This window comes from Asanoa ishikariensis (assembly GCF_900107455.1).
Taxonomy (GTDB): domain Bacteria; phylum Actinomycetota; class Actinomycetes; order Mycobacteriales; family Micromonosporaceae; genus Asanoa; species Asanoa ishikariensis.
Map to the genome: position 1 here is coordinate 793,156 of NZ_FNQB01000004.1, position 110,174 is coordinate 903,329.

The following is a 110,174-nucleotide window of genomic DNA, read 5'->3' on the forward strand; positions in this document are numbered from 1 at the left end:
CGCGGCGCGGACCGCGTCCAACGCCGCCGTGCCGCCGGCCGCGTCGGTGACCACGTGCAGCCGGCCGATCACGACGCCACCCGCCGGCGCCGGTTCGGCAGCATGAACAGCGCGGTGAGCCCGGCCGCGACGGCGAGGCTGACCAGGGAGGCCGACCAGCCGTTGGCCGGATCGATGCCGAGGTCGTGCTGTCTGGACGTCCACCAGGTCGTCCAGCCCTGACCGAGGTCGGGGAAGAAGGTCGGCAGGGTGAGCTGGTAGGCGACGAAGCCGGCGGCCCAGGGGAGCAGCAGCCAGGGTCGGGCCGGTGCGGTCGCCGAGGTGTCCCAGCGGCCGCGCGGCAGCACGAAGTAGGCGATCGCGAAGACGCCGACCAGGGGCACGAAGACCGCGCCGATCAGGAACAGGAACGGCTCGTACGTGACGATGTCGACGGCCAGCGCCAGCAGCGTGGCGACGGTGCCGACCAGGATCGCGAGCACCCGCCGGTCGATCCGCTCCACGATGTTGCGGGCCGAGACGGCGGTCGAGTAGACGTTGGCGAAGGCCTCGTCGACCTCGACCACCACGAGCACGGCCAGCGCGACGGCGCCGAGCGGCACGGCCAGCAGGGCATCCACGACGTCCAGGCCGCCGGCACCGTACGCGGCCAGGGCGAGCACCCCGAGCGTGAAACACGCGATGGTGGCGGCGCCGTAGCCCACGCTGGCTCCGGCGAACGCGGCCCGGCCGCTGCGGGTGTGCCGGGTGTAGTCGGCGACCAGCGGGAACCAGGAGACCGGCATCGCGATGACCACGTCGACGGCGGTCCAGAACGAGCCGCCGTCGCCGGTCAGTGGCTGCGGGTCGGCCCGCAGCACCTCGACGAACAGGTAGACGCCGGCGATCAGGGCGGCCCAGACGGCGTACCGGGCGAGCACCCGGACGGCCCCGAGCGGACGCAGCGCCATCAGGGTGGCGGCGACGCCGGCGACCAGCACGAACGGCCACTTGGGCGCGTCCAGCACCTTGGCCGCGGCGGTCGCGATGATGAAGATCTCGAAGGTCGCCCAGCCGACGCACTGGACGAGGTTGAAGACGGTCGGCAGGTACGACAGCCGCCGGCCGAGCAGCCCGCGCAGCAGCACCATGCCGGGCGCGCCCTCCCGGGCACCGGCGGCGGCGCCGAGGCCGAGCAGCACGGAGCCGATGACGGCGCCGACCACGATGGCGAGGATGGTGACGCCGAGCGGCCGACCGGGCAGCACGGCGAAGGTGGCGGCGACCGGCAGCAGCAGGCTGACGCCGAGACTGCCGAACAGCCCGGCGGTGTCGCGAAAGCCGAGGGTACGAGCGGGCTCGGTCGCGCTTTCGGCGACGGCCGTGGACGTGGTCGACACGTGAGAAGCTCCCTACGCCGGCATTACCCGGGCCAGGTTCCGACGGTCGGCGGCGCGTAAGCCGCCCTCTCAGCCCGGTGCCTCCGAGCTCCCGTTGTGACTCTGGGCAGGCTACGACATACCCGCCGCGAACGCCATCGTTACCGATATCACCGTGTGCGTGTCACCCGAGGGCGCGGTCGACGTTGAAGGCTGCGCTGATCAGGGCCAGGTGGGTGAAGGCCTGTGGGAAGTTGCCGAGGTGTTCGCCTGTCGGGCCGAGTTGCTCGGCGTACAGGCCGACGTGGTTGGCGTAGGTGATCATCTTTTCGAAGGCCAGGCGGGCCTCGTCGACCCGGCCCGCGCGGGAGAGCGCCTCGACGTACCAGAAGGTGCAGATGGACATCGTGCCCTCTTCGCCCTCCAGGCCGTCCGGGGCCAGGTGCGGGTCGTAGCGGTAGACCAGCGAGTCGGAGACCAGCGTGTCGCCGAGCAGGTCGAGGGTGCTCAGCCAGCGCGGGTCCGACGGCGCGATGAACTTCGACAGCGGCATCATCAGCACCGAGGCGTCCAGGACATGGCCGTCGCGGTGCTGGACGAAGGCCTTCAGCTCCGGGTCCCAGAACCGGTCCATGATCTGGTAGTAGATGGCGTCCCGGGCCTTGCCCCAGCGGACCAGGTCCGCCGGCAGCCCGCGTTGGTGCGCGACGCGGATCGCTCGTTCGAGCGCTACCCAGCACATCAGCCGCGAGTAGAGGAAGTTGCGCCGCCCGCCGCGGATCTCCCAGACACCCTCGTCGGGCTGGTCCCAGTTCTGGCACACCCACTCGACGAAGGTGGTGACGCCGTCCCACACCCCGCTGGAGATCGGTTGGCCCCATTTGTTGTAGAGGTAGATCGAGTCGATCAGGGCGCCGTAGATGTCGAGTTGGAGCTGGTTGACCGCGTCGTTGCCGACCCGGACCGGCGCGGATCCCTCGTAGCCCTCCAGGTGGTCGAGGCGCCGTTCCGAGAGCGACTCGCTGCCGTCGACCCGGTACATGATCTGCAGCGGGCCCTCCGGGTCCGGGCCACTGGCCCGCACCCGGGCGGCGAGGAAGCTCATGAACGAGTCGGCCTCCTCGGTGAAGCCGAGCCGCAGCAGCGCGTACACGCAGAACGCCGCGTCCCGGACCCACACGTAGCGGTAGTCCCAGTTGCGCTCGCCGCCGAGCCGTTCGGGCAGGCTCGTCGTGGGCGCGGCCACGATGGCACCGGTCGGGGCGTAGGTCATCAGCTTGAGGGTGAGCGCGGAGCGGTGCACGGCCTCCCGCCAGCGACCCCGGTAGCGGGACGCCGACAGCCAGCGCCGCCAGTACGCGACGGTCTCGGTGAACGCCTCCTCCGCCTCCTCGGCGGTGCCGTACGCCGGTTTGCCGTCATCGGCCCGGTCGAGGCAGAACACCACCGACTCGCCCTGCTTGAGCCGGAAGGAGCTGACCACGTCGCCGTCGACCAGTTCGAACGGCGCGGTCGAGTTCAGCGCCAGGCTCATCGACGCCGACTCGAAGACCGCCCGGCCCTCGTCCATGCGCACGGTGTGCGGCTGGAGGCCGTAGTCGAACCGGGGTGCCACGTGCGCCCGGAACGGCAGCTCGCCGCGTACGCAGTTCACCCGCCTGATGACCCGGAAGCCGTGGCTCTCCATCTTGTCGGCCGGCACCGGCATGAAGTCCTGGATCTCCGCGATGCCGTCGTCGGACAGGAAGCGGGTGATCAGCACGTTGGTGTCGGGGAAGTAGAACTGCCGCGTGGTGGCTGGGATGTCGGCCCGCAACTGGAAGAAGCCGCCCTTGTCGCGGTCGAGGATCGAGGCGAAGATGCTGGGCGAGTCGAAACGGGGCACGCAGCACCAGTCGATGGTCCCGTCAGTGCCGACGAGGGCCACGGTTCTCAAGTTACCGATGAGGCCATGCTCGCCGATGGGTAGATAGCGTTCTTCGTCCACCTTTGCCGACGTTACGCCTAGGAGCGGCCGGTCCGCAGCCGGTCGCGCACCCACGTGCCGGCAGGCTTGAGCCGGGAGGTGTCCGCGTACGCGCCGGCCTTGCAGGTGCCCTTCTTGAACACCGCGCCGGAGCGCTTGTCGTCACTCCAGTTCCAGTTGGCCCACCCGATCCCCTTGGCCGCCATGAGGTCCAGATAGGACTGCGCCCGGGTGAAGTTGTCGCCGCCGTCGCCGGTGTATTTCTGGGTGCCGAACTCGGTGACGAACATCGGCAGCTTGTCGGCGGCGCGGGACAGCGCGTTCAGGTAGTTGTGGCCGTGCGAGGCCGCGTAGAAGTGGAAGGTGTACATCACGTTGGTCGCCCGGACCGGGTTCGCGATCACCTCGCGCTCGTCGGCGTCCTCCGAGATGCCCAGCGACGACCAGCCTCGGGTGCCGACCAGCACCACCGCGTCGGGGTCCTGCGCGCGGATGACCGGGATGACCTGCTCGGCGTACGACCGGATCCGGCTCCACGAGACCCCGCTGGGCTCGTTGGCGATCTCGTAGAGGATGTTGTCGGCACCGCGGTGGCGGTTGGCGATCTCGCCGAAGAACGTGCGGGCGCGGTCGAGGTTGGCCATCGGGTCGCCGGGGTCGAGGATGTGCCAGTCGACGATCACGTACAGCCCGCGCGCCGTGGCCAGGTCGATGTAGTCGTCGACGAGCTCGGTGAACTTGCGCGGGTCGCTGGCGTAGCCGTCCTCCTGCACGTACATCGAGATCCGCAGCAGGTCGGCGCGCCAGTCGCGGGCCAGCACGTCGAGCGACGGCCCGTTGACGCAGTTGGCGTACCACTGGATGCCGTGTGTGGACATCCCGCGGAGCTGGACCGGCTTCCCGAGCCGGTCGCACAGCTTGGTGCCGCAGACCCGCAACGCGCCGTGGGTGCCGACCGGGGTCGGGGCGGGTGCCGCCATCACCGGTCCTATACCGACAGTGAGCGACGTGACGACGGCGAGTAACCAGATCCGCATGATGTGAAGAGATCACGCGCTTGCCGGAGTGATCGGGCACACCCTGGCGCTGTCACCCATCCGGGTGGAAGCTGGGACAACGTGCCCGCCACCCCCTCTGTAGCCACCGCCGGCGTCGGCTTCCGGTCCGAGCGAGGCCCGGTGCTCGCCGCGGTGATGCTCTCGACCGCGCTCGTCGCCATCGACTCGACCATTATCGCCACCGCCGTGCCGTCGGTGGTCGACGACATCGGCGGGTTCAGCCAGTTCCCCTGGTTGTTCTCGGTCTACCTGCTGGCCCAGGCGGTCACGGTGCCGCTCTACGGCAAGCTCTCCGACCTGTTCGGGCGCAAGCCGGTGATCCTGTTCGGCATCGCCACGTTCTTCGTCGGCTCGGTGCTCTGCGGCCTGGCCACCAGCATGACCATGCTGATCATTTTCCGGGCGATCCAGGGCCTGGGTGCCGGTGGCATCGCCCCGGTGACCGTGACCATCGTCGGCGACCTCTACACGGTCGAGGAACGGGCCAAGGTCCAGGGGTACGTGGCCAGCGTCTGGGGCATCTCCTCGGTGGTTGGCCCGACGCTGGGCGGCGTGTTCAGCGAGTACGTGTCCTGGCGCTGGATCTTCTTCGTCAACATCCCGCTGTGCCTGCTGGCCGCCGGGATGATCTGGCGCAGCTACCACGAGCGCCGCACGCCCGCCCGGCCGGTGATCGACTACCGGGGCGCGGTGTTGTTGACGGCGGGCCTCACCCTGGTGATCCTCGGCGTGCTGGAGGGCGGGCAGGCCTGGGCGTGGGCCTCGCCGGCCAGCGCCGGCACCCTCGGCATCGGTGCGCTGCTGCTCGCCGTGTTCCTGCTGGTCGAGCGCCGGACCAGCGAGCCGGTGCTGCCGCTGTGGGTGTTCCGCCGCCGGTTGTTGGTGGCCAGCGGGGTGGTCTCCGCCGGTGCCGGCGCGATCCTGCTCGGCCTGAGCTCCTACGTGCCGACGTACGCGCAGGAGGTGATCGGCGTCGGCCCGCTGGTCGCCGGCCTCGCCCTGGCCGCGTTGACCCTCGGCTGGCCGATCGCGGCGTCCCAGTCCGGGCGGCTCTACCTGCGGTACGGCTTCCGCACCTGCGCCTTGACCGGCGTCGGCATCATCGTGGTCGGCTCTGCCGGGCTGCTCCTGCTCGGCGGCGACAGCAGCGTGTGGCAGGTCGGCCTGACCTGCATGGTGATCGGGCTCGGCATGGGCCTGACCGTCAGCCCGACGCTGATCGCGTCGCAGTCCAGCGTCGGCTGGAAGGACCGCGGCGTGGTCACGGCCAACAACCTGTTCCTGCGTTCGGTCGGCAGCTCGCTGGGCACCGCGGTGTTCGGTGCGGTGGCCAACGCGAAGCTGCGCGGGTCGCACGGCGATGCGGCTAGGCTGACCGGCGCCGTGCACCAGGTCTTCATCGGCGTGCTCGTGGTGGCCGTCGTCGTGGCCGCCGCCGCGGTCCTGCTTCCACGCGGCGACGTGCCCGCACCGGCCGAATAACGAGCAGTGCCAGCCGAATAACCAACCGCGCCGGCCGAATAACAAAAACCTCACCACGGTTTTCCGTTATCCGTGGCCCCTACCACGAATGCCAGTCGAGTGACCTGCAAACTCTCCTTATCTTCGGCTTAAGCCGCGGCCGTCGGCGATCATCGGTACCTACAGTTCGGGCTGCCCTGCTGCGTTTGGCCCGAGAGGCTCCGATGTCCCAACCCACTCCCGCACCGCGTCGCCCTTTCCTGCGCCGCCGGTCCACCCTCTTCGTCGCGGTCCCGGTCGTCGTGGCCCTCGCGGCGAGCATCGCGGTCACGACCGCGTATGCGCGTTCCGCCGACCCGAAGCCGGCGTCGGCCGGCGGGGTCGAGGAAGTCAACACCGCGGCCCTGCCGGAGGAGTTCGGTGTCGAGCCTGGCGGGACCACGCCGTCCGCCGGGACGCCCTCGGCCACGCCGAAACCGACCGCTTCGCCGTCAGCCCCCGCGACGGCGCGGTCGGCGCCGCCCGCCCGGCCGGGCTGGGTCGCCGTCGATCCGACCAAGCAGGCGGCTGACGTCCGGGCGTTCTTCGCGATGAAGCCGCGCAAGGTCACCAACAACCCGGTGAAGGTGCCGGAGTTCAACGCGTCGTGCAAGGCGAGCCACCGCAACGACGACGACCCGATCGTCGCGCCCGGGCTGAAGGGCGCCTCGCACAACCACACGTTCATGGGCAACACGAGCACGAACGCGTTCTCCACCGCGCAGTCGCTGTTCGCCAACAAGAAGACCACCTGCACGCCGGCCCAGGACCACTCGGCGTACTGGATCCCCACGCTGCTCCAGAACGGCAAGGCGGTGAACCCCAGCGGCGTCACCGTCTACTACGGATCGCGGCTGAAGGACCCCGGCAAGACCGTGCCGTTCCCGATGGGCTTCCGGATGATCACCGGGGACGCCAAGAACCAGAAGGACACCCCGGACAAGCAGGGCAACCACTTCTGGTGCGGTGGCATCGGTGGGGAGACCGGCCGCACGCCGGACGGGGAGTGGCCGGTCTGCGCCAAGACCGCGAACCTGGTCCGCCAGGTCACCTTCCCGGACTGCTGGGACGGCAAGCACCTGGACAGCCCCGACCACAAGTCGCACGTCGGCCCGGCCGACCGCGACGGCAAGTGCTCCGGCAAGTTCCCGGTGGCGATCCCGTCGGTGTCGTTCGTCATCGGCTACCCGCTGAACACCAACATGACCGGCATCAAGCTGGCCTCCGGTACGGGCTACTCGATGCACGCCGACTTCTTCAACGCGTGGGAGCCCAAGGCGCTCGCCGAGCGCGTCCGTAACTGCGTCAACCAGGGCGTCAAGTGCGGATCCAACGGCCAGTTCTGAGCCCGGCCGCCGCACGCCGACTGGCGGCCGTTGGGGTGCTCGTCGCCACGGCCGTAGCCGTCCCGCTGACCGTGGCGACGACATCCTCCCGGCCGGCCACCCCCGCGGTGGCCGGCCCGGCGCCCACCGCTTCGGCTGCGGCCTACCTCGGTGCCACGGACATCGCGTACCTCCAGTTGATGATCCCGATGGACGTCGGCGCGGTCCGGCTGGCGGCGCTGGCGCAGGACCCCGCCCTGGCGGCCGTCGTCGCCGACCACCCGGCGGAGCTCGCCCGGATGCGCGCCCTGCTGAGGGCGGCCGGGCTGCCGGACGGGGACCTGCACGACGGGCACGAGCTGCCCGGCCTGTTCAGCGAGCGGCAGATCGACGAGGTGGCCGCGCTGTCGCCGCCGGCCCGTGACGCGCGCGTGGCCGACCTGCTCCGCGAGCACCTGACGCAGGGGGAGCGGGTCTCGGCGAGCGCGGCGGAGGTGGCGGAGGACCCGGCGGTGCGGGCGCTGGCGGTCGAGTTGGGCGCGGCGCGTACCAGCGAGCTGGCGCGACTCAAGCCGGGCTTAGGTTCGGGTTAAGCACCCGCCACCGGGGACGAATGCCTCGTAGAGTCGGCCCGCGCCAACCGATCAAGAGAGGCTCCTCGATGCTCCGTCCACGTTGGTCCGTCCGGTGAATGCCCGGCCGCCGGACCCGCGCCGTCGCCGCCGCACCCTGCCGCGCCGCCCGCTCCGCCGTCGCCCCTCGGCCCGCCGCCCACCCCGCAGACTGGGCTGATCCGGTTCTGCCGCGAAAGTCCAATTTGTCGCGTACGGTGATCCCGTGGTGCTGGCGGGGTTGGCTCGGCGCGGCGGGCGCCGGGTCACCCCGCTCTCCCTTGCCGCCTGCGCCGGCGTGGTCGACGTCGTCGCGTTCGCCGGACTGGGCGGCGCCTTCGCCAGCATCGTCACCGGCAACCTCGTCGTCGTCGGCCTGGGCATCGGCACGGCCGACGACCACATGTTCGCGACGCCGGCGGTCGCGGTCGCCGGCTACAGCGCCGGCGTGCTGTGGGCCCAGGCGACCCCGCGCTGGCGTTGGCCGGCCCACCTGGTCGTCGAGCTCGCGCTGCTGGGCGCGTTGACGGCCGGTTGGGTGGCGACCGACGGCCGGCCGGGCCGGACCACGTCGTTGTTGCTGTTGGCGACCGCGGGCGTCGCGATGGGCACGCAGAGCGTCGTGGCACACCGCATGCACGAGTCGACGACCTACATGACGGGCACGTTGACCGGTGCGCTGCACGACCTGGTCGCCGGTCAGCGCGGCCGCCGCGCCGCCGCTCTCGGCCAACTGGCCGCCCTGGCCGCGGGGGCCGTTGTCGCCGCCGTCCTTTTCCAGACGGCCCGTTGGTCCGTACCCCTGCTGGCGATCGGCCTTCTCCTGCTCGCGATCGTGGCCTTCCACCGCCCCTAGCGTCTGCTGGTCAGACAGGCGCTCATCTCGTCCACGAAGCGGGTACAGCCGCAGATGCAGACAATCTCCGGTCGGTCGGGCACGGCTGCGTCCTTCGGGTCGAAACGGAAACCGTCATTGTGCGCGTCGCGGTCGCGGGCGGGAGGCATGGCCCGTGCCTAGGGGCTGCGCGGTAGGAAGCGGGGGCATTATCTTGATGCCCGTCTGTGGCCGACCGTGGCCACAGCGCACGAGTGGCAGCAGAGGCGAGACATGTATCCGGACCCTTCCTACCCGCAGCAACAGCCCGGCGACCCGGCCGTGCCGACCGGTGGCTACCTGCCCCCGCCGCAGTTCGCGCCGCAGCACGCCGATCCGCTGATCAGCCCGAATTACGGCGGTTGGTGGAACCGAGGTGTGGCGATCGCCAAGGCCGGTTGGCGTCCGCTGGCGGGGCTGCAACTTGTCGGCGTGGTCCTGGCGCTGCTCGTGCAGGCGCCCGCGGCCATCTTCATCGCGTTCGCGTCGGACGACCTCGAGAACTCGTTCACCACGGCGTCCGACACGGGCGCGAACCCCGATTTCACGCCGTTCATCGTGCTGATGTCCCTGACCGTGGGCGCGGCGCTGCTGGCGATGCTCCTGGCGACGGTAGTGACGCTCGCCAGCGTGTACGTCGGGGTGAGCATCGCGGTCGGCGTCCCACCGCGGATGGACGACGCGTTGCGGATGGCCGTCCGCCGGCTCTTCCCGCTGATCGGCTGGCAACTGCTCGCGATACCCATCTACCTGGTCGCGCTGTGCCTCTGTGTGCTGCCGATCTTCTACGTGGCGGCCGTCTTCGCGGTGCTGCCGGTCGTGGTCGCGGTCGAGCGGACCAACGCGATCGGCCGCTGCTTCACCCTGTTCCACCGCGACTTCGGCGCGGCGGCGGGTCGGATCGCGACCATTCTCGGCCTCACCATCGGCGTCGCCCTGATCGGCGCGATGATCGGCGGCATCGTCGAGGCCGCGACCGGCGTCTCGATGTCCAACAATGCCGGCATCATCACCGGTTCGATCGTGTCGACACTGCTGACCTCGGTGATCTCCGGCGCGGTCGCGGTGCTGCTCGCGCCCCTGACCCTCACGGCATACGCGGACCTGCGCGCGCGTGTCGAGCCGACCAACGCGATGACCATCGCCCAGCAGCTCGGCGTCGTCCCGCCGCCCAGCCCCTGGCTGCCCGCAACTTAGATCTTGTTGAGCCGCTCGTGCAGGGGCCAGGATCTGATTCATGACCGTGCCCCTGCGCGAGCGCAAGTTCGACTGGTTCTTCGTGGGCTTCTTCGCCGTCAACGCGTCCGTCATCACCTACATCGTCGACCTCGAGCAGATCGTGGTCCGCGACCCCGACAACTTCAACTATCCACTGTGGCCGCCCGCCGGCGCGATCGACCTGGTGCACTGGTGGGGTGAGAACTTCGACCCGCTGTTGATGGCCCGCCCGCCGTTCTGGCAGATGACGATCTGGATCGACCTGATCTTCTTCGGGCCGTTCTACTTCTTCGCCCTGTACGCGTTCATCCGCGGCCGCAACTGGATCCGGGTGCCGGCGCTGGTGTGGTCGGGCACCATGCTCGCCAACGTGCTGATCATCCTGATGGACGAGCGGTACGGCGTCACCAAGGCACCCAACTTCGCGATCGTCCTGGCCGCGAACGCCGCCTGGCTGCTCACCCCGTTCCTGATGATGTGGCGGATGCGGCGGGACAACCCGTTCACCCGGCCCGAACCGGTGACCGCGTGAAGCCCGGCTTCGCCGACCGCTACGGCCCATGGGCGCTGGTCGCCGGGGCGTCCGAGGGCCTCGGTGCCGCCTTCGCGCACCGGCTGGCCGAGCACGGCCTGCACCTCGTCCTCGCCGCCCGCCGCGCGGAGCCGCTGGCTGAGCTCGCCGCGGCGCTGCCGACCAAGACGGTCACGGTCAGCGCGGACCTGTCGACAGTGGAGGGACTGGACGCCGTCACCGCGGCGACAGCAGGTCTGGACATCGGCCTGGTGGTCGCGAACGCCGCCTACTCACCGATCGGCCGGTTCGTCGAGATGGACCCGGCGCTGACCCGCCGCGCCGTCGACCTCAACTGCCGGATGCCGCTGGAACTGGCCCACCGCTTCCTTCCGCCCATGGTGGCGCGTGGCCGCGGCGGCTTCGTCGTCATGTCGTCGCTGGCCGGCATGCAGGGCTCGCCGCCCATCAGCGCCTACGCGGCGACCAAGGCGTTCGGCGCCATCCTCGGCGAAGGTCTCTGGGCCGAGCTACGGGGCACCGGGGTCGACGTGCTCACCTGTGTCGCCGGCGCGGTCGCAACGCCGAACCTGGCCGGTGCGAAGGCCCGTCCGGCACCCGGCACGCAGACACCCGACCAGGTGGCGCGGGCGGCGTTGCGCGGTCTCGGCCGTGGGCCGCGGGTGGTGCCGGGCCTGGGCATGCGCGTGTCGTCGGCGCTCATGTCACGGCTGCTGCCGCGCCGCACCGCGATCGCGGTCATCGCCCGGGCCTCCCGGGACCTGACCGCCCCGTAAAAGCGGGTGGCTGGCCCGGACGGGCCAGCCACCAACCGCGAGACGTCAGGAAGCGAAGCCGGGCGCGACCGCGCCCTGCTCCTTCGGGTTGGCACCGAAGCGGTTCGTGCCGGGCTTGCTGTCGCCGGCCATGAACACGATCAGGACGATGGCGCCGATGATCGGGATCAGCGCGAGCAGCACCCACCAGCCCGAACGGTCGGTGTCGTGCAGGCGGCGGATCGCGACCGCCAGACCGGGAAGGAACAGTGCCAGGCCGACGATGCCGCCGATGATGCCGGTGCCGGACGTGGTGGTGTCGAACAGCACGCTGTCGAGGATCCGGGCGACGACGTTGACGAGGATGCTGAAGACCACGAACCACCAGTACTCGGAACGGCGGGCGCGGCCGGAGAACCCGACGTAGTTGGTGAGAACGGCCTTGATCGAGTCAGTGAAGGACATTACCTGTCTCCGGTGTCAAAGGGTGGACCTGCATGATCGGTGCCAACGGATCGAAGCAGCTCGACATCTCGGAAACAATGGCCGTCCAGTCAGACCAGGTCAGCCCGCTCGGCGGATCATTCGGGTCGGCCGGTCACCGTACGGGCATCGATGGAACCCCTTGCGCGGCTAGGATCCCGGCCAGCTCGCGGGGCCGTGCGAGGTGCGGAAAGTGGCCGCTGCCCGGCAGCACGGTGACGGCCACGTCGGGCAGGGCGGCTTCCAACCATTGGCGGTACGCGGGGTCCGGCTCCGCCCCGGTCACGTAGTCGTAGGCGATGCCGCTCGCACCGATGATGGCCAGGTCACTGGCCCGTCGCTGGGTGAGCCGCTCCACGGGCTCGGTCAGCACCTCGTGCCAGTAGCCGAGCAGCAGGTCCCGCGGTGGTGTCCCGGCCGCCTCGACCAGTGGCCGGGCCTCTGGCGGCAGCAGGTCGACGCCCATCCGATCCATCATGGACCGCCACACCCGTCCGTAGTCCGGGCCGCGCAGCACCGGTTCGACCTGACGCAACATCGCCGCGAAGCCGCCGACCAGCAGCGGCTGGTCCACATTGATCACCCGGCTCGCGGGATAGGCGGCCGCGTAGACGGTCGCCAGGACGCCACCGAGCGAATGGCCGACCACCACGGGCGCTTCGAGCCCGGCGTCGACCACCGCGGCGCGGACCGCGCGCGCGACCTCGTCCAGCCCGTAGCTGTCGCGGGCGGGCGAGCCGCCGTGCCCTGGCAGGTCGACGGCCAGCACGCGCCGGCCCGGGTCGAGCCGGGCGAGCTCCGCCAGCATCGGTGACCACTGGCGCCGGTCGAAGCTGAGTCCGTGCAGGAGCACCAACGGCGCGCGCTCGTCCGTCTCGCCCAGGATGTCCGCCGCGAGCCCACCAAAGAGTTCAGTCCCCATGCCCACGTAGGCGTAACAGCGGGAGCGACATCCCGTTCGTGGTCCGGGTCACAGTCGCCAGCGGCCCGGCCCACCGGGAATCGGCTGGTAGCGGAAGAGCCGGCCCGTGTGCACGGACGCGCGCAGGTGGGCGCCGGCGAGCGGGGCCGCCGCCGAGAGCCGTTCTAGGGTGGTCCGCAGCGCGCGGGTGGCGTTGACCCGCGCCCGTTCCGCCTCGTCGGACACGGTCCGCGGCCGACCGCCGAGCCCGGTCGCCCGGCGCAGCTCGGCCAGCAGCGCGGTGCGCTCTGCCTCCGTAGCCGAAGCCCGGTCAGCGTCGCCGGCCCGGTCGGCCGCCGCGAGCTGCTCGTCGAGGACTTCCAACCGGCGGCGATACGCGGCGCGTGCGGTGTCGTCGAGCACGGGGTCGCCCGGCGTCACCCGCAGGCCGGCGCCACCGGCGACGAGGTCGAGCGCGGGAATCTCCTGCCCGGGTGCCGCCAGCAGCGCGCGCAGGTAGTGCACCCCACGGCCGTCGCGGAGGCGGGCCGTCTCCGACCCGGCGTCCAGCCGCCAGTCGTCACCGTCGCGCAGCAGTGCCCACTCGTCGGCGGGCGGGTCGAGGTCGGCCAGCACACCACGCAGGCCCAGCCGCTCGGCGATCGACCGGGCCCGCGCGAGGTCACCGGCCCCGCCGGCCCGCGTGGCGAGCGAGGAGGCCAGCCACGGCAGCGTTCCGGCGCGTTCCTCCAGCTCGACCGCGCGGTCCAGGTGGGCGACCGCCTCCGCCGGCCGGTCCAGCCGGAGCGCGAGCCGGCCGAGGTAGTCGTCGACCGGTCCGCTGATCGTGTTCGCGCCGCCCCAGACCACCAGCCGTCCGGCGAACGGCAGGAGGGCGTCGTACAACGCCCGCGCCGCCGCCGCGTCCTCGGCCCGGGCCGCCACGGTCGCGAGCTCCGCCGCCGCGGCGAGCCAGCGCGGGCCGGTGCCGGCGAGGACGGCCGGCAGTGTCCGGGCCAGTTCGAGCTCGGCCTCGGCGGCGTGACCAGTCTCGGCGAGCACCCGGGCCAACGTCGCCTCGAAGAAATGTCCGGGCAGCCGGCGGGCCAGCGCGCGCAGCGTGTCGACCTCGCCGCTGGTGTCGCCCCTGAGCTGGAGGAGCGGGCCGCGCAGCGTGGCGAGCAGGCGTTCCGTGTCGGCCACTCCGGCGCGGCGGCCCCGCTCGGCCACCTGGCCCATCAGGTTCTCGGCGGTGTCGAAGCGGCCGCGGATGGTCGCGAGCATCGCCTGGCGGGCCAGCACCACGACCGCCACCTCGCTGTCGCCGGCCAGCTCGCCGGCGCGGGCGTACGCGGTCAGCGCGGTCTCGGCGCCGGCCAGGTCACCCAGCTCCGCGCGGGCGACGAAGGTCCAGAACAGCCCGCGCAGCTCGAGCCGGGCGTCGCCGGCCGCCCGTGCCTGGGTGACGATCTCCGCGGCGGTGGTCAGCCGGTCGCGCGCCGCTGCCGGATCCCAGAGTGCGTGCAGCCGGGCGTCCAGCACCTCGGCGAGCACGCCGGGGTCGGCGGCCCGTGCGAGCGCCACTGCCTCGGCAACCAGCTCCTGGCGGCGTGCCGCCGAGGTGGGGTCGCCCAGCAGTTCACGGGCGAGCCGGGCCAGCACCCGCGCCCGGGTTTCCGCCGGGCCAGGCCGCGTCGTCGCCTCCTCCAACAGCCGGATCAGGCCGGCGTCCAGTTCGAGGAACTCGGCGCGCGACGGAGTCGTCAGTGCGAGCTGGACGACCGCATCGCCGGACGAGCCGGCCAGCTCCGCCGCGAGCCGGAGCGCCGGCCCGGGCACGCCTCCCGTCGCCAACCACAGCGCGTGCACCGCACCGTCCGGCAGGTTTCCGACCAGCTCGGCGAGGTCCGGCTCCGACAGCCCGCCCAGCCGGAGCTCGGTCCCGACGCCGAGCGGCTGTCGGCTGGTCGCGACCACGACGGTGCCGGGCAGCGACGCGAGCCGGGTCAGGTCCTCCGCCGCCGTGTGGTCGGGGTCGTCGACGACGAGCAGCCGCGGACCGGATCCGTGCGGGTCTTCCGAGTGGAGCACCGGCACCCCGCGCGCCTGGGCCAGCTCCGCTGCCGCGTCCGCCAGCGCGGTCTTGCCCGAGCCGGCCGGACCGATGACGACGATCACTCCGCCGTGCCCGCGCGCTGCCCGGTCGAGGGCCTGCCCGACCGTGGCGAGCTCGCGGCGACGTCCGACCAGATCCACGTGACCAGCCTAGATACGGTGCGGTCGGGCCGCCGTGCGCCGGTCCGTCGCTTGCTTCTGCGCCGCGTTTCCGACTTAATAGCTTCCACGCCAGGTACGCGGGAGGGCGAGGCAGTGGTGTTCACGGGCTCGAATTTGCCCGCGGTCGGCGAGTACAACCAGACCGTCGTCCTCGACGCCATCCGTCGCCACCCGCACGGCAGCACCCGTTCGAAGCTCGCCACGTTCACCGGGCTGAGCTCGATGACCGTCGCCAACGTCTGCCGCCGGCTGCTGGCCAGCGGGCTGGTCGAGGAGCGCGGCACACACGTCAACGGGCCCGGCAAACCGGCGGCCATCCTGCGGCTGAACCCCGGTGGCGGGTTCGCGATCGGCGTGCACATCGACCCCGCCGTCGTGACGTACGTGCTGGTTGACCTCGCGGGGGAGGTGCGTGACCACACCCGCAGCGGCACGCCGTCCGCGCAGGATCCCGAGTCGGTGATCGACGAGATGGCCCGCTCGATCGACGCCCTGATCACGACGTCCGGGGTCGACCGCTCCCGGTTGCTCGGCATCGGCATCGCCACTCCCGGCCCGGTCAACATCGAGGACGGCATCGTGCTGAACCCGCCGATGCTGCCGCACTGGCACCGGGTTCCGCTGCGGACGGCGCTGAGCGCCGCGACCGGCCTGCCGGTGCTGTTGGAGAAGGACGTGACCGCCGCCGCGGTCGCCGAGCTCTGGTACGCCGAGCCGTCCGACAGCCGCGACTTCGCGTTCATGTACTACGGCACCGGCCTCGGCACCGGCATCGCGGTGGCGGGCGAGGTCGTGCGGGGGATCAGCTCGAACGCCGGCGACCCCGGCCACATGACGGTGGACCCGGAGGGCCCGCTGTGCGTCTGCGGCCGCCGTGGCTGCGTCGGCTACAGCGTCGTGCCCCGCGCGCTCATCGAGAAGGCGCAGAGCCTGGGCATCCTCGACGGCAAGCTGGCGCCCGGTGCCGAGGGGATCCCCCAGATCGACGAGGCCTTCACCCGGCTTGCCGCGCTGGCCGAGGCCGGCGACGCCCCGGCGCACGCGGTGATCGCCGACGCGGCCCGCCAGCTCGCCCGCGCCGTCGTCGTGATCGTCAACCTGCTCGACATCGAACGCGTCATCTTCGGCGGCCCGTTCTGGTCGCGGGTCGCGCCGATCGTCCTCGATGTGCTGCCCGGTGTCGTGCGCTCCGACCCGGCCCTGGTGCCACCTCACGAGGTGCGGTTCACCGAGTCCGTGATCCCGGTCGACGTCGCCGCGGTCGGCGCCGCGAGCCTGGTGTTCGACAGCACGTTTTCACCCCGCCCGTCCACGCTCCTCATCGCCGCGGGCTGAACTAACTCTCAACGGAACGCTGCGACCTGCCTGAACGGCGGGTGATCTTTCTATTGCGCTGATTTTGAAAACATGATTTTCTAATTGCCGATCAAGCCCCGGTCGCCTCGCGACCGACCAGGAAAGGGCATCGGCCTCGATGCAGAACTACGCCGTCTTCGTCCCGCACTTCCACTGGGACCGTGAGTGGTACGAGCCGTTCCAGGTCTTCCGCCACCGCCTCGTGGAAGCGTTCGACGTCGTCCTGGCCACCGCGAAGGAAGACCCCTCGTTCCGCTTCACCGTGGACGGTCAGACGGCGGCGATCCTCGACTACCTGGAGATCCGCCCCGAGCGGGCCGACGAGGTGCGGGCACTCGCCGAGAGCGGCCGGCTCGCGCTCGGACCCTGGTACATCCTGCTCGACGAGTTCCTCTGCTCCGGCGAGACGATCGTCCGGAACCTCCAGTTCGGCTGGTCGGACGCCAACGCGCTGGGCCGGGCGATGCCGCTGGGCTACCTGCCGGACATGTTCGGACACGTCGCGCAGATGCCGCAGATCCTGCGCCGCGCCGGCATCACGGACGCCGCCCTCTGGCGGGGCGTGCCGGGCAGCGTCGCCGGCCACGCGTTCTGGTGGGAGGCGCCCGACGGTTCGGCGGTGCGCACCGAGTTCCTCTTCGACGGCTACGACAACGGCCTCGACGTGATCCTCGTGCCGGCCGTCATCGACCGGGCACTCGACGACTACTCGCGGATGACGGCGGAGCGCTGGGGCAACGACCCGGTGCTCGCGATGGTCGGCACCGACCATGCCGCACCCGACCCCCGCCTGGGCCAGTGGCTGCGGGCGGCCGACCGGGGCATCCAGATCGCCACCATCGAGGAGTACGTCACCGCACACGCCCGTGACGAGGTGCGCGAGACCGTCCGCGGTGAGCTGCGCAGCCACGTACGCGGCAACATCCTGCCGGGTGTGCTGTCGGTCCGCGCGGAGCTGAAGCGGGCCATGGCCACCGCCGAGCGCACCGTCGACCACGCGGAGCGGTTCACGGCGACCTGGGGCGGCGACGGCGAGGCGCCGTTCCTGGAACTGGCCTGGCGCAAGATCGTGGAGTCATCGGCGCACGACTCGGTCGTCGGCTCGGGCACCGACGAGACGTCGGACCAGGTCGGCGCCCGGCTCGCGGAGGCCGAGCACGCGGCCCGCGGAGTGCGCGACGCCGCGCTCGACCGCCGTGCGGCCGCCGTGCCCTCGGGCGCCTACCTGGTCGCCAACCCGCTGCCGTACGACCGGACCACCGTCGTCGAGGTCGCGGCGGAGCTTGCCGCCGACACCTACGCCGCGCGTACCGGTGACGGTGTCCTGCTGCCGGCCCAGCCGGTGGCCACCGCGCCGACCGTGCTCGGCGACGAGACCGTGCCGGCCGGCGAGCTCGACCGGGTGCTGCGCCGCATCCACCGCCGGGAGCTGTTCGGCAAGCTGATCGACCACTACGTCCTCGAACCCGGCCTGCTGGAGTTCCACCTGGCCGACGTGCCCACCCGGCCCGAGTTCGACCTGATCGCGCTGCGGTCGGCGGTCGCCGCCGCCGAGGCGGAGCATGACGGGCCGTGGCGGGTCCGCACCCTGGCCGCGCCGGTCGTCACGGTGGCCGTGGCGGTGCCGACGCCGGCATCCGGGTCGACCGCCATCCGGATCGAGTCCGGCGCGGTCCCCGACACCGGCGTCACGGTCGACGGGCACACCCTGGCCAACGGTCGCGTCACCGTGACCGTCGAGGCCGAGGGCACGCTGGAACTCGTGGGGGAGGACGGCACCCGCCTCGCGGGAGTCGGCCGCCTCGTCGACGGCGGCGACCGTGGCGACAGCTACAACTACGGCCCACCCCGGCACGACCTGCTCGTGGAGAAGCCGACCCGGGTCACCGTCGAGGTGCTCGAGCCGGGTCCGGTGCGCGGCGCCGTCCGCGTCCTGCGCGACTACGACTGGCCGGCCGCCCTCGCCGACGACGTCGACCACCGCTCACCCACCACCCGCCCGGTCACCGTCGAGACGCTGGTCCACCTGCACGCCGGCGAGCCGTTCGCCCGGGTCACCACCCGCTTCGTCAACCCGTCCGCGGACCACCGCCTGCGGTTCCACGTCCCGCTGCCCGAGCCGGTCACCAGCTCCGCCGCCGAGGGCCAGTTCAGCGTCACCGAGCGCGGGCTGACCAGCGAGGGCGGCTGGGGCGAGTTCCCGCTGCCGACGTTCCCCGCCTCGTCGTTCGTCACCGCCGGCGCGGCCACGGTGCTCCTCGAACACACGGCGGAGTACGAGGTCGTCGGCACCGAGCTCGCGGTGACCCTGCTGCGGGCGATCGGCGCGATCAGCGTCAACCTGCACCCGCTGCGCGACGAGCCCGCCGCGCTGCACCTGCCCGCGCCGGGCGCGCAGTCCCTCGGCCGTGAGGTCGTCGCCCGGCTGGCGATCCTGCCGTCCGCGCGGGGCTGGCGGGCGGCGGGCGCGGTGCGCGCGGCGGAGCTGTTCCGCAACGACGCCTCGGTGCGGCGCGGCGCCGCCACCGCGGACACGCCGCTCCCGCCGTCCGACTCCGGCATCCGGGTCACCGGCAGCGACATCGCGGTCTCGACCGTGCGGCCGGTGGCCGGCGGCACCGAGGTCCGGGTCGTCGCGATGGCCCCCGAACCGGTCCGCGCCGCGCTTCAAGGCCCGTTCGGGGCGGTCGAGACGACCACCCTGCTCGGCGATCCGCTGGATCGCACCGAGGCCGCCGGTGAGCTGACGCTCGAACTGGCGCCCTGGGAGATCCGCACGCTGCGGCTGACCCGCTGAACCCCGGCCCCGTCCAACCCATCGCATGAGGCGGCAATGACGCTAACCAGCACAGCCCGGCGGCTTCGCCGGCCGATGATCCGCGAGCGCAGGCGCGAGACGTGGTACGCCATCGCGTTCGTCGCGCCCGCCGCGATCGGGTTCCTGGTGTTCTACCTCTTCCCGGCGATCCGTGGCGTGTGGCTCAGCTTCACCAACTACGACCTGTTCTCGTCGGGGGAGTTCGTCGGCGGCGCCAACTACGCGCAGATCGTCGACGACAAGGTGTTCTGGAACGCCCTGCTGGTGACGGCCGAGTACGTGGTCATCAACATCGGGCTGCAGACCGCGGTGGCGCTGCTGATGGCCGTGCTCATGCAGCGGCTGGCCAAGTCACTGGTCATCCGGGGCATCCTGCTCGTCCCGTACATGGTCTCCGGTGTCGTCGTGGCCCTGCTCTGGCAGTGGCTCCTGGACTACCAGATCGGCATCGTCAACAACGCGCTCGACTTCGTCGGCCTGCCCCGCCAGTCGTTCTTCGGCGACCCGGCCCTGGCGATCGTCACCGTCGCGCTGATCAACGTGTGGAAGAGCATGGGCTACACGGCGCTGCTGCTGTTCGCCGGCCTGCAGGCGATTCCCAAGGACGTGTACGAGGCCGCGGCCATCGACGGCGCCTCGGAGGCCAAGGCGTTCTGGCGGGTCAGCCTCCCACTGCTGCGGCCCGTACTCGCGCTGGTCCTGATCGTGTCACTGATCGGCTCGTTCCAGATCTTCGACACCATCGCCGTGACCACCAAGGGCGGACCGGTCAACGCGACCCGGGTCATCTACTACTACATCTACGACCTGGCCTTCAACAGGTACGACTTCGGATACGCCTCGGCCATCGCGCTGGTGCTGTTCGTCATCCTCCTCGGGATCACGCTGATCCAACTGCGCATCACCCGCGCCAACAAGTCCGATCTCGCGTGAGCCGGCTGGAGAACCGCATGACCACCATCGCCACTCCTCGCCGGCGGTTCCGGATCGGCCGGGCCGGTGCCTGGGTCCTCGTCGGCGTCTTCATCCTGATCACGCTGTTCCCCTTCTACTGGATGCTGCGCACGTCGTTCTCCACCAACGGCGCGCTGCCGAGCCACTCCAACAGCCTGCTGCCGGCCGAAGGCACCTTGGACGCGTACCGCCGCGTGCTCGGTCTGTCGAGCGTCAGCGAGGCGTTGGAGAAGGGCGGCTCGACCGCGTCGGTGGACTTCTGGCTCTACCTGCGCAACTCGTTCATCGTGGCCATCTCGACCACGGTGGTGCAGACGCTGTTCTCCGCACTGGCCGCCTATGCCTTCGCCCGGCTGCGCTGGCCCGGCCGCAACGTGGTGTTCACCATCTTCCTGTCCGCGCTGATGGTGCCGCCGATCTTCACGACGCTGCCGAACTTCATCCTCATCCGGGATCTGGGACTGCTCAACACGTTCCTGGGCATCGTCCTGCCCAACCTGCTGATGTCGCCGTTCGCGGTGTTCTTCCTGCGGCAGTTCTTCCTCAACATCAGCACCGAGATCGAGGAGGCGGCGCGGCTGGACGGCGCCGGCCATCTGCGGACGTTCTTCCGGGTCATCGTCCCGATGAGCGCCGCGCCGATCACCACGCTGGCGATCCTGACGTACGTCGCCGCGTGGAACGACTACTTCTGGCCACTGCTGGTCGGCCAGGACGAGAACGTGCGGGTGCTGACCGTGGCGCTCGGCATCTTCAAGGCACAGACACCGAACGGCGGCGGACCGGACTGGTCCGGGCTCATGGCGGCGACCGTCATCGCGGCTCTCCCGGTCGTCATCCTCTTCACGCTGCTCGGCAGGCGAGTCATCAACTCGATCCAGTTCTCCGGGGTCAAGTGACGCGTTCCCCGTCGACCCCGGCATCCCCTACAAACGGAAGGAACAACCCACGGTGAAGTGGCGTAAAAGTGCCGCCGTCGCGGCGGCAGCACTGACCGCGGCCGGTGTGCTTGCCGGCTGTGGCTCGTCGGACTCGGATAGCGGTTCCGGCTCCGGCTCCGGCGGCAAGGTGGACCTGAGCTACTGGCTCTGGGATGCCAACCAGCAGCCGGGATACCAGAAGTGCGCGGAGGCGTTCACCGCCGCGAACCCGAACATCAGCGTCACGGTGAAGCAGTACGGCTGGGACGACTACTGGAGCAGCATCACGACCGGCCTGGTCAGCGGCACCGCTCCGGACGTGTTCACCAACCACGCCTCGTACTTCCCGACCTTCGTCGACAAGCACCAGATCCTGCCGATCGACGACGAGAAGGTCGACCTGTCCGCGTACCAGGCCGGGCTGCCCGAGCTCTGGGTCGGCACCGACGGCAAGCGCTACGGGCTTCCGAAGGACAACGGCCTGGTCGGCCTCTACGCCAACGACGGGTTGCTCAAGGACGCCGGCAAGACCGCGGCCGATCTGGCGAACCTGACCTGGAACCCGACCGACGGCGGGACCTTCGAGCAGCTCATCGCGCACCTGACGGTCGACAAGGCCGGCAAGCGCGGCGACCAGCCCGGCTTCGACAAGGGCAAGGTCGCGGTGTACGGACTGGGCCTCAACGGCGCCGGTGACGGTTCGGGCGAGACGATCTGGGCGCAGTACGCCCTGTCGAACGGCTGGCAGTACTACTCCGGCTCGACCTCGAAGCCGGTCTTCAACTACAACGACCCGAAGTTCACCGACACCCTGAAGTGGTTCAAGGGCCTGTCGGACAAGGGCTTCATGCCGTCGTTGAAGGTCGCGTCGAGCGGCATCGGCATGCAGGCGTCCTACGGCGCCGGCAAGTACGCGATGACCACCGACGGCGTGTGGAGCGCCAAGTCGTACTTCGAGCTGAAGGACGTCAAGACCACCATCGCGCCGCTGCCGACCGGCCCCGCCGGCCGCCAGTCGACGACGAACGCCCTGGGCGACGCGGTCACCGCCACCACCAAGCACCCGGCGGAGGCCAAGAAGCTGCTCGTCTTCCTGGGCGGCAAGGACTGCCAGTCGATCGTCGCCAAGGAGGGCGTGGTGCTGCCGGCCATCACCAGCGCCATCGAAGAGGCCAAGGCGACCTTCAAGACCAACGGGATTGACATCCAGCCGTTCCTGGAGCCGAAGACCAGCATCGAGCCGGTCGTGCCGCAGTGGGCCGACGCCATGGCGATCTTCAAGCCCGCCATGGAGGCGTTCCTGAACGGCCAGACCCAGGCCGACAGCTTCGTCGGTGTGAACGACCAGATCAACGCGCTGTACAAGTAGTTAGTGGCAAGGAAGGGACCCTTGTTAACGCTTTCCGCATAACAAGGGTCCCTTACTAACTCAGCACTTGGGTTTGACGTGCGGCTCGGTGCAGTCGACGAACCGGTTGTGCTCCACGGTGATGCCGCTGTGCACGGGGCCGCCGTCCACCGTGTTGGTGGGCTCGACGAGGACGGCCGGCGCGGTCAGGCTCCGGAACTCGTTGTCGCGGATCGTCAGGTCGCGGACCGGGCCGGACTCGAACCAGTCGTTGGCGTCACCCGAGACGAAGATGCCCGCCATCCCGGTGTCGTCGAAGGTGTTGCCCTCGATGACGCAGTGGCCGCGGGCGGTCAGCAGCACGCCGCGGGTCGGTATGCCGGTGATCAGGTTGCCGGCGATGGTGACGTCGGGGGAGTAGCTGATGTTCTCGGCGGCCCAGTCTTCCGTGACCAGGTCGGTCGGCAGCGCGCGGTCGACCGTGACGGTCATGGTGAACGGGTCGTGGCTGTCGTCGCGACCGTTCGGGCCGTCCACCGTTTCGATCCGCGCGCGGATCGCCGTTTCGGCCGCGAGGCTGGCCCGCTCGATGAACTCGACCTCGTCGCCGGGGTGGAACGCGGGGAAGCCGGCGGTCTCCGGGTGGCGATACTCCAGCACGACCGTGCGGTCGTCGGCTCGCTCCTTGACCACGAGGTAGGTGCCGTGCACGTTGATCGCGTCGTCGTGCGCGACGGCGAAGACGCAGTCTTCGATCCTGACCTGGCCACCCATGGACGACAGGTTGACGAAGTCGGCGTAGCTCGCGGTGTACCGGCCGGTTTCGGGGTCGGCCTGGAACCGTACGTCGCTGATGGTGAGGTCGCGGCTGAGTTGGCCGAGGATCCCGAAGCCGTGCAGGTAGCGCACCTGGAGGTGGTCGAGGGCGACGCCTCGGCTCTCCCAGATGAACATGCCCGGGTGGTCGCGGACGGTCGGGCGCATTTGGTAGACGAGGCCGGTGTCGTCGTCGATCGCGTGGTCGTACTCGATGGTCAGGTCTTCCCGGATGGCGCGTACGCCGGTGAACAGCGGGTTGTCGCACCGCCTCGTGCGGCCGGTCCGCGGGTCGTGGACCTGCGTGTAGTCGAGGCCGTCGCGACCGGTCCAGTACGGGCGGCCGCCCTTGCCTTGCTCGCCCTCCCAGATCAGGTGGGTGCCGTCGATCCGCCACATCACGTCTTTCGGCACCGCGATCTGCCGCCAGTCCGGTCCCGCGGCCACGACGCGCGCCTCCACCAGACTTGGTGCGTGGTAGTCGACCGAGAAACCGGCCCACCGCACGTTCTCCGAGTCGATGACGGCCAGGGCGGTCTGCTGGCCGTGCAGCACCAGGGCGGCGCCGGTGCCGGTCACGGTGAGGTCGCGGGCACCCTCGACCAGCATCGCGATCGTCTTCGTGCGGTAGCGCTCGTCGGCGCCCACGGTGTTCGAGACGTAGAGGTCGCGGCGCTCGGCCCGCTCCGGGTAGAGGGCGTAGGTGCCCGGCGGGATCAGCACCTCGGACGGCCCGTCGCAGCCGCAGGCTTCCCGGAACGTGGCGGCGAACGCGTCCGCCGAGTCACGGCGTCCGGTCGGGTCGGCGCCGAAGTCGACGACGTCGAAGACGCGCATGCTTCTCCCTTGACTAGTATGTCCTTACAAACCCACCCTATCGAGAGCGTGTGAATGAGCACCGACAGCCCTGCCTCGCATGTCCACACGCGCGATACGCCGGCCGGCGACTGGCTCGACGCCTTCCCGCTGGGCAACGGCCGCCTCGGTGCGATGGTGTTCGGCGATCCCGTGCGAGAGCGGGTGTCGCTCAACGACGGCACCGCGTGGTCGGGCGGGGTCGACAGCGAGGCCCGGCAGCGGGCCATCTCCGCTGACGATGCCCGCTCGGCGCTCGCCGGCGCCCGAGCGGCGCTGCTCGCCGGTTCGTTCGACGAGGCCACCGCGTGCGTGCAGCGGTTGCAGAGCGACTACTCGCAGAGCTACCTGCCGTTCGGGGACCTGCTGCTGGACGTCACGCACTCCGGGCCGACCTCGGACTACCGGCGTTCCCTCTGGCTGCGGGATGCCTCGGTGGTGGTCTCGTACGCCGTCGGTTCGTCGCGGGTGACCCGGCGTTCCTTTGTCTCCGCGCCGGATCAGGCCTTCGTGCTCTCCCTGTCGGTGGACGGCGACGAGACGGTGGACGTCTCGGTGCGGCTGGACAGCCCGCTCGCCGTGCTCGGGCGGGGCTTTGGCTGGGCGACCGTGCGGCTGCCGAGCGACGCGGCGCCGCCGCACGAGCCGGATCTGCCGTCGCCGGTCTACGACGCGCGGCCGTCGGTGCGCGGCGCCCTGGTGGCACGCTGGGAACACGACGGGACGGACCGGTCGGCCGACGGCGTCATGCGGGCGACCGGGGTGCGCCGGCTGCTGCTGGTCGTGACCACCGCGACCACGTTCACCGCGATCGGCCAGCCGCCGTCGGGTTCCGAGGAGACGGCGCTGGCGGCGGCGACCGTGACCGCGGACGCGGCGCTCGCGGTCGGTGCGGGTGAGCTGTTCGACCGCCACCGCGCGGAGCACCGGCGGCTCTACGACCGGGCCGCGCTGAGCTTCGCCGGTGGAGACGACCGGACCTCGCTGATCGCCTACCTGTTCCACTTCGGACGGTACCTGCTGATCAGCTCGTCCCGGCCCGGCGGGTTGCCCGCGACGTTGCAGGGGCTGTGGAACGAGTCGATGCGTCCACCGTGGAGCGCCAACTACACGGTCAACATCAACACACAGATGAACTACTGGGCGGCGGAGACGGCGAACCTGGCCGAGTGCGCGGGGCCGCTGTTCGACCTTGTCTCGGCCATGCGCACGAGCGGGGAGCGGACCGCACGCCACCTCTACGACGCTCGCGGCTGGTGCGCGCACCACAACACCGACGCGTGGGCGTACACGTCGCCGGCCGGGCGCCGGCGCGGTGACCCCTCGTGGGCGTTCTGGCCGCTGGCGGGGGTGTGGCTGTGCCGGCATCTCGTCGAGCACGTGCGCTTCGGCGCCGACCGGGCCTTCGCCGCCGACGTCGCCTGGCCGGTCGTGACCTCGGCCGCGGAGTTCCTGCTCGACTGGCTGGTCGAGGGGCCGGACGGAAGCCTGTCGCTGTCTCCGTCGACCTCTCCGGAGAACCACTTCGCGGTCGGCGGCGAATCGTATGCGGTGGACGGGACGTCCACTGTCGACCTGACGCTGACTCGCGAGCTGTTCTCGTCGGTCGGGGAGTTGGCTGGGTTGCTCGGTGCGTCTTCCGAGCCGATCGTGGCGTCCGCGGCGGCGGCGCTCGACCGGTTACCAGCGCTTCCCGTTGGTGCGGACGGCCGCGTACAAGAGTGGCTTGTCGATCGGTCTCTTCCTGAGCCGCACCACCGGCACGTCTCCCACCTGTACGCGGTGTTCCCCGGCGACGACACCTCGCCGCGCTTCGCGGCGGCGGCCGCACGCTCGCTCGACGCCCGCGGCGACGACTCCACCGGCTGGTCGCTCGCGTGGAAGCTCGCCCTGCGCGCCCGGCTCCGCCAGCCCGAACGGCTGCCGGCCCTGATCGACCTCGCGCTGCGGCCTGCCGGCGTTCGCAGTGCTGGTGAGCAGGGTGGGCTCTACCCGAACCGGTTCTCGGCCCATCCGCCTTTCCAGATCGACGGGAACCTCGGCTTCACCGCGGCCGTGGCCGAGTTCGTGGTGCAGAGCCACGCGGCTGTGATCGACCTGCTGCCGGCCGTCCCGACGGACTGGCCCGCCGGCCGCCTGCACGGGCTCGTCGCCCGGCCCGGAGTGGTCGTCGACGTCGAATGGGACTCGCGGCAGCGCCTGGTCGCGGCCCGGCTGTCGGCGGCTCGCGCGGTCGCCGTCGAGGCGCGCTGGCAGGACTCGTCCGTGCGGGTCGACCTGGACGCCGGTGGCGAGGTGCACCTGGCGCCCGGCGCTGACGCGCGTTCTTTGGTCGTTCGTGCGAATGGTGCAACCGCGCGGTAGCGCCGCAACCCGCGGCGCGGTCCGCCCGTGAGGACGGTATTGAGCCCGGGCGATGTGCCTGGGCAGTCCTGACCACGGGGGTTCATCGTGCGCAACCAACGACGTCTTCAGCTCGCCACGGTCGGCCTGGCTGCCGTCCTCACGGCGACCGGCTGCACGGCGGCCGGCCCCGCCGACGCGGGCGGCACGGGCGGGGGCGGCGGTGGCGGTGGCATGTCGGCGCCGGTTCCGTCCACCTCGACCGCTCCGGCGACCCTGCCGCCGCTGTCGGCCAGGCCGGTGCCGGACCGGGCGCCGACCGTGATCCCGGTGCGCGCTTTCATGGCGTTGCCCGAGGAGATGCGGTTCGGCCAGATCCGCGTGGGAACCCAGTTCGACAGGGCCGTACCGCCGCTCTGCGGCGGCGAGTTCGCCGCCGGCCGGATGGCTGCGGCTACTGCCGCTGTGGTGTCCGCGTACCAGCTCCGCGACGAACCGTCGGAAGGCAGCCTCTGGCCCGGCGTCGTCTACCAGACGATCCGCACCTACAACGGGAGCGGTTCGGCCGCGTTCATGCGGGGCCTGCGTGCCGATCTGGCGTCGTGCACGTCCTTCACCCGCGCCGGCGTCCCGTTCCGGGTCCGCACCGCGGCACTTTCCGGCGTCGGCGACGAGGCGCTCACCATCGACCTCATCCAGCCGCAGACCGACCTGCCCGGCAACCCGATCGGCGGCGACCAGATCAACCGGATCGTCGTCATCCGCGTCGGTGACACGGTGACGATCCTGTGGGACGCCCCGTACGAGAACTCGAGCAGCAAGCCCGCGGTCGTCGCCGACTTCGCCCGCCGCGCCGTCGACACCATCCATGTCTGGCGGAGCTAGCCCGTTTGGTCCTTCGCACGAATCGCGCACCCGCGGGTTGACGACGCAACTCTCCGTTTGATCCGCACGTCAGGTCGGGTAAGCACCGGGCACCGTGCCCGGCGCACACGATCACGGGGGTTCATCGTGCGAAACCATCGAGGTCTCGGGCTGGTGACGGTCGGCCTGGTCGCTGTCCTCGCGGCAGCCGGCTGCGAGCGGGCCGGCCCTGGCGCCGCAAGCCCGCCCACCACGGCACCGATCCCGTCCACCTCCGCACCGGTCCCGGCCACCTCTTCGCCGGCCGCAACCCCGCCGGCCACCCAGGCTCCGGCGCCGACCGTCATCCCGCTCAGCGCGTTCCTGAAACTGCCCAAGGACATGACCTACGGCGAGAGCCGTCTGCGGGCCGATGTCGACGAGGCACTGCCACGGCTGTGCGGCGACGAGTTCGCCAGCCGCGGCGCGACCGCGGCCAGCGCCGCCGTGAAGACGGTGCACGGGCTGCCCAGGGACCCGCCGGGGACCGTCCCGTCCGGCGTCCTCTACCAGACGATCCGCACGTACCCCGGGGACGGCGCTTCGGTCTTCATGCGGCGCCTGCGCGCCGACCTGGCGGCGTGCAGTTCCTTCACCGACGAAGGCAACTCCTTCCGGGTACGCACGGCGCCACTGCGCGGCGTCGGCGACGAGGCGCTGACCATCGACCTCGTCCAGCCGGCGAGGAACCTGCCCGGCGACCTGGTCGGCGGCTTCCAGACCAACCGCGCCGCAGTCATCCGCGTCGGAGACACGGTGACGATCCTGTGGGACGCCGAGTACGAACGCTCGAACAGCAAGCCCGCGGTCGTCGCGGACTTCGCCCGCCGCGCCGTCGCCACGATCCACGCCTGGCGGCGCTAGCGTGGGCAAATGGGACAACCGCACCTGAGCAGCCATCACCGCCGGACACTGCAGAAGATCCTCGACCACCCGGTGAGCCACAACATCGAGTGGCACGACGTGCTCTCGCTGCTCGCGGAGGTCGGCACGGTCGACGAACGACACGATGGCAAGATCCGTCTTGCCATCGGGTCGGCGAGCGAGGTCATCGAGATCCCGGTGACCAAGGACCTCGACACCGAGACGGTCGTCCAACTCCGCCGCATCCTGACCCAGGCCGGCTACGGAAAGTCCTGACCGTTTGCGGTCGCGGCCTAAGATCCGCGCCATGCCGAGGTGGGAACGGGTCGAAGGAGATTCGGGGAACGTCCGCTACGTCGTGGCCGCGGCCTTCTCGGTCGGCGGCCTGGTCCCGCTGTGCGGCCTGGCAGCCACGGAGGCCCGGCAGTCGGCGCCGCTCGTCCTGCCTTTCCTCCTGGTCTGGTACACGTTGGTCTGGCGGATAGCGCTGGCCGGCGTCTGTGTCGGCGCCGACGGCATCAAGATCCGCTCGGTGTTGCGGACCCGGATCGTCCCCTGGGGACGAGTGGCCCGCGTCTGGGCATGCCCGGCCACCGGCCACGACGCCTGGCAGCTCTGGGTGACCACGCGAGATCCGGACCGCGACCTCCCGACGCCGATCTGGCGCCTGTCGCCAGCGATCAAACGCCGCGGCGCGGGCCGGACGCCAGAACGGGTCATCCTGTCGCCCGACCGCTTCAGCGTGGTGCTCACGACCCTGCGAAGTCGCACGAGCTAGGCGCCATCGCTAGCCCGACGGAGGAGTTCCTTGGCGGGGATGGGGTCCGCGGGCACGCGCGGCATCTTCTCAGTAGGGCCGTTGCGACACTTCCCCGGACGCGTTGACTGCACGACGGTGCTCGACGGACTCCGGCACCGCCTGAGCACGTCCGGATGCCGCGGATGCGTTCGCTCTTGCCTGGCCCGCTCCATCAGCCCGGCCCGCGCGACTTGAAGGGACAACCCCGCAACTATGACCGACGCCAACCGAGGAACCCTGCGCACCACATTCGGCCAGGACGCCGAACTCTACGACCAATGCCGTCCGACCTACCCGCCCCAGCTGTTCACCGAGCTCGCCACCCTGGCAGATCTTGGTCCCCGCTCCCGGGTGCTGGAGATCGGGTGCGGAACCGGCCAAGCGACCCTGCCCCTGGCACAACTGGGATGCACCGTTGTCGCGATGGACCTCAGCCCCGACATGGCCGCCATCGCCCGACGGAATCTCGCGCAGTTCCCGAATGTCACCGTCGTCGCGGCGGCCTTCGAGGACTGGCCGCCCTCGGACGAAACCTTCGACGCGATCCTCTCCGCGACCGCGTTCCACTGGCTTGACCCCGACGTGCGCATGATCAAAGCCGCTGACCTGTTGCGGCCTGGCGGATCTCTCGGCATCGTCTCGACTCACCACATCGCCGGCGGGACGAACGCCTTCTTCGCCGACGCACAACGATGCTACGAACGTTTCGACCCCACAACACCGCCCGGCATGCGTCTGACGAGCGACGACGAAACCCCCGAGGAGGCGGCAGAGTTCGATCGATCGGCACGATTCGGGCCAGTCGAATTCCGGCGCTACGAGTGGCAACAGTCCTATACGTCGCCCGAGTATCTGAACCTGCTCATGACCTACTCCGGCAATCGAGCCATGGCACCGCAGGCACGCAGCGGCCTGTTCGCGTGCATCTCCCACCTGATCGACGACGTCTACAACGGAGCAGTCACCAAGCAGTACCGGACCCGGCTCGCCATCGCCCAAAAAACACCGTGACTCGTCCCGACACCTACCGCCACCTCGGGAACAAAGCGAACAGGCGGAGCCCCTCCAGATTGGACGTACGGCCCACGTTGCCACGCCAGTTCGCGAACCAGCACGGCGTCGGCGGGAGCGGTCGCGAGTTGCGGGCGGATCACCGTCAGGGTAGTTGGCCCGGACGGTCGACGATGGCGACCCGCAGCAGCGCGGCGGCCGTGTGCGGCGACTCCGTGCCGTTGTGTATCACCGAATTGCGGGTGCCGAGGTAGACGTGGGTGTCCCGGTCGAAGATGTAGTCGTCGTTGCCGCCGACGACGCCGGGCATTCGAATCGCCACCCCGTGTCGCCCGGCGGCGTCGACGACGTCGCTCGATATGACTACCGCACCGGGCTCTCGCGCCAGCAGTTCGAACAGCGCGGCCAGCGCCCGGGGAGGCACGTACCCGTTGAGCATCGACCGCGCCGTGGTGTATGCCATGCTCTCGTCCCCGTACACGGCCTTCTCGTCGGCTCCGTCGGGGAGATGCAGGTCGACGGGGTGTTCCCGAAGGTATCGAAGCAGCTCGTCCGGGTCGGTGGGCAGGTCGCCGTGGTACGCGGGCGACGGGAGCTCGTCGAGTTCCTTGGTGGGATCCGCGGCATCGAGGGGCCGGAGCACCCGCAGTTCGCTCCACTCCTTCGATCCGCTCTGCGGCTGATACCTGGCCTGGTTGTGCGCGACGCCTCCGGCCGACTGCCAGAGCTGGGTCCGCACGGTGGTGTACGGGCCGCTGGTCGGTGTCTCCCGCAACGTCGCCAGGAACTCCGTGAAGACGTACTGGTCCGGTCGGGCGGTGAGCTCGGGCTGCTGCTGGGCGGCAGCGGCCGCGAGTCGAAGGATCTGCGCCGCGCTGGCCGTGGACGGCGGCTGATCGCCCACCCGCATGGTCTGGATCGCCAGGCCGCCGACGGTCAGCGCGACCGCCAGCCCGAACGCCCCGGCGAGGCGCCAACCACGAGAAGAGCGGGATGGACGGGCCACCGGAAGCGGCTGCGCCCGCTGCACGACGTGCGCCTTCAAATCGCTGAGGAGCTGTTCCTCGAAACCGTTCGGCGACTGCTCGACCTTGTTCACAGCGTCATCTCCGTTCATCATGCGAGGCCGACGGCCGGACGGGCGAGCACGGCGCGGACGAGGCGGCGCGCGCGATGCAGACGGACTCGCGCGGCGACGGGGGAGAGCCCGACCGCGATCGCCGCCTCCGCGACGGTGAGGCCGTCCACCGCGACGAGTTCGACCAGCGCCCGGGTGTCCGCGGGCAGCTCGCTCAGCGACCGATGGACACGGCGGGCGGCCGACTCGGCGTCGATCCGCTCCTCGATGCGGGCGATGTCGTCGGCGTCAAGGTCCCGCCGTCCGGCCAGGCGGCCGGTCACCCGCAGTCGTCTGGCCGCCCGTCGCCCTTCGTCGGCGATGACGTTGCGGGCCACGCCGAACAGCCAGCCGATCTGGCTGCCCCGGTCCGGCCGGTAGCCCGCCGCCGACTCGATCACCGCCAGGAACACGTCGGCGGTCAGGTCGGCGGCGAGGTGTGGGTCGTCGACCCGCCGCGCCACGAACCGGCCGACCGCCTCCACGTGCCGCCGGTAGAAGACCTCGAAGGCCACCGGATCGTCTCCGATGCCGGAGATGTCACCGTCCGCTGAGCCAGGGTCATGCACAGGCCGTCCCCTCGTCGCCGTCACACCTCTTCTTCGGAGGGCGAAGCGCGAGTGTTACAAACAATCCGGCCCTACTGGGCGACCACGTCGAACCGGTCGACGAGCATGTACGTGCCCGATCGTTTGACGCCGCGCAGGGTGTGTGAGCCCTGGGGCAGTCCGCGGACCGTGTAGATGACCTGCTGGGTCAGGCGGGTGCTGCTGCTCGTGTCCACCGTCGCCCGCAGCACGCCGTCGAGGTAGATGTCCACCTGACCCTGGTCGGAGTAGCGCTCCGAGAGGTAGTCGATGCCCGTACCGTTGAAGGTGTACGTGAACGACCCGCCGTTGGTGGTGGTGTAGTGCACGTCGTCGTTGTAGTCGCCGAGGCCGCGGGCACTGCTGACGGACCAACCGCTGCTGTACGTGGCCACGTTGTCGTTCAACCGCTGGATCGTGCCGGTCGCGGCCGGGTAGAGCTGTGACTGCGGCACGATCTGGGCGGGTGTGTTGGGGCTGCTCCAGATGAGCTTCAGGTACGCCGAGCCGCCCTGCTCGGTGTGTTCCAGGCGGATGTCGTGCCGGCCGGCGGTGAGTGTGACGCTGCCCTGGTCGACGGTCGGCCCGTGGGGCGCGGTGTTGCCGATGACGAGTTGGCCGTCGATCCACAGCCGGACCGTGTCGTCCGATACGGCGGTGAAGGTGTACGTCTCGGAGTGCCGCGGCTCGATCGAGCCGGTCCAGCGGCTGGCGAAGTTGTCCGTGCCGATCGCGGGGGCGGGGGAGCCGCTGAAACGCCAGGCGTAGTTGACGGTCGGGTCCGTGCGGGTGACCGCCGGCGTACCGGTGAAGGTGGTGTTGTTCCAGAACTCCGCCTTGAGGCCCGACCCGGTGCCGACCGCGGTGGGCGCGGGGGTCGTGATGTCGACCTCGATGACGGTGGCGATCGCGTTGGTGGCGCCGCCGCTGGGCAGGAAGTCGTAGCCGTCGCCGGCGGTGCGCACACTGACCGGTGAAGCGCTGCCGAGCACTCGTGCGCCCGTGACCATGAAGGGTGAGCGTTGGCTGAGGTGCAGGGTCGTGGCCCAGTTGTTGACGATGAGGTAGAGCTTGTTGCCCTTGCGGGTGACCTTGCCCCAGGCGGGTTGGTTCACTACGCCCGGGTAGCCCGCACCGGTGACGGCCGCGCCGTTGACGGACATCCAGGTGCCGATGCCGTTCAGGGCACCGGACTGCCCCGCCGTGATCGCCCCGGTGGGGGTCGGGCCGACGTTGAGCAGGAGGTTGGCGCCGTTGCTCGTCAGGTGGGCCAGGTCGCGTACGAGTTGGGTCGGCGATTTGAAGTTCGTGTCCCAGGCCGCGTACCCCCAGGTGTTGTTGATCGTCAGGCAGGTCTCCTGCAACTGCGCCGAGGGCGGGGAGCCGGCGAGGGCCTGTTCAGGGGTGCCGTAGTCGCCGTCGACGGGGCGGCGCTTGCCGATCCGGTTGTTGGTGATGACCTGGGGTGAGATGCCGCGTACGAACCGCTCGAGGTCCTCGCCGTTCTGCTCGGACCACGGGTTGGTGGGGTTGGTCTCGGTCCACTCGCCGTCGAACCACAGCAACGCGGGGTCGTAGTTGGTCACGAGCTCCTGTAGCTGCGCCTTCATCTTGGTGACGTACGCCGGGAAGTTGGCGACGAAATCCGGGTCGTGCCAGTCCCAGATCGAGTAGTAGAAGCCGAGTTTGATGCCGTTGGCGGTCGCGGCGTCCTTGAGCTCGCGCAGGAGGTCACGGGAGAAGCCGGAGTGGTCGCGCAGGTTCCACCGGTTGACGCGGGTGGGCCACATGGCGAACCCGTCGTGATGCTTGGAGGTGATGACGATGTACTTCTGACCTGCTTGCTTGGCCATCTGCACGATCGTGTTCGCGTTGAACGACGCGGGGTTGAAGGTGGCCGCCTTCGCCTCATAGTCGCTCCACGGGATGTTGCACTGCCGCTTGATCCACTCGGCCTCGCGACAGGTGCCGTATTGGCCCTGATAGACGGCGTACGGACCGAAGTGGATGAACATGCCGAAGCGGGCCTCGTCGAACCAGCGGGTGCGTGCCCCGCTCAGCGCGTCGTCGACTACGTAGTTGTCGCCCGGTGCGGCGGCGACCGGTGCCGCTGGGATGACGATCGCCGCCGCCACCGCGATGAGCAGCGACAGTCCGATGCGGAGCGGTGCGCGCATGGTGCCCTCCGGTGGACGTTCGGAGATTGACGAGACTCGATAATACTCCCGAAACATCGGACGTCCGTCAATGACGGACGACGATCGCCGAGATGAAAGAAGTCAAACTTCAGACATCCCGGCGAATTCATCGGACGAGTTGTTCAGTCGACCTGGCCTGGCGCGTTGACGATCTTTCCGGCGACCCGCACCAGTTCGACCTCGACGTCACCCTTCTTCAGGGCGACCCCCTCGGGCGTGGTGTAGTCCTTCACCACCGCCGTGCGGCTTCCGAGGAACTCGTGCGTGGTCGGGTCGAGCAGGATGTCCTCCTGCCGCCAGCCGTCCTGGACCATGCCGACCGCGATCGCCGGGCGGCCGGCGAAGTCGACCGGGTCGGTGGACCGGGTGACACCCGGGATCAGGGCCAAGGCCCGCAGCAGCGTCGCCTTCACCGAGGGCGGCAGGACGTTGTCGCGCAGCATCGCGCTGATCAGCGAGTACGGGACGGCGTCGTGGTCGGTCTTACCCGGCGCCGCCTTGGCCCGCACCCAGTCGAGCAGTGCCTGCGGCTGGGTGGGCAGCCCGGCCAGGGTCGGGTAGTCCCGTGGCGGCATGACGATCGGGATTTCCGTGGTCTCCGGCGAGACCTGGAGCTTGCCGTCGAGCAGGTCGGCGGTCTGCAGGCCGTCAGCCCGCTGCCACGACCTGGTCGTCTCGCTGGTGGCCTGTCCCTTGTCGACGGCGATCTTGCCCCGGACCATCTTCAGCTCGACGTAGGTCCATTGATCGGGCCGCGGCGGTGTGAACGGCTCGGTCTCCGCGGTCGCGGCGGCGAGCTCGAAGGTCTCGGCGACCGAACCGCCGGCCGCGTAATCGGTCTGCTCCCCGGGCGTCTGGCCGGAGCCCCCGACCGCTACCACGCCCGCCGCCACCGCGGCCGCCGTGAGAGTGGCCAGGCCGGTCCGCCATGCCCAGGACGGCAGGCGTCGGTGCCGCGGCTTGGTCCGCTCGGCCGGGCGCGCCTGGTCGGCGATCCGGTTCAGCAGCGCCGCCCGCGCCTTGGCCTGTGCGTCCGCCGACGGCGGCTCGACCTCGGTCCAGTTCTCCCGCAGTGCGGTGAGCTCGTTCGTCATCACAAGTCCTCCTTCGTCGCGGTGGGGTCGGCGCCGCCCAGCGCCGCTTTCAACTTCGTGCGTGCCCGATGCAGCCGGGACCGGACGGTGCCGGCGGGGACCTCCAGTGCGTGGGCGACCTCTTCGCTGGTCAGGTCGCCCCAGGCGACCAGGAGCAGCACCTCCCGGTCCGGCGGGGCGATCTGCTCCAGGGCCGCGGCGAGCCGGCCACGCACGGCCTGGGCGTCCAGTCGCACCGCGATCCGGTCGGCGGGGCCGTCCACACTGCGCGCGGTGGTCTGGTCGGCCCGGGCCAGCGCGCGGTACCGCCGCGCCTCGGCCCGTTGGTGGCCGGCGACCAGGTTCGACGCGATGCCGAAGAGCCAGGGCCGGGCGCTGTCGTACGCGGTGTCGAAGCGTTGCCAGCGGTCGAACGCGGCCAGGAACGTCTCCGCGGCCACGTCGTCCGCCAGGTCCTGGCCCAGCCGGCGGCTCACGTACCCGTGGATGGCGGGGTAGTAGCGGTCGAAGATCGTGCCGAACGACTCCGGATCCGTGTGCATCCGGCCGATGATCTCGGAGTCGGTCTGTCCGGTGTCGGTGTGCACTTCCGGTGACACCACACCCATGCGGCCTCCCTCTGTCCGGGCCCCGCGTTGCGAGGGGCTCGCACCTACTTCGCCGATGCGGCCGGAAGTGTTCGCGAAGGAGATCGGTCAGGCGTTGGGCAGGGTCAGCTTCCACCGGTCGGCCACGCCGTGCAGCAGGGTGGCCAGGCCGGTGCGGAACCGGTCCCGTTCGGACAGCGGGCCGACCAGCCGACCCCAGGCCTCGTGCGGGTCGTCGCCGTCGCCGAACAGCGCCGCGGTGTGCGGGAACTTCCCGGTGGCGAGCTGGGTCTGGCCGAACCGGATGGCGGCGTCGATCGGCGACTCATTCGAGGTGGACTCGCCGGCTTCGCGCACTTCGGCCGTGCGAAGCGCATTGCCGTGTACGTAGTCGTCGACGATGTTGATCAGCAGGAACTTGTCCGGCGCGTCGAGGCCGGTCCCGGCGAGGGCGGCGAGCGTCTGCTCGAAGTGCCGCATGTTGTTCGGCCCGACCGGTGCGTTCTGCAGCGAGTGCAGCGCCCAGAGGTGGCGGGTCAGGACGTCCCAGGTGCGCAGAGCGATCGCGGACAGCGCGTCGTACCAGTGCGACGGGAGCTCGCCTTCGGGGATCAGCACCTCCGCCATCAGCGCGTCGTCCATGAGGGCGACGAGCTCGTCCTTCGTCCGCACGTAGTGGTAGAGCGTCATGGTGCCGGCGTTCAGCTCGCTCGCGACGCGGCGCATCGACACGGCGGCGAACCCCTCCGCGTCGGCGATGGCCAGCGCGGTCAAGGCGATCTGGTCGCGGGTGAACTTCGGCCGGCGGGTGCCCGGCTCGTCTCGGGTCCAGATCAGTGCGTCGTCGTCCGCGCTTGCCATTCGTACACCGTACCGCTAGCGTTATTGGTACGTCGTACGACAATATCGTACGCGGTACGAACAGTCGGGGAGGACGTCATGACCGAGGTGTTGATCGCTGGAGCCGGGCCGACCGGGCTCACGCTGGCCTGCGAGCTCGCGGTGCGGGGGGTCGAGGTGCGGATCGTCGACCAGTCGCCGGAGCACTTCGGCGGGTCGCGCGCCGACGGCATCCAACCTCGGACCATGGAGGTGTTCGAGGACCTGGGCGTGCTCGACCGCATCCTGGCCGGCGGAGACCTGGGCATCCTGATGCGCGCCTACCAGGGCGACACGGTCATCTGGGAGGGCAGGATGAGCGAGGCGGAGGAGCCGACGCCCTCCGTGCCGTACCCGAACGCCTGGTTCGTGCCGCAGTTCCGCACCGAGGAGATCCTGCGCGAACGGCTGGCGGAGCTCGGCGTGCGCGTCGAGCTGTCGACCGCGCTGGTCGACTTCACCCAGGACGACGACGGCGTGACCGTTTCTCTGGCGACCGCGGACGGGCGCACATCGCGGGTTCGCGCGCGCTACCTGGTCGGTGCCGACGGCGGCCGCAGCACGGTCCGCAAGGCGCTCGGCATCGACTTTCCGGGCGAGACCGACGAGTCCACCACGATGCTGTTCGCCGACGCCCGCGTCGAGGGCATCGGGCGCGACCACGGCCGGATCTGGCGGGTGGGCGAGGGTGGGGTCGGGCTGACGCCGTTGGCCGGCACGGACCTGTTCGTGGCGGTGGCGCGCCCGCCTTCAGACGCGGAAGAGCCCGTTCGCGACTATCTACAGCGGACGGTCGAGGAGGCGTCCGGCCGGTCCGACATCGTGGTGCGCGAGGTGACCTGGCACACGACGTGGCGGGAGAACACCCGGCTGGCGTCGCGGTTCCGGGACGGCCGGGTGTTCCTGGTCGGCGACGCCGGGCACGTGCACCCGCCGACCGGTGGGCAGGGCATGAACACGGGAATCCAGGACGGCTACAACCTCGGGTGGAAGCTCGCCGCCGCCCTGGCCGGAGGCCGGGACGTGCTGCTCGACAGCTTCGAGCCAGAGCGGATGGCGGCGGCCCGGATGGCGCTGGACCTGGCGACCGGTCTGCTGGAGAAGCATCGCCGGGGTGACGAGGACGCTCACGTTCGTGGGCCCGAGTTGCGCGGCTTCACCCTGAACTACCGCGACGGGCTGCTGAGCGCCGACGATCGGCAGGCACCAGGGGCAGTCCAGGCCGGCGACCGGGCACCGGACGCTCCCGTCGGCGGCCCGGCCACGCGGCTGTTCTCGTTGTTCCAGGGACCACATTGGACGCTGCTCGCGTTCGGGGCCGACTCCTCGGACACGGTGGCGGCGGTCAACGAGCGGTTCGGCGGGGCGATCCGGGCGTGTGCCGTTCTCCCCGCCGGTGGGTCGGCCGACGAGCATGCGGTGGTGGACACCGACGGGCACGCACGGGCCGGGTACGACGTGGCGGACGGCACGCTGGTGCTGATCCGGCCGGACGGCTATGTCGGCCTGGTCACGGTGGCCGCTTCGCGGGTGACCGATTACTGGACCGCGCTGCACGGGCTGTTGCCCGCGGCCCGGGTGTGACGAGCGTTCGTCTCCCAGCAACCACGGCCTCGCGTGCCGCTCATATGGGGTGCGCGCGGCTCGCCTACCGTCGTGGGTCAGCCCGCTCCCGAACCGGAAGAAGCACCGTGGACTCGGCACTCGCGATCGTCATCGGCGGCACTGGGATCTTCGCAGCGACCGTCGCCTATCTCGTCACGCTCGGCGACCACGGACGTCAGCGGGCCGCATTGGCCGCCGCGGGTGCCGCGGTCGCGGTCGCCGTGGGATTCCTGCTGATGCTCCTGATGGCCGAGGTCTCCGTGCTCGCCACCACGGGGTTGCTGGCGCTGCTGGCGGGCGCGGTCGCCTATCGGGTGTTCCTGCGGGACCTCGGCCGACGCCGGGCGATGCTGGCCACGGCGGGGGCGACGGCGGTCGTCACGGCCAGTTTCGTCCTCGTGGTCTACCTCGCGTTCGTCGCGTTCGTCGCGGCGGTCGGGGTCTACCTACTCGTGCGTGTGCGGCTGCGGATCAGTGCCGCACTGGTCCTGGCGAGCACCACACTCAGCGGGCTGCTCGCCACGGCAGCGCTGGCTTTCTGGCTCAGCCTGTCCTACGCCATGTGACCGGTCCTCGCGCTCATGAGGAATGTCGGAGGCCGAGGTCGCGTAGTTGATCGTCCGCGAGGAGAGCTGACCGCTCGAACTTTGCTGCGTGACCGCTGACGGCAGAATGGGCTGATGGAGCACCGGCCCCTGGTCTTCGTGGATGTCGACGGACCGCTGATCCCCTTCAAAGCACGTCTGTCCGTCCGCCGCCGCTCGGACGACGCCGCCAGCGGCAATCCGATCCTGGAGCGGCTGGACCCCGCCGACGGCCGCCGGCTGCTCGCCCTGGGCTGCCCGCTCGTCTGGGCGACCACGTGGATGGGCGACGCGAACGAGGTCGTCGCACCGCGGCTCGGACTCCCGACGCTGCCCGTCGTCGAATGGCCGGACGAGGACGAGGAGCCACCGCACGGTCTACATTGGAAGACCGCGTTCTTGAGCAAGTGGGCGGGTGCGCGTCCGTTCGTCTGGATCGACGACGAGGTCGCCGACGTCGACCGCCGGTGGGTCGCGGCCCATCACCCGGTGCCGGCGCTGCTGCACCGGGTCGACCCCTACGTAGGCCTGACCGACGCGGATTTCTCCGCTGTCCGTGACTGGCTCGCACCTCGTTCGATACCTCCGGGGTATCGGTCCTTGCCGAACTGATCATTGTTGGTGCCGCTCCCGCGAGATGCACTGGCTAGGCAGGCGGTCAACGGGCCGCCGTCCGAGTCAGGGGAGTGCAGAGAATGGGTCAGCTCGACGGCAAGGTCGCCGTAGTGACCGGTGCCAGCGACGGCATCGGGTTCGCCAGTGCGTTGCGGTTCGCCGAGGAAGGCGCGTACGTCTACCTCACCGGGCGCCGCAAGCCGGAGCTCGACGAGGCCGTCGTGCGGATCGGGGCGCACCGCGCCAGCGGCGTGCAGGGCGACGTGAAGGACCTGGCCGACCTCGATCGGCTCTTCGCCACCGTCGGCGCCGACGGGCGGCGGATCGACGTGCTGTTCGCCAACGCGGGTGGTGCGCCGATGGGTCCGTTGGCCGCGGTGACCGTGGCGGACTATGAGCACGCCACCGAGGTCAACCTGCGCAGCGCGCTGTTCACCGTGCAGAAGGCCCTGCCGCTGCTCAACGACAACGCGTCGGTCATCCTCTGCTCGTCGACCACCGCCGGTCGTGGGGCCGCCGGCGTCGGGCTCTACTCCGCGGCCAAGGCCGGCGTGCGGTCGTTGACCCGTAGCTGGGCCAACGAGCTGAAGGACCGGGGCATCCGGGTCAACGCGCTCGCCCCGGGCGTCACCGACACGTCTCTGGTGCGGGGCAACGCGCCCGCCGGGGTCAGCCCGGACGAGTTCCTCGCGATGCTGGCCACGATGGTGCCGCTGGGGCGCAACGCCGAGGTGGCCGAGCAGGCCGCCGTCGCCCTCTTCCTCGCCTCGGACCAGAGCAGCTTCATGACCGGCTCCGAACTGTCGGTGGACGGCGGCGTCAACCAGATCTAGCCACCGCGACCGCGGTGCTGACGAGCCGGTCGCGCTCGGTCGAGCCGGTGGTCTGGGGCCAGGCCATGACGATCTGCCTGGCCGGCACGTCGACAACCGGCACGGCGACGACGGACGAGCCGAGTCGGTCGGTCACGCTGGCCCCGGACAGGACCACGAGCTCGCCGAGCGCGATCCGGTCGACCAGCTCGTCCAGGGCCACCGCGGGCGGCTGCGCCTGGAAGAGGTCGTCGCTCTCCAGGTCGGCCACGGTCAGCTTGTCGTACGCGGCGAGCGGGTGATCGGCAGGGACCAACGCGACCTGGGTCTCCTCGGCGAGGTCGACCGCGTCCAGTCCGTCGAAGTCGTCGCTGCTGCACATGAACGCCGCGTCGGCGGTGCCGGCGCGCACCGCGGCGCCCGTGTCGGTGGTGAAGTGCACCTCCACCGGTACGGGGTCCGGGCCGTCCCGGTAGGCGTCGAGCATCCTGCCGAGCAGGCGTGCGCCGGTGCCGGCCGGGGCGGCGAGCACCAGCCGTTCCGGCCGGGCCGCGCGCTGGGTACGCCGTACCGCGTCGTCGAAGGTCGCGAGGATCTTGCGGCTCTCCTTCAGGAACACCTCGCCGGCCGGCGTGAGGTCGACCCGCCGGCTGGTGCGCTCGAAGAGCGGCACGCGCAACCGGCGCTCGAGCCGGCTGATGGCCCGGGACAGCGGCGGCTGCGCCATGCCGAGCTGCTCGGCGGCGCGGCCGAAATGCCGCTGCTCGGCCACCGCGACGAAGTAGACGAGGTCCCGGACCTCCGGACGATCCATACCCCAACGGTACCGATCACCGCCGAGGCCGGACACGGGCCTAAGAATGCTCAAATGTGGCGTTTTGCGGAGATAAGCTGGCCCCGCCCGACCTGAAGGAGTTGGCAGTGGCCACGTACCTGATCACGCACGAGGTCGACGACGTCGACGCATGGATGGCTTCGCCCAAGCGGAAAGAGGCCTTCGGGCCGCTGGGCATCAAGGTTCGCGAGTTCTCGGACCCGTCGGGCTCCAACCGGGTGGGTCTGATCGCGGAGATCCCCGACATGGCGGCGTTCCAGGAGTTCATGTCCTCGGACGCGGCGGCGGCGGCGATGAAGCACGACGGCGTACACCCGGAGACGTTGCTGATCCTCCGCGAGGGCTAGACGCGATTGCCGGCACGGCGGATCGGGGGTGTCAGACCTCCGCCGCCGTGCCGCGCTCTTTTCTTGAAAGATTTCCCGTGGCGGTGTCTGATCGCGGCAGCCGCGTTCGTGGCAGTTGTGAACGCCGTGCACAAGCGGAACGTCCACCAACGGGAGATGAGCCGAGATGCAGTACCTGTTCTCCGTGATCCACGACGCGGACACCCTCGCCACCGACGAGGAGATGGCCGCCATCGACGTGTTCAACGACAAGCTCGTGGCCGAGGGCCACTGGGTCTTCGCCGGTGGCCTCGGTGCGCCCACGACGGCGACCGTCATCGACAACCGGGGAGCGGACGCGCTGTTCACGGACGGGCCCTTCGTGGAGTCGAAGGAATACCTCGCCGGCTTCTGGATCATCGAGGCCGACGACCTCGACGTCGCGCTCAAGATCGCCGCCGAAGGCTCGAAGGCGTGCAACCGCAAGGTCGAGGTGCGGCCGTTCCTGTGAGCGACGTCGACGCGGCGGTCACCCGGGCCCACCGCGGGGAGTGGGCGCGAGTGGTCGCCGCCCTGACCCGTCGTTTCGGTGACCTCGACATCGCGGAGGAGGCGGCCGCCGAGGCGTTCGCGACCGCTGTCGAGCGGTGGCCGGCCGACGGCGTGCCCCCTAACCCCGGCGCCTGGCTGACCACCACCGCCAATCGCAAGGCGATCGACCGGATCCGGCGGGAGAGCAAACGCGACGACAAGCAGAAGGAGGCTCGGCTGTTGTACGACGAGGACCCGCCCGAGCCTCTCGGCGCGATCGACGACGAGCGCCTCCGGCTGATCTTCACCTGCTGCCACCCGGCACTGGCGATGGAGACCCGCGTGGCGCTGACCCTGCGCATGGTGGGAGGCCTGACCGTCGCGGAGATCGCCCGCGCCTTCCTGGTGCAGGAACCCGCCATGGGACGGCGGATCACACGCGCGAAGGACAAGATCAAGGCGGCGCGCATCCCGTACCGGGTGCCGTCCGCGGAGGATCTTCCGTCCCGTGTCTCCGGCGTGCTCGCCGTGCTCTTCCTCGTCTTCAACGAGGGCTACCTGGCCAGCGGCCCGGACACCGATCCCGTGCGCCAGGACCTGACCGCCGAGGCGATCCGGCTCACCCGGGTGATCCGTGCGCTCCTGCCGGACGACGGTGAGGTGGCCGGGTTGCTGGCACTGATGCTGCTCACCGAGGCCCGCCGGACCGCCCGCGTCTCGGCCGGCGGCGAACTCGTCACCCTCGACGAGCAGGACCGCGGCGCGTGGGACGCCTCCCTGATCGCCGAGGGCCATCGGCTCGTGCGCGAGCGCCTGGCGGCGGGGGTGGCGCCTGGTCGCTACCAGCTCCTCGCGGCGATCAACGCCGTGCACACCTACGCGCGCGACATCCGTGACACCGACTGGTCGCAGATCGTCGCCCTCTACGACCAGCTCGCCCGCATCGACCCCTCGCCGATCGTCGCCCTGAACCGGGCCATCGCGGTCGCGGAGCTCGACGGCCCGGACGTGGCGCTGGCAGCCGTCGAGCGGCTGGAGGACAGGTTGGCGGGCTATCACGCGTACCACGCGACGCGCGCCGACCTGCTGCGCCGGCTCGGCCGCAGCCAACAGGCGCGCGCCGCCTACGACCAGGCCATCGCGCTGGCGGGCAACACCGCCGAGACCGCCTACTTGAGCCGCCGGCGCGATCAACTAGGCCGATCTTAAGAAAATTAAGATCGACATCTTGAAAGTCGAACTTCTGGCGCGTACAACTTTAGTTATGACAGAACAGGCGATGGACTGGCAGGAGCTCACGAACCTGACCCGGGGCCAGCCGTTCGTCGTCGAGCGGGTCCGCCTGGCGGGCAACGGTGTCGCGATCGAGGGCGAGTTCGAGTTGCCGCAACTGGCTCAGCTCAACGTCGAGGACCAGGTCTTCGTCACGGCGTTCGTGCGCTGCCACGGCTCCATCAAGGAGATGGAGCGGATCTTCGGGGTGAGCTACCCGACGATCAAATCGCGACTCAACCGGATCACCCAGATGCTCGACTTCGTCGAGACCGATCCGGCACCGTCGCGCACCGACGTCATCGACCGGCTGCGCCGCGGCGAGCTCACCGCGCAGCAGGCACTGTCCGAGTTGGAGGGTCGCGCGTGATGCCGCAGTTGGTCACCGTCCGGGTCAAGCGCCCGACCGGTCGCCTCATCCGGATCTGGGTCCCGTTGCTCCCCGTCGCCCCCGTGCTGCTGCCGGTGCTGGTCCTGGCCGCGTTGGTGGCGGCGGTGGCGGGAGCCGTCTATCGCGTCAGAGTGCTGACGGCGCTGGGCACCGGCTGGCGCGTCTTCTCCGCGCTACGCGGCACCCAGATCGACGTCGAGCAGGGCCGCACGGCCGTGCTCGTCTCCATCCGGTAGGCGCGAGGCCTGCCGGCCGAGGTTTCCATCGAACAGGGAGGTCCCGATGAACGAACAGCGCAAGGACATCCTCGACATGCTGGCCGAGGGCAAGCTCACCGCGGTCGAGGCCGAGCAGCTCATCGCGGCGCTCGAACGGGGCCAGCCGCCGGCCGCGAGCGTCGAGACCCGGCCGAAGGCCAAGGCGAAGTACCTGCGGGTCCAGGTGGACGCCGTCGAGAACGGCGAGCCGGGCCGGGTCAACGTGCGGGTGCCGCTGCAACTGCTGCGCGCCGGCGTGAAGCTGGCGGCCCTGATCCCTCCGCAGGCCCTCGGCAAGGCCACCATCGAGCTCAACAAGTCAGGCGTGCCGTTCGACCTGACGCAACTCAAGCCCGAACAGCTCGAGGCGCTGATCGAGCACCTCGACGAGGTGACGGTGGAGGTCGACCAGGCCGATGCCAAGGTGCGCGTCTTCTGCGAGTAGGGCGGGAGGACCCCCGCGGACTCGCCCGCCTACGAAGACGGCTGATACGACGGCAGCGTGCTCGACGGGTGAACCGGCTGGGGCCAGCGCCGTTCGATGAGGGCGCACAGGTAGCCCGCCACCGTCACGATGACGGCGAGCGCGACCCAGCCGAGCCTGCCGCCGTCGATGCACAACGTGATGACGACGACCGGTGCCACCGCCTCGATGAAGCCGTGTCCCAGCCCGACCACCCCCTGGTACTGGCCGTGCGCCTCCGATCGGGCCAGCGCGAACGAGAGCTCGAACGTTCCGGCCGCCTGCCAGACCTCGGCCAGCGAGTGCACGAGCACCGCGACCAGCAGCAGCGCGACCGTGACCCACGCCGACGGGCCGGAGGACAACGCCATCAGGATCCAGGCGACCAGGAACAGCGGGCCGGAGCGGGCCAGCAGTCGGGCCGCCGTCCGAGGGCCGTCGATCGAGCGGGTGGCCGGGATCTGGGTGACGGCCACCGTGACCGCCGCGACGAACAGGACCAGCGCGGCCATCGAGCGGGGCGCCGCCGTGCGCAGGACTATCCACACTGGAAGCGCCTGGACGAGCACCCAGTACTGGAGGCTCGCGACCGACGACGCGGCGGTGAAGGCCAGGTAGCGCCGATCGCGGAGGGCCAGCCAACGACCGGCGGCCTGGGCCGACCCGGCGGTTCGGGTCGGGGGGAGGTGCGGCAGCCGGGCCAGCACGGCGGCCGCGACCAGGAACGTCACGGTGTCGGTCAGGACCATCACCACGTACGCGGGTCGGCTGTCGACGGCCAGCACCACAGCGGCGCCGAGCATGCCCACCGCCAGGCCGACGTTGGTGACCGCGCGCAGGTACGTGCGCAGCGCGGCGCCCTTGCCCTCCTCGGCGAGTACGCCGATCATCGCCCCGCGCGCACTGCCCGAACCCGCCCGGCCGATCGCCGCGACCGTCGCCACCAGGATCAGCGTCCACACGTCGCGCACCAGCAGCAGGCCGACGCTGGCGACGGCTTCCAGCAGCATGGCCGCGATGACGACCTCGCGCGCGCCCCGGCGGTCGGCCTGGTCGCCGATGAAGATGCCGGCGCCGAAGCCGATCAGCGAGCCGACGGTCAAGCCGACGCCCGCGGCCGTCGGGCTCAGGCCCGCGGAGCGGATGAGGAAGATCGTGCCCGCGGACAGGAACAGCCCCATGCCGACGGTGTTGACGAGGGTCGACAGCGCCAGCAACCGTTGTCGGGGGTCCTGCGGGCCGCGCAGGTCGTCGCGCAGTCTGGTCAGCAACATGGTGGGACCGTAAGGTTTGACATGGGTGTCAAGGTCAAGAGTGGACGATGCTGATCAATCAGTTGGCTCATCGCACGGGCGTGAGCACGCGGGCGCTGCGGCACTACGACGGCCTCGGGCTGTTGTCGTCGCGGCGCCTCGGCAACGGCTACCGCGACTTCGCGGAGTCCGCCGTCGAAGAGGTGCGCCGGATCCGGCTGCTGCTCGACATCGGCCTCGGCCTGCAAGCGGTCGCGCAGGTGCTGCCGTGCTTCGACCAGGACGGAGCCCTGACGGCCTGCCCGACCGCCCGCGAACGACTGCGCGGCCAGATCCGCGACCTCGACAGCTCCATCGCTGAACTGCAGCGCACCCGCGGGTTGCTGGCCGGCGCGCTGGACGACCTGGTTGACATCTGAACAGGGTCCGAGCGTTAGCAGTAGCCCTCGTGCAGGTACGGGCGCTGGCCCGGTTCGCCGATGTCCAGCGGGATGTCGACCGCGGCCGGTAGCTGGTCGAGGCTCGCGTTGGGCAGGACGAACTCGTGCCCTGTGTAGCGCTGCCGGACCGACTGGGCGGCGGCCGGCGCGCAGATCAGCGGGTCGGCGTAGGTGTTGTAACCGATCCCGGCACCGGTGTTGAGGAATCCGGCGTCCTGGCACTGATACAGCACCGCCCGCAGTGCCGCGGCGTTGCGCCGGCCCGCATATTGCTCGTCGAAGTTGGCGAAGCATTGGGTGGACTCGGCGCCTTCGTAGGGCGACGGTCCGGCGGCGGTCAGCGCGTCCAGGAAGTCCGCGTCGCAGCCGATGTCGGCCGACGGGAATGCGCCGGCCAGGAGGTCGTCGCGCCGGCAGCCGGTCACGTGCTCGAAGGCGTCGACCACGTCCTGGTCGCGGCCGATCCGCGCGTACGACCGCTCGAGCTCACGTAGCGCCGCGCGCGGGATGCCGAGGTCGACCAGGCGGTACCACGCGGCGAACGTCGGCACCTTCGCGTGGACGCCGCGGGGGAGGGTGTAGACGGCGAGGTCCATCGGGTAGGGCCAGCTCTCCAGGCCCGGGAAGCCCACGTACGACAGGATTCCGACGCCGACCTTCGCGGGCTCGTCGCCGTACCGGTGGCGCAGCTTGAGGTATGCCTCGAGGTTGTCACTCGACCCGGCCCAGGCGTACGCGAAGCCCGCGGGGTAAAGGAAACTGTCGCCCCGGCTGTGCACGGTGGCGAACAGGGTGGGTGCGACGCAGCGGACCTGCTTGGCCTGCCAGGCGGCGCGATATTCGCTGGGTGTGCTGATGCAGCGTTGGCCCGCAGCGGCCGGGGCACTGGCGGCGAGACCACCGGCGACCGCGAGAACGATGGCGCAGAGGGAGGCGAGCATCCGGCTGTGGCGCATCGACGGCTCCTAGCGGTCCGGGGTCACGCCAGTCTCCCCGTTGTGAACCACCGCTGTCGATGCCGGAACGGACGCTCCTCAGCGCCGACCCGGCCAGCTCTTCCAGTTCGCGAGGACGGGCCCGAGCTGGGTCTCCTCGTACGCCAGGTGCTCGAGCAGATGGTCCGACAGGGCCCGCAGCGCCGTGACCAGCTTGCGCCGGGGCGCGGCGTCGTTGCCGCCGAGTTGGCGGGCGGCGCCCTCGACCTCGTAGAGCATGTCCTCGACGAGCCGGTGGTCGGCCTTCAGCTTGGCCACGGTCCCCTTCAACTGCGGCGCCGCGCGTACGACGGCCGGGAACAGCGCCTCGTCCTCGTTGTGGTGGTGCCGGTGCACGACCTGGCAGTAGCTGAGGCAGTTGACCCGTAGCTGGAACAGCGGCCCGTTGGTCTTGAGCCGGTTCAGGCCGGACCTGACCTCGCGGGCGGGTGCCCCACCGGCCGCGGCGTCGGCGAGCTTCCGGACGGCCGCGAGATCCCGCTTGAGCATGTTGTGCACGGACTTCAGCTCTTCGAGCAGGGGGTTGCGCCGAGGAGCGGTCCCTTTCATCGGACAAGCATGACCGACCCAAAGGCGGAAAAGCGCGGTTGGTGACGTATATCCCGTCGCCGGGGTTGATCTATCCTGCGGTGTGCTCATCGACGACATCGTCGCGATGCGGGCCCGATCACGCGCCCGCGCCGCCGCCCGCCAACCGGGGCCGGCGATGCCCACCGAAGATCGTCTCATCGGCGGTGTGCCGGTCCGCGTCTACCAGCCGGACGCCCGGCCCGTGGTGGTCTACCTGCACGGCGGAGGGTTCGTCTTCTGCGATCTTGAAACCCATGACTCCCTGGTACGCCGGCTCGCGGCGGCGACCGGAGCCTGCGTGGTGGCGGTCGACTACCGCCTGGCGCCGGAGCACCCGTGGCCGGCCGCGGTCGACGACACGGTCGCGGTCATCACCGCCCTCTCCGCAGGCGACAGGCCGGTCGCGGTGGCCGGCGACTCCGCCGGGGGCATGCTCGCGGTGCTGGCCGCACTGCGGCTGCCCGAGGTCCCGCTGCTGGCCCTGCTGCTCATGTGCCCCAACGCCGACCCGACGCTGAGCTCGCCGAGCGTGGCCGAGTTCGGCGGCGCGACGCTGCGGGAGTGGATCGACCTGTGGCTGCCGGACCCGGCCGTCCACACCTCGGCCGAGGTCAACCTGCTCGCCGCAGACCTGCGGGGACTGCCGCCCACGCTGCTGGTCACCGCCGAGCTCGACGCCCTGCGCGACGAGGGCGAGGCGTTGGCGGCCCGGCTCACCGACGCGGGCGTACCGGTGCGGCACTGGCGCGAAGCCGGCGCCGAGCACAACTTCCCGACCCTGCACGACAGTTCCCCAGAGGCTGCCGCCGCCGAAGATCGCTACCTGCTCGCGGCGGCCGAGATCCTCAATGGCGCGGGCTGGCTGGCGGACACCCGTAGCTCGTACGACACGGTCGCGGGCAGCTATGCGGACCAGGTCCGCGACCTGCTGGCGGACACACCGTACGAGCAAAGCGCCCTGGCCCTGTTCGCCGATTTCGTCCGCGGCGGGCCGGTCGCCGACGTGGGCTGCGGATCCGGTCGCATCACCGCGCACCTGCACGAGCTTGGCGTCGACGCGTTCGGGATCGACCTGTCGCCGAAGATGGTGGAGGTGGCTCGCGCTGAACATCCCGGGCTGAGGTTCGACGTGGGATCCATGACGGACCTCGCTCTGGCCGACGAATCGGTCGCCGGCCTGGTCGCCTGGTATTCGCTGATCCACGTACCCGACGACGCGCTCGGCGCGGTCTTGAAGCACTTCCGGCGGGTGCTGCGTCCCGGCGGCCCACTGCTGGTCAGCTTCCACGTGGGCGACGATTCCCGGCTCAAGACCGAGGGCTACGGCGGCCACCCGATGAAGGTGTACGTCCATCGCCGTCAGCCCGACCAGATGGCGGCCCGATTGCGGGAAGCGGGCTTCGCCGTCGAGGCGCAAATGACTCTCACGTCAGCCGAAAGCCGGCTCGGCGCCATCGTCTTCGCGCGCCGCCAGTCTTAGTCGAATTACGTAACTGCCGACCGGTTGGACGATCCGAACGCGACCGACTGCCGGGCCATGATTTAGCGGTAACCCGATCCGCGAAATTGTTCAATCGCGGATCTGTGTGTCATTGATTGCGGAGTCGCAGATGTTCGCTCGGACGACTGTCCTGAGCCGTGATTGGGTTTACCGGATTCTTCTCGCATCGGCCCTGGGGTTGGGGATTGTCGGTGTGTCCCGCGTGTGGTGGGCCGGCCTGGGGCTGTGGAAGGACGAAGCCGGGATCGCGAACAACCTGAACCGTTCGTATCTCGCGCTCACCGGACATCTCACCTATGAACAGGTCGCCCCCGTCGGCTGGCTCTGGCTGGAGAAGACGATCCTCGAGGTCTTCGGCGCGGGCGACCGGGTGGTCCGCCTGCCGTCCTACCTGGGCGCGCTGGCGGTGCTCGGCCTGGCCACGCTGATCGCGCACAGGGCCATCGGCCGCGCCGGCGCGGTGGTGGTGGCCGGCCTGCTAGCGGTGTCGCCGACGCTGCTGGTCTACTCGGGCGAGCTCAAGCAGTACACCTGGGAAGCCGGGGTGGCGGTTGCCCTGCTCGTGCTCGGCGCCTGGGCACACGGCGCGATCCGCTGGGCCGGTCGCGGTCTGTGGTCCTCGGTGGCCTGGGTGGCCGCGACGGGCGTGGCGGTGTTCGTCTCGTACAGCGCGATCCTGGTCGTGGCCGCGGTGACCGCGGCGGTGGTGGCGATGCACGCCCTGCGACGCGCCTGGGCCGACGCGGCCTGGCAGGCCGCGCTGTCCGTGCCGGCCGGCCTCGCCGCGGTGTTCCTGGTGGCCCGGCGTCACCAGTTCTCCTTCTATCCGGGCCAGACCGACTACTTCGAGAACGGCACGGCGCCCAAAGGGGCGGGCGTCCGCGAGCTCCTCGCGTGGCCCCCGGACCTGTGGAGGCAGTTCGTCGGCACGCCGATGCACTGGCAGCTCGGTTGGCTGACGCTCCTGCTGATGGTCGTCGGTGTTGTCGCACTGTGGCGGCGACAGCCGGTGTGGGCGGCGTTGCTGGCCTCGGTCTTCGTCGTCGCGTTTGGTGGGGCCGCCGCACGCGGATACCCGATGACCAGCCGCCCCGCGACCTACCTGATCGCACCGGCGGTCCTACTGGTCGTCGCGGGCCTGGATGGGCTGGTGCGGGCCGTTCGTGGCAGAGGTCGGCCGGTGTTAGCGACCGTTGCTCTGGTCGCGGTGCTGGTCGGTGTGGCGGTGATGGTCCGCCCGGTGTACGGCACGGTCCGCAAGGAAGTAGCGGTACCCCAGGGCAAGGAAGCGTTGCGTGACGCGTTGCGCGACATCTCCGGCCAGGTGCGCGAGGGCGACCTGGTGCTCGTGTATTACTTCGGCAAGGCCGTCACGGAGTGGTACAGACCCCAGCTCGACCTCGGTGAGCAGGTCCTCTACGTGCGGCTGTGCCAGCCGGACAGCGCGGTCGAGGCGAGGACATCGCTGTGGGAGTCCATTAGCCAGGCCAAGCGGGTGTTCTACGTCCAGGGCAGGCTGAACGCCACGACCCGGCGGGACAACTTCGACGTGTCCGTCCAGGCGCTGGCCACGATCGGCACGGTCAAGGAACGCCATGACGCTCCGCGCGACCGCATCGGCCCGCACTCCTGGGCCCTGGTAGAGATAAACCGAACGCAGCCGGCGCCGACCTCAGTCGCCGAACCCTGCCTGGAGCTTCGCTAACGACCGCCGTACAGGTGAACACGTTCGTCGACGTCGCGGTCGGGCTCGCCGTGGACGAACCGGTCGCCGCGCACGTGGCCGTAGCCGACGTGGACCAGCCAGTCCTCGTAGTACCAACTGGGGTCGCACATGCAGCCGGTGAACCGGAAGTTGGCCCGGTAGCGGCCGACCTGACCGTGCGCGAGGGTGAAGAGGCGGGTCGAGGCGCGCGGCCTGGGGTATGCGGCCCGCCCGGGCAACCGGTTGATGGTCGCCGCCGGGCCGTCGAGGGACAACCACAGGGCGAGGTCGCGGGCCAGCTTCAGGCCGCCGGCCGACACGTTGTCGCGGCGTGCGTATCCGGCCGCCTCATCCGACAGGACGTCGTGGAACACCACCTCGCCTGACGGCAGCGGGTCCGGAAGCGTCACCGGGCGAACCAGGCCGCGGCGGGCGTTGGCCTGCGGCGCGCCGCGCCCGGCGGCGCTCCACCGCACGCGCACCCGCTGAATGACGATCACACCCCACCATGGCTCGGCCGCCGTCGGCGACGCCAGCGATTTATCTGTTCCTCGTCGGGGACGCGAGCTGGCACGGCACGAGCACGGTCCGCGAGGCCCGCACCAGTTCTCATTGAGATCCATCGTTACCGTGTACGGCATGCGCCTTCGTCGTTGCCTCGTCGGCCTGACGGCTGTCGCCCTCACGGTCGGTGGCGCTGTGGGCTGCTCGGCGCGGCAGTCGACGGATGCCACGATCGATGTGGACGCGGCCGTCGCCTTGGCCGATCAGCCCGTCCAGGTGCGGGTGTCGGGCCTGCACGCCGGGGAGACCGCAACGGTCGCGTCGCACGCGGTCGACGCCGGTGGAACGCGTTGGAGCGGTGAGGCGACCTTCGAGGCCGACGGCGCCGGTGTCGTCGACCTCGCCCGCTCCGCGCCCGTGTCCGGCACGTACACCGGCGTCGACGGTATGGGTCTGTTCTGGTCGATGCAGCCGGCGACCGGCGATCGGGAGGGCGCCTGGTTCAGCCCCGACTACCCCGATGCGGCGGGAGCGTACGAGGTCCGCCTGAGTGTTACAGCGGCCGGCCAGGAGATCGCGGCCCGGACCGTGACTCGGCAATGGCTCGCGCCCGGCGTGACCCATCGCGCCCTCACGCTTGGCGCCGACGGACTAGCCGGAGTCTTGTTCCTGCCGGCGGCCGGTGCCGTGCGCCGCGCCGGAGTGCTGGTTCTTGGCGGGTCCGAAGGCGGCATAGGAGGCAGGTACGACGCCGCCCTGTTCGCCTCGCACGGCCATCCGGCGCTGGCGTTGGGCTACTTCGGCGCGCCGGGGCTGCCCGAGGCTCTCAGCGACATACCGCTGGAGTACTTCGCCGCGGCGGCGCGGCTCCTGCGAGGGCAGCCCGGGGCCGATCCGGGCGGGGTGATAGTCAACGGCTATTCCCGCGGCAGCGAGGCGGCGCTGTTGCTGGCTCAGTCCTTTCCGGACCTCGTTCGTGGCACCATCCTGTACGCGCCCAGCGACTCGGTCTGGTCGGGCTACCCCAAGCACGACAACGCCTGGACCATCGGCGGCGCCCCGGTGCCGCAGGGCGAAATCCCCGTCACGCGCGTGCGAGGTCCGGTCCTCACCATCGCCGGCGGCGACGACGAGGTCTGGCCGGCCGCCGAGCAGGCGCGGCGGATCATGCAACGCCTCGACGACGCCGACGTGTCCGCCGCACACCAGAACCTGATCTATCCGGACGCAGGCCACGGGGTCGGCAGCTTCCCGTACGTCGCCGCCGGCACCGTCTTCCGCGCCTCTGCGATGGGCGGCACCCGCCAGGCCAACGCCGCAGCCCGCAGCGACGGCTGGCCGAAGGTCCTCGCCTTCGTGGCCGCCTAGCCACCACCGCCGTCGGGCAGACTGTTCGGCGTGCCAGTTATCACCGCCGTGCTCGGCGACATCACCACGCAATCGGTTGACGCCGTGGTGAACCCGGCGAACAGTGCCATGCGCGGCGGTGGGGGTGTGGACGGCGCTATCCATCGTGGCGGGGGGCCGGCGATCCTGCGCGACTGCGTCGCCCGGTTTCCGGATGGTCTCGCGACCGGTGACGCCGGGTGGACGACGGCCGGTGAGCTGCCCGCCCGATGGGTGATCCACACGGTCGGGCCGAACTACAACGCCGGGCAGCGCGACCGTTCCCTGCTGGTGTCCTGCTATCGACGCTCGCTCGAAATCGCCGACGAACTCGGTGCGCGCAGCGTCGCGTTCCCGATGATCAGCGCCGGCGTCTTCGGCTGGCCCCTTGCCGACGCCATCGCCGCGGCGGTCGAGACGATCGCGGCGGCGGAAGGCCGGGTCGACGACGTGCGGCTGGTCGCGTTCGACGAAGCCGTCTACAAGCAGATCCGCGCGGCCGTCTGGGTCCGTTTCCCACCGCCCGTCGGCGAGGGCACGGTCGGCTCGTTGTTCGAGCGGCGGCCGACCCAGTTCGGGCTGCGCGGCGACTCGTACCTGTGGCGCGAGCTGCGCGCCCGGTTCGCCGACACGCCGCTGCCGGAGGACTGGTTCGCGCTGCGGAAGCTGCTCACCGACGCCATCGAGCAGGTCGTCGGCGAAACGCTCAGTGACGGCGCGGCACACGTCTACCTCGCCGAGTACGACCCGGGCCACGGGATGTCCGCGGGTGCCGTGCAGCTTGGGTGGTGGGCACAGACCGGAGTGCCCATCCTGCTCGACCGCTACGAAGCGGTGCGCCGGCCCGACTGAGACGCGCCCAGCCGGGCCGGTCGCGACTACCAGGCGTTGACGAGCTGCTCCCCGAACAGCGTGTTTCCCTTGGCGGGGTCGTGCATCGGCGCGGTCGCCAGCACCGCGCCGGTCGCGTCCAGCGCCCGCAGGGTCACGTCGCCCCGGTGGGGGATGTCGACGATTCCCGCGCCGTTGGTGAGGAGGCCCGTCGTCCACGCCTGGCGGCCGTTGGCGAGGGCTTCGACCCGGACCGTTCCCGGTGGGGCCAGGACGAGCAGGTTGTCGGTCCGGACGGCACCGAGATCCTTTCGGGCGGGTACGCGTACCGCCATCAGCTCCGACGACGCCGTCGGCGCCGTTGCCGCCCAGGACAGGTTGGCGATGAAGTCGCCGCCCGGCTCGTTCGGCTGGTAGTACCGACGGGGCTCGGGGGTGGGGCCGGCCGCGACCATGAAGCTGGCTCCGTCGCCGACCTGGAGCACCGCCGGGCCCGCTCCCGACGCCTGGCTGACGAGCACGGCGGGGGTCGCTTCGCCGTCGACGCCGGGCACAGAGCCGCCCCAGCGCACGACGGGGGTGCCGGCACGCACCCCGGCGTGGTCGACCAGCGCACGGTAGGCGCCCAGAGCGGTAGCCGCCGTGGCCAGATTTACGGTTCCCCGCGCCGCCAGTACATCCTCCGGCTTCGTCTGGTCTTTGCCGTCGACGCCGTCGTCGTGCTGCCCCTGCCACGTCGCGGGGGATTGGGAGCGCACCACGCCGTCGCAGGTGACTCGCCAGAGCTCGTTGACGGTGGCGTTCTCGGTCAGGAGGTAGTCGCCGGTCGGCGAGGGCTGCCACGTTCGGCGTACCGTGCCGTCCGGCTGAACGACTCCGTCGCTGGAGCTGTCCATCGTGCATCCGGCCGGGGCCAGACCGAGCGAGAACTGGTTCCATCCGGCCATGGCGCCGCCCCAGGACTCACTGTGTTTCGTGAGTGGCTCCACCCAGCCGCGACTGACGCCGCTGCCGCCGACAAGCTCGGCTGCCGACGCCCCGCGGGGCGCCGTCCGGGTGACGAGCATGGCCGCGGACGTCGAGTAGTACGCGACGGCGACGAACCGTGAGCCCGAGAAGTCGTGTGCGAACAGCACCTTGATGCTCGGCGCCGTACCCACGAGGTCCAGTCCGTTGCTCCTGCTCCCGGTTTTGGCGAGCTCCCGCGTGAGGTCCTGGATCAGCGGTTGGTCGTTGCCGAGGTTGCCGCGGGTGGGCGAGTCGATCAACCGCCACGTCCACGACGAGGTGACCGGGAACCCTTCGAACGGCCCGGGATCGACGGGCGGCACATGCGGGCGACCGGCGTTCAGCGCGGCCGGGCCGGCCAGCGCCATCGTCACCACCACCGCCACGGCGGCACCCAGAGCCTTGAAGCGGCGCCACCGCCGGCGGCGTGCCCGGCGCAGCACCGCTTCGTACGGGTCGACGTCCGACGTCACGGCAGCGGTGAGCCGGTCAAAACCCGTACGCAACTCTTCGACGCTCATGCGTGGCCTCCTCGAACCGCTTGCACCGGACGGGCAGTGACGGGCGGCGCGAGAACGACCCGCAGCCTGGCCAGTCCGCGGGCCGCCTGACTCTTCACCGTGCCGACCGAACAGCCGAGCACGGCCGCCGTGTCCGCCTCCGAAAGGTCCTCCCAGTAGCGGAGGACCAGTACCGCGCGCATCCGCGTCGGCAACTGAGCCAGTGCGGTGAGCAACTCGTCCCGCTCGACCACGGCGTCGGTGGAGTCGGGCCGCCACCGCTCTGGGACCAGGGCCGTGAGCAACTCCCGCGAACCGACCCGGCGCCACCTCGCGGTCCGCTCGTTCACCATGGTCCGGCGGAGGTAGGCCATCGGGTCGTCCACCCGCGACCACCGGCGCATCACCTTGACCAGGGCGTTCTGGACCAGGTCCTGGGCGGCGTCGCGGGACCCGCTCAACAGGTACGCGGTGCGCAACAGGTCCACATAACGGACTCGAACAAACTCTCGAAACCCATCGTCGTCGTCCACCCAGCCTCCTCGTCGAACACACTGTCACCCGCATGGATGCGAAACCGCGGTGAAAGGTTGTGTCCCGGACGTGATTGGCTGACGCTCTACGGTGGGGTGGTGTCGCGACTCGTCCACCTGAACGGCCCGCCCGGCATCGGGAAGTCCACGCTGTCCGCGCGCTACGCGGACCGGACGCCCGGGGTGCTGAACCTCGATGTCGACGCCGTGCACCGCCTGGTCGGCGGGTGGCAGGACGACGAGAACCGGACCTGGGACATCGTCTGGCCTCTGGTACGGGCGATGGCCGCGACCCACCTGGCCGGCGGCCGCGATGTCGTCCTGCCCCAGTACCTGGCCCGGCTCTCCGAGATCACCGCGTTCGAGGATCTCGCCCGCGAGCACGGGGCTTCCTTCCTCGAGGTCGTGCTGCTCGACGACCGGGCGGCGTCGATCGAGCGCTTCGAGCGCCGGGCCGACGAGGACGACGACCCGTGGGTCCGCCACCACCACCGCCTGGTCAGGTCGCGCGGCGGGCCGGTCCTTCTCGGGACCATGTACGACGACCTGCTCGAGCTCGTCCACCTGCGCCCGGACGCCGTGGTGGTGCCCAGCGCGGCGGGGGCGGTGGAGGAGACCTACGAGCTCCTGGCCGAGGTCCTGGGCGGACAGGCGCGACGTTGAGTCCCACCGCGCTGGGTTGACGCCCCGCGCGGTGGGACTCTGACGGGTCAGGACAAGCTCTGCGGTGCCTTGCTGCGGACCTTTGCCGGCCCCGTCGGCGACGGCATGGTGACCAGGTGCGCGGTCACCATGCCGTCGGGGGTGACCGACCACAGGTCCGGCACGCCGTCGGCGTTGATGTCGGTGGCCTGCAGGGTCGAGAGGTTCGTCCCGGCGTTCCAGCCGTTGGCGATCAGGTGCGGGGTGAACGCGAGCGAGCCCGTCCCGTCCTGGTGGTCGGTGAACGACAGGCCCTGCCAGAGGTAGAGGGCACCGGTCTGCTGGTTCCAGAGGTACATCGCGGTGCCGGAGGGCAGGAGCGTGGTCGCGATCGTCCAGTTCGCCCAGTCGGCGCCGCCGGTCGGCGTCGGCGTGTCCAACTGGACCGTGGCGACGAAGGCGCCGATGCCGTCCAGGCTGGGGTAGTAGGTGAGGAAGTCGCTGCTGATACCGATGAGGTCCGGGTAGCCGAAGCCGCTGTGGGACGCGTCGTACGGGTTGGCGAGTTGGCTCGGGTCGTTGCCGTTCGGGTCCGTCAGCATGCCGGCGAACATGGTGCGCTGGTTGCCACTGCGCACGTCGAGGGCAGAGCCGTCGACGCTGCCGTTGATGATGACGGCGTCGCCGTTGTTTCGCCGGTAGACCAGCACGTCCTGAGAGTTGCTGCCGGTGAACCGTCCGGTCAGGACCTGGGTGTCGTTGTAGTCGTCGGGTCCGGAGTCGGTGCCGGTGCCGATGCCGTTGACGCCGATGTTCGCGGCCGGTACGCGTACGCGGCCGTTCCTGGTCGCGGCTCCGCCGGCCAGCCATAGGCCGCTGGCCAGACCGGCGGTGTTGCCGGCGGTCGGCACCGCCGGGCGCGATCGCCTGCACGGAGAGATCAGTGGTGCGGCCGGTCGGGGTCACCGTGATCGTGGCGTCCGCGACGATCGACAGATCGAAGATCACCGGCGGACCTGGAAGCGACCGTAGTGGATCGGCGCAAATATCCTAACTAGAGCGATGAGAGCCGAGGAGAGCGCGGGCGCTAGGACAGCCACATCCCCCGCTTGCGCGAAGGTTCCCGAGTTGAACGGGAACAGGAGGAAGCGCCTGCATGGCCTCGGCTTTCACCGCTCAGGCCGGGATGAGCTCGCTGAGCCGGTGCAAGGTGAACGTCTCCGATCCGTCGGGCAGACCCTCCGGTGCCTCGATGCCGATGAAGGTGACCGGCTCGTCCGGCGGTTCGCCGTTCCACGTGCGGACCTCGGCCCGCGCGCGCCACCTGTCGACCAGATAGGACACGGTGAGGTACTGCCGCTCCAGCATCGCGCGTACCAGGGAAGCCGTTGAAACGGTGTTGTGCTCCACCCGGTTGAACGACGGCCAGCCCTGGAGGTAAAGGTGCAGCCACACGGCCTGCCAGTCGTGCTCGCGCCGCGTGAACACCATCGGCAGCGCGATCCGGCCCCGGCCGCGCAGGTGCGAGCGCGCCCGCACGGTCCGGGCCTCGAACGGGGCGCCGCGCTGGTCCTCGGTGCGGGTCTGGTAGCCGAACATCGACTCCGCGACCTCGTCGAACCCCTCTCCTGAATAGACGTTGACCTGGGGAACCACGTACCGCGCCGGGATGGTGAGGGGCACGTCGATGAACTCGGTCGCGCCCTTCTTCGCGTCGGTGATGTCGCCGGAGTGCACCACGTCGCCGTGGTGGTAGTTCGTCCAGGACACCTGGCCGGCGCTGTCGAACTGGTCGTCGAGCAGCAGCACCGACAGGTCGTGGTCGGTGCGACGGCCGGTCTGGCGCCAGTAGGTGAAGAAGCGCAGCAGCTCACCGGACACCGGGGCTCGCGAGCCCCGCGGCAGCACCGCGAACCCGCCTTCGGCCGCCTTGCCGGACAGCGGCAGCGCGACGTCGAGCACCGCCGGGTCCACGACCAACGGTCGCGTCGGGTCCGGCAGCCGAGCGGCGATCTCGGCGTCGAGCCGCGACGCGAGCTCCGCCACCAGGTCGGCCGGGAGCGGTCGGCGCCCGTCCGGCCCCACCCACGCCCGCCGCGCGCGGCTCGCGTACACCCGGGCCGGCGCGGGCGTCAGCCGGTTGGCGACGTGTTCCCGCAGTGAGCAGAGCACCCGGCCGGACGCCGACCCGAGCGCGCTCGTGACCGCTTCGACCACATCGGACTGTTCGGCCGGCGATGCCAGTCGCAGCAGCCGGTCCGCGGACCGCAGGAGCAGCCCCGGGGAGCCCGACAGCACCGTCGCGGCCGGGCCGATGGATCCGGCGCGGACGGCCGCCTCGGCGCGGCCCGCGAGGCTGCGCACCTTGCGCTCGCCGCGCGCGACCGTGAACACCTGCTGTGCGTGCGGCCACTGGTCGTACTCGTGCGGGTGCAGCCGTTCGCCCAGCCGCTTCCACCGCTCCGCGTACCGCGCGATGTCCCCAAGCTTGTTGGGGGTCGCCACCTCGTTCAGCGCGGCCAGCAGGACGCGCCGCTCGGGACGGCGAAAGGCACGAAAGCGCGTGGGCGCGGCGAGTGAGACGTCTCCGCCGGAGGCCTGGCAGGCGAGGCGCAGGACGTCGGTCGTCGAGTCCACGGCCACCAGCGGACGGCCGAGGACGAGCCGGATGCCGTTGAGCACGGCGCGGTTCTCCCGCACCGGGATCTCGGCCGGCTGGTCGCCGTCCGCGCAGGAGAGGGCGAGCTCGCTGAGGATAGCGAGGTCCGCCTCACCGTGTGGCGTCGCGCTGCCGGCCAGGGCCAGGTAGAGCCGCGTGGCTTCGACGTCGGCGCTGTCGCCGAGGTGCAGCACGGTGACCCGGTCGCCGGCCGTGCTGACCAGCGCGTCGTGCGCGGCCAGCAGCTCGGCGTGCGTGTGCCGGTAGACGCCGTACCCCGGCAGGTCGAGCAGGTTGACCGCCGCCAGGGCGGTCGCCTCGCCGGCGCCGGTGAGCACGGCCGCCCGCAGCCGATCGGCCCAGAACTCGACGGTGTCCGGCACGTCGTGCGGGAAGCCGATGAAATAGGCGTTGTGCTGGACGTGGTCGCCGACCAGCTCGCGCACCGCGGACACGACCGTGGCGGCGAGGTCCATCGCCGGCCCGGTGGCCAGGGCGCCGATGTGCTCAAGCAGAGCCCGCGAGGCCGAGAACCCGACGTCGAGCAGTGCCGCGTCGAGCTGGCGGGCCACGGGCGTGCCGTCGCCGGCCTCGCCACCGCTCGCCGGCACGCGCAAGGTCTTCGCGATGATGAGCTTCTCGAGCACGCCGACCTCCGATTCGATGAATAAGGGGGCCGCCGGGGATTCGAACCCCGAACCCTTCGATCCCAGAGATGAAGGAAGCGCCTCCATGTGCCCGCACAGGGCGGGGAGCGGACGCGCTAATCAGCCGAATGCTCTGCCAGTTGAGCTAGCGACCCCGACGACGATCTTCACACGCTCCGACGCGGCAGGGCCATCGAGTTTCGGCGCCGCGGCGGGTGCGCTGATCGGAGGTACGCGTGCGGATCGCCGCGCTCGTGGAGCAACTCGCCAGTGGCGTGCAAGAAGACCGGGAAGCCGCCCGAGACCGGCTGATCGCGCACGGGAAAGCGGCTGTCGAGCCGGTGCTGCGTGCGCTCTGCGACGAGGCGATCGCGTCGAACCCGCAGCTTCTGAAGGAGGCGGCGGAGCCCTACCTGCCGGCGCTACTCAGGCTTCTCGGTTGCGGCGTTGGGTGGGGCCAACCGTCGCTCAAGAAGCGCGCGGGCGGCGTCGCGGGCGTTCTGCGCCGGCACATGCTTTCGCTGTGACGGGTGTCCGAATTCGTCCATCGTTCGCGGGAACAGGTCGGCGGCCGAGACCGCGTCCGTTCGGTTCAGGCGGGTCAGTAGCGGTCGAGGTTCTGGCTCGGCGCCATCACGATGCGGGGGTTGGCGTCCGGGTCGAGCCACTCCAGCACGCGCAGGAGGTTGGTCTGCGTCAGCGAGACGCAGCCGGCGGTGGCGCCGCTGCCCATGACGTGCAGGAAGATGCCGCTGCCGCGGGCCGGGGTGGCCACCTTCACGGGGATGTTGTAGTTGATGACCGCGAAGTAGTTGTACTGCGGGACTTCCTCCCACAACGCCTCGCTGAAACCGCCCGGGTCGTTGCCGTGTTCGAAGCTGTTGTACGCGGCCGAGTCGGGGTTCTCGTTCCACCAGTCGTCGGTCACCAGCTTGTGGTACTTGTACTTGACGCCGGGGTCCGCCCGCACACCGTACATTGTGGATCCGAAGCTGTAGACCCCCGTCGGCGTGGTGGCGACGCCTTCCTCGTGGTTCTCGCTGAATCCCTTGGAGCCGATCCGCGCGCTCATCTTGCCGAACTTCGCGCGCCACACGCCGTTCGTCTTCTCGAACGTCTCCATGGACGCGTAGCTCGTGCCGTACCCGCTGTTGTAGACGACGACCACCTGTCGGGTGCTGGCCGGAAGGGTGCGCAGCCGGGACGCGAGGTTGCTCATGGTCTGGGGCGGCTTCTTGGTCGCCCGCACCGACGGCAACGGCGAAGGCACGCGGGACCGACCCAAACCCACCGAAGCCGGCGCGGTGGCGGCGACCGGAGCGTCCGGCACGGCGGTGCGGCCCGGGTCCGCGCAGGACGTCAGCCCGAGGGCAGCTATCAGCGCTACCGCGATTGCACCGAACGCAGACCGCCGGATTGTCGTCCGCAAGCTACTCCTCGAAGGGTCGTACGGGGCCCATCGCCGATGGGGAGGAAGAACGTGAAGATTTTATGGCGGCGGTGTGCTCTGGTCGCTGTCGGGGGCCGCACCCGCCGCGGATCGAAGCCCTAGCATGAGGTTCGTGGCCCCAGGTTTCGACAGTCTTCAGTCCCTCGTCGGCGTCCGAGGAGGCGGGGACAGGGTGGAGGTCGACTTCGGTGCCGGTCCGCGTCGACTGCCCCGTTCCATCGAGGTCCTGAACCTCACGGCTGCCGGTGGGCTGGTGCCGGCGGCGGGTCGGATCGACTGGACACAGCTGTCGGCGTTGCCCGCGTTGCGCACGGTCGAGTGGTCGGGCCCTGACCGCGGACTCGTCGACGCGCTCGCCACCCGCTCCGATATCGGGTTCCTGGAGTGGCACGACGCAGTCGGCGAGGTGGACCTCAGGAGCACAGGGCTCGACACGGTGCGGCTTTACGGCAGTGCGTTTGACAGCCTACGTCTGCCCGCGTCAATCCGGACACTGCTGCTTCGCAGGCCATCGGCATCGCTCCGCGTCGAGGCGGCGGACCTGGGGGAGTGGCTGGACCTGCGATTGTTCCCCTATGGCGGCGCCCTCTCGGTGCCAACGGGATTGACTCGGGTGCCGACGCTGTGGCTGTGGGTGGGCGCGGAGGTGTCGGCGCGGGCGCTGTCCGGTCTGACGAACCTGCGGGACCTGCGGCTCACCTTCGAATCGCCGCCCGGCGTGGTGTCGGACCTCGCCGATCTCGGCCGGCACCAGCGGCTGCACCACCTGCGCATGGATGACGCCTACGGTCTGGACCCGGCTGCGTTGCCGGAGCTGTCGTCGCTGCGTGGCCTGTCGACCCACGGGACCAGACACACGATTGCCCAAGCGCTCGAGGCGCGCTTCGAGGGCGAGCCGGTCGAGCTGAGCATCACAGGCGCGAAGTCGGAGGCCTGGCTCGCCGACTACCTCGACAACCCGTTCCGGGACTGGGTGGAGGAGTCGGAGCCATTCGCCCGGGCCGCCTGTGAGGCGTACCTGGAGGCGGTGCGATCGATCGAGTCGGTCGCACCCGACGCCGAGCGGGTGCTCCGCGATTTCGTTGCCCGGCTCAACGCGATCGACGAGGAGCACGAGCTGATCGACACGTTCTATCGCGAGCAGGCAGGGGACGCGTTCGACGCGCTCGCCCAGCGCCTCGGGGTGCCCGGGCCGGTGGCCGGCGACTGGTTCGACGAGACCCGCGAGTTCTGATCGCCACAACAGTTCCACAACCGGCCACGCCTAGAAAGAGAGCCTCGACCTAGGAGGCGATGGGATGGGCAAGGCTGTGGTGGCCGCGATCGCGGTGGGCATGGTGGCGTCGTTCGTGCAGGCCCAGCCCGGTCTGCCGGATACGCCGGTGTGTAACCGACACCTGTCGGTCGATGACGTCAGCGGCTACGAGGGCGACGCCCCGGCCCGGGTCTACACCGAGTTCGTGTTCCATGTGACGAGCAGCGGCTGCGGCGCGCCCATGGAGGTGCCGTTCGAGGTCAGCCCGATCGACAGCACCGACTTCTTCGACATGGTGCCGCGGTTCGGCTTCATCCGGTTCGGCGCGGGTGACCTCGAGCCGAAGGAGATCACCGTGCAGGTCAGGCCCGACAACGCGCCCGAGCACGACGAGATCTTCGCCGTCTGGATCAAGCCTCCGGCTGCCCCCGGTGCGGTGATCGACAAGTGCGTCGGCGGCGGAAAGATCCTCAACGACGACTTCGGTGTCGTGCTCTCGCCCAAGATCGGCTCCCGCCTGCACTGCTCAGAGTGAGAGGCGGTGCAACTGGGCGCGGGCGCGGTCGGCCGTGTGCTCGTCGGACAGGTCGTCGGCGATGGCCGCCGCCTCGTCCAGCGGCTTGCCGGCCTCGGCTTCCCGCCCGGCGTCGATCAGGGTCGCTCCGAGCTCGACCAGCGTGCGCGCCTCGTAGCGCCGGTTGCCCGCCGCCCGGCGCAGCGCCAGCGCGGCCGTGAACGCCTCCAGGGCCGCCTCCAGCGCGCCGGTCGCGCGGTGCGTCTCGCCGATGCCGTGCTGGATCGCGGCTTCGAGGCGCCGGTCGTCCGCGTCCCGCGCGAGCAGCAGGCCGCGGTGCAGGTGGTGCAGGCTCTCGTCCGGCTGCCCGACGCGGGCATAGAGGTGGCCCAGGTTGTTCAGGGCGAGGATCGCGCCGAGGGTGTGCGAGTTGGCGACGTGCACGGTGTGCGCCTCGTGGCAGGCGCCGATCGCCTCCTCGAACCGGCCTAGCTCGCCGAGGGCCGCCGCCAGGTTGTTGTACGCGTGCCCGATCCCGCGCAGGTCGCCGGCCGCCGCCATCAGGCGCAGCGCCTCGCGGAGGTGGTCGAGGGCGGCCTCGTACTGGCGGGCGGCGATGTGGGCCACCCCGAGCCCGCTGCGCATCAGCCCCTCGACGACCGGGTCGCCCGCCCGTTGCGCCGCCGCCAGTCCCAGCCGGTTGATCGCGACCCGGCTGTCGGAGTGGCCGCGTGACTCGAAGTAGCCGCTGAACAGGTAGCTGAGCTGCCATACCACGCGATCGTGACCGCGTCGCAGGGCGAATGCCGCCACGGGTACGAGGTTGTCGCGCTCACCGTCGAGGAACGCCAGCACCTCGTCCGGGTCGGCGCCGAACGGCAGTTCGCGGGGTGGATGCAGCGGCGTGGCGACGACCCGGTCCCGGCCCCGGTCGAGCACGCGGTTGGCGGCCTCGGCGACGGCCAGGTACCAGTCGAGCAGTCGCCCGACCGCGGCTTCTGACTCGGAGTCGTCGGCCGCGCATTCGACGGCGTACCGCCGCATCAGGTCGTGGAAGCGGTAGCGACCGACCGCGACCTCGTTGAGCAGGTGCGCGGCGGCCAGCTCGTCGACGCCGCGCCGGCCGCGCCCGTGCGTGTCGTCGACGATCGCGGCAGCCAGCCACGACGAGACCGTGCCACCCGGATGCAGCCCGACGAGGCGGAACATCCGCGCGGCCGGGTCGCTCAGCGCCTGGTAGGCACTCGCGAACACTGTCCGGACGCTGCGCGCGTCACCGTCGACGGACAGCGCGTCGAGCCCACCCTGGTCCAGCTCGGCCACGAGCTCGGCGATCGGTTGGCGCGGACGGCCGGCCAGGCGTGCGCCGGCGACCCGCAGGGCGATGGGGATCCGTCCGCACAACTCGACCAGCCGGTCCGTCGCGGCGGGCTCGGCGGCCACGCGTTCGCTCCCGAGGACCCGGCCGAGCAGCGCCCGGGCGTCGCCGGGTCCGAGCGCGTCCAGCTCCACGTGCAGGACGCTGTGGTACGCGGACGCGGCGGCGAGCCGGTGCCGGCTGGTGACCAGGATCCGGCTGTGCGGGGAGTTGGGCACCAGGGGCAGGACATGGTCGGCGGTGCCGGCGTTGTCGAGGACGATCAGCGCCTTGCGGTCGTGGATCAGCGCTCGGTAGTGGGCGACCCGCTGTTCGACCGAGACCGGGAGCCGGTCGGGTGGCACGCCGAGTCCGTCGAGCACCCGCGCGATCACCTCGCCGGGGGTCAGCGCCGTCTCCGGGTCGTGGCCGCGCAGGTCGACGAACACGATGCCGTCGGGGAAGTGCGCGGACACCTCGTGCGCCCACTCCACGGCCAGCGCGGTCTTTCCGATGCCGGCGGATCCGCGCACCACCATGATTTGCGTTGTCCCTCCGGCCAGCCAGTGGCGAAGGGCGTCGAGCTCGACGGTACGGCCGGCGAAATGCCCGACGCGCGGTGGCAGCCCGGCCGCGGTGGGGGTGTTCCTGCCCAGTTCGCCGCGCAGGATCGCGGCGTGCAGGTCGTTGACCCGGTGGCTGGGGTCGACGCCGAACTCCGCGGCGAGATGGTTGCTGAGCCGGCGGTAGCGGTCGAGGGCGTCGACATGGCGTCCACAGTGGAACAGTGCGCGCATGAGCAGCTCGACGAGGCGTTCGCGGGTCGGGTGGATGGTGGCGAGGCGTTCGAGCTCGGGTACGGCCTCGGGGTGCCGCCCCAGCCGCAGGTTGGCGTCCCAAAGGTCCTCGATCGCCGTGAGCCGGATCTCCGCCAGCCGCTCCGTCTCGGCCCGTCCCCAGCCGTCGGGCTCGCCGTCCGCCAACGCGTCGCCGCGCCACCAGGCCAGGCTTTCGGTGAGCAGCGCCGCGGCCTGCTCGGGCTCATCGGGAAGACAGGCGCGGGCGGCGCGTACGCCGTCTTCGAACCGATGGGCGTCGACCTCGGCGCGGGGGAGTTCGAGCTGGTAGCCGGGCTCTTTGGTGAGCAGGACCCCGGGCAGGCCACAGGACTCGAGCGCCTGGCGTACGCGGGAGACGTGGCTGTGCAGGGTGCGTACCGCCGTCCGGGGCGGGTCCTCGCCCCAGAGCGCGTCGACCAACCGGGAGCGGGGGACGACCGTGCCGACGCCGAGTGCGAGGAGGGCGAGCAGGGTGCGTTGCCGGGCACCGACGAGTGCGGCCGGTCCGGCCGGGCCGTCGACGGTGACCGGGCCGAGCACGCGCACCCAGGGTGACACGCCAACACCCTCGCACGGGGGCGGTGCTGCCGGGCCGAACTGCATGCAAGTAGACAATCAATGTCGATGTAAAGGACACTTGACACCGCCCGCGGCGCCCCTTAGCGTGTCAAGTAGACTTGACATCGCTTCGAAGGAGGCGCTCGTGTCCGCACTCACGGAGCTCAAGGCGACCGCTCGGCTCGCGCTCTGGACGCTCGCCTGGGTGGCCACCGTGGCCCTGGCCAAGTTCGGCCCCCGACACGTGTGGGATCCGCCGCAGCAGGCGGCGAGTTGGGCCGCGATCGCCGTCAACGTTGCCGTCGGAGTCGGCTGGATCGTCGCCTTCACGCGCTTTCTCCGCGCGCTCGACGAGCTGCAGCGAAAGATCATGCAGGATGCCCTGGCGGCCGCGTTGGGCGTGGGATGGGTCCTCTGGTTCGCCTACGTCGTGGCCGACCAGGCAGATCTGGCGACCGCCGACCTCAATGTCGCCGTCCTGCCCGTGGTCGTGGCGGTCGTCTTCGTGGTGGCGCTCGCCGTGGGCAAGATTCGATACCGATGAAGAACCGCATCACCGACCTTCGCGCCGAACGCGGCTGGACGCAGTTGTCCCTCGCTCAACAGGCCGGTGTGTCCAGGCAGACGATCAACGCCATCGAGACCGGGAAGTTCGACCCCAGCCTTCCCCTCGCTTTCCGTCTCGCCAAACTCTTCGACACGCGGATCGAAGAGCTCTTCCTCGACGAACAGTGACGCGGGCGGGTCCAGGCGTCGCCCGGACCCCCCGCAGCTCAGGCCGCGAGGTGCAGGCCCCGCCAGCCGCGGCGGTCGGGTGCGGCGGTGCGCCAGGCGTCGAGGATCTCGTGGGCGCGGGGCTCGGGTGCGGCGATGAGGACGACCTGCTGGCCCGCTTCGGTCGCCCGTTCGACCTCGATCGACTCCTGGCTGCAACACGCGCACAGCAGTTGGGCGCTGTTGGTCGGCTCGGCGCCGAAGTCGGCCTCCTCGAACGCGACCAGGAGCGCTTCGAGGTCGTCGGCCGTGGTGGCGGTGACCGTGACCGACAGGGTGGCCACGTCGGAGGGCTCGAACAGCATGATCTCGTCGAACACGGCGAAGCGCGTGCCCGCCACGATTCGCTCGCCGTTGGGCGCACCGTCGTGCAGGACGACCTCGCCGCGGCGGCGACTGGTGTCGAAGGGGACGCTGCGCACTACCGCGCGGGTCGGGCACAACCGCTGGGCCCACACCACTTCCTGACCGGTCGCGGTGTTGATGCGTACACACGTCATGCCCAGGTTGGCGACGATCTCGCCGTCGCCGTCCGGGAGGTTGATGCCGTAGGCGATCCAGGAGTCGCGGGCGGTCGCCCAGTCCCGCAGCATGGTCGCGGCGATGCCGAGGTTCCAGAACGCGGGGTCCTGCGCGCCGCGCGTGGCGCGGGCGGCGGCCTCCTTGCCCAGGTCGTACGCCTCCTGCCAGTTGCCGAGGAACTTGTGGGCGAGGGCAGCGTCGAACCAGAGCTTGTCGGCACCGCGTGCGTCGGGATCGACCCGGACGGCGGCCTCCATCAGCTCGGCGGCACGCGGCCAGTCCTCGGCGTCCCAGGCCTGGTAGGCCTCCTTGACGAGGTCCTCGCGCGAACGATCACTGGACGGACTCATGGGAGGCAGGCTAGATCATCGGTGGTTGGTGCGGCCCAACCGCATCCCGGCAGAGGCGAAAGTCCCGGTGGCCGGGTGACCGTGGTCCTGTGCGGGTGTGGACCACCGGCACTGCTCCGCAGGCGGACAGGAGGGTGGAATCGATGTGGGTCCAGACAGGACCCGCAGACGGGACGAAAGGACGTGGAGCGCCATGACCGCGATGGCAGAGCGGCACACCGCGCGGACGACCGTTCAGGAGGTCACCGGCAGGTCGACCGGGACAACCGCCCAGCAGGCGGCGCGCTACGTGTGGGCGGGCGTTCGCCTGGCTCTCGCGTACACCTTCCTGTGGGCCTTCCTGGACAAGGTCTTCGGCTTCGGCTTCGCCACCCCGAGCGAGCGTTCATGGCTCAACGGCGGCAGCCCGACGAAGGGGTTCCTCAGCGGCTCGGAGGGGCCGTTCGCGGGCCTCTACCACCACCTCGCCGGCACGGGATTCGCCAACTGGGCGTTCATGCTCGGCCTGCTGGGCATCGGCCTGGCGCTCGCCCTCGGCATCGGCATGCGGATCGCCGCCGCCTCGGGTGCCCTGCTTTACGTCATGATGTGGTCGGTCGCACTTCCTCCGGAGGCCAACCCGTTCCTGGACGAGCACCTGATCCTGGCCACAGTCCTGGTAGGACTCGCGCTCGTCGGCGCCGGACGCACGCTGGGTTTCGGCGGACAATGGGAGAAGCTGCCGATCGTGCAGCGGCTGCCCTGGCTCAAGTGACCGCGGCGCGTTGTCGTTCATGGGTGACCATTACCGGGCAGCGTGCGTGGCGCAACAGGTGCGGGCCGACCGAGCCGTGCAGTGCGCCGGTCACCCGACCTCGGCCGTGGCTGCCGACGACGACGGCCAGGGCGTCTCGGGACTGTTCGACCAGGGCGCCGGCCGCGCTGCCGTGCACGACGGCGGTGTCGACCCGCACGGTCGGATATCTCTGGCGCCACGGTCGCAGGTCGCCGGCCAGTCGGTCCGCGGTCGCCTGGTCGAGGTCGCCAACGGCATGCACCAGCGACTGGTATCCGTAGCCGAGTGGGGGCGTTGGCGGATAGTAGGCACGCACGGCGAGCAGGGGAGCGTGGCGCTCGTCGGCGAGCCGGAAACCGACTGCCAACGCCCCTCGCGCCGGCTCGGAGCCGTCGCTGCCGACGACCACGGGCCCGGCGTGCACACCCTCGCGGACCATGGCGACCGCGCACGGCGCACGGCTGGCGACCTGTTGGCACACGGAGCCGAGCAGGAGGCTGGCGAACCCGCCGTGGCCGCGGCTCCCCACGACCAACATCCCTGCCCCGCCGGCCGCGTTCAGCAACGCCGGGACGGCCCAGCCGACCACCTGCTGCGGGCGGACGTCAAGATCGCGGTCAACCCTCCGCGCCGCGTCGGCCCCGGCATCGAGGATGGCGTCGACCTGTTCGGGATGGAGCCCGGGCTCACCCCCGAAGCGCGGGCCGGTGTCGTGCGCGAGCAGCACACGCAGTGGAACCTCGCGCAGGGCAGCCTCTTCGGCGGCCCACCTGACCGCCGCGGTCGCGCACGGCGACCCGTCGGTTCCGACGACGATCTCCCGGTTGTCCACGGTGTGCGCAACTGTTGACACGGGCACCTCTGACACCGCCTCCCCGGACCGCTGGTCACACCTCAACCAAAACGCGCCCGGTCGGCCCGGGTCAGGGCCATCCGGCCCGCTGGCCAGGTGCCGGACGGCCCTGCCCGGGACGCCGCCACCGCGGTTGCCTGGAGTTAGGAAGGACAAAGATGATGTCGCGCATCGCTGACCCCATCGCGGTCGTGCTCGCGGAGGCCGCCAACGTCGCCGGCTACGCGCCGTCGATCCACAACACCCAACCGTGGCGTTGGCGGGTGCTGCCCGACCGGCTCCTGCTGTTCGCGGACCGCGGCCGGCAGCTCACCGCCACCGACCCGGACGGAGAGCTGCTGCTGCTGAGCTGCGGCACGGCGCTGCAGCACGCCCGTCTGGCGCTCTGTGCCGCGGGCTGGGACACGACGGTGCGCTATCTGCCCGACCCCGCGTGCCCGGACCTGCTGGCCGAGATCATCCCGTGCGATCGGGCCGAGGTCACTCCGCGGGCGATGCGCATGGTGCAGGCGATGAGGACCCGGCATACCGATCGCCGGCCCGTGTCCGACGAGGCGCTGCCCTCGGACACCACGCACGCGTTGGCCGCTGCCGCCGCGGGGTCGGCGCGGCTGCACGTGCTGACCGCCGACCAGGTCCTCGAGCTGGCCGCCGCGGCATATCGGGCCGGCGAGATCGAGGCGGACGATCCGCAGATCCGGTCCGAGCTCGCCTACTGGACCGGCAGATCCGCGCCGGAGGGCACCGGACTGCCGCAGGACGTACTGCTGGCGGGCGCTCCCCGAACGACGGTGCCGGCGCGGGACTTCGGAACGCCGGGCACGCTGCCGATCGGGCCTGGTCACGACCGGCACGCACGGTACGCGTTGCTCTACGGCGACGACGACCAGCCGGCCTCGTGGCTGCGCGCCGGTGAGGCGCTGGGCGCGGTGTGGCTCGTCGCGGTCGGGAAGGGCGTCTCTCTGGTGCCGCTCAGCGGTGCCATCGAGGTGACGACCACCCGGGAGACACTGCGCCGGATGCTCGCGGGCGTCGGCCGGCCGTACCTGGTCATCCGGCTCGGTGTCGCGGACGCCGCGCCGCCGCGCACGCCGCGGATGCCGGCGAGCCAGACCGTCGACCTGTCCGCGGTCGACCCGGGCTGACCGGATCAATGCGCGGCGCGAGGTCGCTAGGCTGAGATGATCGGGGTTAAGGAGCCTAGCGATGCCTGGACCAGCCGAGCCTGACGAGAAAGCGGGCATCCAGCGCGAACGCGGCGATAGCTCGCTGACATTTCCCGACGCACCGCGGCTCGAGCTCGACCAGCTCCTCGGGCAGTTGGTCGACCGGGCGCAGGAGGTGATGTCCACCCAGGGGCGGCTTCGCGGGCTGCTGCACGCGAACCAGCTCATCATCGGCGATCTCGCTCTCCCGGCCGTGCTTCGGCGCATCGTCGAGGCCGCCCGCGAGCTTGCCGGCGCCCGCTACGCGGCGCTGGGCGTCGTATCGCCCACGGGTGGACTGGCCGAGTTCATCCACAGTGGAATGCCCGCAGACGCGGTGGAGGTCATCGGTCATCTTCCCCAGGGCAAGGGCCTGCTGGGTGCGCTGATCGACGACCCGCGACCGATCCGCCTCGAGGACATCGGCGACGACCCGCGCTCGGCGGGGTTCCCGGCCGGGCATCCACCGATGCACAGCTTCCTCGGCGTGCCGATCCGCGTCCGCGACGAGGTCTTCGGCAACCTGTATCTGGCCGAGAGCGCGGCCGGCGCGTTCACCGCCGAGGACGAGGAACTGGTCAGGGCGCTCGCCGCGACGGCCGCGGTCGCGATCGACAACGCCCGCCTCTACGCCTCCGCACAACTGCGGGGCGAATGGCTGCAGGCGTCGGCCGCCATCACCCGTCAGGTTCTGGCGACCGAGGGCTCGCCCATCCTTCCGCTTCGGCGCATCGCCGAGCGCACCATGGAGGTGGCGAAGGCCGATCTGGTGACGGTCGTGCTCCCGAACCCCGATGACGAAGACGAGTTGCGGATCGAAGTGGCCGTCGGCCTCGCCGCCGTCCCGCTCACCGGCACGCGCGTGCCGGCGCGGGGCACCTTGTCCGGTGAGGTGTTCGCGTCCGGTCGGCCGCTGCGGTTGGCCAACCCGGGTGAGGGCGGCGCGAGCGTGTCGCCGACGGCCGAGGTGGTCGACATCGGACCGGTCCTCGCGGTGCCGCTGCACGGCTCCGCACGCGTCCACGGTGTGCTGTGGACCGCACGAGCGCCGGGCCGGGCGCTGTTCACCGCCGACGACGTCGACATGGCCGCGAGCTTCGCCAACCAGGCGGCGCTGGCCATCGAGCTTGCCGAGGCACGCGCCGAACAGCAGCGCGTGGCGATGCTCCACGAGCGCGAACGGATCGCGGCCGACCTGCACGACCACGTCATCCAACGGCTGTTCGCCGCCGGTCTATCCTTGCAGGGCGCCGCGGTGCAGATCGGCGCCGGCCCCGACGCCGACCGCATCGTGCAGGTCATCGACGACCTCGACACCACCATCAGCCAGATCCGGACCACGATCTTCCAGCTCCAACGCCAACCCGGTGCCCTGGCGGGCGGCGTCCGTGGCCGTTTGCTCGATGTCGCGACCCAGGTCGCACCGGCGCTCGGGTTCGAGGCCGGCGTCCGCTTCAGCGGCGTCATCGAAAGCCAGGTGCCCGACGATCTTGCCGACGACCTCGAGGCGGTCCTGCGCGAAGCGCTCACCAACGTGGCACGCCACGCGGACGCCCGGTCGGCCGAGGTCGAGTTCACCGTCACGGCCGACGCCGTGACGCTCGAGATCCGCGACGACGGACGCGGGATCGGCGAGACCACCCGGGTCAGCGGCCTGGGCAACCTGCGGGTACGTGCGGAACGCCGGGGCGGCACCCTGGCGGTCATGGCCGGTCGGCCGTCCGGCACCCGGCTGGTCTGGTCGGTCCCGTTGGCGGGTCCCGGGTCGACCGGCGACAACTGAGGACCTTTGGCCCTGACCGCGCGCGCCCGCCATCCGCGACCGTGAGGCGGTGGACGCCATACCTGCCGGACCCGGAGCCGACCGGAACCTCGCCGAGTTGAGCCGCACCGAGTGCCTGCGGCTCATCGCGACCGGGTCGGTGGGTCGCGTCGTCTTCACGGAGGGAGCGCTGCCCGCGGCGCACCCGGTCAACTATCTGTTGGACGGCGAAGAGGTGGTGTTCCGCACCGGCGGCGGCGGCAAGCTCGCCGCCGCCACCCTGCGCAACATCGTCGCCTTCCAGGTCGACGACATTCGCGCCGGCGCGCGGACCGGCTGGAGCGTGCTCGGAGTCGGCGAGGCTTACGAGGTCGTCGACGCACTGCGACTAGGGTCGCTCGCACCACGGATGCCAGAGCCCTGGTCCGAGTCCGCAGTGGACGGACACCTCATCGCCATTCCCCTGCACCGGCTCACCGGCCGCGTCACCCGGGGTCGATGACGGAGGCCGCCGGCCGTCTCAGACTGGGATATCCGGGATGCCCGTAACCGATGCGGAGCACCATCTGCGGTGCGCCGTGGCGGCCCAGCGCCGAGCGCAGCCGTTCCCGAGCCGCCGGCACCTCGATGGGCTGGGACAGCATCGAGACGGCCAGGCCCGCGTCCGTCGCGGTCAGCAGCACCCGCTCGAGCGCCTGTCCTGCCCTCACCTGGTCGCTGTCGCGATCGCCGAGCGAGCCGAGCACCGCCACCAACGGTTCGGGTTCGTAGTCGCGCCCGGGCGGACGGGTGCGACCGCCGAACGCGCGCATCGGCAGCAGGTCCTGCGGCTCCGGTGCGTATCCCGCGGCGCGGACAGACACCCCGTCGGGTGCGAGCTCCGCTCTCCGCCATCGGTCGAGCTCATCCGCGTACGCCCGATCGCGGTGCAGCACCCGGTTCGCGGCGTTGACGACCTCGGCGAGCGCGTTGACCGCGCTGGTCCCGATGATCAGATCAAGCCAGCCGCCTTCGGCTCGTGCGGCCTCCAGGAGCCGAGACCGCAGATCGGCCGGCACGACCTCGGCGCTGAACGGCATGCGGTTGCTGTGCCGGCGCGCGATGGCGGCGCACAACGCCCGCTCGGCGCCGGAGGCGGGGCGCGGATCGTCCGGCAGCAGTTGGGCAACCACGTCGCGGTCCCGGCTGAGCGGTTGGACGAGCACCGCGGCGGGTTTCCCGAGGGCGGCCAGCGCCATCCGCAGGTTGAAGACGGCCGCGCCGCAACTGACGCGACCCGCCCAGTCGCGCGCGGGGATGTCGGGAAGCCGGCTCAGGTCGAGGCGGACCTCGATCGTGCCGCCGGAGAGGCGGAAGCGCCACGGTTGGCTGTTGTGCATCGACGGCGCCCGAATGGCCAGCTCGACCGCGGCCGACAGGTCGTCCGTGGTGTAGCCGGTTGTCGTCGGCGCTATGTTCGTCGGCTTCACGGGTGGCCCCCTCTGGTTGTCCCGCCACCGATCGTCTTCTGCCGGGCGTTTCCCGGGCAGGGGCAGAGGTCCCGAGGTCGCGGGCCGGCCGGCGTTGATGCACCGGGACCTCTCTGAGGTGCAGAATGAGTTGTGATTCGCGTGTACCTGCTCGACGACCACGAGGTCGTCCGTCGCGGCCTGACGGACCTGTTGCAGAGCCACGGCGACATCGAGGTGATCGGCGAGGCCGGGCTCGCCCGAGAAGCCGCCGCGCGCATCCCGGCGCTCCGGCCGGATGTCATGATCCTCGATGCGCGGCTGCCGGACGGCAGCGGCATCGACGTCTGTCGTGACGTCCGAGCCGTCGACCCGTCCATCAAGGCGCTGATCCTCACCTCGTACGAAGACGACGAGGCGCTGTTCGCGGCCATCATGGCCGGTGCGTCGGGATACGTGCTCAAGCAGGTCCGCGGCACGGACCTGGTCGACGGGGTCAGGCGGGTCGCCGCCGGTCAGTCGATGCTCGACCCGGCGGTCACGCAGCGGGTCCTGGACCGCATCCGCAGCGGCGTGGAGCAGCCACAGGAGCTCAAGGCGCTCACCGACCAGGAACGGCGGATCCTGGAGCACATCGCCGAAGGGCGCACCAACCGGGAGATCGCCGCCGAGATGTTCCTGGCCGAGAAGACGGTGAAGAACTACGTCTCCAGTCTGCTGGCCAAGCTCGGCCTCGAGCGCCGCACCCAGGCCGCGGTGCTGGCCACCCGGCTGCTGCGCAAGAACCCGTGACTACGCGACACCGGCGGCCTGGCGTAACGCGGGTGCGCCGGCCCGCACCGTGAGTTGGCGGCCGGCGGCGCCGGCGTCGTTCGTGGCTCTGCGCAGCACCGCGAGCGCGGCCGGCGACAGCCGGCCGACGTCGGTCACGTCGACCACGATGGGACCGCGGGAACGCATGATCGACGCCATCGCGATCGCGTCGCCCAGCGTCTCGGTGCGATCGGTTTCGACGTTGCCATGAACGGTGAGGGTCGTCGTGTGGCGGTGGACCTCGCAGGTAAAGCTGAGCTCGGTCATAACCCAACGCTGCCGCGTCGGCGTGCCTTTCCCGTAGGGCCGAAAGTCCCGATCGGCGGCACATGAGGCGCGTCAGCATCACTGGTCACGGCCGGCGGCCCACTGGTCCCGTGGGGACATGACCAATGCCGGTGGCAGCCGCACGGCCCGGTGGGCGACGCTCGACAAGGAAGATTGGAGTGGTCGTCATGACGATCCTTGTCGGGTACGACGGCTCAGCCGGTGCGCGGGCGGCGGTCACGCTGGCGCTCGAAGAGGCGCGGCGGTGGACCTGTCGCGTGCGGCTCGTCGACGTCTTCGAGTGGCCGGTGCGCGTCGGGCCGGCTACCACGCGGCCGCAGAGTTGGCCGCGGACCGAGGCCTACCGCGGCGCCGAACGCACTCTGGCGCGGGCGGTGTCCGCGCTCGCCGACGCGAACCCGGACGTGCCGGTCGACGGATTGGTGGTCGAGGGACCGCCAGCTGCGATGTTGTCCGATCTGTCCTCCGGCGTGCGGCTTGTGGTCGTCGGATCCGGGGGCAGCGGCCTGCGAGGCCGGCCGGGATCGACGACCCGTCACCTGCTGCGCCACGCGCTCTGCCCGGTGCTCGTCGTCCCCGAGACGGACGGCAACGCCACGACGGCCTGAGCGCGGCAACGGTGTGCCGCGCTCAGGGGTCGAAGTGCTTCATACCGCGCGACGGATGACGATGTCGCCGTGGCGGGTGCGGGCGTGGACCGAGACCTTGCCGTCCGACGGCGAGGGGTCGGACTGTCCCGAGACCGAGTCGCGCACCGACGCCCGCTCGCTCCGCACGTCGACGTCGGCCGTGGCGCCCTCGCTGATGCCGACCTCGATGGTGCCCGAGCCGTTCGTCAGGTTCGCGTGTCCGTTCGTCATCCGGCCGATCCGGATGGCGCCACTGGCGGTCCCGGCGGTGACGTTGCCGTCGGCGCGGTCGATGTCGAAGTCGCAGCTCGCACTGCTGAGCTCGAGGTCGCCGGCGGCGTGGCCGATCCAGGCCTGGCCGCCCGAGTTCGAGAACTTCACGGTCTGCCCGACCGAGCCGATCCGCATCGTGAACGCTCCGCCGTCGATGTCGGCGCCGCCCGTGATGCGGTCGACCGCGACCTCACCGGACGCGACGTTCGCCCGCAGCGTCTCCACGCGGTCGAGCTGGACCCGACCCGACGCCATGTGCACCTCGCAACCGCCCAACGACCCGGCGGCGTGTACGTCCGAGTGTGCGAGATAAGCCCGCAAGCTCGACCCCGCGGGCAGGTCGATGGTGATGGCCACCGAACCGGACTTGTCGCCGGAGGCCGTGGTCTTGACGGACAAGCGGCCGTTGGCGAAGTCGACCGAGGTCTTCTCGGCCACCTTGACGTCCTTGCGGTTCGCCGCGTCGATGGGTGCGACGACCACGGAGGCGTCGGTGCGGTCGCTGGCGGTGACCCGCACGCGGGCACCGGCGACCTCGACGATGGCGGCGATCGGGTTCGGGGTGGCGAAGGTCGGCATGACTGGCTCCTCTGGTCGGTCGGCTCGCTCTCGGCGGGCCATGCGACAACCATCGGCGCCAGTCCTGCCACCGACCTGACACGGTGTTGACACGGCCACTGACACGCCTACAAACGGAGCACCGGCGTCTCCAACCTCGTCCACGACCGGCCGTCGTCCGACACCGACATGCCGAACTGGCTCCACAGGCTCACCGCCAGGTAGCCACCGCCGTACACAGGGACGATCCGCGCGTACGGCGGCGGGGCGTCGCGTACCTCGCGGACCGTTCGGCCGTCACTGGTATGGAACAACCTCTCCCGCGCGGACAGGTACGCGCCGCCGTCGGCCGTCCCGTAGATCGTGTTCTGGCCGACCTCCACGGGAACTTCGGTGCCGTCGTCCCACGTCCGGCCGCCGTCATCGCTGCGGAAGACGCGCTGCGCGTACGCCGAGCTCGACTGGTACAGCGCGTACACCCGCTTGCTGTTCGCCACCGTGACGTCGCTGAACACGTCGTCCTTCGGCAGCTTGCGGACGCTCCAGGTGCGGCCGCCGTCGCGGCTGACGGCCAGCGACTTACCCACGTACCGCAGCTTGCCGCGTTTGCCCGTCGGTTCCGTCCCGGTGTAGCCGAACAGCCATCGCTCGGACGGCTCCGCCGGGGTGGCGAGCACCCGCGCCTCCAGGATCGGCAACGCCACGCTGGCGAGGTCGCCGGTGCGCGGGTCGAGGCCGATCAGCCGGTCCCGCACCACCTCGATCGACACCCAGTCGGCGGGCAGTTCCGCGACCTCGGCGACCGGGGCCGGGCGCCACATGCGACCCGCGTTCGTACTGGTCGAGTAGTCCGCCGTGCGGTCGCCACGCGCATCCGGGCGCCCGCGGACGACCGCGACCACGGTCTCGCCGGCCGCCGCGACGACGAACCGGGAGGCGTTGATCTTTCCGCCCGGCATCACGGCCGACGTCCAGGTGCGGCCCCGGTCCGCGGTGGCGGCGATCAGGTCGACGCACTGCGACCGGCAGTCGCGCACGGGGACATAGAGGTGGTCAAGGTCGCCGGCGACCGCGTAGCTGGTCACGGAGATCTGGGGGATCGGGCTGCGGCCGGGCACCGGGTTCTGGGCGAAATGCTCCAGTGCGTACGGGCTGCCGGTCGGCTCCGGTCGGGGCTGGTCGGCGCCGCCGAAGCTGCCGGTCGCGAGACCGCCACCGGCGGCGACCACCAGGGCGACCGCGGCCGCGCCGAACGCCGCCAGGAACCGGCGCTTGCGGGCGGCCTTGGCCACCACGTCGTCCCAGTCGGGCCGGAACGCCTGCCGGCCGGACTCGACCAGTCCGGCGAAGTCTGGTTCACGCACGGGTCGCCTCCCGGTCGGTGAGGGCCACCGCGAGGGCTCGGCGGCCCCGCAACAGCCTGGTTTTGACCGCTTCCACGCTGCAGCCCAGCGCGCTGGCCACCTCCGCGACCGGCTGGTCCGCGATGTAGTGCAGCACCACCGCCTCACGCACGACCCTCGGCAGGGTCTGCAGTTCCGCGACCAGCGCGACGTGGTCGGGGGACAGCGGCGGAGCGACCTCGTCCCGGGGCAGTCGCCCCGTGCGGACCAGGCGGTCGAAGAGCGCCCGTCTGCGGTGCCGCGAGCGCGCGACGTTCATCGCCACCGTCCGCAGCCACGCTTCGGGGTTGTCGACCCCGCGTAGCCGAGCCGGTCGCGCGAGCACGCGCGCGAACGCCTCGTGCACGGCATCCTGCGCCTCGGCATAGTCCCCGGTCAGGCCGAACATCTGGGCCGTGAGCCGGGGCGCCGCGACGCGGTAGAGCTCGTGCAGGTCGACATCGCCGTCCACCGTCACCTCCGTCAGTCACCCATACGACCTGCGGCACGCTGGGGAGGTGACATCACGATCTTCCCGAACACTGAACGACGGCTGACGCGGGGTTCCGTCGTCGTCAAGTGCGCCGACCTACCGTGTGGCCATGAGATCGAAGATGAGCGATAACGCCGCGAGAATCGGGCTGTGGGTGCACGTTCTCTGCTACGTCGTCGGCATTGCGGCCCAGGTCGTGTTGTGGCGGCTGCTCACGCCGGACCACTTCTTCTGGCCCCTGTGGTCGTTCCTCGGCTGGACGATCGGCCTGGCCTTCCACTTCTGGGCCGTTCGCTCGGCGCAGACCATGCGCTCGCGCTACTAGGCCCGGCCGGCGTCGGCGAGCAGGAGGTTTCGCACGAGGGTCCACAGATCGCCAGCCACGACGTGGTCGAGGACGTCGTAGTCGCACTGGTCGACGAAGCCCACCTGCCCGGCCAGCTCCCCTGCGGTGAGAAGCACGTAGTAGTCACCGTTGCCGTCCCCGGCGACCGGTAGCCACCCGCGCTCCCGCCACCCGGGGAAGAGCTCCAGCATCGACGCGATGCTCGTCGCACCACCAGGTTGCCGCACCCCGTACAGCCCACCCGGGCCGATCACGTCGCCCTTGCACACCTGTAGCCACTCTTCGAGTTCGGGCGGCAGCGGAACGCCGACCGCCTCTCGCAGGTCGGCGATCTCAGCGTCGTCGGCGCCGCCCGGGAACGAAGCTCCAGGTTCTCGGACGGCTGCGAGCACGAGCCGGACGACCTGTTCGCGGGTCGATGTCGGTTCCATCGACACCGAAACTACCGTGGCACCTCCTTGGCGAGACCATCTGCATCACGCTGACGCCTCGACTAGAGCGTTAGCGAGCCGCCCGGCAACGCATCCACGTCGGAATGATGCACGCCGGCCGCACGGTCACCGTCGAGTCCGCTGACCACACCTTCCGGGTCTAACGACGGCAATGAGCTGATCACCGAGGTCGCCCGCACCACGACCAAAGCGGTCGCCCGGTTCAAGGTCCGCAAGCGCGAACCTCCACGCCCTCGCGACCCGGCACAATAGGCCGTGCCGTGTCCCCCAACGCATGCGAGCCAGGACATTGACTGACCCGGGTCCCAAGAAGTGCCACGTGCGCCTCCAGAACTCTGGCGCCACGCTACTCGAGCTCGTCATCGAACCCTGGGGCCGTGACTACTGGCTACGACCCGGTGAAGTCTTCGTCGTCTCCACGGCCGCTTCGCCAGATGACAACCTCTATCCCGGGACTACTCATCCCGACGAGCCATTCGAGGTGGACTACCGCCCACAGTCGATGACGGTGCACTGCAACGGTCTCAGCGCTGATGTCACCGACTCCCACGGCAATGAGCTCACCTGCGGCCACCAGCGGCCCGAGACGGCCGCCGAGGAATCGACCAACTCCTGGCTGACGTCCCCCGAACCATAACCAAGGCCATCGCCCGATTCAGGGTCCGCCAGCCTGAGCCGCCGCGCCAGCCGTCCAGACATCCCGGCAACGGGATTCACGCGGGATGATCAAGCGATGGAATCCGCTAGTCGGCTCACGATCGACGCACCGTTCGTCATCGTGCGGGAACCCACCTTCGTCGCACGATTCGTCCTCGGCCCGGGCAAATAGAGGCCGTGGACAACGTCGACGCGTTCGTCGACCTGCCCGATGGATCGAGCTGGGCACTCACGATCTTCACCGTCGACGAGGTACGTCGCCTGCTCCAGCACTGGGAGGCGACCGCTGAGGTTGTCCATGGCAGTTGCTTCTGGGTCGTCGACCAGCTCATCGTTCCCCGTCCAGGGATAGCGGCCATGGTCACCGCGATTCGAGAACTCGTCCGGAGCAAGGACATCACCCGAGTTGGCATCCCCAGCGACGAAAGCTGAGCCGCAGCACATAGCCCTCAGCGTCTGTAGGGTCGGCGATGTGCCAACCCTGATCGACGTGATCTCACATCTCGATGACATTCCTGCCGGTGACGGCTACTCGCCCGGTCCGACCATCTATGCACGACGGCCGTGGACCCTTGCCTCGGATGCGCTGGTTCTCACTGGCGACGACGTTCCTGACGGCGTCACGACCAAGTCTGGCCACGACTACCTGCTGGAGGTCCATCTCGCTCTGGAGGCCGTCGAGGTCTGGAGCGACTGGAGGGATGGCGCGACACCAACCCCGGAAGAGGCGACGATTGCCGTCATCTACTACGGCGAACACGACGCCTACCAGATACCGGAGTAGGGCAGTCAGCCATACGGGCCGTTCGAAAAACCCGTGGTGCATGCGTAGGGCCGCTCCTAGGCTGCGGCCCATGCCTGACACTCCCGCGCCTCGGGTCATGCGCAGCGTCGACGACGTCTATGGCGACACGTTCGACGACCAGGAGGTCGAGGCGGCGCTGAACGAGAGCCTGTCGCCGCGGAGCCTCAACGAGTTGCTGTTCGACCTGGTCGCGGAGACCGGCCTGCCGCCGGGTTCGGCCGTGCTGGATGTCGGTGCTCGCGAGGGGCGTTACTCCTTCGAGCTGTCGCGTCGTTTCGGGTTCACCGTGCGGGGTGTCGAGCCGGTCCGCCGTCACCTCGACAACGCGGCCCGCGACCTCGCCGCCTTCGCGGTCGAGGAACCCGAGGCCGCCGCCCGGGTCCGTATCGACGAGGGCGTCGCCGAGAAGCTGACCGACCCCAGCGGCTCGGTCGATCTGATCTGGTGCCGGGACGTGCTCGTACACGTCGAGGATCTGGAGACGGCATTCGGTGAGTTCCGCCGGGTCCTCAAACCCGGCGGTCGCGCGCTGGTCTTCCAGATGACCGCCACGGACTGGCTCACCCCGGCGGAGGCGGCGTTCCTGTGGCCACCGGCCGGCATCCACACCTCCAGCGTGGATCCGCAACGGATCGAGGCCGCGATCACCGGGGCCGGGCTGAGCATCGAGCAATGCATCGAGTTGCACGGTGAGACCCGCGAGCGCAGCGAGGAAGACGGCATCGCCTCCAGCTCCCAGCAGTTGCTGTGGGTGTCGCGTTTGCTGCGCAACCGTGCTGCCTACGAGGAGCGGTTCGGCACCATCGCGTACGAGTACCTGCTCACCGACAGCCTGTGGGGCGTCTACCAGATGATCGGCAAGCTGAACCCGCGGATCTACGTGCTGTCGGTCTGAAAGGCGCGCTAGGCCTCGATGTCCACGACGACCCGGCCCCGCGATGCGCTGTGTTCCGCGAGGTCGTGTGCGTCGGCGATGTCCGCCAGCGGCAGGCGGGCGGCGATCGGGTAGCGCAGGTCGCCGGCCACCAGCGCGGCCGTCAGGTCCTTCGCGGCGGCCTTGTTCGCCTTCTCCGGGAAGTCGTCGTTGCTCAGGAACCGGACCGTGAGGTTCTTGAAGCCGAGCTGCCAGAACGGGATGCGCGGCTCGGTCGCGCCCGTCGCGTACGCGGCGACCACGCCGTTGTAGTCCAGGATCTCCAGGTTGGTCGCCAGGTTCGTGTCGAAGGCGAGCTCGGCCACCCGGTCGACCGGTTCGCCGCCGGTGTGTTCGAGGATCCGGGCCGCCACGTCGCCGGAAGCGGTGTCGACGGCCTGGTGTGCGCCCGCCGCCAGGGCCTGGTCGATCTGGTCCGGTGTGTGCACCGTGGCGATCACGGTGGCGCCGCCCCGGCGGGCCACGGCCACCGCGGCGCGGCCGACCGCCCCCAGCGCTCCCGAGACGACCACCCGCTGGTCCGTCACCGGACCGTCGGCGAAGATCGCCCGGTGGCCGGTGATGCCCGGGATGCCGAGCCCGGCCGCCTGGTCGTCCGGCACCCCGGAAGGCAGCGGCACGGCGTGGTGGGCCGGGACCACCGTGTACTCGGCGGCGGTCCCGAACGGGCGGTACGACTGGGCCAGGTAGACCCACACCCGCTCGCCGATCCGGGACCGGTGGATGCCCGGTCCGACGGCGTCGATCGTCCCGGCGCCGTCGCCGTGCGGGATGACCCGGGGGTACGGCATGGTCGACCCCCACCAGCCCTGCCGTTTGCCGATGTCGCCGACGTGGACCCCGGAGACCGACACCTTGACGCGGACCTCGCCCGGGCCCGGCTTCGGATCCGGGAGCTCGCCGACCTCGAGCACCTTATGTGCCGGGCCCTGCCGGTCGTACCATGCCGCGCGCATCAGGCATCTCCCTCGAAGCCGTCGGTGCCTTCCTCGGAGCTGATCACCTCGGCGATCGCCTCGAAGAACGCCTGGATGCCGGGCCGGTTGGCTCCGCGGCGCCGCGACTCGGCGAAGTCCTCGTGGGTGTTCCACAGGACGATGTCCAGCCACTCCTCGGCGTTCAGGCGGATCAGTCGCGCGCCGAGGAAGCCGGCGCGGTCACTCTCGAAGTCGCGCAGCATGGCCGGTCGTGCGGCCAGCAGCGCGTCGGCGCGTGCCTCGGGCACGCGGAAACGGGTCAACTCGACTGTGCTCATCGCTCCTCGATCCCTCCGTGGTACCCGCAAAGATAGTCCAGAACCGTGACTATCACAAATGGGGACCATCACGTAGTTGTACTAAGCTGGAGTGGTCGACGGGAGAGCGGATGAAACGCAGCATGCACAAACGGCAGGACCCTGACCTGGGGGTACTGGCCGCGAACCTGCTGTTCGACCTGCAGCGGGAGCTGTTCGGCCGCAGTGCCGAGGCGGGCTTCGACGACCTGCGGCCCCGGCACGGCGCCGTCACGGCCTACCTCGACGAGGAGGGGATCCGGCCGGGCGAGCTCGCGCAGCTCTCCGGCCGGCACAAGCAGACCGTCGGCGCCATCATCGACGAGCTCGAGGATCTCGGATACCTGCGGCGCGAGTCGGATCCCGCCGACCGCCGGGCGAAACTGATCATGCCAACCGAGCGTGGTCGCGCGCTGATGCGCTACTCCGACATGGTGGTCGCCGAGATTGAAACCCGGCATGCGGGGGTGCTCGGCCCGGAACGGTACGAGGAGTTCAAGGCCAGCCTGCGGGCGATCACGCGGGCGTGACGACAGCAACATTGCAGGTCAAAGGCTTGCCCGGCGGATTCGGTACGGAGATACCGTATTTCCATGCCGAACACTCCGGAACTGCTGGCCGCGCACGGGTCGAAGCGGGTGTCCACTGGGGACAGGTCGTCGAAGCGGCCGCCAAGCTCGGCCTTGCGCCGCTCGCCGGCTCCTCACCACAGGTCGGCGTCGTCGGCTACACGTTGGGCGGCGGCGTGAGCGTCTCGATGGGACGGGCCTTCGGGTACGCGGCCGACCACGTCCAGGCGGTCGAGGTCGTGACCGCGGACGGCGCGCTGCGCCGCGTCACCCCGGATTCCGACCCGGGCCTGTTCTTCGCCCTCCTCGGCGGCAAGGGCAACGTCGGTGTCGTCACCGCGCTGGAGTTCGACCTGTTCCCGGTCGCGGAGCTCTACGCGGGATCGCTCCAGTTCGCGGGGGAGCACGCGGCCGACGTGCTCCGCGCGTACCACCTGCTCACTGCCGCGGCGACCGACGAGCTGACGTCGTCGATCGTCTTCCTGCGGGCGCCGGACCTGCCGTTCGTTCCCGAGTTCATGCGCGGCAAGCTCACCGTGTTCGTCCGCCTCGCGTACCTCGGCACCGACGGCGACACACTGGTCGCGCCGCTGCGGGCCGCCGCCCCCGTGCTCGTCGACACCCTGACCACGATGCCAGTGGGAGACATCGCCGCCATCGCCAACGACCCGAGCGACCCGGGCACCTCGGTCGAGCACTTCGCCATGCTCGACGAGCTGTCACCGTCCGCGATGGACGCGATCCTCGAGCTCACCGACTCCGCACAGGGCCCCACGCTGGTCAACCTGACCCAGCTCGGCGGCGCGTTCGGAAGGCCGGCGCGATACCCGAACGCTGTGCGCCGTGACGTCGCCTTCGCCCTGTTCGCGCTGACCGTCGTGCCGCCCGGCGCACCGGCCCTCGCGCACGACCCGGGGTTGGCGCTGACCAACCGGCTCGCCGGCCCGACGGGCAAGAAGCATCCCAGCTACCTGGCACCGGCCGACGCGTCGGTCGCGGGCGTGCGGCTGGCCTACGACGATGCGACCTATGAGCGGCTCCGGACCGTGAAGACCACCTGGGACCCGCAGAACATGTTCCGCTGGAACTACAACATCCCGCCCCGGGTATAACTCCGTGGTGACGCGACGACGGCGGGCCGGCGGGACCAAGCGGATGGCTGTCCTGGACGCGGTGGCGACCGTGCTCGCCGCGCGCGGATACGAGAACACGCGGTTCACGGACGTGTCGCTGGCCAGCGGCGTCGCGATCAGCACGCTCCAGAACTACTTCGGGTCGCGGGAGGACATGGTCATCGAGGCCATGGAGGCCTTCACCGACCGCGAGGTGGTCGCGCTGGAAGCGGTGTCCGAGGCCGAGCCCGACCCGTGGCGGCGGCTGGTCGCCCTGGTGGACCGGAGCCTGCACAACTCGGAGAGCGCCCGGCAGGTCCTCGTCGAGTTCTGGCGGTTCGCCATGCGCGACGACGACCTCGGCCAGCACAGCGCGCACGTACGCACGCGTTACCGGGAGCCGTTCCTGGCCGCCGTGCGTGAGGGCATCCAGCGCGGCGACTTCACGCCCGCACACGACGCCGAGGCCGTGACGGACCTGCTGCTGGCGAGCCTGGCTGGGCTGACCCTGTTCGCCGTGCAGCGCGGACCCGCGCCGTCGCCCGAAGAGCTGCGCGAGGTCCTGCTGTCCCAGCTCAGATCGATGCTGGGCGGCAAGGGCTGACGCTGGATACCGTCGAGGCACGTCCCCCCGGTCGGATCTGCTCCACGCCCGCGTGAAGCGGGCAACGAGATCAGAAGGGGCTTCGGATGACGTACGTTATCGATCGGGCCGATCTGGGGCGGCTGGCTTCGCAGGTCGCCGGCCCCGTCCTCGCCCCCGGCGACGCGGACTACCCGGCGGAGACCGCCACCTGGAACGAGACGCTGGTCGAACGGCCGGCGGTCGTGGTCGGTGCCACGTCCACCGCCGACGTGCAGGCCGCCGTGCGCTTCGCGGCCGCCAACGACCTGCCCGTCGCCGCGGTCGCCACCGGGCACGGCGCGGTCGTGGCCTCCGACGGCGCCGTCATGGTCAACCTGCGCCGGCTCAAGGACATCGTCGTCGACACCCCGACGCGGTCGGCGACCATCGGCGGCGCGGTCACGGCCCAGCCCCTGATCGACGCGGCGTTCCCGGAAGGCCTCGCACCGCTGGCCGGCTCGTCGCCCAACGTGGGCGTGGTCGGCTACGCCCTCGGCGGCGGGCTGAGCGCGACGCTGGGCCGCACGTACGGCTGGGCCGCCGACCATGTGCGGTCCGCCGACATCGTCACCCCGGACGGCGAGCTCCGGCACATCGACGCCGCACACGAGCCGGACCTGTTCTGGGCGATCCGCGGCGGCAAGGGAAACTTCGGCGTGGTCACCTCGCTCGACCTCGACCTGGTGCCGATGACGGAACTGTATGGCGGTGGCATCTACTTCGCCGGCGAGCACGTCGAACCGGTGCTCGACGCGTTCCGCCGGCTGGTCGCCGCTTCGCCGCAGGAGCTGACCCTCTCGTTCGCGTTCATGCGGTTGCCCGACCAGCCGGACGTGCCGGAGCCGCTGCGCGACCGGTTCACCGTCCACGTGCGGGTCGCCTATCTGGGGCCGCCCGCCGAAGGCGAACGGCTCATCGCGGACCTGCGCGCCACCGCGCCCGCCCTGATCGACACGGTGACCGAGATGCCGTACACGGGGATCGCCGCCATCCACCAGGACCCGCTCGATCCGGTGCCGACGTACGAGGTGTCGGCCCTGCTCAGCGACTTCCCGGCGGACGCCGAGCAGGCGCTGATCGACGTCGCCGGACCGGACGCCGACACCCCGGCCGGGATGATCGAGATCCGCCAGCTCGGCGGCGCTCTCGGCCGCGACCCGAGCGTGCCGAACGCCGTCGGCAACCGGGACGCCGGTTTCCAGCTCTTCGGCGGGGCGTTCGGGACCGGACCCGGCCTGGCGGAGCAGTTCCGTGCCCCGTTGGCCGCGATCTCCGGCGCGCTGGCCCCGTGGTCGACCGGCCACCAGCAGGCGAACTTCCTGACCGGCTACGACCTCGCGCCCGATGCGGTGGCGCGGGCGTACGAGCCGGACACCTACCACCGGCTGCGCGAGGTCAAGCGGTCCTACGACCCGCGCAACCTGTTCCGGATCAACCACAACATCCCGCCGGAGACCTGAGTCCTACTTGGACCTGGTCACCGAGGTCGCCGCTGTCGAGCCGTCGGCGCCGCCCTGGACGCTGACCTTGTCGCCGGCCTTGAGGTCCTTGAGCTTGCCGGGTATCGCGACGGTGGTCGCGCCGTCGGTGCGGACGGTGACGACCTCGCCCGCCGCCGTCTCGACGTAGACGGTGGTGCCGTCGACGAGCTTCACGGTGCCGGTCGTCGTCTCGCCGGAGCCGGAACCGCTGTTTCCGGTGCCGCCACGGGCCGCTCCGCCGCCCGGGAACGCCGTCGGCGGGGTGAACCCGCCCTGGCCACGGAACCCGCCGCCGCCCGTGGGCTGCTCACCGTACGCCTTCTGGACCTCGATGCCCGTCGCGAAGCCGCCGACCAGCAGCAGCGCCACCGCCAGGACGACGGTCCACCGGTTCCACCAGCGACGGCCGGCCGCGGCGGCGAGCTGTGCGTCCAATGTGGTCACGCGATTCTCCCGGTGTCACTCGTAGCGGAGGGCGTCGATGGGACGCAGGCGGGCGGCCCGGTTCGCGGGGACGCTGCCGAAGAAGAGGCCGATCGCGACGGAGACGCACAGCGCCAGCGCGACGGAGCTGGGGACGATCACCGGGCGCACGCCGACGATCGTGAAGTGGCTGCCGATGAGCGCGGCCGCCACGCCCAGCCCGCCGCCGAGCAGGCTCAGCATCGTGGCCTCGGCGAGGAACTGCGTCAGGATCACCCGGCGGGGCGCGCCCAGAGCCTTGCGGATGCCGATCTCGCGGGTCCGCTCGGTCACCGTCACCAGCATGATGTTGGTGATGCCGATGCCACCGACCAGCAGGCTGATCCCGGCGACCGCGCCGAGCAGCGTGGTGAACGTGTCGGCCGTCTCGCTCTGCGTCTCCAGCAACTGGGAGGCGTTCTGGATCCGGTAGGGCTGGCTCGTCGAGCCCGCCGGGACGTGGACCCGTTGCGACAGGATCAGCGAGACCTGTGACTGCGCGTCGGCCACCTGCTCCGTCGAGCCGGCCTCGACGACGATCGAGTTGTAGGCGCCGTACCCGGTCAGGGTCTGTTGGACCGCGGTGAGCGGGGCGATCGCGAGGTCGTTGGCGTCCATGAAGCCGGACGCGCTGCTCTTCTCGTCCAGCACGCCGACGACGGTGAACAGCGCGCCGCTGACGGTGAGCTCCTTGCCGACCGGCTCGACGCCGGGGAACAGCTCCTCGGCGACGGTCCGGCCGATGACGACGACCCGGCGGCCCTGCGCGACGTCGTCGTCGGTGAACGCCGAACCGGTGCCGACGGGGGAGTTGGACGCGCCGAAATAGCTCGGGTAGCTGCCGACGAACTGCTGCACCGCGTGGTCAGTGCCCTGGTAGGTCAGCGTCGCCTGCGTGCTCACGACCGGTGACACCGAGGTGACGTCGGGCGCGAGCACCGGGTCGTGCAGCGCCTGCGCCACCGCCGGGGTGAGGACCTGGTCTCCGCCGACGCCCTGCACGGTCAGCGTCTTGGTGCCCAGTGCCTCGATCCGTTGCGCGACCTCGCGGGCCGAGCCGTTGCCGACCGCGACGAGCAGGATCACCGCGGCGACACCGATCAGGATGCCGAGCATGGTCAGGCCGGAGCGGAGCTTGTTGGCGCCGATTCCGCGTACGGCGAAGCGCAGCACCTCGAAAAGGCTCATGTCAGGATCCGCTCTTGCCAGATGTCGGAGGCGATCTGTCCGTCGAAGAGCCGGATCAGTCGGCTGGCCCGGGCGGCCACGTCGGTCTCGTGGGTGATCAGGACGATGGTGCGGCCGGCCGCGTGCAGGTCGTCGAAGATGCGCAGGATGTCCTCCGTGGACCGGCTGTCGAGGTTGCCGGTCGGCTCGTCGGCGAGGACCAGGGCGGGCTCGGTGACCAGCGCCCGGGCCACCGCGACGCGCTGTTGCTGCCCGCCGGAGAGCTGGTTGGGCTCATGGCCGGCCCGATCGGCGAGGCCGACCATGTCCAGGGCCACCAGCGCGCGACGGCGGCGCTCGGCCGGCTTGACGCCCGCGTACGCCAGCGGAAGCTCCACATTGGCCACGGCGGTCGTACGCGGGATCAGGTTGAACGACTGGAAGACGAACCCGATGCGCCGGTTGCGGACGAGGGCGAGCTGACGGTCGTTGAGGCGGCTCACGTCGACGCCGTCGAGCAGGTACCGACCGGTGGACGGGATGTCCAGGCAGCCCAGGATGTTCATCAGGGTCGACTTGCCGGAGCCGGACGAGCCCATGATGGCCACGTACTCGCCGCGCTCGACGTCGAGGGAGACTCCGCGCAGGGCGTGCACGGTGGCGGCGCCGTCGCCGTACACCTTGGTGACCGCGCGGACGTCGAGGACGGTCACCGCCCGCCTCCGGTGCGACCGCCACCGGTCCGTCCGCCGCCGGGGAAGCCTCCGCCACCCGGGAAGCCGGGTCCGGTGAACCCGCCCTGGTTGGACGTCGTCGACGGCAGGGTGACCACCACCTGCTCACCGGCTGCGAGACCGTCCTTGATCTCGGTCGTGGCGTCACCCTTCAGCCCGATCTCGACCGCGCGGACGACCCGCTGGCCGTTCTCCATGACGGTGACCGTGTGTCGGTTGCCGGCGCTGGTGACGGCGGCCGAGTTGACGTAGACGACGTTGTCGGCCTGCCCGACGGTGACCGACACCTTGACGCTCTGCCCCGCCCGCACCCCGTCGGGCAGCTCGTCGAGGGTGAAGGTCACACCGTAGGTCACGACGTTGTTCTCGGACGTCGCGTTGGGGTCGACGGTGGCGAGCGCGCCGGTGGTCTCGGCAGCCGGCAGCGCGTTCCAGGTGATGGTGCCTTCCTGGCCGGTCTTGAGCTTCGTGGCGTCGGTCTCGGAGACCTCGGCGGCGACTTCGAGCTTGGTGAGGTCGGCGATGTCGATGAAACCTGTGGTGTCCTTCGAGCTCGTTCCGGAGGCCGACCCGCCGACGGTGCCGTTGACCGCGGTGATCGTGCCGGCTTTCGGCGCTTTGAGGGTGGCGCCGGCGACACCGTCCTCGGCCTCCTCGACGGCGGCGTCGGCCTGGCTCACCTGGGCCTCGGCCTCGGAGGTGTCGCTGTCGGCGTCCTCGGCCCGGTCGAGCGCGGCCTGTGCGGCGTCCTGGTCGGCCTGGGCGGCGTCGAGCTTGCGTCGCGCGGCGGTGTCGTCGACCGTGGCCAGCACCTGGCCCTTCTTGACCTTGTCGCCGACCTTCACACGGATGTCGGTGACCGTCCCGGACGTGTCGAACGAGGCGCTCGCGGTCGAGGCGCTCCGCACGGTGCCGTCCGCGGAGACCGTGGCGGTCACGGTGCCCTCTGCGGCGGCGATGGTGCGGGTGTTGCCCGACGCCGACTCGGCTGCCTCGGCCTTGCCGAAGGAGGTGTACGCCCATGCGGCCGTGCCGGCCACCGCCAGCGCGAGCACGACGTTGACCACGAGCGCGGGCGGCAGGCCCGGTCTCGGAAGGGATCGGCGCATGCGCGACAGCTTGGAGGCGCTGCCTCGGAGCCAGCCTCGCGCCACCTCAAAGCCACCTGGGAACTAGGGCCTAGGGGGTGACCACTTCGTCGCCTTCGACGAGGCCGGTCTTTATCTCCGTGTACTGGTCGCCGCGCAGGCCCACCTCGACACTGCGGGTCTGGTCGCCGGCCGCCGTCCGGACCACCGCGCTGCCGTCGCCGTGCACCGCTGACGAGGGCACCCGCAGGACGCCGGTGGCCTCGCCCGTGGTGACACGTACGTTCGCGCTCTGGCCCACCAGCAGGTCGGCGGGGTTCTCGTCGAAGGCGAGCACCACGCCGTAGCGGACCAGGTCGCCGTCGGCGGTGCCGACCGGGCTGACCTGGACGACGCGGGCGGTCAGGTCGTCGCCGGGCCGGTTGGCCAGCGTGACGGTGGCGACCTGGCCGACCTTGAGACGGTTCGCGTCGGCCTCCGGGAAGTCGGCCGCGACCTGCATGCCGGCGACGTCGGCCACCGACACGAAGGTGCTGCCGGCGCCGACGTCCGTGCCGACCACCCCGGCGACCGTGAGGACCTTGCCGGCGATCGGTGCCTTGATCCTGGTGCCGGCGAGTTGGTCCTGCGCCTCGGCGAGCGCGAGGTCGGCGCTGTTCACCCGTTGCTGCGCGGAGAGCAGGGGGTCGCCGCCGCGCTGGTTGGTGCAGCCGCCGTCACGCGTGGCGTGGGTGGGTTGGCTCGACGGCGGCGCGGTCGGGCGGTGGGTGGGTGACGGGGACGTCGTCGGGCGGCCGGTCGGTGTCGGTGTGGCTGACGGCGACGGGCTCGGGCTCGTGCGGAAGGCGACCGTGCAGGTCGTCGTCCCGGCGTCGTCCGCCTTGTCCAGGGCGTCCCGCGCGTCGTCGAGCTTCGCCCGGGCGTCGTCCACGCGCTCCCGTGCGCCGGTGGCGTCGATCTCGGCGAGCACCTGGCCGGCCTTCACCTGGTCGCCCGGGCGCACCTTGACGACGGTCACCGTGCCGGCGGTGGCGAAGCCGAGGGTGCGGGTCTGGGCGGGTTCGAGCGATCCCGTCGTCGCGACGGCGCTGACCACGTCGCCGCGGTCCACCCTTGCCGTGCCCTTCGCGGTCGACGGTGCCGGATCGGCTCTGGTGAGCGCGTACGCGCCTGCCGAGGCCGACCCGACGACCAGCACCACGAGGCCGCATACGGCCCAAGTCTTCCGGCGTACGCCCATGAGCCGCGAGTCTCGGCGGTCCACCTCGCAGGCCGCTGAGTCGTACCTCGGAGTTTGCTCAAAGCCGATTCGAAGGTTCTTCCGAGCTTGGCCTGACGGCGCGTGGAGGTTGCCGCGGTCCCATGGGCCGGCGTGCCGCGGACGTCAACCCCACCCCGCGGCACGTCCAAGAATGGAGGACCTGTGTCTGCCCGCTCTGCCTGGACGCTCGCGCTGGTCGTCGGTTCCGCCGTCCTGTTGCTGGCGGCCGGTTGCGGCTCCGACGGTGATGCTGAGGCCGCGGCCCCGGGACCGGCCGGGTCGTCGGCGTACCTGGACTGTCTGCGCGAGCACGGCATCGCCAACCTGCCGTCCGGCCGTCCCCGGGCGTTTCCCTCCGGCCGTCCGACCGCCTTCCCGTCCGGCCGTCCCACGGCGTTCCCGTCCGGGCGGATGGGTGGCGGCTTCCGACCGGAGGGCGTCGACGACGCGACCTGGCAGAAGGCGCAGGAGGCCTGTGGGTCGTTGCGGCCGACGGGTGGCCCCGGCGCCAACGGTCGCGGTCCGAGCGCCGGCAACCGCCAGGCCGGCGCGGCGTATCGCAACTGCCTCGCCGACCACGACGTCGACCTGAGCGCCAACCCGAGCACGGCCGACCCCAAGGTCGCGCAGGCCATGCAGGCGTGCGCCGTGCTCCGTCCGACCGCGACCGCGACCCCGTAACGGTCTTGAACCCGACTTCATCGGGCGGCGCGACTCCCTAGAGTTCGGTGCGACTCACGGGAGGGACAACGATGACGCGACAAGCGATCTCGAGTGACGGTGCACCGGCCGCGCTCGGGCCGTACAGCCAGGCGATCGTCGCCAACGGGTTCGTGTTCTGCTCCGGCATGGCCGGGATCGACCCCGCCACCGGGGCGATCCCGGAGGGGATCGAGGCACAGACCGAGCAGGCGCTGCTCAACCTGGGCGCCGTCCTCGCCACCGCCGGCGCTTCCCTGGCCGACCTGGTGAAGACGACGATCTTCTACGCCGACGTGAACGACTTCGCGCGGCTCAACGCCGTCTACGCCCGGCACATGCCCGATCCACCTCCGGCCCGCTCCGCGCCCGCCAACGTGCGGCTGCCGCACGGCCTGCTCGTGTCCATCGAGGCGATCGCGGTGCTGCCCGACCAGACCTAGCGTGCGGCTCCGGCGAACGGGACGGCGGGCTTTTCGTCGGCCTGGTCGCCCGCCGGGTGCTGCCAGAGTCCGCGCGCCCGCAGGATCGGCAGCACTCCTTCGCCGAACCAGTACGCCTCTTCGAGGTGGGGGTGGCCGGACAGGATGAACTCGTCGATGCCGAGGTCCGCGTACTCGATGATGCGGTCGGCCACTTCCTGGTGGCTGCCGACCAGTGCGGTCCCCGCGCCACCGCGCACCAGCCCGACACCGGCCCACAGGTTCGGGGCCACCTCGAGGCTGTCACGGCGGCCGCCGTGCAGCGCCAGCATCCGCTTCTGTCCTTCCGACTCGCTCTGGGCCAGGCCCGCCTGCACGGTCGCGATGTCGGCGTCGTTGATCCCGTCGAGCAGCTTGCGGGCCTGCGCCCAGGCTTCCTCGGACGTGTCGCGGGTGATCACGTGCAGCCGGATGCCGAACCGGACCGGGCGCGTGCCGGCCAGACCGCGGATCCAGTCGAGCTTGCGGGCCACCGCGTCGGGCGGCTCGCCCCAGGTCAGGTATACGTCGGCGTGCTTGGCCGCCACGTCGCCGGCGGCGGGGGACGATCCTCCGAAGTAGATCGGTGGGACCGGATCGGGCACGCGGGGCAACACCGCGCCTTCGACCGTGATGTGTTGGCCGGTGTATGTGACCTGTTCGCCGCGCCAGAGCCGGCGGGCGACCTCGAGGAACTCGTCGCAGCGGGCGTAGCGGGCGTCCTTGTCCAGGAAGTCGCCGTAGGCACGCTGCTCGTGGGCCTCGCCGCCGGTGACGACGTTGAGCAGCAGCCGTCCGTCGGAGTGCCGTTGGAAGGTGGCGGCCATCTGTGCGGCCAGGGTCGGTGAGAGCAGGCCGGGGCGGAAGGCGACCAGGAACTTGAGCCGCTCGGTCGCCTCGACGAGGGTCGCGGTCGACAGCCAGGCGTCCTCGCACCAGGCTCCGGTCGGGGTGAGGGCGCCGACGAAACCGAGTTGCTCGGCGGTACGCGCGATCTGGCCGAGATAGGCGCGGGTGGCGGGGCGGGCGCCGCCGGCGACGCCTGCGGGCAGGCCGTGTCCGCCGCCGACGATGTGGCGGCTGTCGCCGTAGGTGGGCAGGAACCAGTGGAACGTCAGGCTCATGGTGCGATTTCCTCCAGGACGGGTACGCCGAGTCGAGCCAGCAGGCGCCGGCGGAGCACGCCGAAGCCCGAATGGTCGGGGGTGCGCGGGTGGTCGAGATCCACGGCGATGTCCTCGGCGATGACGCCGCCGTCGAGCAGAAGGATGCGGTCGGAGAGCAGGAGCGCCTCGTCGACGTCGTGGGTGACGAACAGCGCCGAGAACCCGTGCTCGGCCCGCAACCGGCCGAAGAGTCCCTGCATCCGCAGCCGGGTCAGCGCGTCGAGGGCACCGAACGGCTCGTCGAGCAGGAGCAGGTCCGGTTCCCTGACGAGCGCCCGCGCGAACGCGACCCGTTGCGCCTGGCCGCCGGAGAGCTCCGCCGGCCAGGCGCGCTCCCGGTCGGCGAGGCCGACCTCGGCCAGGGCGGCGGCGACGCGGCGTGGCACGTCGCCGGTGAGCCCGAGGCCGACGTTGGCGGCGACGCGTTTCCACGGCAGGAGGCGGTGTTCCTGGAAGACGACGGCGCTGCGGCCGTGACGGGTGATCGTGCCGGTGGCGTCGGGGTCGAGGCCGGCCAGTGCCCGCAGCAGCGTGCTCTTGCCGGACCCGCTGCCACCGAGGAGCGCGACGACCTCACCGCGGCGAATCATGATGTCCACACCGGACAGTACGACCGACGCCCCGAATGCCCGCCGGACGTCGAAACCGGCGATCAGCTCGCCTTCAGCCCGACCCGCCATGCGAGGGCCCTCCGTTCCACAGCGCGCAGGATCAGGTCGGAGGCCAGGCCCAGCAACCCGTAGACGAACAGGCCCAGGACGACGACGTCGATCTGGCTGAACTCGCGGGCCTCCATCATCATGAAGCCGATACCGCTCTGCGCCGCGACCTGCTCGCCGACGACGAGGCTGAGCCAGGCGGCCGCGATCGCGAGGCGCAGCCCGAGCAACAGCGACGGCAGCGAGCCGGGCAGCACGACGTGGCGCACCCGGGCCAGCGTCGACAGTCCGCAGGTGCGGGCCGCCTCGACCAGGCGCTCGTCGACGTCGCGGATGCCGGCGTAGGTGTTGAGGTAGAGCGGGAAGAACGCGCCCAGGGCGACCAGGGTCACCTTGAGCGACTCGTCGATGCCGACCCAGACGATCACGAGCGGCACGAGGGCGAGGTGGGGGAGCATGCGGGCCATCTGCACGGGTGGGTCGACGAGGTCGTCACCGAGCCGGATGAGGCCCGCGACCGTGCCGAGGAGGACGCCGAGGGCGCCGCCGATGGCCAGGCCGAGGGCGGCGCGGGTCAGCGAGTCGCCGAGGTGTTCCCCGAGGTCGCCCGACCGGGCCAGTCGCCAGCCGGTCTCCAGCACGGTGCTGGGCGCGGGCAGCTTCGCCGGCGGGATCAGCCCGCCCCGGCTGGCCGCCTCCCACGCGAGGAGGACGGCCACCGGAGTCAACGCCCGCCGCCAGCGGCGAGCCGTCACCGGAACACGTCCGCGTACGTCTCGTCCACGCGCGACTTGATGTCGACCGGCTCCGGGATCAGCTCGAGCTTGGCGAAGCCGTCGGCGATCGTCTGGATCTCGGCCCCGATGGTCGCGTCGACCGGCGCGAGCGGCTTGGCACTGCGGCTCAGCGCCCGCGCGGTGACCGCTTCGTCGATCTTCAACTCGGGCGCCAGCACGCGGGCGCGTTCCTCCGGGTTGGCGATGCCCCAGTCCGTCGTCTCGCGATAGGTCCGCAGGAACGACTCGAGCTGTGTGCCCTTGCCGGTCAGGGCGTCGGGTGCGGCCAGGATGTACTCGCGGTTGTTGACGAGGTTGGACGCGTCGACCAGCACCTTCACGCCCGGCTGTTCGGCCAGTGCGAAGTAGGGATCCCAGATGATCCAGGCGTCGACCTGGTCGTTGTCGAAGGCGGGGCGCCCCTCGGCCGGCTTGAGGTATTTGACGGTGATGTCGTCGAGCGTCATCTTGTTGGCTTCCAACAGTTTCACCAGCAGCCAGTGCACGTTGGAGCCTTTGTTGAGGGCGACGGTGCGGCCCTTGAGGTCGGCGAACGAGGTGAACCCGCTCTTCTCCTTGACCAGCACCGCCTCGCCCTGCGGGATGGGCTGGCTCGTGCCGATGATGCGGAAGTCGGTCTTTCCCGCGGCGGCGAAGATGGGCGGCGCCTCGCCGGTCTGTCCGACATCGATGCTGCCGGCCTTGAGTGCCTCGGTCAGGGCCGGCCCGCTCTCGAACAGCGACCAGGTGACGTCGGGTGCGGCGGCGCGGGCCTTGACCAGCGCGAGGCCGCCGAAGCGCTGGTAGCCGACCCGCAGCGGGTCGCCGTCGCCGGCCGCCGCGGCGTCGTCACCGCCGCAGGCGGTCAGTGCACCGGACACGGCGGCGAGCACGAGCGCGAGGACGAGCCTCTTCATGACGGACCGGCGCATGCGGCAGCTCCCGAGAACTAGATATCTCCTATCGGATTTGTAGGTTAACGGCCGAGCGATGTCCGGGCAATGCCGATCCCACGCGGTGGATGGGCTACTTGACCTCGTGCAGCTTGCCGGTGTGCACGTCGTAGACGAAGCCGCGGACCGAGTCCTTGACGGGGATGAACGGGTCCGCCTGGATGCGCCGGATCGACTGGCGCACGTCCTCGTCGAGGTCAGTGAACGCCTCGGCCGCCCAGGCCGGCTTCTGACCGGTCTCGGCCTGGATGCCGGCCTTGAACGCGTCGTCGGTGAAGGTGAGCATCCCGCAGTCGGTGTGGTGGATCAGGATGATCTCGGTGGTGCCGAGCAGCCGCTGGCTGATGGCGAGGCTGCGGAGCTGGTCGGCGGTGACGACGCCGCCGGCGTTGCGGATCACGTGGGCGTCGCCCTCGGAGAGGCCGAGCAGCCCGTAGGGGTTGAGTCGCGCGTCCATGCAGGCCACGACGGCCACCTGGCGGGCCGGAGGCAGGGGCAGGTCGCCCTTGTCGAAGCTGTCGGCATAGCGGGCGGCGTTGGCGATCAGTTCGTCGGTGGTGGTCATCGGGATCGGGATCCTTCCGTCAGCGGGGTGTACGACCGGGTGTGGGCCAGCCGGGCGCGGTGCTTCTGGACGTGGGTGCGGGTGGCGCAGCGTTTGCCGCAGAACCGGCGTACGCGGCCGGTCGTCGCATCGAGGAACATCGTCCCGCAATGCTGGCCCGCGCACACGCTCAGGCGGTCGACGCCGTGCTGGCAGAGCCAGAGGGACAGGCCGAGGACCGCACCGGCCAGAAACTCGTCAGCCGCGCTGCTACCGCGGGCGTCGACGCGCAGATGGCGGTTCTCGCGCGCCGTACCGACGATCGACAACCGCGTGCCGAACCGGGCCGTGCTCGGGCGGCTCAATGTCCGAACCATTCGTCGGCGAGCAGTTCGAAGCTGCGTACGCGGTCGGAGTGGTCGTGGGTGATCGTGGTGACCAGCAGCTCGTCGGCCCGGGTCACGCTGGCCAGGACCCGCAGCCGCTCGGCGACCGCGGCCGGGTCGCCGACGAACTGGGTGTCCAGCCGGTCCTGCACGAGCGCCTGGTCGTCGTCGGTCCACGGCGCGGCGGCCGCCTCCGCCGGGGTGGGGAAGGGGATCGCGCCGCGGCCCGTGCGGATGCTGTGCACCCACAGCTTGTAGGGCGAGGCGAGGTGTTGCGCCGTGGCTTCGGTGGGTGCGACGACCACGTCGGCGGAGACGAGCACGTACGGCTTGTCGAGCACGGCGGAGGGCCGGAACGCGGCCCGGTACGCGTCGACCGCCTCGAGTACGGTCGCGGGGCTGACGTGGTAGTTGGCCGCGAACGGCAGGCCCCGCTCGCCGGCGACCGTGGCGCTCTGGCCGGCGCTGCTGCCGAGAATCCAGAGCTCCACCTTGGCGCCCTCGCCGGGTGTCACGTGCACCTCAATGCCGTCGCGGGCGTAGCTGCCGTCGATCAGCGCCTGGATCTCCTCGACGATGACGGCGAGGTCCGGCGACTGGGCACCCGGTTGCTGCAACAGTGCGGCGAAGGCACCGAACTTGGGCGAGGCGACGAGCTTCGAGAAGTCGAACGGCGCGGGGATCAGCAGGCCGTCGACGACGTGCGCGGGCTTGGGCTCCGGGGGAGGGCCGGCGAGCGAGTTGATGGCCTCGGATCGCCGTTGCCCCGAACGGCCCAGGCCGAGATCGATCCGGCCGGGGTGGACGGCGTCGACGAGGCCGAAGCTCTCCACGATGGACAGCGCGGTCTGATGGCCGACCTGCACTGCGCCCGAGCCGACCCTGATCCGCTGCGTGGCGGCGGCGATGAGTCCGATCAGCACGGCGGGCGCGGCGCTGGCGACGCCGTCGGTGAAGTGGTGCTCGGCGACCCAGTACCGGTTGTAGCCGAACGCCTCGGCCCGTTGGGCGAGGTCGATGGTGTTGCGCAGCGCCTGCCCGGCGTCGGAGCCCGACGGCACGGGCGCGAGGTCGAGGATGGACAGGGGGATGGACATGCTCAGACCTCCAGGCCGAGGTGGCCGCGCAGCGTGCTGGTGGCGTAGTCGGCCCGGAACACGCCGCGCTCCTGGAGCAGCGGCACCACCGTGTCGACGAAGTCGTCGAGCCCGCCGGGCACGATGTGCGGCACGAGGATGAAGCCGTCCGCCGCGTCGTTCTGCACGAACTCGTCCAGCGTCGCGGCGACCGTGGCCGGCGTGCCGATGAAGGTCTGTCGCCCGGTGACCTCGATGATCAGGTCCCGGATCCCCAGGTTCTTGGCCTCGGCCATGGCCCGCCATTCACGGGCGGTGGCGACGTGGTCGTCGAAGAGCCGGGTGCGGCCCTTGATGATGCTGTCGTCGTCGGCCACCGGGTCGAAGGCGGGCAGCGGCCCGTCGGGGTCGTGGTCGCTGAGGTCCTTGTTCCAGAGCTGCTCCAGGAGCAGGATCGCGGTCTGCGGGCTGACCTGCTGGCGGCGGATGTGGTGGGCCTTGTCGCGGGCCTCGGCCTCGGTGTCACCGAGCACGAACGTGCTGGCGGGCAGGATCTTGAGCTCGTCGGGATGCCGGCCGTACGCGGCCATGCGCCCCTTCACATCGGCGTAGAACGCCTTCCCGGCCTCGAGCGTCCCGTGCCGGGAGAAGATCGCGTCGGCGTCGCGGGCGGCGAACTCCCGGCCGGGATCCGAGTCGCCGGCCTGGATGATCAGCGGCCGGCCCTGCGGGCTGCGCGGCACGGTGAAGTGGCCGTGGATCTCGACGTGCTGGCCCGTGTGGGAGAAGGCACCCGGGTCGCCGTGCCGGGCGAAGACGCCCGCCGCCGCATCGGCGACAAGCTCGTCCGCCGGCCAGGTGTCCCAGAGCTCCCGGGCGGTCCGCAGCACCTCGGCGGCGCGGGTGTACCGGTCCGCCCGTTCCAGGTAGCCGCCGCGCCGGAAGTTCTCGCCGGTGAACGCGTCCGAGGTGGTCACGACGTTCCAGCCGGCCCGCCCGCCGGTGAGGTGGTCCAGCGAGGCGAGCTTACGGGCGAGCTCGTACGGCTCGTTGTAGGTGGCGTTGACGGTGGCGGCCAGCCCGAGGTGACTGGTCACGGCGGCCAGACCAGCCAGCAGCGTCACCGAGTCGGGCCGGCCGACCACGTCGAGGTCGTGGATCAGCCCGCGCTGCTCGCGCAGCCGCAACCCTTCGGCGAGGAAGAAGAAGTCGAACTTGCCCCGCTCGGCGGTACGCGCGAAGCGCGCGAACGAGTCGAAGGCGATCTGGCTGCCGGACGCCGGGTCGCTCCAGACCGTGGTGTTGTTGACGCCCGGAAAGTGCGCGGCCAGGATGATCTGCTTCATGCGGCGCCTCCGGTGGTCGCGTAGCGATTGGCCGCCGCCCGCAGCCCGAGGTGGCCGCGCAGCGTGGTGGCGGTGTAGTCGGTGCGGAACGCCCCGTGGGCGCGCAGGATCGGCAGCAGCCCGTCGACGATCGCGCTCAGGTCGGCCGGCAGCACACCCGGCCGCAGCCGGAAGCCCTCGATGCCGGCGGTCCGCCAGTCCAGGAGCAGGTCGGCCAGCCCGGCCGGGTCACCGACGTACGTGTGCGCGTCGCTGGCGTACCCGGGGTCGATCCGGTCGAGGCGGGCCTTGCGGTCGGGATCGAGGAACACGGTGACGTCGGCGAACACCTTCAGCTCGTGGGCCGCGGGCAGGGATCGGACCTCGGCCACGATCCGGGCCGCATCGTCCGTGGAGGTCGGGGTCACGTAGACCACATCGGCGGACGCGGCGGCGAACTCGTACGGGACGCGGGCATGCGCGAGCGCGGTCACCACCGGCTGCCCCTGCGGCGGCCGCGGCGTGATCGACGGTCCCTTGACGCTGAAGAACCGACCGGTGAAGTCGACGTAGTGCAGCTTGTCGCGGTCGACGAACCGGCCGGTGGCCACGTCGCGGATCTCGGCGTCGTCCTCCCAACTGTCCCAGAGCCGCCGGACGGCCTCGACGTGGTCGGCGGCCTCGGCGAACCGTTCGGCGATGAACGCCGCAGTGGCCGGGTCGTCGGCCGCGATCGGGTCGATGGTGGGGAACTGGCGGCGCCCGAAGTGGTCGGCCTCGCCGGGGCGGGCGGACACCTGGGGCCGCCAGCCGGCGCGGCCGGTGCTCAGGTAGTCGAGGGTGGCGAGCTGGGTGGAGACGTGGAACGGCTCGGTGTGGGTGACGGTCACCGTCGGCACCAGCCCGATCCGGCTGGTCACGGGCGCGGCGCGGGCCGCGACGAGCAGCGCGTCGAGGCGGCCCTTGACCCGGTCGGCGCGTCCGTCGAGGCCGTCGAAGCGGCTGGATTGCAGGCCGAGCGCGTCTTCGATGGTGACGAAGTCGAGCTTGCCGCGTTCGGCCGTGCGGACGAGGTCGAGCCAGTAGTCGGGGTCGAAGAGCGCGCCGGCCCGGGCGGTGGCGTCCCGCCAGGCCGCCGGGTGCCAGCCGGCGCCGTCGAGCGCGACGGCAAGGTGCAGCGTCATGCGGACACACCCGTCCAGTCGGGCTGTTCGGCGCCGGGTCGGGTGAAGGCCGCGAAGTCGGTCGTGTCGCGGAAGGCGGGGAGCGTGTAGAGGCGCCGCGCGTACGCCCAGAGGTGTGGGAACTCGGGCAGTCCGGGGTGGATCGCGCGGTCGGCGTTGGGTCCGACGTCGTAGCGGACCAGGGTGACCCAGAGCCGGATGTCCGCGAGGGTCACCGTGTCGCCGACCAGGAAGGGCTGGGTCGCGAGCCGCTCGTCGAGCCGGGCGAAGGCGTCGAGCAGGGCGGCGCGGGCACTGGTGCCGGCGGGTCCGGCCGTGGTCGCCGCGGCTACGCCGTGGTTGATCGCCGGGCCGATCCAGTCGTCGAGGGCCTCGATCTCCGCGCGCAGCCGCACCGGGAAGACGTCGACCTCGGCGTCGAACCGGGTCGCGAGGTCGACCTCGATGGCCGCGTGGGTGTTGCTGACGACCTGCCGGGTCGCGCGGTCCCAGAGCGTGGGCACGGAGACCAGTCCGGTGAAGCCCGGTTCGGTCGCCTCGTAGGCCTCGCGCAGCAGCGTGAACCCGTTGACGGGGTCCGGGCCGTAGCTTTCGCGGAACGCCCAGCCGCGGCCGTCGCGTTCGTTGTCGACGTAGGAGACGCTGACCACGTGGGTCAGGCCGGTCAGGGCCCGGGTGATGGTGACGCGGTGGGACCACGGGCAGAACCAGCCCGCGTAGACGTGGTAGCGACCGGGCTCGGGCGGAAACGGGCCGTCGGGGGCGATCCGGCCGCCGAAGCGGTAACGGGGCTCGGACGTGTCGAACCGGTAGGAACCGTAGACCGCCGTGTCGGCGGGACTGGCCAGGGGGAGTGCCACGGGCACCTCCGTAAGGACCGGGGCGGTTAGCCTACTAATCCTACTGACTTACTAGGTTATGGTCCAGGGGTCAGCCGGCGTTTGTCGGAGGACGCCAATGACCACCCCGGATCCGTTGACTGCCCGGCGATCTCGTTGCTGGACTGGCGCCGGCACCCGGTCCGCCAATGCTCAACGCGGGAGGCGCTTCGATGACCGTCACCTCCGTACCCACGGATGATTTCGCCGTGGAGCCCGCTCTGTTCCGCAGCCTGCTGCGCCACCACGCGGCCGGTGTCGTCGTGGTGACGGCGCCCGGCGCGCCCCCGGCGGGCTTCACCGCCACCTCGTTCACCTCCGTGTCGCTCGACCCGCCGCTCGTCTCGTTCGGCATCGCCCACACCGCGTCGGCCTGGCCGGCGGTCCGGGCGGCCGGCACCGTCGCGGTCCACGTGCTGGGCGAGCACCAGGAGGACGTCGCGCGGACCTTCGCGACCAGCGGCATCGACCGGTTCGCGGCGCACGGCTCGTGGCAGCCGGGTCCGGACGGGGTGCCGCTGCTGGATGGTGCCCTGGCCCGGATCGTCTGCCGGATCGCCGGCTCGGTCACCGCGGGCGACCACACGATCGTGCTGGCTACCCCGGTGCACGGCGAGCACGTCGGGGGAGACGAGCAGCCGCTGCTCTACCACGCGGGCCGCTACGCCGACCTGCGCCACCGCTACCGGCGCGCGTCATAGCCCGGCGAAGGCCCAGGCACCCGGAAGCAGGCTTCAGTCCCGGCAGGACTCTCGGGCGGCGACCAGGTCGGCCAGCGTGACGCGGTCGACGACGGCGGCGATGGAGTCCTCGACTGACTGCCACAGCGTGGTGAGGTTGGCGTTCGCGTCAGCGCGGTAGTCGACGTCGTCGAGGGAAAGCCCGCGCACGGTGGTGAGCGATCCCTGGATCGTCCGCAGGATGTCGCCGACGCTGATCTCGGCGGCGGGCCGGGCCAGCACGTACCCGCCGACGAAGCCCCGCTGGCTGGTCAGCAGGCCGCCGCGGCGCAGGTCCGCCAGGATGGTGGGAATGAAGCTCTGGGGGATGTTCTGCCCTTCGGCGAGGCGCGCGCTGGAGATGAAGCCTTCTCCCGCGTGCAGGGCGGCGCCGATCATCGCCTTGACGGCGTAGTCGCTGCGGGCCGAGATCTGCACCGATCGGTTCCTTCCAGGCAGGACAACCAACGCCGGGCAGTCGTTCGCGGCCGCCGCCCGGCGGGTCATCCGCACTATTTAGCTGGTCTGGACGGTGGCCGCGCGGATCTGACGGCCGACTCCGGCGCCACCCGACGGCACGATCCGCACCGAGACGGTCGCGCCGGTCTCGATGCCGAGCGAAAGGAACTTGGCCCGGGTCAGGGTCACCAGGACGACCTGGTCCTCGGTGGTGACCTCCACGCGGACCTCGAACCCGACCCGCACGATGCGGGTGACCCGGCCCGCGACAGCGGCCGCGCCGGAGCCGTCGGTGACGATCTCCAGGTCGTGCGGCCGCACGAGGTGCTCGCCGAGTTGGGTGACCGGGCCGAGGAATCGCATCACGAAGTCGTTGGCGGGCTCGTCGTAGAGCTGGTCCGGTGTTCCGATCTGTTCGATGCGGCCGTCGTTGATGACGACGATCTCGTCGGCGACCTCGAGGGCCTCCTCCTGGTCGTGCGTGACGAACACCGTGGTCACGTTGACCTCGTCGTGCAGCCGGCGCAGCCAGTCGCGAAGCTCTTTGCGGACCTTCGCGTCGAGCGCACCGAACGGCTCGTCGAGCAACAACACCGTCGGCTCGACGGCCAGCGCCCGCGCCAGAGCCATCCGCTGGCGCTGGCCACCCGAAAGCTGAGACGGCAGCCGGTCGGCGAACTGCTCCAGGTGTACGAGCTCGAGCAGCTCGTCGACCCGCTTGCGGATCTCCGGCTTGGGCCGCCGCCGGATCTCCAGGCCGAAGGCCACGTTGCGCCGGACCGACAGGTGCTTGAACGCGGCGTAGTGCTGGAACACGAAGCCGACGTTGCGCTTCTGCGGGGCCAGGTCGGTCGCCTCGAGGCCCTCGATCTCGATCCGGCCCGTGTCGGCGTGCTCCAGGCCCGCGATGATGCGCAGTAGCGTGGACTTGCCACCACCGGAGGGGCCGAGCAGCGCGGTGAGCTGCCCGGACGGGATGCTCACGGACACGTCGTCGAGCGCGACGAACCCTCCGAAACGCTTGGTTACGTTGACGATCTCGATGCTCAACGGTCTTCCTTAGGCCGGATGACGGAGACGACGATGATGCAGGCGACAGCCACAAGGGCGAGCAGGAAGGCGGTGGCGTACGCCCCGCCCTTGTCGAAGTTGAGGTAGTTCTCCTCGACCACGAGCGTCGCGGTCCTGGTCTCGCCGAGGACGTTGCCGGAGACGACCTTGACGGCCCCGAACTCGCCCAGCGAACGCGCCAGGCTGAGCACGACACCGTAGATGACTCCCCACTTGATGGCGGGAAGGGTGATCCGCAGGAACGTCTGGACGGCGTTGGCGCCCAGGCTGCGGGCCGCCTGCTCCTGTTCGTCGCCGAGCTCCTCGAGGACGGGCACGACCTCGCGGATCACCAGCGGCAGTGCGACGAACACGGTGGCGAGCACGATTCCCGGTGTCGCGAAGATGACCTGGAATCCGGCGCTCTCCAGGGTCGGGCCGAACCAGCCGTTGCGGCCGCCGTACACCAGCACGAGGGCCAGGCCCACGACGATCGGCGAGACCGACAACGGCACGTCGAGCAGCGCGCTCAGCAGCCGCTTGCCGGGGAACTGGTAGCGCACGAGCAGCAGCGAGATCCCCACGCCGAACACGGTGTTGATCACCACGGCGATGATCGCCACGGTGATCGTCAGGTTGAGGGCGTGGACGATGTCCGGGTCCTCGATGATGCCGCGGAGGTTCTCGAACCCGTCGCTGAAGGCGTTCTTGCCGACGAGGTAGACCGGCCAGGCGACCAGGAAGAACAGGTACGCGATGACGACGAGCCGGATGACGTAGCGGGAAGGGCCGCGGGTCCGGGCCGGTGCGGTGCGGTCAGCCACGGCGCACCACCCTGCGCTGGATGATGTCGAGGGCCACGATCACCACGAACGAGATCGCCAGCAGCACGGTCGCGACCGCCGCCGCGCCGGGCAGGTTGTCGTTCTCGATGCTGCTGAGGATCCGCACCGAGGTCACCTCCGTACGCATCGGCAGGTTGCCGGAGAGCAGGACCAGCGAGCCGTACTCGCTGACGCCGCGCGCGAACGAGAGGGCGGCACCCGCCGCGATCGCCGGCGCGATGCTGGGCAGCGTGATCCGCCGGAACGTGGTGAGCCGGCTCGCTCCCAGCGAGGCCGCCGCGTCCTCGGCGTCGCGGTCCAGCTCGGCCAGGACCGGCTGGACGGTACGCACGATGAACGGCAGCGTGACGAACAGGAACGCCAGGAACACGGCGATCCGGGTGTTGGCGATGTCGACGCCGAGCGGGCTGTCCGGGCCGTACAGCGACAGCAGCACCAGGCCGGCGACGATCGTCGGCAGGGCGAACGGGATGTCGATGAGCACCTCGAGCGCACGCTGGCCGAAGAACCGGTCCCGCACGAGCACCCACGCGATGAGCGTGCCCATGACGATGTTGACGAGCGTGACGAGGAAGGCGGTGCCGACGGTCAGCCGGATGGCGGCCGCGGTCTGCTCGTTGGTCACCGCGTCCCAGAACCCGCTCCAGCCGCCCGTCACCGCGGTGGTCACCACGGCGGCGAGCGGAATCAGCACGAGCAGGCTGAACCACAGCATCGCGATGCCGAGGCCCAGGCCCGAGGTCCGGGTGAGGCGGCCGTCCCGGCCCCGACGGCGCTTGAGAGCCGTCGGAGCCGGGGCGAGGGTCGCTGAGGTCATGAAGCTTTTCCGGAGGCCGTGATGATCTTCACGATGATGCCCTCCTTCTCGTCGAAGAACTTCTTCGACAGGTCCGACCAGCTCCCGAAGTCCTTCTCGACGGTGAGCAGCTTCGGCGGCGTCGGGAACGGGTCGTTGGCGTCCTTAGCGCCTTCGATCCCGGTGGTGTCCACGCCGTCGATGATCGGCCGGAAGCCCTTGAGCGCGAACTGGCGCTGCCCGTCCTTGCTCAGCACGAAGTTCAGCCAGTCCTTGGCCTTGGGGTCGGCGGCCTTGAGCACCGCACCCGGGTTCTCGATCTTGATCGTCGTCGACGGGATCACCCAGTCGAGCTCCTCGCCGTTCTGGGTGGCGAGGATCGCCTCGTTCTCGTAGGCGAGCAGGACGTCGCCGCCGCCGTTGAGGAAGCTGGTGGTCGCGTCACGGCCGCTGTTGGGCAGCGACGAGACGTTGGCGAACAGCTTGGTCAGGTACTCCGTGGCCTGGGCGTCGGTGCCGCCGTTGGCGGCGATGTGGCCCCAGGCGGCGAGCGCGTTCCACCGGGCCGCGCCCGAGGAGGCCGGGTTGGGCGTCACGATCTTGATGCCCGGCTTGATCAGGTCGTCCCAGTCCTTGATGTTCTTCGGGTTGCCCTTCGGGACCGCCAGCACCACGATCGACGACGAGACGACACCCTTGTTCGGTCCGTCGTCCCAGGTCGGGTCGACCAGGTCGGCGTCGACCAGGCGGGTCACGTCGCTGGTGACCGAGAAGTGCACGTAGTCGGCCTTCAGCCCGGCGACGACCGCGCGACTCTGGTCACCGGAGGCGCCGTAGGAGGTCTGGAAGCGGACGCCCTTGCCCTCCGGCGTCTTGTTCCACGCCTGGGCGATCGCCTTGTTGGCCGCCTCGGGGACGGCGAAGCCCACGATCGACAACGTCGTGGAGCCTCCGCCTGACGACGCACCCTCGTCACCGCTACCGCACGCCGACAGCGCGAGGCCGGCGGCGAGTGCGATCGCGATGGTTGCTCGGATCCGGGTCTTCATCGGGGAACGTGTCCTCCTTCAGCGCATAGGCGCGCACAACTCGTCAAGGGACGCACTTCTGCTGAAAAACGCATACGCGAACAGGCGAGCACCAGCCGCACGGCGTTGTCGCCGGCGTCGCCGCGGATCGGCTGGCGTGCCAGCCATGGATCCGAATATCCCACTAAACCAGTCGACTTTCAAGACATTGTTTCGAGCCGATCGTGCAGGTGGTCCGGGTGCCCCAACTGCGACGAAGCTGTGTTTAATCCTATTAACCCGATGGGTGTGGTTGACAGCGCGCGTCGCGCTCGCCGAGAATGTTTGGGGAGCCGAACGCGGCGTCCATAGTGGAAGTGGCGGGAGACGACGTGACCTCGGTGGTGACCTTGGTCGGCAACCCACGGTCCGGCTCACGGACCCGCTCGCTGGCCGACGCGGCGGTGGCGGAGCTGTCGGCCCGGGCGGTGCTCGACGAGCCGCGCGTGCTGGAGCTCAGCGAGCTCGTGGGCATCACGTTCTCGGCCGAGCCGGCGGTGGCCGCCGCGCCGGTGGAGGACCCGTTCGCCGTGGTGCGCGCGGCGCGGCTGCTCGTGGTGGCCACTCCGACCTACAAGGGCACGTACACCGGGCTGTTGAAGGTCTTCCTGGATCGGTTCGGCCATCGGGAGCTGGCCGGTCTGGTCGCGGTGCCGGTCGCGATCGCCGCGTCGGAGGCCCACCGGCAGTCGGTCGGCGCCACGCTGACCGACCTGCTGGTCGAGCTCGGCGCGACCGTCCCGGCATCGCCCCTGGCGGTCCTCGAACCGGACGTCGCGGACGCGGCCGCCAAGTGGGCGTCCGCGCACGCCGACGCGGTGATCGCGGCACTAAACCTATCGGCCGAGTAGGATGGCAGGGCTGACGAACACGGCCCGGGAGCGACGCATGTGGCGCAACCTGTTCAGCTTCCCGAATCCCGTCAACGAGGTCTCGGCACGGCTGGTCGCGGGCGGCGTCGTGATCATGGCGGCCGCCGCGCTGATCTTCGACCTGCGGTGGCTGACGGTAGTCATGGCGTACGGGTTCCTCGCCCGGGTGGCCACCGGCCCGACGCTGTCGCCGCTCGGGCAGCTCGTCACCCGGGTCGTCACGCCGCGGCTGCCGGTCGCCGCCAAGCCGGTGCCGGGGCCGCCGAAGCGGTTCGCGCAGGGCATGGGCGCCGTCATCACCACGACCGCGGCCGTGCTCTGGGTCGGTTTCGGCCTGGCCACCGCGGGCAAGGTCGTTCTCGGACTCGTCCTCGTGGCGGCGACCCTCGAGTCCGTGTTCGCCTTCTGCATCGGCTGCGTCATCTTCGCGGCGCTGATGCGGGCCAACCTGATCCCGGAATCCGTCTGCGAGCAGTGCAACGACATCACGCTGCGCCGGGCGCCCGCGGCATCGTGAGTCCGACCGTCGACCTCGACGGCACCGGCCTGCGCGCCGGCGACGTCGAGACGATCGCCCGCGGCGGCGCGCCGGTGCGGGTGACCGACGCCGGCTGGGAGCGGATCGCGGTGGCGGCCCGGCCGCTCGGCGACGGCTCCGTCTACGGACGCACCACGGGAGTCGGCGCCAACAAGCATGCCGACGCGGCATTTGGCAACGGGTTGCGGCTGCTGCGCAGTCACGCCTGCGGCGCGGGGGCGCCCGTCCCGGCCGATCAGGCCCGGGCGATGCTCGCCGTCCGGGTCAACCAGCTCGCCGCCGGGGGAGCGGGCGTCCACCCGCGGGTCGTCGCCGCCCTGGTGGAGGCGCTGAACCAGGGACTCACCCCGCCCGTCCGCAGCATCGGGGCGATCGGCACCGGCGACCTGACCGCGCTCGCGACGACCGCCCTGTGCCTGCTCGGCGAGCGGCCGTGGCAGGGCGGCACGATGCCCGTGGTCGACATCGACGACGGCGACGCGCTGGCGCTGATCAGCAGCAGCGCGGCGACCATCGGTGCGGCCGCGCTGGCGTGGTGCGACACGGACCGGCTGCTGCGGGCGATGGTCACGGTCGCGGCCCTGTCGATGGACGCCGTGGACGCCTCGCCGGAGCCGTTCGCCGAAGCGGTCCAGGCGGCGAACCCGTACCCGGGCCAGGCCCGCGTCGCGGCGATGGTGCGGGCACTGATCGTGGATCGCAGTCAGCGCCGGGTCCAGGACTCCTACGCGTACCGGGCGCTGCCGCAGGTGCACGGCACCGCCTTCGACGCCGCGGACCGGCTCGACGCCGTGCTCACGGTCGCGCTCAACGCCGCGGCGGAGAATCCGCTCGTCGCCTCGGGTCGTGCTGTCCACAATGGAAACTTCCACACCGCCGCACTCGCGGCCGCCGCCGACGGGCTGTGCGCCGCTCTCGCCCAGACGGCCGCGCTGTCGGCGGCCCGCCTCGCGAGCCTGGTCGACCCGGCGACCACCGGGTTGCGCGCCTTCCTCGCCACCGGCCCGCAGGACAGCTCCGGCGTGATGATCCTCGAGTACGTCGCACACAGCGCACTCGCCGAGCTGCGCGGCTGTGCCGGCGGTGCGGTCGCGGCGGCCAGCGGCGGCGCCCTGTCGATGGGCGCCGAGGAGCACGCGAGCTTCGCGACCCAGTCGGCGGCGCGGTTGGCGACGGCCGCCGACCGGGCCGCCGTGGTGGTGGGCTGCGAGCTGGTGGCGGCTGCGCGGGCGGTCCGGCAACGCGGCGGCCAGCTACCGGGGCCGCTGGCGGCTTTCGCCAGTGCGGACGACGCCGACCGCAGCCTCGAAGCCGACCTCGACGCGGCCGTCGCGCTGCTACCCACGCTCGCGGACTAGGGACCGTACGGTTCGTCGCCGCGCAGGGTGATGCGGTGCATGACGCGGTGGGCGCTGCCGTAATCGCGGTTGGCGTAGTGGGCGGTGCTGCGGTTGTCCCACATCACCACGTCGCCGGCGCGCCAGCGGTGGCGCACGATGTGCTCGGGCTTGGTCAGGTGGGCGTACAGCAGGTCCAGGATGCCGCGGCTCTCGGCGTCCGAGACGCCGACGATGTGTGAGGTGAAGCCCGGGTTGACGAACAGGCCGCGCAGGCCCGTCTCCGGGTGCACCCGCACGACCGGGTGCTCGACGGGGTCGAGGCGGGTGACCACCTCGCCGTCCCAGACACTGCCCCGACCGCCGCGCCGCTGGGCCAGGTAGTAGCCGAACTCCCGGTTGCCGTCGTGCACCGCGGTGAGCTGGTCCGCCAGCTGGCGCACAGGCGCGGACAGTGACCGGTACGCGAGCTGCGTGTCGGCCCAGCTCGTGTCGCCGCCCGACGGCGGCAGGGTGACCGCCCGCAGGATCGAGCCCAGCGGTGGGCGCCGCATGAAGGTGACGTCGGTGTGCCACACGTCGGCGAACCCGTCGTCGGCGCTGTCGAGCGCGTAGATCTCCGGATGCGCCTCGTCGACACCGCCGACCACCGGGTGCGACGCGGTCAGCTCACCGATGCGCCGGCCGAGGCTGACCTGCCCGTCCTCGTCGAGCTGCTGGTCGCGGAAGAACAACACCTTGCGGTCCACGAGGGTACGGCGTACGGCCGCGAGCTCGTCGTCGGTGGCATTGCCGAGGTCGAGGCCGAACACCTCGGAGCCGAACTCCGGCGAGAGGCGGTCGGTGGCCAGGTCGAGATCCGTGCCGGACATGGTGTCTCCCTTCTAGTGCGCGACGGCCGCCGCCCGGACGGCGTGGCCGATCTCGGCGCGGAGTGCGGCGTAGCGGGGCAGGCCGCGCAGCACGTCGGGCTCCACGCCGGTGCGGGGCAGGTCGACGTCGAGGTCGAGCGCGATCCGGCCGGGTCGACTGGTCAGCACCACTACCCGGCTGCCCAGGAACACCGCCTCGTCGACGCTGTGGGTGACGAACACGCAGGTGCGGCCGTGGGTGACCTGACGCAGGTCCTCCTGCAACCGTTCGCGGGTCAGCGCGTCCAACGCCGCGAACGGCTCGTCGAGCAACAGCAGCGGGCTGTCCACGGCCAGCGCCCGGGCGATGGCGACCCGCTGCTGCTGCCCGCCGGAGATCTGCCAGGTGCGGCGGTGCGCGACGTAGCGAAGGCTCGGTTATCTCAGGGTTCTCGAGGCGCGTTCACTGGAGACTTCGTCGGAAAGGCTGCGGGAACTGGCTGTTGACGACATCCGCCCGGTCCGGCTCTGGACCGCTCGCAACGAGCGCACACCACCGGATGCCCTGGAGCGTCTGTCACGCGATCAAGACTCGTCAGTGCGTTGGAACGTGTTGTTGAACCCGCAGACGCCCGGCAACGCGCTGGAAGGCATGGCCGCAGAGGAAGCGCTCGTCTACGGCACCAGGTCTTTCGTCGGCCGTCAACACATCGTCCATCACCCGAACGTTCCGGAACTCTTCGGCGGCTCCTGCTTGAGTCTGGCGCTTGCCGGACCTGCCCTGACCCGTCCTGCGCCGGCTACCGGCCCTACCGGTCCTACGACCGTTGACCGAGGGAACTGGCACGTTCCTCTTGTGGCCGCGCGCTCGGTCGGTTCGACGCTGGTTCGTTGCCGCCGGTCAGGAAGTGAGTTCGCGCCGGAGCTCGTCGTCCGGCAGCAGTGGCGCAAGAAGATCGCGGACGTAACGCTGACGGGTTCTGGGATCCGTGTCGCCCCAGAAGTGACCCAAGCCCAGGATGTGGTCGCGAACTTTCTCGACCTCCGCTGCACGGCCGCGGGCATCTCGCCAGACAGCCCAGGCTCTGGACGGCGGCGTGAGTCAGAATGGCGGCTTGGGTGGCCGCCCTGGGTCGTCGGCCCGCCGGCCGGGGCCCGTTCAGCGTCTACCGGTGGCCAAGGCGACGAGGTACTGCCCGCCGCCCGCGTCGACGCTTGCGGTCACCGCCAGTCCGGGCACCAGCCGAGAGAACCGGTCGACCAGCCAGTCCGCCGCCTCCTGGGCATCCTTCTTGCT

Annotated in this window: 116 protein-coding genes, 1 tRNA gene, 3 pseudogenes and 1 riboswitch (1 of these 121 running past the window's edge); of the genes and pseudogenes, 62 read left to right on the forward strand and 58 right to left on the reverse strand. The window is 70.8% G+C overall.

Translation table 11 applies throughout. The annotated features are described in order from the left end of the window. From thiE to BLV39_RS36400, 4 genes and pseudogenes are all read right to left on the reverse strand, one after another. Nucleotides 1-72, reverse strand: partial view of a thiamine phosphate synthase gene (thiE, locus tag BLV39_RS36385; RefSeq protein WP_239083511.1) — the 5' portion only. It extends 546 nt beyond the left edge of the window; the window shows 72 of its 618 coding nt (coding positions 1-72); the start codon lies at nucleotides 70-72; the stop codon falls past the left edge of the window. Further along, on the reverse strand, nucleotides 69-1,379 hold the full coding sequence (locus tag BLV39_RS36390) for a purine-cytosine permease family protein (protein WP_090802481.1): 1,311 nt from the start codon (nucleotides 1,377-1,379) through the stop codon (nucleotides 69-71). The genes thiE and BLV39_RS36390 overlap by 4 nt, the downstream gene beginning before the upstream one ends. Further along, a riboswitch (TPP riboswitch) is annotated at nucleotides 1,372-1,484 on the reverse strand. Its footprint overlaps the gene before it by 8 nt. Nucleotides 1,485-1,542: 58 nt before the next feature. Beyond that, complete coding sequence (locus BLV39_RS36395) at nucleotides 1,543-3,345, reverse strand: glycoside hydrolase family 15 protein (RefSeq protein WP_090802484.1); 1,803 nt, start codon at nucleotides 3,343-3,345, stop codon at nucleotides 1,543-1,545. A gap of 17 nt (nucleotides 3,346-3,362) precedes the next feature. Further along, nucleotides 3,363-4,310, reverse strand: a pseudogene (locus BLV39_RS36400) (glycoside hydrolase family 5 protein); the annotation flags it as partial. Between the two features lie 132 nt (nucleotides 4,311-4,442). On the opposite strand from BLV39_RS36400, the gene BLV39_RS36405 reads away from it, so the two are divergent. From BLV39_RS36405 to BLV39_RS36435, 7 genes are all read left to right on the forward strand, one after another. Next, nucleotides 4,443-5,864: an MFS transporter gene (locus BLV39_RS36405; RefSeq protein WP_239083509.1), complete on the forward strand. Its 1,422-nt coding sequence runs from the start codon at nucleotides 4,443-4,445 to the stop codon at nucleotides 5,862-5,864. A gap of 203 nt (nucleotides 5,865-6,067) precedes the next feature. Next, the gene (locus BLV39_RS36410) at nucleotides 6,068-7,228 is read left to right on the forward strand and encodes a DUF1996 domain-containing protein (RefSeq protein ID WP_176985250.1); all 1,161 of its coding nucleotides are present in this window, start codon (nucleotides 6,068-6,070) and stop codon (nucleotides 7,226-7,228) included. After that, nucleotides 7,204-7,800, forward strand: a complete 597-nt coding sequence (locus tag BLV39_RS36415) for a DUF305 domain-containing protein (protein ID WP_143050041.1) — start codon at nucleotides 7,204-7,206, stop codon at nucleotides 7,798-7,800. The genes BLV39_RS36410 and BLV39_RS36415 overlap by 25 nt, the downstream gene beginning before the upstream one ends. 244 nt (nucleotides 7,801-8,044) lie before the next feature. Continuing rightward, a complete protein-coding gene (locus tag BLV39_RS36420; protein WP_090802493.1) occupies nucleotides 8,045-8,674 on the forward strand; it encodes a YoaK family protein in 630 nt (209 codons plus the stop codon). Between the two features lie 252 nt (nucleotides 8,675-8,926). Next, entirely contained in the window at nucleotides 8,927-9,889 is a 963-nt protein-coding gene (locus tag BLV39_RS36425) for a hypothetical protein (protein WP_090802496.1), read from the forward strand. Between the two features lie 40 nt (nucleotides 9,890-9,929). Further along, a complete protein-coding gene (locus tag BLV39_RS36430) occupies nucleotides 9,930-10,442 on the forward strand; it encodes an EXPERA domain-containing protein (RefSeq protein ID WP_090802499.1) in 513 nt (170 codons plus the stop codon). Next, complete coding sequence (locus BLV39_RS36435; protein WP_090802501.1) at nucleotides 10,439-11,218, forward strand: SDR family NAD(P)-dependent oxidoreductase; 780 nt, start codon at nucleotides 10,439-10,441, stop codon at nucleotides 11,216-11,218. Before BLV39_RS36430 ends, BLV39_RS36435 begins: the two co-directional genes overlap by 4 nt. Before the next feature lie 45 nt (nucleotides 11,219-11,263). On the opposite strand, the gene BLV39_RS36440 is transcribed toward BLV39_RS36435, so the two are convergent. The 3 genes from BLV39_RS36440 to BLV39_RS36450 form a co-directional block, all read right to left on the reverse strand. Beyond that, nucleotides 11,264-11,662 carry a DUF805 domain-containing protein gene (locus tag BLV39_RS36440; protein ID WP_090802503.1) on the reverse strand — a complete coding sequence of 133 codons (399 nt, stop codon included), beginning with the start codon at nucleotides 11,660-11,662 and terminating at the stop codon, nucleotides 11,264-11,266. A gap of 133 nt (nucleotides 11,663-11,795) precedes the next feature. Next, the gene (locus BLV39_RS36445) at nucleotides 11,796-12,602 is read right to left on the reverse strand and encodes an alpha/beta fold hydrolase (RefSeq protein ID WP_090802506.1); all 807 of its coding nucleotides are present in this window, start codon (nucleotides 12,600-12,602) and stop codon (nucleotides 11,796-11,798) included. 48 nt (nucleotides 12,603-12,650) lie between these two features. Next, on the reverse strand, nucleotides 12,651-14,837 hold the full coding sequence (locus BLV39_RS36450) for a BREX system ATP-binding domain-containing protein (RefSeq protein WP_090802509.1): 2,187 nt from the start codon (nucleotides 14,835-14,837) through the stop codon (nucleotides 12,651-12,653). A gap of 117 nt (nucleotides 14,838-14,954) precedes the next feature. On the opposite strand from BLV39_RS36450, the gene BLV39_RS36455 reads away from it, so the two are divergent. The 5 genes from BLV39_RS36455 (at nucleotide 14,955) to BLV39_RS36475 (ending at nucleotide 22,275) form a co-directional block, all read left to right on the forward strand. Beyond that, nucleotides 14,955-16,193 carry an ROK family transcriptional regulator gene (locus BLV39_RS36455; protein ID WP_090802902.1) on the forward strand — a complete coding sequence of 413 codons (1,239 nt, stop codon included), beginning with the start codon at nucleotides 14,955-14,957 and terminating at the stop codon, nucleotides 16,191-16,193. 139 nt (nucleotides 16,194-16,332) lie between these two features. Further along, entirely contained in the window at nucleotides 16,333-19,011 is a 2,679-nt protein-coding gene (locus BLV39_RS36460; protein WP_090802511.1) for a glycoside hydrolase family 38 N-terminal domain-containing protein, read from the forward strand. A gap of 36 nt (nucleotides 19,012-19,047) precedes the next feature. Beyond that, on the forward strand, nucleotides 19,048-19,965 hold the full coding sequence (locus BLV39_RS36465; protein ID WP_090802513.1) for a carbohydrate ABC transporter permease: 918 nt from the start codon (nucleotides 19,048-19,050) through the stop codon (nucleotides 19,963-19,965). 17 nt (nucleotides 19,966-19,982) lie between these two features. Further along, on the forward strand, nucleotides 19,983-20,885 hold the full coding sequence (locus BLV39_RS36470; RefSeq protein WP_090802904.1) for a carbohydrate ABC transporter permease: 903 nt from the start codon (nucleotides 19,983-19,985) through the stop codon (nucleotides 20,883-20,885). 52 nt (nucleotides 20,886-20,937) lie between these two features. After that, nucleotides 20,938-22,275 carry an ABC transporter substrate-binding protein gene (locus tag BLV39_RS36475; protein WP_090802516.1) on the forward strand — a complete coding sequence of 446 codons (1,338 nt, stop codon included), beginning with the start codon at nucleotides 20,938-20,940 and terminating at the stop codon, nucleotides 22,273-22,275. Nucleotides 22,276-22,335: 60 nt separating this feature from the next. Here the strand turns inward: BLV39_RS36475 and BLV39_RS36480 are convergent, their stop codons facing one another. Continuing rightward, a complete protein-coding gene (locus BLV39_RS36480; protein ID WP_090802519.1) occupies nucleotides 22,336-23,907 on the reverse strand; it encodes a right-handed parallel beta-helix repeat-containing protein in 1,572 nt (523 codons plus the stop codon). Between the two features lie 54 nt (nucleotides 23,908-23,961). Between BLV39_RS36480 and BLV39_RS36485 the strand changes: the two genes are divergently transcribed. The 6 genes from BLV39_RS36485 (at nucleotide 23,962) to BLV39_RS36510 (ending at nucleotide 29,845) form a co-directional block, all read left to right on the forward strand. Then, nucleotides 23,962-26,289, forward strand: a complete 2,328-nt coding sequence (locus BLV39_RS36485; RefSeq protein ID WP_090802521.1) for a glycosyl hydrolase family 95 catalytic domain-containing protein — start codon at nucleotides 23,962-23,964, stop codon at nucleotides 26,287-26,289. A gap of 87 nt (nucleotides 26,290-26,376) precedes the next feature. Further along, complete coding sequence (locus BLV39_RS36490; RefSeq protein WP_090802524.1) at nucleotides 26,377-27,153, forward strand: hypothetical protein; 777 nt, start codon at nucleotides 26,377-26,379, stop codon at nucleotides 27,151-27,153. A 126-nt stretch (nucleotides 27,154-27,279) separates the two neighbouring features. Further along, complete coding sequence (locus BLV39_RS36495; protein WP_143050042.1) at nucleotides 27,280-28,035, forward strand: hypothetical protein; 756 nt, start codon at nucleotides 27,280-27,282, stop codon at nucleotides 28,033-28,035. A 9-nt stretch (nucleotides 28,036-28,044) separates the two neighbouring features. After that, a complete protein-coding gene (locus BLV39_RS36500) occupies nucleotides 28,045-28,311 on the forward strand; it encodes a hypothetical protein (protein WP_090802530.1) in 267 nt (88 codons plus the stop codon). 31 nt (nucleotides 28,312-28,342) lie between these two features. Continuing rightward, nucleotides 28,343-28,813 carry a PH domain-containing protein gene (locus BLV39_RS36505; RefSeq protein ID WP_143050043.1) on the forward strand — a complete coding sequence of 157 codons (471 nt, stop codon included), beginning with the start codon at nucleotides 28,343-28,345 and terminating at the stop codon, nucleotides 28,811-28,813. Between the two features lie 234 nt (nucleotides 28,814-29,047). After that, nucleotides 29,048-29,845, forward strand: a complete 798-nt coding sequence (locus BLV39_RS36510; protein ID WP_090802536.1) for a class I SAM-dependent methyltransferase — start codon at nucleotides 29,048-29,050, stop codon at nucleotides 29,843-29,845. A gap of 145 nt (nucleotides 29,846-29,990) precedes the next feature. Here BLV39_RS36510 and BLV39_RS36515 read toward each other — a convergent pair whose 3' ends face one another. The 6 genes from BLV39_RS36515 to BLV39_RS36540 form a co-directional block, all read right to left on the reverse strand. Continuing rightward, nucleotides 29,991-30,944 (reverse strand): CU044_5270 family protein, encoded by a 954-nt coding sequence (locus BLV39_RS36515; protein ID WP_090802538.1) that lies wholly within the window; start codon nucleotides 30,942-30,944, stop codon nucleotides 29,991-29,993. Between the two features lie 17 nt (nucleotides 30,945-30,961). Continuing rightward, nucleotides 30,962-31,531, reverse strand: coding sequence for an RNA polymerase sigma factor (locus tag BLV39_RS36520; RefSeq protein WP_090802542.1), 570 nt, complete (start codon nucleotides 31,529-31,531; stop codon nucleotides 30,962-30,964). A 71-nt stretch (nucleotides 31,532-31,602) separates the two neighbouring features. Further along, the gene (locus tag BLV39_RS36525; RefSeq protein ID WP_090802545.1) at nucleotides 31,603-33,726 is read right to left on the reverse strand and encodes an alpha-L-fucosidase; all 2,124 of its coding nucleotides are present in this window, start codon (nucleotides 33,724-33,726) and stop codon (nucleotides 31,603-31,605) included. Nucleotides 33,727-33,869: 143 nt separating this feature from the next. Further along, a complete protein-coding gene (locus tag BLV39_RS36530; RefSeq protein ID WP_090802547.1) occupies nucleotides 33,870-34,841 on the reverse strand; it encodes a CU044_5270 family protein in 972 nt (323 codons plus the stop codon). Next, nucleotides 34,841-35,449 (reverse strand): RNA polymerase sigma factor, encoded by a 609-nt coding sequence (locus tag BLV39_RS36535; protein WP_090802549.1) that lies wholly within the window; start codon nucleotides 35,447-35,449, stop codon nucleotides 34,841-34,843. Before BLV39_RS36535 ends, BLV39_RS36530 begins: the two co-directional genes overlap by 1 nt. Before the next feature lie 87 nt (nucleotides 35,450-35,536). After that, nucleotides 35,537-36,289 carry a TetR/AcrR family transcriptional regulator gene (locus BLV39_RS36540; protein ID WP_090802552.1) on the reverse strand — a complete coding sequence of 251 codons (753 nt, stop codon included), beginning with the start codon at nucleotides 36,287-36,289 and terminating at the stop codon, nucleotides 35,537-35,539. Between the two features lie 78 nt (nucleotides 36,290-36,367). Here BLV39_RS36540 and BLV39_RS36545 point away from each other — a divergent pair, with 78 nt between their 5' ends. The 4 genes from BLV39_RS36545 to BLV39_RS36560 all read left to right on the forward strand — a co-directional run bounded on the left by BLV39_RS36545 (nucleotide 36,368) and on the right by BLV39_RS36560 (nucleotide 39,944). Continuing rightward, nucleotides 36,368-37,891, forward strand: coding sequence for an FAD-dependent monooxygenase (locus BLV39_RS36545; protein ID WP_090802555.1), 1,524 nt, complete (start codon nucleotides 36,368-36,370; stop codon nucleotides 37,889-37,891). Between the two features lie 107 nt (nucleotides 37,892-37,998). Next, complete coding sequence (locus BLV39_RS36550) at nucleotides 37,999-38,478, forward strand: hypothetical protein (RefSeq protein WP_090802558.1); 480 nt, start codon at nucleotides 37,999-38,001, stop codon at nucleotides 38,476-38,478. Nucleotides 38,479-38,592: 114 nt separating this feature from the next. Next, complete coding sequence (locus BLV39_RS36555) at nucleotides 38,593-39,108, forward strand: HAD domain-containing protein (protein WP_090802560.1); 516 nt, start codon at nucleotides 38,593-38,595, stop codon at nucleotides 39,106-39,108. An 83-nt stretch (nucleotides 39,109-39,191) separates the two neighbouring features. After that, a complete protein-coding gene (locus tag BLV39_RS36560) occupies nucleotides 39,192-39,944 on the forward strand; it encodes an SDR family NAD(P)-dependent oxidoreductase (RefSeq protein ID WP_090802562.1) in 753 nt (250 codons plus the stop codon). Here the strand turns inward: BLV39_RS36560 and BLV39_RS36565 are convergent. Continuing rightward, complete coding sequence (locus BLV39_RS36565; RefSeq protein WP_090802565.1) at nucleotides 39,931-40,737, reverse strand: LysR family transcriptional regulator; 807 nt, start codon at nucleotides 40,735-40,737, stop codon at nucleotides 39,931-39,933. The genes BLV39_RS36560 and BLV39_RS36565 overlap by 14 nt on opposite strands. A 107-nt stretch (nucleotides 40,738-40,844) precedes the next feature. Here BLV39_RS36565 and BLV39_RS36570 point away from each other — a divergent pair, with 107 nt between their 5' ends. The 6 genes from BLV39_RS36570 to BLV39_RS36595 all read left to right on the forward strand — a co-directional run bounded on the left by BLV39_RS36570 (nucleotide 40,845) and on the right by BLV39_RS36595 (nucleotide 43,980). Next, on the forward strand, nucleotides 40,845-41,105 hold the full coding sequence (locus tag BLV39_RS36570; protein WP_204082677.1) for a hypothetical protein: 261 nt from the start codon (nucleotides 40,845-40,847) through the stop codon (nucleotides 41,103-41,105). A gap of 166 nt (nucleotides 41,106-41,271) precedes the next feature. Continuing rightward, a complete protein-coding gene (locus BLV39_RS36575) occupies nucleotides 41,272-41,595 on the forward strand; it encodes a YciI family protein (RefSeq protein WP_090802568.1) in 324 nt (107 codons plus the stop codon). Then, nucleotides 41,592-42,824, forward strand: a complete 1,233-nt coding sequence (locus BLV39_RS36580) for an RNA polymerase sigma factor (protein ID WP_090802571.1) — start codon at nucleotides 41,592-41,594, stop codon at nucleotides 42,822-42,824. Before BLV39_RS36575 ends, BLV39_RS36580 begins: the two co-directional genes overlap by 4 nt. 55 nt (nucleotides 42,825-42,879) lie before the next feature. Then, nucleotides 42,880-43,257: a DUF2089 domain-containing protein gene (locus BLV39_RS36585; protein ID WP_204082676.1), complete on the forward strand. Its 378-nt coding sequence runs from the start codon at nucleotides 42,880-42,882 to the stop codon at nucleotides 43,255-43,257. Beyond that, nucleotides 43,257-43,514, forward strand: coding sequence for a hypothetical protein (locus BLV39_RS36590; RefSeq protein ID WP_204082708.1), 258 nt, complete (start codon nucleotides 43,257-43,259; stop codon nucleotides 43,512-43,514). Before BLV39_RS36585 ends, BLV39_RS36590 begins: the two co-directional genes overlap by 1 nt. Nucleotides 43,515-43,560: 46 nt before the next feature. After that, nucleotides 43,561-43,980, forward strand: a complete 420-nt coding sequence (locus BLV39_RS36595) for an SHOCT-like domain-containing protein (RefSeq protein WP_090802576.1) — start codon at nucleotides 43,561-43,563, stop codon at nucleotides 43,978-43,980. Between the two features lie 29 nt (nucleotides 43,981-44,009). Here the strand turns inward: BLV39_RS36595 and BLV39_RS36600 are convergent, their stop codons facing one another. Next, complete coding sequence (locus tag BLV39_RS36600) at nucleotides 44,010-45,272, reverse strand: MFS transporter (RefSeq protein ID WP_090802579.1); 1,263 nt, start codon at nucleotides 45,270-45,272, stop codon at nucleotides 44,010-44,012. A 47-nt stretch (nucleotides 45,273-45,319) separates the two neighbouring features. Here BLV39_RS36600 and BLV39_RS36605 point away from each other — a divergent pair, with 47 nt between their 5' ends. Continuing rightward, a complete protein-coding gene (locus BLV39_RS36605; RefSeq protein WP_090802582.1) occupies nucleotides 45,320-45,670 on the forward strand; it encodes a MerR family transcriptional regulator in 351 nt (116 codons plus the stop codon). Nucleotides 45,671-45,684: 14 nt separating this feature from the next. On the opposite strand, the gene BLV39_RS36610 is transcribed toward BLV39_RS36605, so the two are convergent. Both BLV39_RS36610 and BLV39_RS36615 read right to left on the reverse strand, forming a co-directional pair. Continuing rightward, the gene (locus BLV39_RS36610; RefSeq protein WP_143050044.1) at nucleotides 45,685-46,647 is read right to left on the reverse strand and encodes a hypothetical protein; all 963 of its coding nucleotides are present in this window, start codon (nucleotides 46,645-46,647) and stop codon (nucleotides 45,685-45,687) included. A gap of 78 nt (nucleotides 46,648-46,725) precedes the next feature. Then, entirely contained in the window at nucleotides 46,726-47,235 is a 510-nt protein-coding gene (locus BLV39_RS36615; RefSeq protein WP_176985251.1) for a hemerythrin domain-containing protein, read from the reverse strand. Nucleotides 47,236-47,392: 157 nt separating this feature from the next. On the opposite strand from BLV39_RS36615, the pseudogene BLV39_RS44540 reads away from it, so the two are divergent. The 3 genes and pseudogenes from BLV39_RS44540 to BLV39_RS36625 form a co-directional block, all read left to right on the forward strand. After that, nucleotides 47,393-48,019 (forward strand): annotated as a pseudogene (locus BLV39_RS44540) (alpha/beta hydrolase); the annotation flags it as partial. 60 nt (nucleotides 48,020-48,079) lie between these two features. Further along, on the forward strand, nucleotides 48,080-48,736 hold the full coding sequence (locus BLV39_RS44545) for a class I SAM-dependent methyltransferase (protein ID WP_239083547.1): 657 nt from the start codon (nucleotides 48,080-48,082) through the stop codon (nucleotides 48,734-48,736). 214 nt (nucleotides 48,737-48,950) lie between these two features. After that, nucleotides 48,951-50,462, forward strand: coding sequence for a hypothetical protein (locus tag BLV39_RS36625; RefSeq protein WP_143050046.1), 1,512 nt, complete (start codon nucleotides 48,951-48,953; stop codon nucleotides 50,460-50,462). Here the strand turns inward: BLV39_RS36625 and BLV39_RS36630 are convergent. Then, nucleotides 50,459-50,962: a hypothetical protein gene (locus tag BLV39_RS36630; RefSeq protein ID WP_239083508.1), complete on the reverse strand. Its 504-nt coding sequence runs from the start codon at nucleotides 50,960-50,962 to the stop codon at nucleotides 50,459-50,461. The two genes, BLV39_RS36625 and BLV39_RS36630, sit on opposite strands and share 4 nt — an antisense overlap. A 139-nt stretch (nucleotides 50,963-51,101) precedes the next feature. Between BLV39_RS36630 and BLV39_RS36635 the strand changes: the two genes are divergently transcribed. Together BLV39_RS36635 and BLV39_RS36640 are read left to right on the forward strand one after the other, a co-directional pair. Then, complete coding sequence (locus BLV39_RS36635) at nucleotides 51,102-52,334, forward strand: acyl-CoA thioesterase/bile acid-CoA:amino acid N-acyltransferase family protein (RefSeq protein ID WP_090802914.1); 1,233 nt, start codon at nucleotides 51,102-51,104, stop codon at nucleotides 52,332-52,334. A gap of 30 nt (nucleotides 52,335-52,364) precedes the next feature. Beyond that, nucleotides 52,365-53,204 (forward strand): O-acetyl-ADP-ribose deacetylase, encoded by an 840-nt coding sequence (locus BLV39_RS36640; protein WP_090802596.1) that lies wholly within the window; start codon nucleotides 52,365-52,367, stop codon nucleotides 53,202-53,204. A 26-nt stretch (nucleotides 53,205-53,230) separates the two neighbouring features. Here BLV39_RS36640 and BLV39_RS36645 read toward each other — a convergent pair whose 3' ends face one another. Together BLV39_RS36645 and BLV39_RS36650 are read right to left on the reverse strand one after the other, a co-directional pair. Next, nucleotides 53,231-54,712 (reverse strand): hypothetical protein, encoded by a 1,482-nt coding sequence (locus BLV39_RS36645; RefSeq protein ID WP_090802599.1) that lies wholly within the window; start codon nucleotides 54,710-54,712, stop codon nucleotides 53,231-53,233. Beyond that, nucleotides 54,709-55,224, reverse strand: a complete 516-nt coding sequence (locus BLV39_RS36650; protein ID WP_090802602.1) for a SigE family RNA polymerase sigma factor — start codon at nucleotides 55,222-55,224, stop codon at nucleotides 54,709-54,711. The genes BLV39_RS36645 and BLV39_RS36650 overlap by 4 nt, the downstream gene beginning before the upstream one ends. Before the next feature lie 99 nt (nucleotides 55,225-55,323). On the opposite strand from BLV39_RS36650, the gene BLV39_RS36655 reads away from it, so the two are divergent. Then, on the forward strand, nucleotides 55,324-55,887 hold the full coding sequence (locus BLV39_RS36655) for an ATP-binding protein (RefSeq protein ID WP_204082675.1): 564 nt from the start codon (nucleotides 55,324-55,326) through the stop codon (nucleotides 55,885-55,887). A gap of 47 nt (nucleotides 55,888-55,934) precedes the next feature. Here the strand turns inward: BLV39_RS36655 and BLV39_RS36660 are convergent, their stop codons facing one another. The 3 genes from BLV39_RS36660 to BLV39_RS43350 form a co-directional block, all read right to left on the reverse strand. Next, on the reverse strand, nucleotides 55,935-56,777 hold the full coding sequence (locus BLV39_RS36660; RefSeq protein WP_090802607.1) for a hypothetical protein: 843 nt from the start codon (nucleotides 56,775-56,777) through the stop codon (nucleotides 55,935-55,937). Nucleotides 56,778-57,042: 265 nt separating this feature from the next. Next, the gene (locus BLV39_RS36665; protein WP_090802610.1) at nucleotides 57,043-59,172 is read right to left on the reverse strand and encodes a hypothetical protein; all 2,130 of its coding nucleotides are present in this window, start codon (nucleotides 59,170-59,172) and stop codon (nucleotides 57,043-57,045) included. A gap of 25 nt (nucleotides 59,173-59,197) precedes the next feature. Then, a tRNA-OTHER gene (locus BLV39_RS43350) sits at nucleotides 59,198-59,327 on the reverse strand. An 81-nt stretch (nucleotides 59,328-59,408) separates the two neighbouring features. On the opposite strand from BLV39_RS43350, the gene BLV39_RS36670 reads away from it, so the two are divergent. Next, on the forward strand, nucleotides 59,409-59,699 hold the full coding sequence (locus BLV39_RS36670; RefSeq protein WP_090802613.1) for a hypothetical protein: 291 nt from the start codon (nucleotides 59,409-59,411) through the stop codon (nucleotides 59,697-59,699). 74 nt (nucleotides 59,700-59,773) lie between these two features. Here the strand turns inward: BLV39_RS36670 and BLV39_RS36675 are convergent, their stop codons facing one another. Next, nucleotides 59,774-60,442 carry a L,D-transpeptidase family protein gene (locus BLV39_RS36675; RefSeq protein WP_143050047.1) on the reverse strand — a complete coding sequence of 223 codons (669 nt, stop codon included), beginning with the start codon at nucleotides 60,440-60,442 and terminating at the stop codon, nucleotides 59,774-59,776. Nucleotides 60,443-60,794: 352 nt separating this feature from the next. Here BLV39_RS36675 and BLV39_RS36680 point away from each other — a divergent pair, with 352 nt between their 5' ends. Further along, entirely contained in the window at nucleotides 60,795-61,856 is a 1,062-nt protein-coding gene (locus tag BLV39_RS36680; RefSeq protein WP_090802619.1) for a hypothetical protein, read from the forward strand. 64 nt (nucleotides 61,857-61,920) lie between these two features. Next, nucleotides 61,921-62,412: a hypothetical protein gene (locus BLV39_RS36685; RefSeq protein ID WP_090802622.1), complete on the forward strand. Its 492-nt coding sequence runs from the start codon at nucleotides 61,921-61,923 to the stop codon at nucleotides 62,410-62,412. Here the strand turns inward: BLV39_RS36685 and BLV39_RS36690 are convergent. Then, nucleotides 62,404-65,145, reverse strand: a complete 2,742-nt coding sequence (locus BLV39_RS36690; protein WP_176985252.1) for an AfsR/SARP family transcriptional regulator — start codon at nucleotides 65,143-65,145, stop codon at nucleotides 62,404-62,406. The two genes, BLV39_RS36685 and BLV39_RS36690, sit on opposite strands and share 9 nt — an antisense overlap. Nucleotides 65,146-65,290: 145 nt before the next feature. Here BLV39_RS36690 and BLV39_RS36695 point away from each other — a divergent pair, with 145 nt between their 5' ends. Continuing rightward, the gene (locus BLV39_RS36695) at nucleotides 65,291-65,689 is read left to right on the forward strand and encodes a hypothetical protein (protein WP_090802628.1); all 399 of its coding nucleotides are present in this window, start codon (nucleotides 65,291-65,293) and stop codon (nucleotides 65,687-65,689) included. Beyond that, nucleotides 65,686-65,880, forward strand: a complete 195-nt coding sequence (locus tag BLV39_RS36700) for a helix-turn-helix transcriptional regulator (RefSeq protein ID WP_090802630.1) — start codon at nucleotides 65,686-65,688, stop codon at nucleotides 65,878-65,880. The genes BLV39_RS36695 and BLV39_RS36700 overlap by 4 nt, the downstream gene beginning before the upstream one ends. Nucleotides 65,881-65,918: 38 nt before the next feature. Here BLV39_RS36700 and BLV39_RS36705 read toward each other — a convergent pair whose 3' ends face one another. Beyond that, complete coding sequence (locus BLV39_RS36705; protein WP_090802633.1) at nucleotides 65,919-66,791, reverse strand: tetratricopeptide repeat protein; 873 nt, start codon at nucleotides 66,789-66,791, stop codon at nucleotides 65,919-65,921. A gap of 193 nt (nucleotides 66,792-66,984) precedes the next feature. On the opposite strand from BLV39_RS36705, the gene BLV39_RS36710 reads away from it, so the two are divergent. Further along, a complete protein-coding gene (locus BLV39_RS36710; RefSeq protein ID WP_090802636.1) occupies nucleotides 66,985-67,545 on the forward strand; it encodes a DoxX family membrane protein in 561 nt (186 codons plus the stop codon). Here BLV39_RS36710 and BLV39_RS36715 read toward each other — a convergent pair. After that, nucleotides 67,538-68,419: a universal stress protein gene (locus BLV39_RS36715; RefSeq protein ID WP_176985253.1), complete on the reverse strand. Its 882-nt coding sequence runs from the start codon at nucleotides 68,417-68,419 to the stop codon at nucleotides 67,538-67,540. The two genes, BLV39_RS36710 and BLV39_RS36715, sit on opposite strands and share 8 nt — an antisense overlap. Before the next feature lie 161 nt (nucleotides 68,420-68,580). On the opposite strand from BLV39_RS36715, the gene BLV39_RS36720 reads away from it, so the two are divergent. The 3 genes from BLV39_RS36720 (at nucleotide 68,581) to BLV39_RS36730 (ending at nucleotide 71,888) form a co-directional block, all read left to right on the forward strand. Next, entirely contained in the window at nucleotides 68,581-69,564 is a 984-nt protein-coding gene (locus BLV39_RS36720; RefSeq protein ID WP_090802917.1) for an Acg family FMN-binding oxidoreductase, read from the forward strand. Nucleotides 69,565-69,625: 61 nt separating this feature from the next. Beyond that, nucleotides 69,626-71,407 (forward strand): sensor histidine kinase, encoded by a 1,782-nt coding sequence (locus BLV39_RS36725; RefSeq protein WP_090802641.1) that lies wholly within the window; start codon nucleotides 69,626-69,628, stop codon nucleotides 71,405-71,407. A gap of 49 nt (nucleotides 71,408-71,456) precedes the next feature. Continuing rightward, on the forward strand, nucleotides 71,457-71,888 hold the full coding sequence (locus BLV39_RS36730; protein WP_204082674.1) for a pyridoxamine 5'-phosphate oxidase family protein: 432 nt from the start codon (nucleotides 71,457-71,459) through the stop codon (nucleotides 71,886-71,888). On the opposite strand, the gene BLV39_RS36735 is transcribed toward BLV39_RS36730, so the two are convergent. Next, nucleotides 71,872-72,855 carry an Acg family FMN-binding oxidoreductase gene (locus BLV39_RS36735; RefSeq protein ID WP_373315234.1) on the reverse strand — a complete coding sequence of 328 codons (984 nt, stop codon included), beginning with the start codon at nucleotides 72,853-72,855 and terminating at the stop codon, nucleotides 71,872-71,874. The genes BLV39_RS36730 and BLV39_RS36735 overlap by 17 nt on opposite strands. Nucleotides 72,856-72,987: 132 nt before the next feature. On the opposite strand from BLV39_RS36735, the gene BLV39_RS36740 reads away from it, so the two are divergent. Then, on the forward strand, nucleotides 72,988-73,626 hold the full coding sequence (locus tag BLV39_RS36740) for a response regulator (protein ID WP_090802644.1): 639 nt from the start codon (nucleotides 72,988-72,990) through the stop codon (nucleotides 73,624-73,626). On the opposite strand, the gene BLV39_RS36745 is transcribed toward BLV39_RS36740, so the two are convergent. Next, the gene (locus BLV39_RS36745; protein ID WP_090802647.1) at nucleotides 73,627-73,914 is read right to left on the reverse strand and encodes an STAS domain-containing protein; all 288 of its coding nucleotides are present in this window, start codon (nucleotides 73,912-73,914) and stop codon (nucleotides 73,627-73,629) included. 188 nt (nucleotides 73,915-74,102) lie between these two features. Between BLV39_RS36745 and BLV39_RS36750 the strand changes: the two genes are divergently transcribed. After that, complete coding sequence (locus tag BLV39_RS36750; protein WP_176985254.1) at nucleotides 74,103-74,543, forward strand: universal stress protein; 441 nt, start codon at nucleotides 74,103-74,105, stop codon at nucleotides 74,541-74,543. A gap of 39 nt (nucleotides 74,544-74,582) precedes the next feature. Here the strand turns inward: BLV39_RS36750 and BLV39_RS36755 are convergent, their stop codons facing one another. The 3 genes from BLV39_RS36755 to BLV39_RS36765 form a co-directional block, all read right to left on the reverse strand. Next, nucleotides 74,583-75,416 carry a DUF4097 family beta strand repeat-containing protein gene (locus BLV39_RS36755; RefSeq protein WP_090802653.1) on the reverse strand — a complete coding sequence of 278 codons (834 nt, stop codon included), beginning with the start codon at nucleotides 75,414-75,416 and terminating at the stop codon, nucleotides 74,583-74,585. 107 nt (nucleotides 75,417-75,523) lie between these two features. Then, nucleotides 75,524-76,759, reverse strand: a complete 1,236-nt coding sequence (locus BLV39_RS36760) for a sialidase family protein (protein WP_090802656.1) — start codon at nucleotides 76,757-76,759, stop codon at nucleotides 75,524-75,526. Further along, complete coding sequence (locus BLV39_RS36765; protein WP_239083507.1) at nucleotides 76,752-77,249, reverse strand: RNA polymerase sigma factor; 498 nt, start codon at nucleotides 77,247-77,249, stop codon at nucleotides 76,752-76,754. The genes BLV39_RS36760 and BLV39_RS36765 overlap by 8 nt, the downstream gene beginning before the upstream one ends. 130 nt (nucleotides 77,250-77,379) lie before the next feature. On the opposite strand from BLV39_RS36765, the gene BLV39_RS36770 reads away from it, so the two are divergent. Further along, on the forward strand, nucleotides 77,380-77,595 hold the full coding sequence (locus BLV39_RS36770) for a 2TM domain-containing protein (protein WP_090802927.1): 216 nt from the start codon (nucleotides 77,380-77,382) through the stop codon (nucleotides 77,593-77,595). On the opposite strand, the gene BLV39_RS36775 is transcribed toward BLV39_RS36770, so the two are convergent. Continuing rightward, nucleotides 77,592-78,047: an SMI1/KNR4 family protein gene (locus BLV39_RS36775; protein WP_090802658.1), complete on the reverse strand. Its 456-nt coding sequence runs from the start codon at nucleotides 78,045-78,047 to the stop codon at nucleotides 77,592-77,594. The genes BLV39_RS36770 and BLV39_RS36775 overlap by 4 nt on opposite strands. Nucleotides 78,048-78,387: 340 nt before the next feature. Here BLV39_RS36775 and BLV39_RS36780 point away from each other — a divergent pair, with 340 nt between their 5' ends. The 4 genes from BLV39_RS36780 (at nucleotide 78,388) to BLV39_RS36790 (ending at nucleotide 80,425) form a co-directional block, all read left to right on the forward strand. Continuing rightward, a complete protein-coding gene (locus BLV39_RS36780) occupies nucleotides 78,388-78,705 on the forward strand; it encodes a hypothetical protein (RefSeq protein ID WP_090802660.1) in 318 nt (105 codons plus the stop codon). Nucleotides 78,706-78,902: 197 nt separating this feature from the next. Continuing rightward, nucleotides 78,903-79,157 carry a hypothetical protein gene (locus BLV39_RS36785; RefSeq protein WP_239083506.1) on the forward strand — a complete coding sequence of 85 codons (255 nt, stop codon included), beginning with the start codon at nucleotides 78,903-78,905 and terminating at the stop codon, nucleotides 79,155-79,157. Between the two features lie 40 nt (nucleotides 79,158-79,197). Then, nucleotides 79,198-79,509, forward strand: a complete 312-nt coding sequence (locus BLV39_RS43355) for a hypothetical protein (protein WP_176985255.1) — start codon at nucleotides 79,198-79,200, stop codon at nucleotides 79,507-79,509. 70 nt (nucleotides 79,510-79,579) lie between these two features. Next, entirely contained in the window at nucleotides 79,580-80,425 is an 846-nt protein-coding gene (locus BLV39_RS36790; RefSeq protein WP_176985256.1) for a class I SAM-dependent methyltransferase, read from the forward strand. An 8-nt stretch (nucleotides 80,426-80,433) separates the two neighbouring features. On the opposite strand, the gene BLV39_RS36795 is transcribed toward BLV39_RS36790, so the two are convergent. Then, nucleotides 80,434-81,420, reverse strand: coding sequence for an NADPH:quinone reductase (locus BLV39_RS36795; protein ID WP_090802666.1), 987 nt, complete (start codon nucleotides 81,418-81,420; stop codon nucleotides 80,434-80,436). Next, nucleotides 81,420-81,719, reverse strand: coding sequence for a hypothetical protein (locus BLV39_RS36800; protein WP_090802669.1), 300 nt, complete (start codon nucleotides 81,717-81,719; stop codon nucleotides 81,420-81,422). Before BLV39_RS36800 ends, BLV39_RS36795 begins: the two co-directional genes overlap by 1 nt. A gap of 110 nt (nucleotides 81,720-81,829) precedes the next feature. Between BLV39_RS36800 and BLV39_RS36805 the strand changes: the two genes are divergently transcribed. The 4 genes from BLV39_RS36805 to BLV39_RS36820 all read left to right on the forward strand — a co-directional run bounded on the left by BLV39_RS36805 (nucleotide 81,830) and on the right by BLV39_RS36820 (nucleotide 85,503). Then, complete coding sequence (locus tag BLV39_RS36805) at nucleotides 81,830-82,267, forward strand: MarR family winged helix-turn-helix transcriptional regulator (protein WP_090802671.1); 438 nt, start codon at nucleotides 81,830-81,832, stop codon at nucleotides 82,265-82,267. A 26-nt stretch (nucleotides 82,268-82,293) separates the two neighbouring features. After that, complete coding sequence (locus BLV39_RS36810) at nucleotides 82,294-83,418, forward strand: FAD-binding oxidoreductase (RefSeq protein WP_176985257.1); 1,125 nt, start codon at nucleotides 82,294-82,296, stop codon at nucleotides 83,416-83,418. Between the two features lie 7 nt (nucleotides 83,419-83,425). Further along, a complete protein-coding gene (locus tag BLV39_RS36815; RefSeq protein ID WP_143050048.1) occupies nucleotides 83,426-84,022 on the forward strand; it encodes a TetR/AcrR family transcriptional regulator in 597 nt (198 codons plus the stop codon). Between the two features lie 86 nt (nucleotides 84,023-84,108). Beyond that, entirely contained in the window at nucleotides 84,109-85,503 is a 1,395-nt protein-coding gene (locus BLV39_RS36820; RefSeq protein WP_090802679.1) for an FAD-binding oxidoreductase, read from the forward strand. A 3-nt stretch (nucleotides 85,504-85,506) separates the two neighbouring features. Here the strand turns inward: BLV39_RS36820 and BLV39_RS36825 are convergent, their stop codons facing one another. From BLV39_RS36825 to BLV39_RS36845, 5 genes are all read right to left on the reverse strand, one after another. Beyond that, nucleotides 85,507-85,968 carry a hypothetical protein gene (locus BLV39_RS36825; RefSeq protein WP_090802681.1) on the reverse strand — a complete coding sequence of 154 codons (462 nt, stop codon included), beginning with the start codon at nucleotides 85,966-85,968 and terminating at the stop codon, nucleotides 85,507-85,509. Between the two features lie 15 nt (nucleotides 85,969-85,983). Continuing rightward, on the reverse strand, nucleotides 85,984-87,174 hold the full coding sequence (locus tag BLV39_RS36830; RefSeq protein ID WP_090802683.1) for an ABC transporter permease: 1,191 nt from the start codon (nucleotides 87,172-87,174) through the stop codon (nucleotides 85,984-85,986). Continuing rightward, nucleotides 87,171-87,866 (reverse strand): ABC transporter ATP-binding protein, encoded by a 696-nt coding sequence (locus tag BLV39_RS36835; protein WP_090802685.1) that lies wholly within the window; start codon nucleotides 87,864-87,866, stop codon nucleotides 87,171-87,173. Before BLV39_RS36835 ends, BLV39_RS36830 begins: the two co-directional genes overlap by 4 nt. After that, entirely contained in the window at nucleotides 87,863-88,996 is a 1,134-nt protein-coding gene (locus BLV39_RS36840; protein ID WP_090802687.1) for an efflux RND transporter periplasmic adaptor subunit, read from the reverse strand. Before BLV39_RS36840 ends, BLV39_RS36835 begins: the two co-directional genes overlap by 4 nt. A gap of 70 nt (nucleotides 88,997-89,066) precedes the next feature. After that, nucleotides 89,067-90,215 (reverse strand): efflux RND transporter periplasmic adaptor subunit, encoded by a 1,149-nt coding sequence (locus tag BLV39_RS36845; RefSeq protein ID WP_090802690.1) that lies wholly within the window; start codon nucleotides 90,213-90,215, stop codon nucleotides 89,067-89,069. 183 nt (nucleotides 90,216-90,398) lie between these two features. Here BLV39_RS36845 and BLV39_RS36850 point away from each other — a divergent pair, with 183 nt between their 5' ends. After that, on the forward strand, nucleotides 90,399-90,917 hold the full coding sequence (locus tag BLV39_RS36850) for a hypothetical protein (protein WP_239083505.1): 519 nt from the start codon (nucleotides 90,399-90,401) through the stop codon (nucleotides 90,915-90,917). 71 nt (nucleotides 90,918-90,988) lie between these two features. Continuing rightward, entirely contained in the window at nucleotides 90,989-91,378 is a 390-nt protein-coding gene (locus BLV39_RS36855; RefSeq protein WP_090802692.1) for a Rid family detoxifying hydrolase, read from the forward strand. On the opposite strand, the gene BLV39_RS36860 is transcribed toward BLV39_RS36855, so the two are convergent. The 10 genes from BLV39_RS36860 to BLV39_RS36905 all read right to left on the reverse strand — a co-directional run bounded on the left by BLV39_RS36860 (nucleotide 91,375) and on the right by BLV39_RS36905 (nucleotide 100,325). Continuing rightward, the gene (locus tag BLV39_RS36860) at nucleotides 91,375-92,520 is read right to left on the reverse strand and encodes an LLM class flavin-dependent oxidoreductase (RefSeq protein WP_090802695.1); all 1,146 of its coding nucleotides are present in this window, start codon (nucleotides 92,518-92,520) and stop codon (nucleotides 91,375-91,377) included. The two genes, BLV39_RS36855 and BLV39_RS36860, sit on opposite strands and share 4 nt — an antisense overlap. Then, nucleotides 92,517-93,242, reverse strand: coding sequence for an ABC transporter ATP-binding protein (locus BLV39_RS36865; RefSeq protein WP_090802698.1), 726 nt, complete (start codon nucleotides 93,240-93,242; stop codon nucleotides 92,517-92,519). The genes BLV39_RS36860 and BLV39_RS36865 overlap by 4 nt, the downstream gene beginning before the upstream one ends. Beyond that, nucleotides 93,215-93,976 (reverse strand): ABC transporter permease, encoded by a 762-nt coding sequence (locus tag BLV39_RS36870; protein WP_090802701.1) that lies wholly within the window; start codon nucleotides 93,974-93,976, stop codon nucleotides 93,215-93,217. Before BLV39_RS36870 ends, BLV39_RS36865 begins: the two co-directional genes overlap by 28 nt. Next, nucleotides 93,973-94,929 carry an aliphatic sulfonate ABC transporter substrate-binding protein gene (locus BLV39_RS36875; RefSeq protein WP_090802703.1) on the reverse strand — a complete coding sequence of 319 codons (957 nt, stop codon included), beginning with the start codon at nucleotides 94,927-94,929 and terminating at the stop codon, nucleotides 93,973-93,975. The genes BLV39_RS36870 and BLV39_RS36875 overlap by 4 nt, the downstream gene beginning before the upstream one ends. A gap of 94 nt (nucleotides 94,930-95,023) precedes the next feature. Then, entirely contained in the window at nucleotides 95,024-95,515 is a 492-nt protein-coding gene (locus BLV39_RS36880; RefSeq protein ID WP_090802706.1) for a beta-class carbonic anhydrase, read from the reverse strand. Continuing rightward, complete coding sequence (locus tag BLV39_RS36885) at nucleotides 95,512-95,859, reverse strand: CGNR zinc finger domain-containing protein (protein WP_176985258.1); 348 nt, start codon at nucleotides 95,857-95,859, stop codon at nucleotides 95,512-95,514. Before BLV39_RS36885 ends, BLV39_RS36880 begins: the two co-directional genes overlap by 4 nt. Then, on the reverse strand, nucleotides 95,856-96,977 hold the full coding sequence (locus BLV39_RS36890) for an LLM class flavin-dependent oxidoreductase (protein WP_090802712.1): 1,122 nt from the start codon (nucleotides 96,975-96,977) through the stop codon (nucleotides 95,856-95,858). Before BLV39_RS36890 ends, BLV39_RS36885 begins: the two co-directional genes overlap by 4 nt. 2 nt (nucleotides 96,978-96,979) lie before the next feature. Then, entirely contained in the window at nucleotides 96,980-98,302 is a 1,323-nt protein-coding gene (locus tag BLV39_RS36895; RefSeq protein WP_090802719.1) for an NtaA/DmoA family FMN-dependent monooxygenase, read from the reverse strand. Then, complete coding sequence (locus tag BLV39_RS36900) at nucleotides 98,299-99,465, reverse strand: LLM class flavin-dependent oxidoreductase (RefSeq protein WP_090802721.1); 1,167 nt, start codon at nucleotides 99,463-99,465, stop codon at nucleotides 98,299-98,301. Before BLV39_RS36900 ends, BLV39_RS36895 begins: the two co-directional genes overlap by 4 nt. Continuing rightward, nucleotides 99,462-100,325 (reverse strand): glutathione S-transferase C-terminal domain-containing protein, encoded by an 864-nt coding sequence (locus tag BLV39_RS36905; RefSeq protein ID WP_204082672.1) that lies wholly within the window; start codon nucleotides 100,323-100,325, stop codon nucleotides 99,462-99,464. The genes BLV39_RS36900 and BLV39_RS36905 overlap by 4 nt, the downstream gene beginning before the upstream one ends. A 191-nt stretch (nucleotides 100,326-100,516) precedes the next feature. Here BLV39_RS36905 and BLV39_RS36910 point away from each other — a divergent pair, with 191 nt between their 5' ends. After that, nucleotides 100,517-101,044 carry a flavin reductase family protein gene (locus BLV39_RS36910; RefSeq protein WP_090802932.1) on the forward strand — a complete coding sequence of 176 codons (528 nt, stop codon included), beginning with the start codon at nucleotides 100,517-100,519 and terminating at the stop codon, nucleotides 101,042-101,044. Between the two features lie 33 nt (nucleotides 101,045-101,077). Here BLV39_RS36910 and BLV39_RS36915 read toward each other — a convergent pair whose 3' ends face one another. The 5 genes from BLV39_RS36915 to BLV39_RS36935 form a co-directional block, all read right to left on the reverse strand. Further along, nucleotides 101,078-101,500, reverse strand: a complete 423-nt coding sequence (locus BLV39_RS36915; protein ID WP_090802725.1) for an RrF2 family transcriptional regulator — start codon at nucleotides 101,498-101,500, stop codon at nucleotides 101,078-101,080. A gap of 78 nt (nucleotides 101,501-101,578) precedes the next feature. Beyond that, complete coding sequence (locus tag BLV39_RS36920; protein ID WP_090802726.1) at nucleotides 101,579-102,571, reverse strand: sulfate/molybdate ABC transporter ATP-binding protein; 993 nt, start codon at nucleotides 102,569-102,571, stop codon at nucleotides 101,579-101,581. Next, on the reverse strand, nucleotides 102,568-103,395 hold the full coding sequence (locus BLV39_RS36925; RefSeq protein ID WP_090802727.1) for a sulfate ABC transporter permease: 828 nt from the start codon (nucleotides 103,393-103,395) through the stop codon (nucleotides 102,568-102,570). Before BLV39_RS36925 ends, BLV39_RS36920 begins: the two co-directional genes overlap by 4 nt. Then, the gene (cysT, locus tag BLV39_RS36930) at nucleotides 103,388-104,233 is read right to left on the reverse strand and encodes a sulfate ABC transporter permease subunit CysT (RefSeq protein ID WP_090802729.1); all 846 of its coding nucleotides are present in this window, start codon (nucleotides 104,231-104,233) and stop codon (nucleotides 103,388-103,390) included. The genes BLV39_RS36925 and cysT overlap by 8 nt, the downstream gene beginning before the upstream one ends. Then, nucleotides 104,230-105,261 (reverse strand): sulfate ABC transporter substrate-binding protein, encoded by a 1,032-nt coding sequence (locus BLV39_RS36935; RefSeq protein ID WP_090802731.1) that lies wholly within the window; start codon nucleotides 105,259-105,261, stop codon nucleotides 104,230-104,232. Before BLV39_RS36935 ends, cysT begins: the two co-directional genes overlap by 4 nt. 350 nt (nucleotides 105,262-105,611) lie before the next feature. Here BLV39_RS36935 and BLV39_RS36940 point away from each other — a divergent pair, with 350 nt between their 5' ends. From BLV39_RS36940 to BLV39_RS36950, 3 genes are read left to right on the forward strand one after another with little or no spacing between them, the layout of a single operon-like run. Next, nucleotides 105,612-106,130 (forward strand): NAD(P)H-dependent oxidoreductase, encoded by a 519-nt coding sequence (locus BLV39_RS36940; protein ID WP_176985260.1) that lies wholly within the window; start codon nucleotides 105,612-105,614, stop codon nucleotides 106,128-106,130. A 37-nt stretch (nucleotides 106,131-106,167) separates the two neighbouring features. Then, complete coding sequence (locus BLV39_RS36945) at nucleotides 106,168-106,668, forward strand: DUF4395 domain-containing protein (protein WP_090802737.1); 501 nt, start codon at nucleotides 106,168-106,170, stop codon at nucleotides 106,666-106,668. Continuing rightward, a complete protein-coding gene (locus BLV39_RS36950; protein WP_204082671.1) occupies nucleotides 106,665-108,047 on the forward strand; it encodes an aromatic amino acid lyase in 1,383 nt (460 codons plus the stop codon). The genes BLV39_RS36945 and BLV39_RS36950 overlap by 4 nt, the downstream gene beginning before the upstream one ends. On the opposite strand, the gene BLV39_RS36955 is transcribed toward BLV39_RS36950, so the two are convergent. After that, nucleotides 108,044-108,898 carry a TauD/TfdA dioxygenase family protein gene (locus BLV39_RS36955; protein ID WP_090802742.1) on the reverse strand — a complete coding sequence of 285 codons (855 nt, stop codon included), beginning with the start codon at nucleotides 108,896-108,898 and terminating at the stop codon, nucleotides 108,044-108,046. The two genes, BLV39_RS36950 and BLV39_RS36955, sit on opposite strands and share 4 nt — an antisense overlap. A gap of 12 nt (nucleotides 108,899-108,910) precedes the next feature. After that, nucleotides 108,911-109,282: pseudogene (locus BLV39_RS36960) on the reverse strand (ATP-binding cassette domain-containing protein); the annotation flags it as partial. A gap of 106 nt (nucleotides 109,283-109,388) precedes the next feature. Between BLV39_RS36960 and BLV39_RS45200 the strand changes: the two are divergent. Further along, a partial coding sequence (locus tag BLV39_RS45200; protein ID WP_425304724.1) for a hypothetical protein occupies nucleotides 109,389-110,174 on the forward strand: 786 nt, incomplete at its 3' end.

Bases quoted from the DNA above. Each gene is read 5' to 3' on its own strand.
- BLV39_RS36955 (WP_090802742.1), bottom strand. From the start codon at position 108,898: ATGTCCGGCACGGATCTCGACCTGGCCACCGACCGCCTCTCGCCGGAG.
- BLV39_RS36705 (WP_090802633.1), bottom strand. From the start codon at position 66,791: ATGAGTCCGTCCAGTGATCGTTCGCGCGAGGACCTCGTCAAGGAGGCC.
- BLV39_RS36595 (WP_090802576.1), top strand. From the start codon at position 43,561: ATGAACGAACAGCGCAAGGACATCCTCGACATGCTGGCCGAGGGCAAG.
- BLV39_RS36865 (WP_090802698.1), bottom strand. From the start codon at position 93,242: ATGGCGGGTCGGGCTGAAGGCGAGCTGATCGCCGGTTTCGACGTCCGG.
- BLV39_RS36770 (WP_090802927.1), top strand. From the start codon at position 77,380: ATGAGATCGAAGATGAGCGATAACGCCGCGAGAATCGGGCTGTGGGTG.
- BLV39_RS36510 (WP_090802536.1), top strand. From the start codon at position 29,048: ATGACCGACGCCAACCGAGGAACCCTGCGCACCACATTCGGCCAGGAC.
- BLV39_RS36945 (WP_090802737.1), top strand. From the start codon at position 106,168: ATGTGGCGCAACCTGTTCAGCTTCCCGAATCCCGTCAACGAGGTCTCG.
- BLV39_RS36855 (WP_090802692.1), top strand. From the start codon at position 90,989: ATGACGCGACAAGCGATCTCGAGTGACGGTGCACCGGCCGCGCTCGGG.
- BLV39_RS36830 (WP_090802683.1), bottom strand. From the start codon at position 87,174: ATGAGCCTTTTCGAGGTGCTGCGCTTCGCCGTACGCGGAATCGGCGCC.
- BLV39_RS36755 (WP_090802653.1), bottom strand. From the start codon at position 75,416: ATGCCGACCTTCGCCACCCCGAACCCGATCGCCGCCATCGTCGAGGTC.
- BLV39_RS36485 (WP_090802521.1), top strand. From the start codon at position 23,962: ATGAGCACCGACAGCCCTGCCTCGCATGTCCACACGCGCGATACGCCG.
- BLV39_RS36535 (WP_090802549.1), bottom strand. From the start codon at position 35,449: ATGGGTGTGGTGTCACCGGAAGTGCACACCGACACCGGACAGACCGAC.
- BLV39_RS36935 (WP_090802731.1), bottom strand. From the start codon at position 105,261: ATGAAGACCCGGATCCGAGCAACCATCGCGATCGCACTCGCCGCCGGC.
- BLV39_RS36505 (WP_143050043.1), top strand. From the start codon at position 28,343: ATGCCGAGGTGGGAACGGGTCGAAGGAGATTCGGGGAACGTCCGCTAC.
- BLV39_RS36900 (WP_090802721.1), bottom strand. From the start codon at position 99,465: ATGACGCTGCACCTTGCCGTCGCGCTCGACGGCGCCGGCTGGCACCCG.
- BLV39_RS36540 (WP_090802552.1), bottom strand. From the start codon at position 36,289: ATGGCAAGCGCGGACGACGACGCACTGATCTGGACCCGAGACGAGCCG.
- BLV39_RS36685 (WP_090802622.1), top strand. From the start codon at position 61,921: ATGGGCAAGGCTGTGGTGGCCGCGATCGCGGTGGGCATGGTGGCGTCG.
- BLV39_RS36600 (WP_090802579.1), bottom strand. From the start codon at position 45,272: ATGTTGCTGACCAGACTGCGCGACGACCTGCGCGGCCCGCAGGACCCC.
- BLV39_RS36480 (WP_090802519.1), bottom strand. From the start codon at position 23,907: ATGCGCGTCTTCGACGTCGTCGACTTCGGCGCCGACCCGACCGGACGC.
- BLV39_RS36470 (WP_090802904.1), top strand. From the start codon at position 19,983: ATGACCACCATCGCCACTCCTCGCCGGCGGTTCCGGATCGGCCGGGCC.
- BLV39_RS36820 (WP_090802679.1), top strand. From the start codon at position 84,109: ATGACGTACGTTATCGATCGGGCCGATCTGGGGCGGCTGGCTTCGCAG.
- BLV39_RS36875 (WP_090802703.1), bottom strand. From the start codon at position 94,929: ATGCGCCGGTCCGTCATGAAGAGGCTCGTCCTCGCGCTCGTGCTCGCC.
- BLV39_RS36720 (WP_090802917.1), top strand. From the start codon at position 68,581: ATGTCGCGCATCGCTGACCCCATCGCGGTCGTGCTCGCGGAGGCCGCC.
- BLV39_RS36775 (WP_090802658.1), bottom strand. From the start codon at position 78,047: ATGGAACCGACATCGACCCGCGAACAGGTCGTCCGGCTCGTGCTCGCA.
- BLV39_RS36910 (WP_090802932.1), top strand. From the start codon at position 100,517: ATGACCGTCACCTCCGTACCCACGGATGATTTCGCCGTGGAGCCCGCT.
- BLV39_RS36615 (WP_176985251.1), bottom strand. From the start codon at position 47,235: ATGAAAGGGACCGCTCCTCGGCGCAACCCCCTGCTCGAAGAGCTGAAG.
- BLV39_RS36725 (WP_090802641.1), top strand. From the start codon at position 69,626: ATGCCTGGACCAGCCGAGCCTGACGAGAAAGCGGGCATCCAGCGCGAA.
- BLV39_RS36555 (WP_090802560.1), top strand. From the start codon at position 38,593: ATGGAGCACCGGCCCCTGGTCTTCGTGGATGTCGACGGACCGCTGATC.
- BLV39_RS36840 (WP_090802687.1), bottom strand. From the start codon at position 88,996: ATGCGCCGATCCCTTCCGAGACCGGGCCTGCCGCCCGCGCTCGTGGTC.
- BLV39_RS36800 (WP_090802669.1), bottom strand. From the start codon at position 81,719: ATGAGCACAGTCGAGTTGACCCGTTTCCGCGTGCCCGAGGCACGCGCC.
- BLV39_RS36530 (WP_090802547.1), bottom strand. From the start codon at position 34,841: ATGACGAACGAGCTCACCGCACTGCGGGAGAACTGGACCGAGGTCGAG.
- BLV39_RS36440 (WP_090802503.1), bottom strand. From the start codon at position 11,662: ATGTCCTTCACTGACTCGATCAAGGCCGTTCTCACCAACTACGTCGGG.
- BLV39_RS36645 (WP_090802599.1), bottom strand. From the start codon at position 54,712: ATGAGCGTCGAAGAGTTGCGTACGGGTTTTGACCGGCTCACCGCTGCC.
- BLV39_RS36805 (WP_090802671.1), top strand. From the start codon at position 81,830: ATGAAACGCAGCATGCACAAACGGCAGGACCCTGACCTGGGGGTACTG.
- BLV39_RS36410 (WP_176985250.1), top strand. From the start codon at position 6,068: ATGTCCCAACCCACTCCCGCACCGCGTCGCCCTTTCCTGCGCCGCCGG.
- BLV39_RS36710 (WP_090802636.1), top strand. From the start codon at position 66,985: ATGACCGCGATGGCAGAGCGGCACACCGCGCGGACGACCGTTCAGGAG.
- BLV39_RS36460 (WP_090802511.1), top strand. From the start codon at position 16,333: ATGCAGAACTACGCCGTCTTCGTCCCGCACTTCCACTGGGACCGTGAG.
- BLV39_RS36590 (WP_204082708.1), top strand. From the start codon at position 43,257: ATGCCGCAGTTGGTCACCGTCCGGGTCAAGCGCCCGACCGGTCGCCTC.
- BLV39_RS36790 (WP_176985256.1), top strand. From the start codon at position 79,580: ATGCCTGACACTCCCGCGCCTCGGGTCATGCGCAGCGTCGACGACGTC.
- BLV39_RS36525 (WP_090802545.1), bottom strand. From the start codon at position 33,726: ATGCGCGCACCGCTCCGCATCGGACTGTCGCTGCTCATCGCGGTGGCG.
- BLV39_RS36700 (WP_090802630.1), top strand. From the start codon at position 65,686: ATGAAGAACCGCATCACCGACCTTCGCGCCGAACGCGGCTGGACGCAG.
- BLV39_RS36565 (WP_090802565.1), bottom strand. From the start codon at position 40,737: ATGGATCGTCCGGAGGTCCGGGACCTCGTCTACTTCGTCGCGGTGGCC.
- BLV39_RS36545 (WP_090802555.1), top strand. From the start codon at position 36,368: ATGACCGAGGTGTTGATCGCTGGAGCCGGGCCGACCGGGCTCACGCTG.
- BLV39_RS36575 (WP_090802568.1), top strand. From the start codon at position 41,272: ATGCAGTACCTGTTCTCCGTGATCCACGACGCGGACACCCTCGCCACC.
- BLV39_RS36605 (WP_090802582.1), top strand. From the start codon at position 45,320: ATGCTGATCAATCAGTTGGCTCATCGCACGGGCGTGAGCACGCGGGCG.
- BLV39_RS36610 (WP_143050044.1), bottom strand. From the start codon at position 46,647: ATGCGCCACAGCCGGATGCTCGCCTCCCTCTGCGCCATCGTTCTCGCG.
- BLV39_RS36425 (WP_090802496.1), top strand. From the start codon at position 8,927: ATGTATCCGGACCCTTCCTACCCGCAGCAACAGCCCGGCGACCCGGCC.
- BLV39_RS36860 (WP_090802695.1), bottom strand. From the start codon at position 92,520: ATGAGCCTGACGTTCCACTGGTTCCTGCCCACCTACGGCGACAGCCGC.
- BLV39_RS36880 (WP_090802706.1), bottom strand. From the start codon at position 95,515: ATGACCACCACCGACGAACTGATCGCCAACGCCGCCCGCTATGCCGAC.
- BLV39_RS36635 (WP_090802914.1), top strand. From the start codon at position 51,102: ATGCGCCTTCGTCGTTGCCTCGTCGGCCTGACGGCTGTCGCCCTCACG.
- BLV39_RS36560 (WP_090802562.1), top strand. From the start codon at position 39,192: ATGGGTCAGCTCGACGGCAAGGTCGCCGTAGTGACCGGTGCCAGCGAC.
- BLV39_RS36465 (WP_090802513.1), top strand. From the start codon at position 19,048: ATGACGCTAACCAGCACAGCCCGGCGGCTTCGCCGGCCGATGATCCGC.
- BLV39_RS36430 (WP_090802499.1), top strand. From the start codon at position 9,930: ATGACCGTGCCCCTGCGCGAGCGCAAGTTCGACTGGTTCTTCGTGGGC.
- BLV39_RS36895 (WP_090802719.1), bottom strand. From the start codon at position 98,302: ATGAAGCAGATCATCCTGGCCGCGCACTTTCCGGGCGTCAACAACACC.
- cysT (WP_090802729.1), bottom strand. From the start codon at position 104,233: ATGACCTCAGCGACCCTCGCCCCGGCTCCGACGGCTCTCAAGCGCCGT.
- BLV39_RS36500 (WP_090802530.1), top strand. From the start codon at position 28,045: ATGGGACAACCGCACCTGAGCAGCCATCACCGCCGGACACTGCAGAAG.
- BLV39_RS36445 (WP_090802506.1), bottom strand. From the start codon at position 12,602: ATGGGGACTGAACTCTTTGGTGGGCTCGCGGCGGACATCCTGGGCGAG.
- BLV39_RS36795 (WP_090802666.1), bottom strand. From the start codon at position 81,420: ATGCGCGCGGCATGGTACGACCGGCAGGGCCCGGCACATAAGGTGCTC.
- BLV39_RS36585 (WP_204082676.1), top strand. From the start codon at position 42,880: ATGACAGAACAGGCGATGGACTGGCAGGAGCTCACGAACCTGACCCGG.
- BLV39_RS36890 (WP_090802712.1), bottom strand. From the start codon at position 96,977: ATGTCCATCCCCCTGTCCATCCTCGACCTCGCGCCCGTGCCGTCGGGC.
- BLV39_RS36845 (WP_090802690.1), bottom strand. From the start codon at position 90,215: ATGGGCGTACGCCGGAAGACTTGGGCCGTATGCGGCCTCGTGGTGCTG.
- BLV39_RS36745 (WP_090802647.1), bottom strand. From the start codon at position 73,914: ATGACCGAGCTCAGCTTTACCTGCGAGGTCCACCGCCACACGACGACC.
- BLV39_RS36750 (WP_176985254.1), top strand. From the start codon at position 74,103: ATGACGATCCTTGTCGGGTACGACGGCTCAGCCGGTGCGCGGGCGGCG.